Raw genomic sequence first — 114,208 nt, forward strand, 5'->3', positions numbered from 1 at the left:
CCGCGATCGCGGCCGGCGAATTGCAGGACGGCTTTTACGTCAACCTCGGTATCGGTTTGCCGACGTTGGTCGCCAACAACCTGCCTGAGGGGGTCTCGGTCACGCTGCAGAGCGAGAACGGGCTGCTCGGCATGGGGCAATTCCCCTGGACGGGCGAGGAGGACGCCGACCTGATCAACGCGGGCAAGCAGACCGTGACGATCCTGCCGGGCGGATCCGTCTTCGACTCGGCGACCTCGTTCGGCATGATCCGCGGCGGCCACGTCAAGGTCGCGATCCTCGGTGCGATGCAGGTGTCCGGCAGCGGGGACCTCGCCAACTGGACGATCCCCGGCAAGATGATCAAGGGAATGGGCGGCGCTATGGACCTCGTCGCGGGCACCCCGCGGGTGGTCGTGCTGACCGAACACGTGGCACGGGACGGCGCCCCCAAGATCGTGACCGAGTGCAGCCTGCCGTTGACCGGCGTCGGGGTCGTCAACCGGATCATCTCCGACCTCGCTGTGTTCGACGTGACAGAGACCGGGCTCGTGCTGCGTCGCCGCGCCCCCGGGGTCACCCTCAAGGAGCTCCGCGCCTGCACGGAACCGGACTTCACCGTCTCGGAGACGGAAACCGACACCGCAACCGACACCGCAACCGACACCGCAACCAACACCGCAACCGACCAGAAAGCAGTGCGACTGTGAGCCTCCAGGAACAATTCGGCACCGACGTCCTCCTCGCCGGCTGGGGGCACAGCCGCTTCGGCAAGCTCAGCGACGACACCCTCGAGACCCTGATCGTGCAGGTCGCCGCCGAGGCGATCGCGAACTCCGGCGTCGACGCCGGCGAGATCGACGAGATCTACCTCGGCCAGTTCAACTCCGGGCTCGTTCCGCTCGCCTTCGCGTCCTCGCTCGCGTTGCAGACCGACCCGGCGCTCGCGTACGTTCCGGCCACCCGGGTCGAGAACGCCTGCGCCTCCGGCTCGGCCGCGTTCCAGCAGGGCGTCAAGTCCCTGCTCGCCGGCACCGCCCGCACCGTGCTCGTGATCGGGGCGGAGAAAATGACGGATGCCTCATCCGAGCGGGTGGGATCCGCGCTGCTCGGCGCCGACTACGACCTGGCCGGCCAGCCGTCGACATCCGGTTTCGCCGGCCTCTTCGCCGTCGTCGCCGAGGCATACGCCGACCGCTACGGCGACGTCGGCGACGTGCTCGGCTCCATCGCCGCCAAGAACCACCGCAACGGCGTCGACAACCCCTTCGCCCAGCTGCGCAAGGACCTCGGCGAGGACTTCTGCCGCACCGTCTCGGAGAAGAATCCGATCGTGGCAGGGCCGCTCCGGCGCACCGACTGCTCCCCGGTCTCAGACGGGGCCGCCGCGATCGTACTCACGGCAGGGGCGCCCCGCCGCTCCGGAGCCGCGACCGATCCCGTGCGGCTCACCGGCTTCGGTCAGGCCAACGACTTCCTGCCCGCCGCCCGCCGCGACCCCACCGCCTTCGCGGCGACCCGGATCTCGTTCGAACGCGCCCTGCGGATGGCGGGGGTGGGCCTCGACGAGCTCGACTTCGCCGAGGTGCACGACTGCTTCACGATCGCCGAGCTGATCATGTACGAGGCGATGGGGCTCACCCCGCCCGGCGAGGGCCGCCGGGCCGTCGAGGAGGGCTGGGTGTACCGCGGCGGCAGGCTCCCGGTCAACATCTCCGGCGGACTCAAGGCGAAGGGCCACCCGGTCGGGGCGACCGGGGTGTCGCAGCACGTCGTCTCCGCGATGCAGCTGACCGGCACGGCCGGCGACATGCAGCTCGATGCCCCGCGCCGTGCGCTCGTGCAGAACATGGGTGGAGTCGGCGTCGCGAACTACGTGAGCGTGCTCGAGGCCGTCTGACGCGGCATCCGCAGCACCGGTGTCGGGGGTGCCCGGTAGCCTCGGCCACGAACGAGGGAGCGGGGCATGAGCGGCACGGACATCCCGGCAGGAGGCGGCGGCACAGCGAGCGGCGGCACTGCGGTGCGGTTCCGCTGCGGCCACGGCGCCCCGGCAGCGGATGCCCGCATCACCCTGCACAGGGACTGCCCGCTCTGCGTGCTCCTGCGTGAGACCCGGCGCACCAGGGCCCAGCTGGTCGGCACGGTCGCGGCGGGCGCGCGCGGCGCCCTCGCGCAGGAGACCCGCATCGGCGCCGTCTACGACTGGATCTGCACCCGCGGCCACTCCCGGTACACCGCGACGGTCCGTGAAGCCCTCACCGGCCCCGGGTGCCCCCGGTGCCAGGCCAACGCCGCCGCCCCGGCTGCCCGGTTCGAGGGCGGCGTGCCGTTCATGAAGCCCGGCCTGCGGCTCGGCACCTCCGCGACCGAGCAACGGCTGCGGGTGGCGCTCGGGGAGCGCATCCGTCTGCCGCACCGAGTGAATGCCGTGCGCATCAGCCGCACCTTCTACGGCAAGCCCGAGGTCTGGCCGGACATCATCATTCCGGCGCTCCGGATCGCGATCGAATACGACGACCCTGGGCGCGACGGCCTGGCGCATCGCGGCCTCAAGGAGGCCTCAGACCGGGAGAAGGACGCGGCCCTGAACGAGGTCGGCTGGGAGGTGATCCGGGTGCGGGCGGGCGGCCTCACGGAGTTGGGCCGCCACAGCATCGTCTGCCGGGCGGTGACGACGGCGGTCGTCGACCGGATCCTGGAGCTCCTCGTCGAGATCCGGGGTTCCGAGGCCGTCTCCGGCATCCGGCGGGACCTGGCCTAACGGAAGAAGGGTGCCGCCCCGCCGAAGCGGGACAGCACCCTGTCTGCAGTGGAACTGAGCGAAACTAATCGGGCGGAAGCTATGCCTTCCGTGCCTTCTCGGCCGTCTCGTTGGACTTGGCGTGCTTGTCGGCACGCTTCTCCTTGAGAGATTTTCCGGCGACCTTCTTGGTCGCGTCCTTCTTGGGTGATTTGTCAGCCATGTGCACTCCTTCGACCCGAGCCCCAGCGGCATCGTCTTCCTCGACCCTACGCGGAATCGCTGGGAACGGCATCCGCTCGGCCCGGCCCTTGTGCCCGGGCGCGCCGGTCGTAGGCTGTGTGCGACCAGCCACCTGAGGGATTGAGGGAATATGAGCGAGAACGACACGTACCGGGCGATCTTCTACGGCGCCAACCCGATCGCCGCGGGAACCGAACGAGTACTGGAATACGTCAACGGCAGATACGCCCAGGAGGTCACCCTCGAAGTCGAGGAGGACGGGCAGATCGTGCGGCGCGTCTTCAAGCTCGGGCACGTCACCGAGGAACCGATCTCGTACCGCTACGTCGAGGACCTCCACGACGAAACCGGAGAGGCCGACGTCCCGAACTGACCCCGGGCTGCCGGACGGACAGGAGGTGTTCCGTTCCGGTCGAGAGTGACGCGCCGAACGGGCGCTCTCGACCGGAACGGTGCACGTGGCGTGGCTAGATGCGCTTGCCCGGGCTGCGGCTGAGCCGCACCGGAAGCGCCATCAGCGGACCGACGAAGCGGCGCTGCAGCCTGCGTGCCGGGCCCCAGACGAACTGCACGAGGTACTGGGCGAGGATCGCCCCCGCCGCCAGCGCCACGGCGACCGCACCGGCGGTCAGCATGCTGAGCACGCCGTCGATGTTGCCGTCGGAGAGCTGCAGCAGGCCGCTGAACAGGGTCAGCCCCGGTACGAGCGGCACGAGTGCCGTCACGACGATCACGAGCGGCGGCGTGCGCACGACCCGTGACGTGAGCGCGGCGGCGAGCCCCACTCCGACGGCCGCGGCCGCCGACGACCAGACCAGCCCGAAGCCCGCGCTCGTGCCGCCCAGGTACAGGATTTCGGCGAGCGCCCCGAGCAGGCAGACGACCCAGTACGCGCGCCACGGCACCTGCACCGCGAGCGCGAAGCCCACGACGATCACGACGGATGCCGCGAGCAGCGCGGCCACGTCGGCGAACGTCAACGCGACGTTGCCATTCACCCGCAGCACCAGGCCGAAGCGGGCGAGGAGGAGCGACGCCCCCGCGACGCCGGTCACGAGGCCGCCGGTGATGAGGAGCGCCTCCATCATGCGGGCGGTTCCGGTGAGGTAGAAGCCGGACAGGGTGTCGTGGACCGCGCCGAAGGTCGTGACCCCGGCGAGGAGCATGATGATCGTCGCGATCACGACGAGGGAGGGATTCGCGGACGGGTCGACGAGCGCGACGACAGCGGCCGTCATCGGGCCGATGGCCCCGCCGACGACGTTCTGGTAGAAGACCGGCACCTGTCGCCGGTCGAGCGCCGTCGTGATCAGGTCGATGAAGAAGGTCGCGATGAACGCGGCGACGAGCACGGTGAGGCCGCCACCGATCAGTACGGCGGCGCCGGCGCCGACGAGGCTCCAGCCGAGCCGACGCCAGAGCGCGGTGACCTGGGGCCGGGCGCTCACGATGGTCGCGAGGGCCTTGCGCGCGTCGGCGACATCGATGGGATTCTCGATGAGTTCGGCGATCAGCTCACTCGTGGCGGTGAGCTTCCCGTAGTTGAGCGAGCGGTACTTGACGTTGCGGCTGCGCGTGATCGACTCGTGCGTGCCAGGGTCTTCGTGGGTGAGGGCGATGATCGTGTGCGTCACGTTCGCCTCGGTGCCCTTGAGCCCGTACGCGCGGGTGATCGCTTCCATCGCGGCGGTGGCATCCTCGGCGCCGGCACCGGCGGCGAAGATGACCTCGGCGAGGCGCATGGTCAGGTCGAGGACCGCGCGGGTGTAGCCCGCGTTGTCGAAGACCCCGATGCTGACGGTGGCGTCAGACATCCGTTCGACGGACCTTTGTGGGGCCCGGCGGGGAGCGGTGGGGGTGGAGTGGGTCACCCCCAAGCCTAAGCAGCCTTTCCCTTGCGCCGGGACATCCGCACGATGAGGATCACGATGAGCGCCGTCACGCCGAGGAGTGCGATCCACGGCAGCGCGTAGCCGATGCCGACGAGCGCGGCGCCGAGCGCGCCGACCAGGGCCGCCCAGCCGGCCCCGATCGCGGTCCAGAAGTCGCCGGGAGCGCCGGGCGCGACGGTGCCCGTTGAATAGAGGGAGAGGGTGATCGTCGAGAAGTCGACCTGATCGGACAGGAAATTGCGCTGCGACTGCAGGCTTTCGAGGTCCGCCTGCCTCTGGGAGAGCGTGCCCTCGATCGCGATCAGGTCTGTCGTCGTCGTCGCCTGCTGCATCAGTGCGAGCAGCCGGTCGACGGAGGTCTTCAGGGCGGTGATGCGGGCGTCGAGGTCCTGGGTCTGCTGGGTGATGTCCGAGGCGTTGAGCGACACGTAGTTGAGGGTGCCGAGCTTCTTCAGGTCGGTAACCGTGCGGTCGAGGGCGGCGGCCGGGATGCGCAGGGTGAGGGTTGCGCTGGCCGGCTGGTTGTCGGTCGCGGGGTTCTCGGTGCGGCTGTCGATGCGGCCGCCGGCCTGCTCGGTGATCGTCACGGCGTCCTGCGTCGCCTTGATCGGGTCTTTTGCCGTGACCGACATCGATCCCGTCATGATCACGTCGCGTTGGCCCGACGCGACTTCGCTCGTGCTGCCGGCGACGGTGCCCGAGGTGGCGCTCCCTGCGGCGTCTCCGGCTTGCGGGGCCCCGAGGATCCCGGAATCCCTGGTCGTTCCGCCGCCCGTTGCGGCGCCGGTTCCGGGGTTCGTCACGGAGGAGCCGGCATCGTTCGACGAGCCGGAGGCGGAGCATCCGGCCAGCAGGAGCACGGCAGCGAGGAGCGCTGCGGCGGCGGGAAAACGTTTCATGGGGCAACTGTATGGCGCGCCCTGAGGCCACTGTCTGGACGCCGTCTGGGAGTCGAATCACAATCCCGTCTCGGTGTGGGCGCAGTTGTTAGGGTCGATTCATCGGCCAGGCAACGCCGGCCGAGTGCCACGGGACACACGTTCCACGAGACGCGCTCTCCCTGACACGCACGCTCCATGAGACACATTCGACACACGACGGAGGAAACATGGGATTCGCAGAGAACGCCAAGGACGCCCTCGACGCGACCGGGCAGAAGATCAGCCGGACGTTCGAGGACACCAAGGACCGGATCGAAGACAAGGTCGACGAGATCAAGGCGGATGCCGAGGTCAAGCGCGCGGAGGCCGGCGTCAAGCACGCCGAGGCCGAGCGCGACGCGACGAAGGCCACCAAGGAGTTCAAGGAAGGCCTGCGCGACGATACTTGAGTCATGGGATGGTGGGCGGCGATGAGGGATCGGTTCCGTCGACGCCGCCCGCCCCTCCTGCACATCGCGACCGATGAAGGCACGGGGCCGGTCGTCATCCTCGTGCACGGCATCGCCAGTTCGTCCGTGACGTTCCGGGAACTGGTGCCGCTGCTCACCCCGCGGCACCGGGTCATCGCGGTCGACATCCTCGGCTTCGGCGAATCGCCGGCTCCTGAGGGCTGCGAGTACCGGCTCGAGGACCACGTCGAGGCGCTCGCAGCCACGATCCGCTCGCTCCGGCTGCGCGAGCCGTTCGTGCTCGTCGGCCATTCCCTCGGCAGCCTCATCGTCGCCCGGCTCGCGGCGCTCCAGGCCTCATGGCGGGACCGTCGCATCCGGATCTCCCGGGTCGTGCTCGTGGGGCCGCCCGTGTACCTCTCACCCACGGAGATCGGCGACCGCTGGGTGCGCGCCCGGGTCAGCGTCTACCTGCGTGCATACGCCTTCCTGAGGGAGAACAAGGACTTCACCATCGGCAACGCCGCGATCATCTCGCGGCTGCTGCCCAAGGGCGTGTTCGAGATCACCGAACGCAACTGGACCCCCTTCGTGAAGTCCCTCGAGCACTGCATCGAATCGCAGACCTTGGTGAGCGACATCGCGATCCTGCGCGTGCCCGTCGACGTCGTCTACGGCAGCCTCGACGCGTTCATCCAGTCGGGCAGCCTGACCGTGATCGAGCGGATGCGCCACGTCTCGATGCACCGCGTGGAGGCGAACGACCACCTGATCCGGCCGCGCCTGGCCAGGGAGCTGCTCGCGGTCATCGAGACTGCTACCGGGGTCGACGACCGACCGGTGGACCCGGACGGGCCGCGCACACCGGCATCCGCTGTCGCACGCTGACCAGGGCGGCCGGCCGGGTGATTAGGCTAGGGACATGGACACACGCACCCTGGGAAGAACCGACCGAACCGTCTCCGTGATCGGGCTCGGAACCTGGCAACTGGGAGCGGACTGGGGGACGTCAGCGAGGCCGACGCGACCGCCGTTCTCGCAGCATCCGTCGACGCCGGCGTCACCTTCTTCGACACTGCGGACGTCTACGGCGACGGACGCAGCGAGCAGATCATCGGGCGCTACCTCGCCGGCGACGGCAAGGACGCCGGGATCACGGTCGCGACCAAGATGGGCCGCCGCGTCGACCAGCTCGCCGAGAACTACGTGCTCGCCAACTTCCGGGCCTGGACCGAACGCTCCCGCCGCAACCTCGGTGTCGACACCCTCGACCTCGTGCAGCTGCACTGCCCGCCGAGCGCGGTCGTCGAATCGGGCGAGGTCTACGACGCGCTCGACACCCTCGTCGCCGACGGCACCATCGCCGCGTACGGCTTCAGCGTCGAGACCTGCGACCAGGCCCTCGCGGCGATCTCCCGCCCGGCCACCGCGACGGTGCAGATCATCCTGAATGCGTTCCGGCTCAAGCCGCTCGACAACGTGCTTCCCGCGGCCCGCGCCGCCGGGGTCGGCATCATCGCCCGGGTGCCGCTCGCGAGCGGTCTGCTCACCGGCAAGTACACCCGTGCCACGACCTTCGCCGAGAACGACCACCGCAACTACAACCGCGACGGCAGCCACTTCGACGTCGGCGAGACCTTCTCGGGCGTCGACTACGAGACCGGGCTCACGGCGGCCGCCGAGTTCGCCGCACTCGTTCCCGCCGGACTCACGCCCGCACAGGCCGCGCTTGCCTGGGTCGCCCAGCAGGACGGCGTGAGCGCCGTCATCCCCGGCGCGCGCTCGATCGCGCAGGCGCAGGGCAACGCGGCGGCCGGGTCGGTTCCCCCGCTCAGCGCCGAGTTCCTCGCCGGCGTGCGCGACATCTACGACCGCCTCCTCCGCGCCCAGATCCACCCGCGCTGGTAGAACTCTCGCGGATGCTGGTGCGTGCGGGTGCGATCAGCCGAGGTCGTCGGGGTCCCGGCCGGTGCGCTCGCCGGAGTCGAGGGTCGCGATCGCGGCGAGGTCGGCCGCGTCCAGGCTGAAGTCGAAGACGTCGAGATTTTCGCGGATGCGGGACGGTGTCACCGACTTCGGGATCACGATGTTCCCGAGGTCGAGGTGCCAGCGGATCACGACCTGCGCCGCTGACTTGCCGTAGCGGGCGCCGATGGCGTCGAGTGTCGGGTTGCCGATCGCCCTGCCGCGGGCGAGGGGTGACCAGTCTTCGGTGAGGATGCCGTGGGCGGCGTCGTAGGCACGGGCATCCGCTTGCTGCAGCCAGGGGTGGAGCTCGATCTGGTTGACCACGGGAACGACATCGGTTTCGGCGAGAAGCCGGTCGAGGTGATGCGGGTGGAAGTTGGAGACGCCGATCGAGCGGGCCCGCCCGTCGGCGCGGATCGCCTCGAGGGCCCGCCAGGTGTCGACGTACTTGTCCTGGCGCGGGGCCGGCCAGTGGATCAGGTACAGGTCGACGTAGTCGAGCCCGAGCTTGCCGAGGCTCTCGTCGAAGGCACGCAGGGTGCTGTCGTAGCCGTGGTCGGCGTTCCACACCTTGGTCGTCACGAAGACGTCGCCGCGGGGGAGGCCGGCCCGGGCGATGCCCTGGCCGACGCCGGCCTCATTGGCGTAGAGCGCTGCCGTGTCGACGTGCCGGTACCCGGACTCGAGCGCGACCTGCACCGCGTCGGCCGCGTCGGCATCCGGAATCTTGTAGACCCCGAGCCCCAGCTGCGGGATGGAGTGGCCGTCGTGGAACTGCAGAACGGGTGAAGAGGTCATAGCTCCATTAAACCGGCCATGCAGCTTTCCGCGAAAGCGGGTGAATCGTCGGTTAGACACGGCCTGAACGACGATTCACCCGCTTTCGCGGAAGGGGCGGCCCGGCGGGGTGCGCGCTTCTCACGTGGTGAGAGGCGCGCTTTCGAGTCGGCGGCCCAGCACCGAGAGTATGAGGATCTCGTGCCGACCCCTCGGGGGTGCGGCAGGCCGGGCAACGTCGCCCGGCGAGAACCCGGGATGCAGGAGGTCACGGTGAAGGCTGTCCGGATCCATTCCTATGGCGCACAGCCGACCCTCGACGACGTGCCGGAGCCCGAGATCCTCGGCCCGTGGGACGTGCTCGTCGACGTCGGCGCCGCCGGGCTCTGCCGCACCGACCTGCACATCATCGAAGGCCAGTGGGATCCGATCCAGCACCCGCACCTGCCCTATACCCTCGGCCACGAGAACGCCGGCTGGGTGCGGGCGTGCGGCTCGGCCGTGCACAACGTCGCGGTCGGGGACACCGTCATCATGCATCCGCTCACCAGCTGCGGGCTCTGCCCCGCCTGCCGGGAGGGCCAGGACTCGCACTGCGAGAACGCCACCTTCCCCGGCATCAACGTCGACGGCGGCATGGCCGAGGTGCTGCGCACGAACGCGCGCGCCGTGGTGAAGCTCGACCCCGCGCTCCAGCCCCGGGACGTGGCCGCTCTGGCGGATGCCGGACTCACCGCGTACCACGCCGTGCGGAAGGCCGCCCCGGTGCTCTTCCCTGGCAGCCACGCCGTCGTGATCGGATCCGGCGGCCTCGGGCACATCGGCGTGCAGAGCCTCGCGGCGATCACGAGCGCGGAAATCACGGTCGTCGACCGCTCCGAAGCGGCGCTCGAGCTCGCCGGGCAGATCGGCGCACACCACACCGTGCTCGCGACGAGCGACGCGGCGGTCGAGAAGGCCGTCGCCGAGATCACCGGTGGCGGCGCGCACATCGTCTTCGACTTCGTCGGCGAACGCGGCGCAGAACTGCTCGCCCCGAAGTTGCTCCGGAACCGTGGCTCGCACTACGTGATCGGCTACGGCGGTACGGTCAGCCTGCCGACGATCGAGATCATCTCCCGCGAGATCAATGTGATCGGCAACCTCGTCGGCACATACACCGACCTTGTCGAACTGATGACCCTCACCGCCCAGGGCAAGGTCACCCTGCACACCGCTGTCTACCCGCTCGAGGCCGCCAACGACGCGATCGCCGACCTCGAGAGCGGTCGCCTGGTCGGCCGCGGCATCCTCGTACCCGGTCACGCCGCCTGAGCCCGATCCACCCCGATCCATCCGAAGGAGACCAACAGTGACGTTCCTCGAAACCTCGGAAGCCCCGAGCGGCTTCCTCGACTCCCCGCAGGCGCGGGCCCTGCTCGTGCGCGTCATCCGGGTGGCATTCCCGCACGCGCAACTGCCGGACACCGCATACGAGAAGACTGCAGACGCCCTGATCGCGCTCGCCGAGAAGACGCCACGGCACTTCCTCGCCCTGTCGTCCGGCCTCGCGAGCCTCGACACCCTCCCGGCCGGAGCGTTCCTCGACCTCAATGCGATGGATGCCACGGCCCGCCTCCGCGCGATCGAACAGACCGAATTCTTCGGCTTCGTTCGTGCGAACACCGTACTGACCCTCTACAACCTCCCGGAGGTCTGGCAAGCGCTCGGCTACGAGGGCGCATCCTTCGACAAGGGCGGCTATCTGCACCGCGGTTTCAACGACCTCGACTGGCTCCCCGAGCCGCGGATCGAGGAATACACCGGCGAACTGCGCTACGTCGAGATCGGCCCGCTCACCCGGCAGGTCGGTGCCGCGACCCCCGCGACCCCGGCTGCGGCATCCGCAGCCCCGGAATCCGCTTCGGGCAGGGACGAGGTGACGAAGTGACCGCCATCGACCACGACGAGGAGGCCGTCGTCATCATCGGGTCCGGAGCGGGAGGTGGCACCCTCGCCTACGAGCTCACTGCCCGGGGCATCCCGGTCGTCGTGCTCGAGGCAGGGCCCCACATCACCAATGCGGAATACGTCAACGACGAGTGGGCGGCGTTCTCGCAGATGGCCTGGCTCGACCCGCGCACGACGAGTGGCTCCTGGCGCATCGCCCGTGACTTCCCGAACCTGCCGGCGTGGATCGTCAAGGCCGTCGGCGGCAGCACCACGCACTGGTCCGGCGCCACGCCGCGCTTCCTCGCCCACGAATTCCAGGCCCGCAGCGCCTACGGCGGTATCGACGGCGCGAACCTGCTCGACTGGCCGATCACCCTCTCCGAACTCGCGCCGTACTACGACCGCGCCGAGATCGCGATGGGCTCCACGCACCGGCACGGTCGCGCCGCCCTGCCCGCCAACAACAACTACAAGGTGTTCGCCAACGGTGCCGCCCGGGTCGGCTACAACTTCTACGCGACCGGTCCGTACGCGACGAACGCCGAGCCGTACGACGGGCGCCCGGCATCCGTGCAGGACGGCTTCAACTTCCAGGGCGACAAGTCCGGCGCGAAGTGGAGCACCCTCGTGCGCGAGATTCCCCGTGCGGAGGCGACCGGCCACCTCGACCTGCGGCCGCTGAGCCAGGCCGTGCAGATCACGCACGACCGGACCGGGCGCGCCGATGCCGTGCTGTACCTCGATGCCGCCGGCGGCATGCACCGGCAGCGGGCACGCATCGTCTGTGTCGCCGGGAATTCGATCGAGACACCTCGACTGCTGCTGCTCAGCGCGAGCTCACTGTTCCCGGACGGACTCGCGAACTCCTCCGGCCAGGTCGGCCGCAACTACATGCGGCACACCACCGGCTCCGTCTACGCCCAGTTCCCCGACCCGGTGCACTCCTACCGCGGCGAGACCATGGCCGGGATCATCGCGGACGAGGCGCGCCACGACGAGCGCCGCGGCTTCGCGGGCGGCTACTACCTCGAGACCCTCTCCCTCGGGCCGGCGTTCCTCGCGGCCTTCGCGGACCCGGGTTCGTGGGGGCGCGACTTCACGTCGATCCTCGACGGCTACGCGCACACCGCGGGGCTCTGGATCGTCGGAGAGGACATGCCTCAGGAGACCAACCGGATCACCCTCAACGGCTCGGTCACGGATGCTGCCGGCCTGCCGGTCGCGAACGTGAACTTCGACGACCACCCGAACGACGTCGCCATGCGCGACCACGGCTACCGCCAGGCCGAACTGCTTTACGACGCGGTCGGGTCGATCTCGGCGCACCGCACCCCGCCGTATCCCTCGACCCACAACCTCGGCACGAGCCGGATGAGCGCACGACCGGAGGACGGCGTGGTGAACAAGTTCGGGCGTGCCCACGATGTGCCGAACCTGTTCGTGAGCGACGGGTCGGTCTTCACGACCGGCGCCGCGGCCAACCCGACGCTCACGATCGTGGCCCTCGCCATCCGGCAGGCCGACCATATCGCCGAACAGCTCGCCAACCGGTCCCTGTGACCGGGCTACCGGCTCCGGGATCCGGGACCACTCCGGCACCCGGACACCGTCCCGAACCATGCTCGACAAGGAGATGACGCACCCATGACCCACGACCAGATGATGAGAACCCCGTACGACCAGATCGGCGACGTGCCGACCTTCACCCTCGAATCGAACGATGTCGAGAACGGCCGGGAACTCGACCCGCCCCAGCGCAGCGGGATCTTCGGCGCCGGCGGCAGCGACACGTCCCCGGAACTGCACTGGAGCGGTTTCCCGGCGGGAACCCGAAGCTTCGCGGTCACGATGTACGACCCGCTCGCCCCGACGGCGAGCGGATTCTGGCACTGGGCCGTCGCCGACATCCCCGTTTCGACGACGAGCCTGCCGACCGGTGCGGGGGAGGAGGACAGCACCCTGCTCCCGCCCGGCGCCTGGCAGCTGACCAACGACGCGAGCCTCCGCCGGTACCTCGGTGCGGCCCCGCCGGCCGGCCACGGTCGGCACAACTACTACATCGCCGTGCACGCCCTCGACGTCGACACGATCGGGATCCCTGAGACGTCGACGCCCGCGTTCCTCACCTTCAACCTCGGCGCGCACACCCTCGCGCGCGCCGTGATCACGCCCTGGTGGGAGGCCCGCTGACCGTCGCGGAGCGGATGCTCAGCGCCGGACGCTGCCGGAGCGGAAGTACCGCGAGAGTCCGGCAGCGGTCTCGCGCAGCATCCGCTCGTGGTCGCGTTCGCGGATCGCGATGGAGTCCGCGCGGGCCGAGATCGCCACGGAGCCGACGAGCAGGCCTGCGGAGTTGCGCACGCCGACCGCGGCGCACGTCATGCCCGGCACGAATTCCTCGTGCTCCCAGGCGACGTGTGACCGGGAGATCGACTCGAGCTGGCGTTCGAGTTCTCCGCGATCCGTGATCGTCGCCGGGGTCAGCTGCGGCAGCCCATGAGCGTCGAGGTACTGGTCGCGCTGTTCGCCGGTCATGCCGCTCAACATGATCTTGCCGAACGCGGTCGCGTGCGCGGCCTCGTGGAACCCGAAGCTCAACGGGGTGAGGCGCGGGGCTGCCGGGGAATCCACGATGTAGGTGACGACGACATCGGCCCCCCGGTAGACGGCGAAGTACGCGGCCGCCTGGGCGTTGCGGTGCAGGCGGGCGATCTCGGTGCGCACCTCGGCGGGCACGCCGATCTGGCGATGCAGCGAGACGCCGAGCTGATGCAGCTTGTAGCCGAGTTCGAACTTGCGCTCCCGGCGGATGTGCACGAGGTAATCGCTCTGTACGAGCGTCTGCATGAGCCGGTACACGGTCGGCAGCGGATAGCCGAGGCTCGCGGAGACCTCCTTCGCCGTGGCCCCGCCACGTTCGGCGACGATCTCGAGGATCGCGAGCGTCTTCAGGATCGAGGCGACCCCGCTCGGGGCGGGCGGTGCCGGCAGTGCCGTGACGTTGGACGTCAGTGGCGGCTGGGCGAGCGTCCGGGGCGACGGCGGCTGGGACAGGGGAAGAGCATCCGTGGTCTTCATGCGGCCATTGTCGGTCGGGCCCGGCCCCGGCACAATCGTCCGGCGCCTGAGAAGATCCCGGGTTCGGCGCGTGAGGCAGCTTCTCACATGGTGACAGGGCCCCTGACCGGGCCGGCACCGGCGAATTTAGGCTGGCGGCATCCGCATCGCTTGAAGAAGGAGATCGTCATGGCCGCCTCCAGCGCCATTCGCACCATCATCAGCCCCGGCCGCTACGTCCAGGGGAAGGGGCGCTCTCCCGGCTCGGCGAATTCCTCGCGCCGCTCGGGAAGACCCCGCTCCTCGTCTCCGACGACGTGGTCTGGGGGATCCTCGGGCAGCGCGCCACGGACTCGCTGCGCGCCGCCCAGCTGCCCGTCACCCGGGAACGTTTCGGCGGCATCCCCACGGCCGCGGAGGTCATCCGCCTCGTCGGCGTGATCGACAGGACCGGCGCCGACGTCATCGTCGCCCTCGGCGGCGGCAGCACCATGGACGCCGTGAAGGCGGCCGGGTTCCTCGCCGGGATCCGCTGGGTCACGGTGCCCTCCGTCGCATCAACGGATGCCCCCACCTCGGCCCTTTCCGTGATCTACACCGCAGACGGCGCGTTCGAGGAGTACCGCTTCTTCCCGAAGAACCCGGACCTCGTGCTGATGGACACCCAGCTCGTTGCGGATGCCCCTGCCGCGTTCCTGGCCGCCGGCGTCGGTGATGCGCTCGCGACGTGGCTCGAAGCCCGGGCGACGAGGCAGGCGCACGCGAACACGATGGCCGGCGGCCTGCCGACCCTCGCGGGCACCGCGCTCGCCGAACTGTCCTGGGGCGTGATCTGGGACAACGCGCTCCCCGCCCTCGACGCCGTGCGCGACCACCAGGTCACCCCGGCCGTCGAGAAGCTCGTCGAGGCGAACACGCTGCTGTCGGGGCTCGGATTCGAGTCCGGCGGGCTCGCCGCGGCGCACGCGATCCACAACGGCCTGACCGCGGCGCACCAGACCCACGGGCTCGCGCACGGGCAGAAGGTCAACATCGGCTCGGTCACGCAGCTCGTGCTCGAGGGCGCCCCGACCCAGGAGATCCGCGACTTCATCGAGTTCACAACCCGGGTCGGGCTGCCGAACACGCTGACGGAGGTCGGCCTCAGCGTCGACGACGAGGACGACCTGCGCCGCGTCGCCGAGGCGGCGACGGTGCAGGGGAGACCATCCACAACATGCCGTTCCCGATCACCCCCGACGAGCTGGTCAGCGCGCTTAAGTCGATCGAGCGGTTCTCCGGCACCGTGCGGAGCGAGGCGCACCTGCCCGCTCCCGTGCAGTACGTGGCCCACCAGGTCGACACGCACTAGCCGCAGGTCTCCGGTGAGCGGATGCTGAGGCATCCGCTCGCCCCGACCCGCGGCTTCGCGACGCCCGCGAGAGTACACTTTTGGCCCCTAAACCACTGGTTTGAGGGCCAAAAGTGTACTCTCGCGGTCTGTAAGCGGGCGAGGCGCGGGCGAGGCGCGGCCGAGGCGCTGTCGGGGCGGTGGGGTTACGAGACCTGGATCTGGATGGGAGCGGTGTCGGGGATCGGGCCGGCGTCGCGGCCGCGCAGGTCCGGGTGCCAGCGGCGACCCAGCGCGGGGATCAGGGTCCCGAGCGCGGCGAAACCGGCGGCGACGAGGATCGCGGACCCGGCGCCGTTGTGGTCGATCATGAAGCCGGCCGTCGCGGACCCGAGCGCCGCGCCCATCAGCTGGCCGGTGCCGACCCAGCCGTACGCCTCGGCGGTGTCGCTGAACTTGACGCTCGCGGAGACGATCCCGAACAGCACAGCGAAGGCCGGCGCGATGCCGATGCCCGCAAGGAGCAGGGTTGCGGCGAGCCACCAGAAGCTGAGGCCGAGAGTCGCGAGGGAGAGGCCGATCGTGACGATCAGCATCCGCCCGGCGAGGGCCCACGGGCCGATCGGCGCGTGACCGAGCGCGAGGCCGCCGACGAGCGAGCCGATCGCGAAGATGCCGAGCACCCAGCCGGAGTCCGAGCTGCCGTGACCGAATGCCGCGACGACGCCGGCCTCGACGGCCGAGCAGGCCGCGACGAGCATGAAGCCGACAACGGTGCTGAGGAGCACGGCAGGGCGCTTGAGCACGGCGCCGAGCTTGCGGCGGCTGCGCGGGATCCGTACCCGGCCGACCTCGGGCAGCACGACGAACCAGATGCCGCCGCCGACCAGGAATGCAGCGGCGAGGAGGATACCCGCGACCGAGCTGATCTGGATCGCGACGAATGTGGCGATGACCGGTCCGAGCACCCAGATGATCTCCTGGGCGGATGCGTCGAGCGAGAACAGCGGGGTGAGCTGACGGGAGTTGACGATCTTCGGGTAGATCGTGCGCACGGCCGGCTGGATCGGCGGTGTCGTCAGCCCCGCGACGAGGCCGATCACCATCAGGCCCCAGATCGGCAGGATCAACAACGCCATCACGACGATGGCGCTCGCGCAGATCGCGATCGTGGCGATGATGACCGGGCGCATGCCCCAGCGGCCCATCAGGCGGCTCGTGAGCGGGCCGGCGATGGCCTGGCCGATGCTCATCGCACCGAGTACGAGGCCGGCGGACCCGTAGGAGTCGTAGACGTGCTCGATGTGGATCAGGAACGCGAGCGAGAGCATCCCGAACGGAAAGCGGGCGGTCAGCTGCGCGGCGATAAGACGGGCAACCCCGGGCGTCTTCAGTAGGGTCCAGTAGCTGCTCACTCGTTCGAGTCTACGGGCGAGGCCCGGTACGGGTCGAGTCGGGCCCCCGGCACGCAATCCGTCGCCGCCCCGCGCCGAATTGCGTCGCGTGCGCGCCCGTTTTCGCAACGAACGTGTACCGAACGCAATTCCGTGCCGAGGATCGTGTCGACGGCCGTGCCTGGGGCCGTATCGAAGGGGCGGGGCACGGGCGGATGCGGGTCCCCGCGCCGCGCACACCCGGTACCGTGGTTTCGTGAACACTTTGATCTCCGCCGAGGATCTGGCCCGCCTGCTCGAGACGCGTGACGACATCCGTGTGCTCGACGTCCGGTGGGCGCTCCTCGGGCCGAGCGGACGCGACGAATACGCAGCCGGACACCTTCCGGGCGCGGTCTACGTCGACCTCGAGACCGAGCTCGCCCGTCCGGGGGCGCCTGAAGACGGGCGGCACCCGCTGCCCGCGATCGACGACCTGCAGGCGGCGGCGCGGCGCTGGGGAATCCACGACGACGACACCGTCGTGGTCTACGACGACCTGAGCCTGATGTCGGCGGCGCGGGCGTGGTGGCTGTTGCGGCACGCCGGTCACCGGAACGTGCTCCTGCTCGACGGTGCGCTCGCCGCCTGGCGCAGGGCGGGGCTGCCGCTCGTCACCGGGGAGCAGCCCGACCCGCCGATCGGCACCGCACACCTCAGCTACGGCTCGCTCGCCACGATCGACGCCGACACCGCCGCCGCCATCGCGCACACCGGCATCCTCCTCGACGCGCGCGCCGGCGCCCGGTACCGGGGCGAGACGGAGCCGGTCGACCCGCGCGCCGGCCATATCCCGGGCGCGGTGAGCGCCCCGACGACGGACACCCTCGCCGACGACGGCCGCTTCCTGCCCGCCGACCAGCTGCGTACACACTTCGAGTCCCTCGGCGTGAAACCGATGCGCCCGATCGGGGTCTACTGCGGATCGGGGGTCACGGCCGCCCACGAGATCGCCGCGCTCACGATCGCCGGGTTCGTCCCCTACCTCTACCCCGGATCCTGGTCGCAGTGGTCCAACCTCCCGGACCGCCCCGTGGAAACCGGGGACGGCGGGCGCGGCGGGTTCGGCGGTTTCACCGGGGCCAGCGTCCGGCTGTAGGTGGCGAGGCCGGCTCGCGGCGGCCCGGTGCGCTCACACCGAATTCACACGGCACGCAGAGCCCGGGGATGCAATACTTAGGTAATGCTTACCTTACCCAGCACCGAGGTGACCGGCGAGGACCTGCTCCCTGATGCACGCCCCGGCTACCGGCCGTACCGGGCGACGGTCGCTGGCATCCGGCGCCTGAGCCCGCATTTTGTGCGGGTGACCTTCACCGGTCCGGAATTCGAGCACTTCGGCACGGCGGGACTCGACCAGCGGATCAAGCTCGTCCTGCCGATCCCCGGCGTCGGCCTCGCCGATTTCGGAGTGGACGAGCAGCGCGACCCTGCGTCGACCGGCACCGGCTGGTACGACCGCTGGCGGGCCCTTCCCGAAGCTGAGCGAAACCCGTTCCGCAGTTACACCGTCCGCAGGGTGCGCCCGCACCTCCGCGAACTCGACGTCGACTTCGTCTCCCACGACGCAGCGGATGCCGCCGGATCCGGCCCCGGCCCCGCATCCCGCTGGCTCGCCGCGGCCCAGGTCGGCGAGCACGTCGTCATCGTCGGGCCGGACTCGCGCAGCCGCGACGCCGGCCTCGGCCTCGACTGGCGCCCCGGCGACGCGACCTACCTGCTCCTCGCGGGCGACGAGACCGCGGTCCCCGCGATCTGCGGCATCCTCGATACCCTGCAGCCCGGGCGCACGGCGCACGCCTTCCTCGAGGTGCCGGATGCCGCGGACCAGCTCGACGTGCGGGTCCCGGACGGCTGCTCCGTCACCTGGCTTCCGCGCGGCGGCGCCCCGCACGGCGAACGCCTCGACGCCGCCGTGCGCACCTGGGTCGCCGGCCACCAGGGACCCGAGGTCCCGACCGGCGTCGGCGTCAACGTGGCCGAGCTCGAGATCGACATCGACCGCGAAACCCTGTGGGACACCCCGGACACACCCCCGGGCGCAGGCTTCTACGCCTGGCTCGCCGGAGAGGCCGGCGCGATCAAGCGCCTCCGCCGGTTCCTCGTGAGCGAGACCGGTGTCGACCGCCGGCGCGTCTCCTTCATGGGCTACTGGCGCCTCGGCAAGGCCGAGCCCCAGTGAGCCGCCTGGCACACCCGTCCGAGCATCCGGCCGCGAACCTCCGCGCCCGGAACCGCCCGGCCCCGAACCGTCCGGCCCCGAACCGTCCGGCCCCGAACGAATCCGACGGATTTTCTGCCCAAAGAACACCGGAGAGCGCTCTTTCGGGCCCGAAACCCGAAAAACTCCGTCGAATCGGTTCGGGTCGACGCCCGGCGGTCGGGCTCCTCGCCGCGGCCGTGCTCCTCGTCCTCGTGATCATCGCCTCCCTCGTCGTCGGCGCGCGGGACGTGCCCTTCGGCACCGTCCTCGACGCCCTGTTCCGGCCCGACCCCGCCGTGACCGACCAGCTGGTCGTGCTCGACCTGCGTATCCCGCGCACGGTCGTCGGCCTGCTCGCGGGCCTCGCCCTCGGCCTCGCCGGTGCGCTCATGCAGGGCGTCACCCGCAACCCCCTTGCCGACCCCGGCCTGCTCGGCGTCAACGCGGGCGCCTCCCTCTTCGTTGTAGCCGGCATCGCCGTCTTCGGAGTCACGAGCGCGCTCGGCTACGTCTGGTTCGCCTTCGTCGGGGCCGCGGTCGCGGCATCCGTCGTGTACATCATCGGGTCGCTCGGACGCGGGGGAGCGACCCCGTCAAGCTCACCCTCGCCGGCACGGCGCTCACCGCGGCGCTCACCTCGCTGATCACCATCGTGCTGCTCAGCGACCCGTCGACCTTCGACCGCTACCGGTTCTGGTCTGCGGGCTCCCTCTCCGCCCGCGGCCTCGACACCGCGCTGCAGCTCGCGCCGTTCATCCTCGTCGGCGCGATCCTGGCGGCGACGGCCGGGCGGATGCTCAACGCGCTCGCCCTCGGAGACGACCTCGCCCGCGGCCTCGGCCAGAACGTCGTGGCCGCACGGATCGTCTGCTTCGTGGCCGTCGTGCTGCTGTGCGGCTCGGCGACCGCCCTGGCCGGGCCGATCGTCTTCGTCGGCCTCGCGGTTCCGCACCTCGCCCGCTGGTTCGCCGGCCCGGACTACCGCTGGACCCTCGCCCTCTCCGCGCTGCTCGGCCCCGCCCTGCTCCTGCTCGCCGACGTGATCGGGCGCGTGATCGCCCGCCCCGGCGAGATCGAGGCCGGCCTCGTCGTCGCGTTCCTCGGCGCCCCCGTGCTGATTGCTCTCGTGCGCGGCACCAAGGCGGTCGGGCTGTGAGCACAAGCACTCCGGTCCTCGCGCCCCCGGCTGTGCTCGGCGCGGCGCGGGGTGCACGGCGCCGCCGGGAGCGCCGGACAGTGATCGTCCTCTCCGCGGCGGTGCTCGTCGTCGCCGCGCTGAGCCTCTCCGTCGGCTCCTATTCCGTCGCGGTGCCCGACCTGCTCCGCACCCTCGCCGGCCAGGGCACCGGGGCCGAGAACTTCATCGTGCTGACCCTGCGCCTGCCCCGGCTCGTGCTCGCGCTCCTGACCGGCGTCGCCTTCGCGCTCTCGGGCGCCCTGTTCCAGACCGTGCTGCGCAATCCGCTCGCGAGCCCCGACATCGTCGGCGTCACCGGCGGGGCGAGCGCCGCAGCGGTCCTCGGGATGCTCGTGCTCGGCTTCGGCAGCCTCGCGACCGCCTTCGCGGCCTTCGGCGGCGCGATCCTCGTCGCGACCGTCATCTACCTGCTGGCCTGGCGCGGTCGCGGCGGAGGCGCCGGCGGCGTCGCCGGCTACCGCTTCGTGCTCATCGGCGTCGGCATCGCATTCATGGTGCAGGGCCTGCTCGGCTACCTGCTCAGCCGCGCCGAGCTCCGCGACGCCCAGGACGCCCTGACCTGGCTCGTCGGCAGCGTGAGCGGTGCCGCTTGGCCCGAGATCGCGGTCGTCGCTGTCGGACTCGCGGTGCTCCTGCCGATCGTGTGGATGCTCGCTCCGCGTCTTCGCGCGCTGCAACTGGGCGACGACCTGGCCACGAGCCTCGGGGTCGGTGCCGAGCGCAACCGGCTCGGACTCCTCATCGTCGCCGTCGCCCTCGCCGCGCTCGGGACGGCCATGGTCGGCCCGCTCGCGTTCGTCGCGTTCGTGTCCGCGCCGATCGCCCGCCGCCTCGTCGGCACCGGCGGACTGAGCCTCGTTCCCTCGGCCCTCGTCGGTGCCCTGATCGTCAGCGCCGCCGACTTCGCGTCCCAGCACCTGCTCCCGGGCGGACTCCAGCTGCCCGCCGGGGTCGTCACCGGCGCCATCGGAGCGCCCTACCTGCTCTGGCTGCTCGCGACCGGAGCGGCGGGCGGCAGCGGCGCCGGCAGCACCCGCGGCATCCCGCGCGACAGCACAGAAGGAACCCGATGACCCAGCCCGAACCGCACGCTCCCGACCCGCAGACAGCGGTCCCGGCTTTCGCGGGTCCAGCAGCCGCCGGACCGGCCGACCGCACGCACCACGAGCTGCGCACCGTCGCCCTCGGCCTCGGCTACGACGGCGTCCCGATCGTCACAGACCTCGACCTCGAGATCGCCGTCGGCCGGATCACGGTCATCGTCGGCGCGAACGCCTCTGGCAAATCGACCCTCCTCCGCGGACTTGCCCGCCTGCTCACCCCTCAGACCGGAGTGGTCCTCCTCGACGGCACCGACATCGCGACGATTCCGGGCAAGCGGGTCGCGACCGTGCTCGGCCTCCTGCCGCAACAGCCGCTCGCGCCGGAGGGAATCACCGTCGGCGAACTCGTCGGTCGCGGCCGGCATCCGCATCAGGGCTGGTTCCGCGGCACCACGGCCGCCGACGACGCCATCGTCGCCGACGCCCTCGTGCGCACCGGAACCCTCGACCTCGCCGCGCGCCGGCTCGAGGAGCTCTCCGGCGGCCAGCGCCAGCGGGTCTGGATCGCGATGGCCCTCGCCCAGGACACCGACATCCTGCTGCTCGACGAGCCGACGAGTTTCCTCGACGTCGCCCACCAGATCGAGGTCCTCGACCTCCTCCTCGAGCTCAACCGCACCCGCGGGACCACGATCGTGATGGTCCTGCACGACCTCAACCTCGCGGCCCGGTACGCCGACGAAATGCTCGTGATGCGCTCAGGCGGGATCATCGCCGCAGGGCCGCCCGCGGACACCCTGACCGTCGACGTCGTCCGCTCCGCCTTCGGGCTCGACGCCCTCGTCATCCCCGACCCGGTCTGCGGCTCACCGCTCGTCGTGCCGATCGGGAGGTTCCATCCCGCTCCGACCGCGACATCCGCTATATTAGGTAAGGCTAACCTAATCTAGTCGAACCATGTCCCTCCCCGAGACAACTGAGAAACCGGAGTTTCCCGTGCACCGTCCCCCCATTCGCGCGCTTGTCGCCGTCGCCGCCCTCGTCGCCCTGACGCTGACCGGCTGTTCCGCGCCGGCGCCCCAGCCAACGGATGCTGCGGTGGGCGACTCCGCAGCCGCGTCGTTCCCCGTCACTATCGAGAACGCCTTCGGGTCGACCGTGATCCCGAAGCAGCCGACCCGGGTCGTGACCTGGGGCTGGGGGAGCGCGGACGACGCGATCGCCCTCGGCGTCATTCCCGTCGCGATGCCGTTCCAGGCATACGCCGGTGACGCCCAGGGCGTGCTGCCCTGGATCTCCGAGGCGCTCGCGACGAGCGGAACGCCGACGCCGACCGTGCTGCCCGACTCCACGGAGCCGCCGTACGAGGACATCGCCAAGGCCGCACCCGACGTCATCCTTGCCGCATACTCGGGCATCACCGCCGAGCAGTACGCGCTGCTCAGCAAGATCGCCCCCGTGGTCGGCTACCCGGACCAGCCCTGGGCGACGAATTGGCGCGACCTCATCACGATCACCGGAACGGCTCTCGGCAAGTCCGCTGAAGCGACCACGCTTCTCGCGGGCATCGACGCGAAGATCGCCGCGGCCGCGGCAGCCCACCCCGAGTTCGCGGGCAAGTCCATCGCCCTCACGAGCGACAGCGGAGGAACGTTCTACGTCTACAAGAAGGAAGACCCCCGCGTCGCATTCACCCTCGACCTCGGCTTCGTGAACGCACCCGCCGTCGATGCCCTCGCGACCGACGAGGCGAGCTTCTACTACACGCTCAGCCACGAACAGCTCGACAAGCTCACGAGTGACGTGCTCGTGAACTTCGGGACGACGCAGGAGGAATCGGATGCGTTCCTCTCCGCCGGGTACGCCCAGGCCATGCCGCAGGTGCAGCGTGGTTCCGTCGCCTCCCCGGTCGGCGCGGCATTCATCTCGTCCGTCTCCCCGCCGACGGGTCTCTCGCTGACCTGGGGCCTCGATGACTACGTGACGATGCTCTCGACCGCGGCCAAGGCCGCCGAATAACGCACGTCGCCGGGGTTGGATTGCGGTCAAAGCACCGTCGTCGTCGCGATGAGGGTGCTTTGTGCGCAACTGGGCGGGGCGGCGGCGTGGGCGCTGTCGTCGCACCCGGCGAAATCTGCCCGAAACACGCCAACGGCCATACTTGATCGAGACACGTCCCCCTCACGCTCGCTTTAGCTAGTCCAAAACGTGACCTGCGCACAGAATCCGCGTGAGCATCCTGTTATATGCTCACCTCTGTCGCTTACCGTTTACGGACTCAATGACGAACCCCTGACACCGACAAACAAAGAAGGTTCCGCATATGCGCGCTCGATACCTACTCCCCGCCGTCGCCGCCGCGGCCGCACTGATGCTCTCCGGCTGCGTCGACAACTCGACGCCCTCGACCGGCTCGACCACCAGCGCCTCGGCAGCAGCGATCACCAAGGACGACGCGGCCGCCGCACTCGTTCCCGCCAAGATCGCGTCCTCCGGCAAGCTCATCGTCGGCAGCGACCCGACCTACGCCCCGAACGAGTTCAAGGACGAAGCAGGCAAGCCCATCGGCTGGGGCATCGAGATCGCGAGCGCGATCGCGACCAAGCTCGGGCTCACGGCCGAATTCCAGGTCGCCAAGTTCGACAACATCATCCCCTCCGTCGCCGGTGGCAAGGCCGACATGGGCGAGTCCTCGTTCACGGACACCGCCGAGCGCGAGCAGCAGGTCGACTTCGTCAACTACTACACCGCCGGTATCCAGTGGGCATCGGCCAAGGACAAGACCGTCGACCCGGACAACGCCTGCGGCATGAAGGTCGCCGTGCAGGCGACCACCTACGAAGACACCGACGAGGTCCCCGCCAAGAGCGACGCCTGCGTCGCGGCCGGCAAGCCCGCGATCGACAAGCTCAAGTTCGACACCCAGGATGCCGCGACGAACGCGGTCGTACTCGGACAGGCCGACGCGCTCAGCGCCGACTCTCCCGTCACCCTCTACGCCATCGCCCAGACCAAGGGCAAGCTGCAGCTCGCGGGCAAGACCTTCGACGTCGCACCATACGGCATGGTCGTCGCCAAGGGCTCTGACCTCGGCAAGGCCGTCCAGGCCGCACTGCAGTCCATGGTCGACGACGGCAGCTACAAGGCCATCCTCGACACGTGGGGTGTCGCCGACGGCGGCATCGACAAGATCACGATCAACGCAGCCGCGAACGGCTAACCGGTGAGCACGCCGAATCTGAACGGCCGGGGGCGGGGCCCGCCTCGTCCCCGGCCGATCCGGCCGCCCCGGCCGCGTCGGTTCCCATCAAAGCCATCCGGCTGCGTCACCCCTGGCGGATGGTCTTCGCGATCATCCTGATCGTGGTGTTCGCCCTGGCCATCGTCGACGCGGCCTTCCGCCCCGCGTACGACTGGCCGACGGTCGCGAAGTACCTGTTCGACCGGCGCATCTCCCAGGCGGCGCTCGTGACCCTCGAACTCACCGTCTACTCGATGGTGATCGCGATCGTCCTCGGCGTGATCCTCGCGGTGATGCGGCTGTCGCCCAACCCGGTCGTGAAGAGCCTCGCGTGGTTCTATCTCTGGGTCTTCCGCGGCACACCGGTCTACGTCCAGCTGACCATCTGGGGCCTGATCTCGCTGATCTACTCGAGCATCGACATCGGCATCCCGTTCATGCACCCGTGGGTGTCGTTCGAGACCAACGCCGCGCTCAGCACGTTCGCTCTCGCGGTGATCGGCCTCTCGCTCAACGAGGCCGCATACATGGCCGAGATCGTCCGTGCCGGACTCCTCGCCGTGGATCGTGGCCAGGAAGAGGCCGCGACCGCGCTCGGGATGAGCTGGTCGCAGACGATGACCCGGGTCATCCTGCCGCAGTCGATGCGGGTGATCATCCCGCCGACCGGCAACGAGGTCATCTCGATGCTCAAGACGACCTCGCTCGTCACGGCGGTGCCGTTCAGCTTCGACCTGTTCGCCCGCTCCCGTGACATCTCCGCCGAAACGTTCAACCCGATCCCGCTGCTCATCGTCGCGTCGATCTGGTACCTGTTCTTCACCTCGATCCTGATGGTGGGCCAGTATTTCCTCGAGAAGCGTTTCGCGCGCGGCATCGGCGACCGTCAGCCGGACAAGAAGGGCGGCGGCTCCAACCCCGACCCGATCACGGGCGTCACGATCGTGCCCGGCTCCGAGCAGGCGCCGGCGACCCGCACCGGCCGAGAACCCGAAACCGGCCAGGAGGCCCGTCATGAGCGACCTGACCACGCAGAACGCGGCATCCGCTGCCCGCGGTTACGTGCCGATGGTGCTCGCAGAGCAGGTCTCGAAGAGCTTCGGCTCGCACGAGGTGCTCAAGAGCATCTCCCTCGAGGTCAAACGCGGCGAGGTGATGTGCCTCGTCGGGCCGAGCGGGTCGGGCAAGTCCACGTTCCTGCGCTGCATCAACCACCTCGAGGTGCTCTCCGCCGGGCGGCTGAGCGTCGACGGCGAGCTGATCGGCTACCGCGAGACCAACGGCAAGCTCTACGAGATGGCGCCCAAGGAAGCGGCGAAGCAGCGCAGGGACATCGGCATGGTGTTCCAGCGCTTCAACCTGTTCCCGCACATGACCGCACTCCAGAACGTGATGGAGGCGCCGCTGCGGGTCAAGGGGCTGCCCAAGGCGCAAGCCGAGCGCACCGCCCGCGACCTGCTCGCCCGGGTGGGACTCGCCGAACGCGCGGACTACTACCCCGCGCACCTCTCCGGCGGCCAGCAGCAGCGTGTCGCGATCGCCCGCGCGCTCGCGATGGAGCCCAAGCTGATGCTCTTCGACGAGCCGACTGAGCGCGCTCGACCCCGAACTCGTCAGGCGAGGTGCTCGACGTGATGAAGGCGACCTCGCCACAGGAGGGCATGACGATGATGCGTCGTCACCCACGAGATGGGCTTCGCCCGGCGAGGTCGGCTGACTCGGCTCGTGTTCATGGACGGCGGCGTCGTCGTCGAGTCCGGTGACCCCGAGCTCGTACTGAGCAACCCGCAACACCGCCGCACGCAGGCGTTCCTCTCGAAGGTGCTCTAGCCACCAGCTGACCCCGGCGGATGTCGGGGTCAGCTGGTCAGGACCTTGTGGATCCGCTGCAGCGACACCGACTCTGCGGCCTTGAGCTCCTGCGCGAACAGGCTGATCCGCAGCTCCTCGATCATCCAGCGTGCGCGCACGAGGTTCGCCGCCATGCCGGGGGCCAGCGGAATCCGGCCGCCGGCAGCTTCGTAGCGGGCCGTGGCCGACTGGCTTTCATTCATCCAGACCCGGTCGCGGCTGGGATTGTCGCCGAGTTTCACGATCCGTGAACTGATGCCGCCGAGGTAGCGCGGCAGGTGGCGCAGCTGGGCGAGGCCCGTCGCGCTCACGAAGCCGGGGTAGATCAGTCCGGCCAGCTGGGCACGGGCGTCCGTCAGCGCGGGCAGCAAGGCCATGCTCGTCGAGGCCTTGAGCGCCTTATCTGCGGCCCGGGAGGCGGTGAGGATGCGCGCAACGAGCCCAACGGCCTCGAACATCGAGTCCATCAGCACCCCGGACACGCGGTCCCGGATCGAGTCGAACTCGGCCTTCATGAAGACCTGGCCGCTCGGGTTCACCCGGAACAGCACCTCATCGACGCACGCCGCGAGGCAGTCGTCGAAGAGCGCCTGCGTGGTGCGGTACGGGCTCGTGGCGAGGCTGAGCTTTTCCGCCCCGGTCAGGTGCTGCTGCACGTAGGCGACCGGAGACGGCGTCGCGAGCAGCAGCAGCCGGCGCACCCCGCCCGGCAGCGTGCTCGCCTGCTCGGCGGCGGTGCTCATCATCCGGATCGCGACGCTCGTACCCTCGTCGACGAGAGTCGGGTAGCCGCGAATGGTGTTGTCGCCCTGCTTGGTGTCGATGAACCGGGGAGTTCCGCGAAATCCCAGGTCGTGAGGCCGCCGCGCTCGATCGCGTTCACGGGCGTGGCAGCGGATGCCGCCGCGACGCTCTCGCGTGCCCGGGAACCGAGCCTGCGCTGCAGCTCGCCGAGGTCCTTTCCGGAGGCCATCGCCTGCCCGCGGTCGTCGACGACGCGGAACGTCATCCGGAGGTGCGCGGGTACGCGCCCGAGTTCGAAGTCGTTTGCGTTCACCGGGACGTAGGTGAGCCGCTGGATCAGGCCCGCGAGGATCTCGGTGAACGGCGCAGCCTCTGTCTCGAAACCCGCCCCCGTGCCCGCGCCGAGCCGGGCGCCGATGCTCGTGCCGCCCATGCTGCTCGTGTCCTTCGCCGTGCGGGCCTCGCCGGGCGCAGGCGGCAGCTCGGTGAGCAGCCGGGCCGCCCAGTCGGCGGCGGGCACGACGTTGCGACGGATGCTCTTCGGGAGCGACTTGATCAGCGCGGTCACGAGGTCGGCGCGGAGGCCCGGCACCTGCCAGTCGAAGCCGGCGGGGGAGAGCCGGGCCAGGAGGGCGAGCGGGATCAGGGCGGCGACGCCATCGTCATCCGCCCCCGGCTCGAACCGGTAGCTCAGGTGGAAACGCTGGTCGCCCTGGTGCCAGGTCGGCGGGAAGACGGCCTCGTCGATCTCCGGGGTGGCCTCGTCGGGAACGAGCGCCTCCGCGGTCATCGTGAGCAGGTCGGGGTCTCGGCGCGCGCCTTGCGCCACCACGTCTCGAAGGTGCGCGTCGAGCAGACCTCCGCGGGGATGCGGCGCTGGTAGAACTCGAAGACGGCCTCGTCGTCGAAGAGGATGTCGCGGCGCCGGGTGCGTTCCTCGAGCTCGGCGAGTTCCTTGCGCAGCTTCGTGTTGGCCCGGTCGAACGCGGTGACGCGTTGGTCGACGCGGTCGAGGTCCCATTCGCCGTCGACGAGGGCGTGCCGGATGAAGAGCTCGCGGGCGTAGGCCGGGTCGACCGGGGAGAACTGGATGCGGCGGCGCGGCACGATCGGAACCCCGTAGAGGGTGACCCGCTCGTAGGCGACGACGGAGCCCTGCTTCTTCTCCCAGTGCGGTTCGGAGTAACTGCGCTTGCAGAGGTCCCCGGCGAGCGGTTCGGCCCAGGCGGGGTCGACGACGGCGTTCATCCGGGCGAAGAGCCGGCTGGTCTCCACGAGTTCCGCGCTCATCACGGCGTTGGGCTGCTTCTTCGCGAGCGACGAGCCGGGGAAGATCACGAAGCGCTGCTGGCGGGCGCCGATGTAGTCCTTCTTCGCGACATCCTTGAGGCCGATGTGCGAGAGCAGCCCGGCGAGGAGGGAGCGGTGGATGCCGTCGGGGTTGACCGCCGGGTCGCCGATGTGGAGGCCGAGCGGCTTGGCGAGCTGGCGGAGCTGCTTGTAGACGTCCTGCCACTCGCGCACCCGCAGGTAGTTCAGGAACTCGTTCTTGCAGAGCCTGCGGAAGGCGCTCGAGCCGAGTTCCTTCTGCTTGAGCTCGAGGTAATTCCAGAGGTTCAGCAGGCCGAGGAAGTCGCTCGTCGGGTCCGCGAACCGCGCGTGCTGCTGGTCGGCCTGCGCGCGCCGCTCGAGCGGCCGTTCCCGCGGGTCCTGGATGGTGAGGCCGGCGACGATCGCCATCACCTCGCGGCTGGCGCCCTGGGTCTTGGACTCGATGACCATCCGCCCGAAGCGGGGGTCGATCGGCAGCTTCGCGAGCTGCTGCCCGATCCGGGTGAGCTTGGACACCCCGCCGCTCGCGTTGCTCACCCCACTGCCCGGCGCAACGGCGCCGAGCTCGGCGAGCAGGTCGAGGCCGTCCTTGATACCGCGGGAATCCGGCGGGGTGAGGAACGGGAACGCGGCGATGTCGCCGAGGCCGAGCGAGATCATCTGCAGGATCACGGCGGCGAGGTTGGTACGCAGCACCTCGGGCTCGGTGAACTCCGGGCGGCGACCGAAGTCCTCCTCCGAATACAGCCGGATGGCGATGCCGTCGCTCGTGCGCCCACTGCGCCCGGAGCGCTGGTTCGCGGAGGCCTGGCTGATCGCCTCGATCGGCAGCCGCTGCACCTTCGAGCGCACGCTGTACCGGCTGATCCTGGCGGTTCCGGCGTCGATGACGTAGCGGATGCCCGGGACGGTCAGGCTGGTCTCGGCCACGTTCGTCGCGAGCACGATCCGGCGCCGCACCCCGGCGACGGTCGAGGGCTGGAAGACCTTGTGCTGGTCGGCGGAGGAGAGCCGGCCGTAGAGCGGCAGCACCTCGGTCGGGCTCGTGCGGTCGCCACTCGCGAACTTGCCCTGCAGGGCATCCGCTGCGTCGCGGATCTCGGTCTCTCCGCTCAGGAAGACGAGCACGTCGCCGTTCGACTCGCGCTCCAGTTCGTCGAGCGCCGCGGAGATGCCCTCGATGTAGTCGCGGTCCACCGGCGGCGTCGCGGAGGCCTGGTCCTCGTCGTCATCGTCCGCCATCGCTTCGGCCACGAGCGGGCGGTAGCGGATCTCGACCGGGTAGGTACGGCCGGAGACCTCGATGATCGGGGCCGGGGTGCCGTCGGCGGCCGCGAAGTGCTCGGCGAAACTCTGCGGGTCGATCGTCGCCGAGGTGATGATGAGTTTCAGGTCAGGGCGACGCGGCAGCAGGGTTTTCAAGTAGCCGAGCAGGAAGTCGATGTTCAGGCTGCGTTCGTGAGCTTCGTCGACGATGATCGTGTCGTAGTGTTGCGCAGCATCCGGTCGCGGTGCATCTCGTTCAGCAGGATGCCGTCGGTCATGAGCTTGATCCTGGTGTCCGGACCGACCTGGTCGGTGAACCGCACCTGGTAGCCGACGACCTGGCCGACCTCCTGGCCGAGTTCCTCGGCGATGCGGCTCGGCGATCGTGCGAGCGGCGAGCCGCCGCGGCTGGGTGTGCCCGATGCTCGTGCGCCCGAGTTCGAGGCAGATCTTCGGGATCTGGGTGGTCTTGCCCGAGCCCGTCGCGCCCGCGATGATGACGACCTGGTTGTCGCGGATGGCGCGCGCGATATCCTCGCGGCGTTGGCTGACGGGGAGTTCGGGCGGGAAGGTGATGACAAGGGGAATCATGAGCATTCCATCGTAAGACTTCCGGGTGCCCGGTGCGCGCGGGCGGGTCCTCCCGGCCTGGCGCTTGAACCGGAGACTGTTACGCTCAAACTATGGTAGACGGACAGGGAATCGGCGACCGGCACGCGGCCCTCGCCTCGGATGCGCGCCGCCGGGTGCTGGAGTTGATCGCGGGTGCCCGCGAGCCCGTCGACGCCGCCGCCGTCGCCGCGAGCATCGGCCTGCACGTGACGACCGCGCGCTTCCATCTCGACCAGCTCGAGGGTGCCGGGCTGATCCGCCGTGCCGTCGACCGGACCGGGATCCGCGGGCGTCCGCGCATCCTCTTCACCGTGAATCCCGCGGTGCGCGAAGACGGTGTGCAGCGGCTGCTCAGCCATGCCCTCGTCGGCGCCCTCGCCGAGGACGACGACGGCGGCCGGGCACGGGCGATCCGCGCCGGCGAGCGCTGGTCGGCCGCCTTCGACCTCGAGGCGCGCGAGAGCGAACCGGGCACGGGGGCGGCCGGGGGAGCGAGCGACGTCGGGCCGCTCGTGCACATCCTCGACGGCCTCGGCTTCGACCCGATCGCCCAATCGCTTGAGGCGTCGCCCGGCCAGCCGGCGTCGCCGAGCGAGACGGATGCCCGCGACGGTATGGTCGTCGAGCTCCGGGCCTGTCCCTTCCGCGACGAAGCCAGGCACACGCCCGCGGTGGTGTGCTCGCTGCACCTCGGCCTGATCCGGGGCATCGCCCGCTCCGGCGGGCACGACCCTGACGACGTCGAGCTGCGCCCCTTCGTCCTCCCCGAGCTGTGCGAGGTGCGCCTCCGCGGCGACTGGGTGCCCGTCGACCCGCTCGCTAATTAAAGCGGAATATATTAGGTTTAAATCATGGTTGACATGATCCCCCTTCTTCCCGCATCCGCACCCCGGCCCGCGGCCCACGACGAGCCCGCCGGCCACACCTGCACCTGCGGCGAGGCCGAGGCCGCAGGATACCCAGAACTGGACGCCCGGCAGCTGCCGCACGCGATCCGGCACGCCGCGATTTTCGGCGCGCTGGACGCTGTCCTCCCCGGCGGCGGCCTGGTCCTCGTCGCTCCCCACGACCCGCTGCCCCTCCTCGCCCAGCTCGAACAGCGCCACCCGGGCCGGTTCACGGTGAGCTATCTTTCCCGCGAGCCCGAGGCGTGGAAGCTCCAGCTCACCCGCTGAAGCGCCGCAGGTCAGGTTCCGTCCGGTTCCAGCGTTTAGGGTGGGCCCATGACGACTTCTGTGCCCACCCTGACCCTCAACGACGGCCACACCATTCCTCAGCTCGGCTTCGGCGTGTTCAAGGTCGATCCGGACGAAACGACCCGCATCGTCTCCGACGCCCTCGAGGTGGGCTACCGCCACCTCGACACGGCCGCGATCTACGGGAACGAAGCCGGAGTCGGGGCCGCGATCGCGGCATCCGCCGTGCCTCGCTCCGAGCTCTTCGTCACGACGAAGCTGTGGAACAGTGAACAGGGAACCCAGAGCGCATTCGACGCTTTCGACCTGAGCCTCGAGAAGCTCGGGCTCGACTACGTCGATCTGTACCTCATCCACTGGCCGACGCCGGCGAAGGACAGCTACATCCAGAGCTGGAAGGCGCTCGAGAAGATCCGCGCCTCCGGACGTGCACGCTCGATCGGTGTCTCGAACTTCCTCGTGCCGCACCTCGAACGCCTTCTCGCCGAGACGGATGTCGTCCCGGCGGTCAACCAGATCGAGCTGCACCCCGCGCACCAGCAGCCTGAGGTCACCGCGTTCGCGCGCGCCCACGGGATTCAGATCGAGGCGTGGGGACCCCTGGGCCAGGGCAAGTACCCACTCCTCGAGGAGCCCGTCGTCGTCGTCGCGGCCGAGGCGCACGGCAAGAGCCCCGCTCAGGTGGTCATCCGCTGGCACCTGCAGACCGGCAACATCCTGTTCCCGAAGTCGAACCGGCGCGCGCGCATGATCGAGAACCTCGACGTCTTCGACTTCGAGCTCAGCCACACCGAACTCGCCACGATCTCCGCGCTCGAGCGCGCCGGCCGCGTGGGCTCCCCACCCCAACGACGTGAACTAGGCTCCGCTCAGAACGGGTAGCTGCCCGGCGTGCGGCGCAGGGTGATCCAGCGCGTCTCCGTGAAGGCGTCGATGTTGGCCTCCGCACCGCCCTGCCGCGAACCCGTGCCGGACGAGCCGACGCCGCCGAACGGTGTGTTCGCCTCGTCGTTGACCGTCTGGTCGTTGATGTGCACGATGCCGGACGGGATCCGCTGGGCCAGTTCGAGGCCGCGCATTGCGTCGGCGGTCACGATGCCGAGCGAGAGCCCGTATTCGGTCGCCGAAGCGATGCCCACGGCCTCGTCCTCGGTGCTGAACCGCACCACGGATGCGACAGGGCCGAACACCTCCTCGCAGAAGGCGGGGGCATCCAGCGGCGAGTCCGCGAGCACGGTGGGCCGGTAGAACAGCCCGTCGTAGCTGCCGCCGGCCCTCAGCTTCGCGCCGGAATCGATCGAGCCCGTGACCAGGCGGTGGATGCGGTCGCGCTGGTTCTCGTCGATGATCGGGCCGAGGTGCACGTGCTCGGTGGCGGGGTTGCCAACGGCAAGGGAGTCCGCCTTCGCGGCGAGCTTCTCGACGTACTCGTCGAAGATGCTCTCGTGCACGATGTGCCGCCCGACCGTCATGCAGATCTGGCCCTGGTGCAGGAACGATCCCCAGGCCGCGAGGTTGACGGCCTTGTCGACGTCGGCGTCGGCGAGTACGACGAAGGCGGAATTACCGCCCAGCTCGAGGTGGGCACGCTTGAGATGCTTTCCCGCGAGCTCGCCGACGGCGCGACCGGCCCTGGTCGAGCCGGTGAACGCGATCACCCGCACGTTCGGGTCGGTGACGATGGCCTCGCCGACATCGGCGCCGCCGGTCACCAGCTGCAGGAGCCCGGCGGGCAGGCCGGCCTCCTCGAAGATGCGCACCATCATCACGCCGCCGGTCACAGCGGTGCGCGGGTCCGGCTTGAGCACGACCGCATTGCCCAGCGCGAGCGCCGGCGCCACCGCGCGGATGCCGAGGATGATCGGCACGTTGAACGGCGACACGACTCCGACGACGCCGACGGGCACCCGCTGGGCGATGGAGATCCTCGGCTCCTCGCTCGAGAGTACCTGGCCGAGCGGATGCGACGGCAACGCCGCCGCCTCGTAGCATTCCTGAGCGCCGACGTGGAGGGCGAAGCCGGCAAGCCCGGGAACCGCGCCGACTTCCCGCACGTTCCAGTCCATGATCTCGTCGGCGTGTTCCTCCAGGAGCGCGGCGGCCCGGCGCAGCACGGCGGCGCGCACCGGGTGCGCGGTCGCGGCCCAGGCCTTCTGCGCCGCGGCCGCGCCCGCGGCGGCCCTGGCCACGTCGACGGGGGTGGCGATCCCGATCCGGCCGATCTCGTCGCCGGTCGCCGGCTCGATGACCGGGAGGTCGCCGCCTGACCCGGCGACCCACTCCCCGTTGATGTAGATCTTCCCCGACCACGCCGCGGGGTCGAGGAACAGGGTTGTCGCGGTCTCGTTCACGGTGAGTGTCATGGGCGGTTCTCCTTCAGGGTGATTGCGGTTGGGTAGGGGTGCGGAGGATCAGGAAATGTCGATTGTCACGACGGCGGTGCCGCCGGGCGGGGCGACGGCTCGGGAGACGCAGCAGCACATCGTGCCGCGGGAGTCCTTCTGGCGCTCGCTGTAGAAGACGTCACGGTGGTCGATGTCTCCGTCGAGGTCGAGCACGCGCACCTCGCAGAGTCCGCACTCACCCTTGCGGCAGTCGAACATCAGGTCGACCTCAGCGGCCTCGAGCGCCTCGAGCATGGTCTCGGTCGCCCGGACGGTGACCTCGGCGCCGATCCGCGGTATGCGCACGACGAAGTCCTCGGGGGCGAACCAGCCGCTGTTGCCGAAGGTCTCGAACCGGAGGTCGGGGTAGGGGAGCTCGCGTTCGATCCAGGCCCGGCGAACGGCGTCCATCAGCCTGATCGGACCGCACAGGTAGAGTTCGGTGCCCGGTTCGACCCCGCCGACGAGCTCGGTGACGTCGAGCGGGTTGCCTTCGTCGGTGATGTGGAGTCTCAGCCGGTCGCCGTGCGCGTTCTGCACGTGTTCGACGTAGGCCAGCGCCGGCCGGCTGCGCCCGGCGTAGACGAGCGTGTAGTCGGCGCCGACCGACCGGAGCACCCTCGCCATGCCCATGACCGCAGTGATGCCGATGCCGCCGGCCAGCAGCACGTAGTGCGCGGCTCCGACGCGGAGGGGAAGTCGACGATCGGCTGGGTGATCTCGACGGTGTCGCCGGGCCGGAGTGCGTGCATCGCCCGCGCGCCGCCGCGGGACCGCTGGAGAGTCGAGACATCGCTGATCGCCAGGGTCCGCGCCAGTCGGGGCCGGCGTCGACGACGGAGTACGACCGGCGGTCCAGAACCCCGCCGATCGGCACGCGCACGTCGATGTGTGCGCCGGCGTCGACCTTGGCCGGGTGGTCGGGCGCGAGCACGATCCGGCGGATGTTGTCGGTGAGGGCGGTCGAGTCGACGACCGTGGCGCGCTGCCAGACCGCCGCGTGGGACGTTGCCATCGTCGTCGCCGCCACTCAGCCGGCAGCGACGGGCGCGGGCAGGCGTCCCTCCGCAGCGAGCTGACGTTCGATCAGCCGCCGCACCCACATCCCGCCCGCGTCGATGTTCAGGCTGTAGAACTCGTAGTCGGGGTTTGCGTCGATCGCGGCCTGCTGGGCGACGAGCATGTCCTCGTCCTCCCTGAAGACGCCGGAGACCCCGTCGCGCAGCTGGGTGGTGATCACCTGGCTTTCGAGCCGGTAATTGCGCATGAACGCCCAAAAGTAGCGGGAGGAACGGTCGGTGACGGGCGAGATCGTGTTCATCACATAGCCGTTGACGCCCTGGCTTCGATCGCCCTGCGGCGCCCCGGTGCCGGCCCGCGCGACACCGACGTCGATGTTGATCGTGGTCGGCGATTCGAAGTGGATGATCTGCCAGCGGTCGACCTTCCCCTCGAAGCCGGGAAACTTGTCGCGCATGTTCTTCAGCCAGAACGGGGAGCGTCGATGCCGAGCATCCAGCGTTCCACGGTGACGGTCCGTTCGTCATGGTGCACCGTGAACTCGGATTCACTCAGCGCCTCCTGGCCGATCGAGGAACTGTGCACGAATTCCTCGTGGGTCAGGTCCATCAGGTTGTCGAGCACCAGCTGGTAGTTGCAGTCCACCGAGATCGTCAGGCCGTCTCCTGCCCACTCCGGGTCATCCATCTGGTGCATGTCGGGCACGAGCTCCGGGTCGGCCAGGGCTGCATCGCCGAGCCACACCCAGACGTAGCGGTACCGTTCCACGACGGGGAAGGACGCGACCGTTGCGCTCGGGTTGATGGTCTCCTGTGCCGGCATCGAGACGCAGCGGCCCGCCGAATTGTAGAGGATGCCGTGGTACGGGCAGCGGATGCCGTCCCGGCCCTCCAGCTTTCCCATCGAGAGCGGCGCCAGCCGGTGCCAGCACGCGTCGGCGAGGGCGACGGCGTCACCGTCCTCGGTGCGGTACAGCGCGAGCGGACGGTTAGCGACGGTTCGCGCGAGCGGCTTGCGATTGACCTCGTGGTCCCAGGCCGCGACGTACCAGGCGTTGAGCGGGTGGCCGAGGATCTTGTCGACGGTCGTTTCCTTCATCGGGACTCCTTCGTCCGGACATCATGCACCTGGCATCACATCGATAGGTCAATGGAGGGCAACAATACCTATGTCGATAGTGAAACCACAAGACCCTTTCAGGGACCAGAATCAAACCATGAGCCTGCGCTACGCCCTCCTCGCGCTCCTGACGGCGCAGCCCATGACGGGCTACGACCTCGCCAAGTCCTTCCACAGCTCGGTCGGGCACGTCTGGAGCGCCCCGGACTCGCAGATCTACCCGGAACTGCGCCGGATGGAAACCGGGGGACTGATCGAGGCGACGGCAGTTGCCCGGAGTACCCAGGCGACCCAGGCGACGAAGCGGGTCTACCACATCACCTCGCTGGGTGAGCAGGCGTTCCGTGCGTGGATGGCCGAACCGGTCGAGTACTCGCGGGAGCGAGACCCGGCGCACCTGCGTGCGGCGTACTTCGAGTGGGCCGACCCGGACTCGGTCCGGGAGCAGCTCCGGGCGCACGTGCGGCACTGGGCCGGGTTGCGCGAGCAGTGGCAGGGCCAGTTCGCCGCGATCCGGGACGGTACGCATCCGATCTTCGTCCAGAGACTGTTGATCAGCCCGGAGTCCGAGCGGCCGCGCATCGCGGCGTACAAGCTCTTCGCCTACGAGGGGCTCATCGCCCGGGCCGAGCAGGAAATCGGGTGGGCAGAGCGCGGGCTGCGCCTGGCCGACGAGCTTGAGCCGAAGCCGCCCGAAAGCGTTCGCGGTAAGTTGGGAGAAGGCGGAGGGACCAGCCCCGGCGAGGAAGTTGACCTGTGAATCCGATTGAGTGGCTGTTCGACGCGCAACTTCAGATCGGCACGCAGACCATCCTCTGGCGCGAGGTGATCGGCAACGCGTTCGGGATACTGAGCGCAGTCGGTGGAATGCGCCGCAAGGTCTGGGCGTGGCCGGTCGGCATGGCGGGCAATGCGCTGTTGTTCACGGTGTTCCTCGGCGCCGTCTTCGGTACCCCCAACCCGGTGAACCTGCTCGGCCAGGCCGGCCGACAGGTGATGTTCATCATCGTGTCGATCTACGGGTGGATCCAGTGGTCGCGGAGCCGCCACTCCACCGTTCGCGCCGCGGTCGTGCCGCACTGGGCGGGCAACCGCACCCGCATCCTGCTCGGCCTCGGCATGGTCGCCGGCACCCTCGTGCTCACCCCGATCTTCCGTGCCCTCGGCTCCTTCGAACCGGTCTGGGCTGATGCCTGGATCTTCACGGGCTCCCTGCTCGCGACCTACGGCATGGCCAAGGGCTGGACCGAGTTCTGGCTGATCTGGGTCGCGGTCGACATCGTCGGGGTACCGCTCCTGGTCAGCGCCGGGTACTACGCCTCGGCGATCCTGTACGTGTTCTACGGGGCGTTCACGATCACGGGCTTCTTCATCTGGATGCGGGTGCAACGCCGCCGCAGGGACTTCGTCGAGCACGAGCTCACCGGCACGGTGTGACCCGCCCGCTTGACGAGCCTCGCCGCGGCCGACCACGGTCGAGTGTCGCCGGTTCCGCCCAGACGACCCGGTGTACGGGCGATCCTCGGCGGGTGTGGCGACACTCGGCGCCCGGGCTACCCGTCCGCGCTAGGGTGCGGGCCGCTCGATGAGCTCATTCCGTCTGCGGTCCAATCGACGCTGACGTCGATCAGCTGGTCGTAGGCGTCCGAAACGGTGAGGGGGCCTGCCGTCCCGAGCGAGCCCATGACCGTGGCGTTGAGGTGTAGCCCGCTCCCGGCGAGTTCGTCGAGCGTGGTGCACGCGCTCGTGCCGGTGAGGTCGGCGTTGCGGAGGATCAGGCAGTATTGGTCGTCACGGAGCCGTGCCGCGAAGACGCTGTACGGCAGTCCCGTTTCGAGGACCGGTCCGAAAAGGCTGTGCACCGACGTGTACTCGCCGCCGAGGGCGGGCGTGGTGTCGTCGGGCACGAATTCGGGTTGGTCGAAGACCCCGAGCAGGTTTCCGGCGGATGCGGCGGGCCCGGCCGTCTCGGAGGCTCCGCCCGTCGGGGTAGCGCCGCCAGAGGCATCCGTTGCGCCGGCCAGCCCGCTCGCCTGCAGCACGAGCAGCGCGATCACCCCGACCGTCGCGCCCGACACCACCAGCGCTGCTGCGCGCAGCACGCGCAGCACGCGCAGGCGCCGCGGCGCCGCGGCTTCCGGCCCCTGGCCCGCTGCGGTTCCCGCCGCTGCATCCGCTCCTCCTCCGCGAGAGTACGAAAAGTGCCCGTATCGGGGTCCGATAGGGGCACTTTTCGTACTCTCGCGGGAAGGAATGGTCCGGTTTTGGCGAGCGCGCCGGCCTCGAGGGTGGGGTACTGGCCGAGGAGTGCGTCGAGGTCGGCGGTGTCGCGGCCGAGCGCCAGCTGCAGGGCCGCGAGACGCTGCTCGTCCTCGGAAGCAGACTCGGGCGAGCGGGCACGGGAGTACACCGCCGCCTGCAACTCCGGGAGTTCGGCAGCGGGGTCCGGCCGGCCGGCCGGCGTCTCCGTGAGCGGATGCGCCCGCCACCAGAGGGCGTCGAGCACGTCGTGGCGACCCGGGTAGCCGCGGCGCAGGACTTCGTGGAGCGCGGCATCCGCCTGGGCGGCCTCGCGCAGCCGCCCGGCCCGCCGGTGCTGCTCGTACTCTGCGCTGATCTCGAATACCATTCCGGCCCCCCGACGGTTGTGACACTCACCCTAGCGAGTGCGCCGCCGGGAACAGGTGCTGCCGGTCAGGAAGTGGGATGCGGGGCGGTCTCGCTCGACACGACGCCGTCGGTGCTGACCCGGATCGTGACGTCAGCGAGGGCGCCCGCCGGTTCGAGGGAGTCCTTGCCGAGGGTGAAGGGATTGACCGGCACCGTCGCCGTGAGGGTCAGGCCGCGGCGGGCGAGTTCGGCGAGGCCGACGCAGGCGCTCGCGCCCTGCTGGCCCTGGGTGCGCAGGATGACGCAGTAGAGGTCGTCGCCCCGCCGCGCGACGTACACGAAGGAGCTGGTCTCGCGCTCGACGAACATCGCGTGGATCGAATCCCGCCGGAACTCGGGACCGAGATCGATCGTGGTCTGGTCGGGGATCGGCGGCTGGTCGAAGAGCGCGAGAAGCCCTGGCGAAGCGGATGCCGCCGGCTCGGTGCCCGGGCTGCTCACCGGGCCGCCGAGGGACAACAGGGCAGAGGTCGTGGCGACGGCGATCCCGCCGAGGAGGAACCCGGCCGCGACGAGGAGCACGCTGCGCCGGCGGGTCGGGCCGCGGAACGCGGGGGCGGGTCGTGCGGTCGCGTCGGCGTCGGATGTGCCCGCAGCATCGAGGGGGCGAGTGCCCCGGGAGTGGACGGCGTCGGGGGAGGCCGCGGCGTCGGGGAACAGCACCAGCAGTGCCTCGAGGTCGGTCGCGTCCTGCCGCAGCTGGGCGGTGAGGTCGTGGAGCCGCCGCTCACTCGCCTCGAGGGAGCCGTCCGGGCCCGGGCGCGCGTACACCGCGGCCTGCAACCGGGGCAGTTCGGCGGCGGGATCCGGTCGCCCGCCCGGGGTGCCGGTGAGCGGGTGCGCCCGCCACCAGAGTGCGTCGAGCACGTCGTGCCGGCCCCGGTAGGCGGCGCGGAGGTCGGAGGCGAGGGCGGCATCCGCTGAGGCCGCGGCGTGCAGCCGCAGCGCGACAGACTCCGTTGTCATCCCGCGGCTCCCATCGGTCGAGGTGTGTCCACTGTAACCAGTCGGGCGCGGCGTCACCGGTTCGATTGCCCGTTGCGGGGTCGGGGCACAATGGGACCATGCCGAATCGTCTTGCCGATGCGATCAGCCCGTACCTGCGCTCCCACGCCGACAACCCGGTCGACTGGCACGGCTGGGGCAGCGAGGCCTTCGCCGAGGCCCGGGCGCGCGACCTTCCGCTGCTCGTGTCGATCGGATACTCGACGTGCCACTGGTGCCACGTGATGGCGCGGGAGAGTTTCAGCGATCCCGACCTCGCCGCCTACCTCAACGCGCACTTCGTGAGCATCAAGGTCGACCGGGAGGAGCATCCTGAGGTCGACGCGACCTATCTCGCCGCAGCAAGCGCGTTCGTCGACGGCCTCGGCTGGCCGCTCAACGTCTTCGTGACCCCTGAAGGACGTGCTTTCTACGCGGGAACGTACTTCCCGCCGACCGCCGTTCCCGGCCGACCGGCGTTCCGGCAGGTGCTCGAAGCCGTCACGGACGCCTGGACCGACCGCCGCGCCGAGGTCACCGAGACCGGCGCTCTCGTCGCAGACGCGCTCGCCGCAGCCGCCAGACAGCAGGAGCTCGCCGATGCCGCCGTCGCCGATGCTGCCGTCGCTGCTTTCGATGGTGTCGACGGCAACGATGTCGGGGGAGCCGGCCCGCGGAACCTGCTGCCGCAGGGCAGCGTGCTTGACGGCATCGTCGAGGGCCTCGCCGTGACGGAGGACACCCGGTACGGCGGGTTCGGCGGGGCGCCGAAATTCCCCGTCGCCCCCGTCCTCGCGTTCCTGCTCGACCGCTCATCCGGCCGCAGCCTCGCCCTGCGCACCCTCAAACGGATGGGCGCCTCCCCGCTGCGGGACCCCGTGGAGGGCGGATTCTTCCGCTACGCCGTCAACCGGGACTGGAGCGAGCCCCACTTCGAGCGGATGCTCTACGACAACGCCCAGCTCCTGGACCTCTACACCCAGGCCTGGAAACTGACCGGGGAACAGTGGGCCCGCACGGTCGCAGAGGGCGTCGCCGAGTTCCTCCTTTCTGTGCTGCAGCTGCCCGACGGCGGTTTCGCGAGTGCCCAGGATTCCGAGAGCACCGTCGCCGGACGCCGCGTCGAGGGCGGCTACTACGCCCTCGACATCGACGCCCGGCGAACGCAGCCCCGCCCCGCCCTCGACGAGAAGGTGCTCACCGGCTGGAACGGCCTCGCGATCGGCGCGCTCGCCCGCGCCGGTTTCGCGTTCGGTGATTCCCGCTACACGGATGCCGCGGCCCGCGCCGCCGACTACCTGCTGTCCCGGCATCTCACCGTGGAAGCCGAAGCCGAAGCCGAAGCCGAAGCCGCAGCCGACTCCGCAGGTGACGGGCCGGTGCTCGTGCGAGCCTCCATCTCCGGCCGTACCTCGACGGCGCGGGCTACCCTGGAGGACTTCGGGATGTTCGCACGGGGACTCCTCGAACTGGCACTCGTGACGGGTGAGGGACGCTACGCGTCCGCGGCGCGCCTCCTGGTGGACAGCACGCTAGCGGCGACCACCGACACTGCCGCGACCACAGACACGGCCGCCGCACGGTTCCGGGTCCCGGGCGGCTCCGATCCCGTGCTGGTCGGCCAGGGACTCGCCCTCGAGGTCGACCCCTCCGAGGGCGCATACCCGTCCGGACGCTCGGCCGCCGCGGGCGCCGCCCAGCTGCTGTACCTGATGACCGAGTCGGAGAGGTACCGGGATGCAGCGGTCACGGCGGTCGTCCCGTTCCTCGCCCGTGCCGCGGAACGCCCGCTCGCCTTCGGTGCCGTCCTGCAGCTCTGCTCCGCACTGATCGCCCCCGTGGAACAGCTCGTGCTCGTCGCGCCAGACGACCGGGCCGCTGCGGCGGAACCCAGCGGTGACGCCGACCTCGACGAGCCAGGGGAGCCCGACTTCTCGGCCGCACCCTCCTTCTTCGATGTGCCCGCTGCCGTGAGCGTGACGGCACTCGTCGACAGCGCGAGGCAGCGGGCGACCGGCGTCATCGCATCCGTCACAGCGGCCCAGTCCCGGACACTCGCCGCCGCCGGATTCGGCCTCTTCGCCGGACGTGTCCCGCTCCGCGACCGGCCGACGGCGTACCTCTGCCGCGACTTCGTCTGCCGCGTGCCGGTGACCGACCCTGCGGAGCTAACGATCCGGGAGACATCCGGGGAGATCTCTCCCGACGGGCCCGCGTCGCCCTAACATCGAGGCATCCCCTCCGCCACCGGCGGAAGCAGCGAGAGGATCCCTCATGGTTCCCGAGATCAACATCTGGGCGGTACTGCTCGCCACCGCGTCGAGCATGGCCGTCGGGTCGGTCTGGTATTCGCGCCGGGTCTTCGGCGGGTACTGGATGCGTACGGTCGGCCATGACGAGGAGAGCATGCGCGGCAACGCGGTCGCTCCCATCGTGATCACCGTCCTCGTGAGCTTCGTCACCGCGTGGGTGCTCGCGGGCGCCGTCGCGATCACGCAGAACTTCTACGGCGGCAGCTTCCTCGCCAACGCGCTGCTGACCGCGCTGATCCTCTGGGCAGGCTTCACCGCCGCCCGGATGGTGACCCACGACGTCTTCGACCGGCGCCCCGCCGGGCTCACCGTGCTCAACCTCGCCCACGAGCTTGTCACCCTCGAGGTGATGGCCCTGATCATCGGCCTGATCGGCATCAACTCCCTCTGACCTACGCCGGAGGTCCCGGCGCCGTCATCGGGGCGGGTCGCCGGGCAACGTAGACTGGGAGGAACGCTACCGCTTGCTGTCGGCTGCCGGTTCCCGGCTCAGACCGGGTCGCGGCCGCCGGCACGTACCGGACGCACTCTCCCCGGCAACACACGGTTGCCCCGTTGATGAGTGTTCCCATTTCCCGAGGAGGACCATGGTTACCGTCGATCGTTCAGCCGCAGAGCCGTCGGTCGTCCCGGTGAGCCCGGCCGGCACCGGCAGCACCGCGGGCACCGCCAACTCCGCCGTCCCCGTGCTCTCACTGAGCACGGAACCCGAACTGGTGCTGCTCTCCCCGGACGCCCGCACCCGCCGCTTCGACCGCGACGACGTCGTCGTGCGCAAGGGCGAAATCGCCCTCATCAACGGCCACTTCACCCCGCACGAGTCCATGGTCAGGGACCTCCTCGCGATCGCCCACGCCCTCGACGCCGCCGGCATCGACTTCCTGCTCGTCCGCGGCGACCACGACCGCCCGGTCCTCGCCGTCGATCGCAAGCGCCGCAAGCACATCACCCGCGCGCTCGCCGAGGCGTTCTCCAACGACCCCTTCTACGCCAAGCCCCTCGACGGGCACCTCACCCAGCCCCTCCTGCTCGCCGACGGCGCCCTCACCACCCTGCGCAAGTCATCCGTGTTCCGGGTGTACCGCCCGCGCATCGAACCGATCGGCCGCCTCCGGTACGGCGCCGAGACCGCGTTCCAGTTCGAACTCTGGTTCTTCGGCGAAGACGAGATCGTCGCCCCGGTCGAGAACTCCCTGATGCGCAAGCGGATGCCGCGTGGCGAGGCCCGCGAGACCACCATCACCCTGTACGGGCGCACCTGGCGCACCCTGCAGCACATGTTCGACGATCTCGCGAGCGACGTGAGCTTCGACATCGACATGGTCTTCTCCTGGGTCGACGGCTCCTCGAGCGACTTCCAGCGCGAACGCGCCAAGCGGATGAAGGCATACGTCGTCGGCAGCGGCGACGAGTCCGACGCCCGCTTCCGGCAGATCGACGAGCTCAAGTACGCCCTCCGCAGCGTCTACATGTTCGCGCCCTGGGTGCGCCGCATCTTCATCGCGACGGACTCGCCGGCGCCCGAGTGGCTCGCCGAGCACCCGCGCGTCACGATCATGAACAGCGAGGACTTCTTCCCCGACCCGAGCGTGCTGCCGACCCACAACTCGCACGCCGTGGAGAGCCAGCTGCACCACATCCCCGGGCTCGCCGAACACTTCCTGTATTCCAACGACGACATGTTCTTCGGCCGCCCGGTCGGACCGGAGTTGTTCTTCTCGCCGGGCGGCGTCACGAAGTTCATCGAGGCATCCACCCGGATCGGCCTCGGCGAGAACGACCCGAGCCGCAGCGGGTTCGAGAACGCCGCCCGGGTCAACCGGGCGCTGCTCCGCGAGCGCTTCGGCAAGGTCACGACCCGGCACCTCGAGCACACGGCGGTGCCGATGCGGAAGAGCGTCCTGTTGGAGCTCGAGGCGGAGTTCCCCGAGGACTTCGCCCGCACCGCGGCGAGCCAGTTCCGTTCGGCGACCGACATCTCCGTGACGAACTCGCTCTACCACTACTACGCGCTGACCACCGGGCGCGCGGTCGAGCAGACCCAGGCCAGGTCGCTCTACATCGAGACGACGCTCAAGCTCGCGCTGCGCCAGATGAACAAGCTCCGCAAGCGCCGCGACCAGGACATGTTCTGCCTCAACGACGGCAGCTTCCCCGAGATCTCGGACGAGGTGCGCCGCGCGGCCGTGACCGAGTTCCTCGAACAGTACTTCCCGATCGTCGCGCCGTGGGAGCGCGAGGCGCAGGCCACCGCGAGCGGCACGCCTGCCGCCGCGGACAGCGTCTCCCCGGGGCCGAGTTCGCCCGGTTCGGCCGAGAGGGGCAGTCGCACCGGCGCATCTCGGCGGAATCCGGCGAACTCGCCGGCGCGGCGGTCGCGATCGCGCTCGGTCAGGCGCCGCGGCCCGCTTAGCTCAGAACCGGGATCGGCGTGGTCATCGGCGGCTCGCGGAGCGCCGGGAGAGTACCCGCGCCCATGATCGTGATGCCCGACGCGGCGAGGCGGCGGGCGCTCTCCTCCGGGTCGATGTAGTCGAGGGGGCGTAACTGCCGAGCGGTACGACCGAGTGCAGCACGGTGTCCGGGTAGACGTGCACGAGGTTGAACGCGCGGGCGCCGTCGCGGCCGCGGGTGCCGCCGACGGGCACGTTGAGGTCCTGCGTGTAGCAGGTGGCCGAGGCCACCGACACCGGGATGCCGGCGAACATCGCGGTCGAGGAGTAGTGCAGGTGTCCGGCGATGATGCTGCGGACATCCGTGCCGCGGAGCACCTTGGCGAGGCGGGCCTGGCCGCGGAGCTCGACGGAGACGGCGAGGTCGAGCACGCTCGGAACGGGCGGGTGGTGCATTGCGAGAATGGTGCCGTCGGGAGCGGGAACGCGGAGTTCCTCGGTGAGCCAGGCGAGCTGGGCGTCGGTGACCGTGCCGAAGTGCTGGTGGGGCACCGAGGTGTCGAGCGTGATGATGCGGAGGCCGCCGATGTAGTCGACGCGGTCGATCGGTGCTGTCGACGAGGGCTGGCCGAGGAGTTCCGCGCGGAAGGCCGAGCGGTCGTCGTGGTTGCCCATCACCCAGATCACCCGGGCGCCGAGGCGGGCGGCGGCCGGCTCGACGATGCTGCGGACGAGGGCGTAGGCATCCGGTTCGCCCTTGTCGGCCAGGTCGCCGGTGATAATGATGGCGTCGGGACGGCCAGAGGATGCCTCGACCTCGGCGAAGAGTTCGGCGAGGTGCCGGGCGCTGTCGACCTGGTCGTAGAGCCTGCCGCCATCGGCCAGAACATGGGTATCGCTGAGGTGGAGCAGGAAATAGTCCGGCCTAGGGTATTCGGCCGTTCGCAGGTTCAAATGAACTTTCCATTCGTCGGGACTGTTTGCACTCATCGTTGAGTCGACTGACTCTACTCCGAATATTCGACCAGCCGACCTTGAACGGCCGGTGTATTCCAGACGAACATGCCGACGGGACCGGAGAAGAGCCGGCGGGGCCCGGCCGTTCGCGGGCAGCGGAAGCCCGGCCGCGAGCGCCGCCGCATCCGAGGGGTGCCGGGTCTTGCGCGCCCTGAATAGGCTGGGCGCATGGCTCGTTTCGTGCGTTTCTCCGAATTCGGCGGCCCGGAAGTCCTGCGGGTGATCACCGGCGATCCGCCTGCCCCCGGCCGCGGCCAGGTGCGGGTGCGGGTGCACGCCGCGGGGCTCAATCCCGTGGACTGGAAGATCCTCCGCGGCGGTCCGGCCGCCGGCGCGTACAGTGTCGTCCTGCCGAGCGGCAACGGGAATGATTTCTCCGGCGTCATCGACGAACTCGGTGCCGGCGTGACGAGCTGGGCCGTCGGCGACGCCGTGCTCGGCGGCTCGCGGATGTTCGCCCAGGCCGACTGGCTCGTCGTCGAAGCATCCGCCGTCATCCGTAAACCGGATGCGCTCGGTTTCGTCCCTGCCGGGGCCCTCGATATCGCGGGCCGCACCGCGACGGCGTCGGTGCGCTCGCTGGCGCTGACCCGAGACGACACGGTGCTCGTGAGTGCGGCCGCCGGGGGAGTCGGCGTCCTCGCCGCGCAGCTCGCCGTACGCACCGGCGCGACCGTTGTCGGAACCGCGAGCCCGGCCAACCACGATTTCCTCCGGAGTCTCGGCGTCATCCCCGTCGTATACGGCCCCGGTCTCGCCGACCGGGTGCGCGCGCTCGTGCCCCGGGTGACGGCTGCGCTCGACAACAGCGGTCCCGCCACGATCGACGCCGCCCTCGAACTCGGTGTGCCGGGCGGCCGCATCAATACGATCGCCGCGCGCGGCCACCGGGCGGATGCCGGCATCACCGGCGTCGGAGGTCAGGCGGCCCGCCCTGGCGACCTGGCCGCCCTCGCCAACCGGATCGCGAGCGGGGACGTGGTGCTGCCGGTCGACCGGGTATTTCCGCTCGAGGAGGTCGCGGACGCCTACCGCTACCTGATGGGCGGGCACGTGCGCGGCAAGGTCGTGCTCGCCCTGGTCGTGCTCGCCCTGGTCTGAGCCCGACCTGGTCTGAGCGGGGCGGAGCAGGGGTGGGTCAGGGGTGAGTCAGTCCCTCGGTGGTTCCCGGAAGGGTGGGCCGGGTCACGGTTTCCTGCTCGTAGGGTTCGGCCTGGGCGCTCGCTGCCCGGCGGCGCTCCTCTTCGAAGTCGCCCTCGAGTCCGCTGAAGCCCTCGGCACCGGCCGGGTGGGCGTCCCGCGACGTGGTCCCGCGTGCGGGATGGTCCTTGTCGGCGACGTGCCGACCGTGGTGTGCAGCAAACATGCCAGTCACGGTACGCCGCGTCCCCGCCGAGTCAAGGGCTAGCGTGCGGCGGGCACCTGTGCAGCGGTGGTTCGCGGGCGTCCCCGCACGGTGTACCTTCAACATCACAGCAGTTGAATTCTGCTGAGAAGGACCTCGGCGGCGTTCGGCCCCGGGGTCCTTTGCTTTGGCCCGGTGTCGCCCGGTGTCGTTGACTGCGACGTCCTGTTCGGTGTCCGATCCGGCGTTTCTGCGGCCTCACCCACGGTCTGTCCAGCGAGTCGTGCGAAGCTGGACTGTGCGCTCCCTCTCGACAACAGGATTCCTGCGATATCTCGGCGGCGCGATCGTCGCGTCGGCCGTCTTCGTCGCGCTGTACCTCTTTTTGTGCGGACCCTGCACGGCCAGACGATGGACCAGCTCGCCTACGACGGCTCGATCTTCGGCCGTCGCAGCGTCACGGTCGTCACCCAGCAGGTGCTCGACCAGGTTCCGACCGTCTCGGTCGTGGCCGGCGCCGTCATCACCGGGATCATCACGGCCGTGCGCCGCGATCTCCGCACGCTCGTCGTCGCCGTCGTCGTCGCCCTGGGGGCCGTCGTCACGACCCAGGTCCTCAAGGACATCCTGCTCACCCGTCCCGATCTCGGGGTCGACGGTTACGCCGGCAACTCGTTCCCGTCCGGGCATACGACGGTCGCTGCGGCATCCGCTCTTGCCGTGTTCCTCGTCTCGAGCCCGCGGACCCGCTGGCTCGCCGCACTGCTCGGCTCGGCGTTCGCGGCCGTCGCGGGCGTCTCCACGCTCGCGAACGGCTGGCACCGCCCGAGCGACGTCATCGCCGGGCTCCTGGTCGTCGCGGTCTGGGGCTGCGCGGGCGGCATCGCGCTCTGGGTATGGGGCGCATCGCCCCGCCGCCTGCGAGCGCGCGGGTCGGCACGCCGGTTCGCGGCAGGGAACACCGACCCGGACGCGGGGACCGGTCCCCTGGCCCCGACCCGCGGAACGCCCGCGATCGGATACCGCATCCAGCTCTGGTTCGTCGTGCCGTTCTGTCTGGTCGCGGCCGCGGCGTTCCTCGTGACGTTCTTCGGCGCCTCCGGCCCGAACAGCGAGGCCGTCATCGCCTACGTCGGCGGGGTCGCGGCGATCTGCGCCGCCGGATCCCTCGTCGCGTTCGTCGCAACCCACCTCTTCGACCGCCTGCCCTGAGCTGCGGGGCACCCGACCGGTCACGCGGTCCGGCGCGAATCGTCCGGCGTTCAGGCGCCGATCAGGACGAGTACGTGATACACGACGTAGACCGGCCAGACGATCGCCTGGAGCAGCCCGAGGATCACACCCCAGAACGTTCCGCTCGAGACCGAGACGAAGTAGATCGCCGCTCCGATGTAGGCCAGGAAGAGGACGAAGCCCCACGGTCCGTCCCGCACGATCACCCGTCCACGTCCGTCCATGGCCATCAGCTCCTCCGATTCCGCACGCCCGGCGACTGTCCTCTGGGCCTCAGGGTAGCCCGAGTGCAGCCAGCGCGACACGGGGCGGCCGCGCCGGTTTCGGCGGGCCGCGCCCGCCGTTTCGGGCGCGGCCTGCCGATGTGGGCGCGACTAGAGCTTGTGGATGTTCGTGCGGGCGAGCTGCACGGCCTCGCCGACGCCGCCGTTCAGCACGACCCGGGAGAGGGCGAGCGCGAAACCGCGCACCTGCGCCCCCGTGATCGTCGGCGGCATGCTCAGGGCGAGCGGGTCGGTGACGAGGTCGACGAGCGCGGGCCCGTTGTGCTCGAAGGCGCGCTCCAGGGCGCCTCGGATGTCGGCGGGATCCTCGACCCGCTGGCCGTAGATGCCGAGGGCGTTGGCGACGGCGGCGTAGTCGACGGCCGGAACGTCGACGCCGAAGTCGGGGTAGCCGTCGACGAGCATCTCGAGCTTGACCATGCCGAGGGTCGAGTTGTTGAACACGACGATCTTCACCGGCAGGTTCTGCGCGGCGACGGTGACGAGCTCGCCGAGGAGCATCGAGAGGCCGCCGTCTCCGGACAGGGTCACGACCTGGCGCCCCGGGTGGCTCGCCTGGGCGCCGATCGCCTGGGGGAGCGCGTTGGCCATCGATCCGTGCAGGAGCGAGGCGAGCATCCGCCTGCGCCCGTTCGGGTTGATGTACCGGGCCGCCCAGACGTTGCACATGCCGGTGTCTGCGATGAAGACTGCGTCGTCTGCGGCGACCTCGTCGAGGATCGAGGCCGCGTACTCGGGGTGGATCGGCGTGCGCTTCTCGACGTTGCGCGGGTTGCCGTCGACCTTGTGCATGAGTTGCTCGTGGTGCTTGAGGGTCTTCTCGAGGAAGCGCCGGTCGGCGGTGCGGGTGATCAGCGGGGTGACCGCGTTGAGCGTCGCCGCGACATCCCCGTGCACCGGCACCGTGACGTTCGTGCGCCGGCCGATGTGTTCGGCACGGATGTCCACCTGCGCGATGACGACATCCGTGCCGTCGGGCAGGAATTGCGAGTACGGAAAGTCGGTGCCGAGCAGGATGAGCAGGTCGGCGTCGTGCATGCCGTCGTGGGCGGCGCCGTAGCCGATCAGCCCGGTCATGCCCACGTCGAAGGGGTTGTCGTACTGGATCCACTCCTTGCCGCGCAGGGAATGCCCCATCGGGGCGGCGAGCAGGTCGGCGAAGGCGACGACCTCATCGTGGGCTCCGGCGACGCCGATCCCGGCGAAGATGGCGATCTGGCGGGCGTTGTTGATGGCGTCGGCGAGGCGCTGCACGTCGGCCGTCGAGGGCACGAGCGTGCCCGGCTTGGTCAGGGTGATGGTCGGCGCGGTGCCGACGGAGGGCAGCTCGGCGATGTCGCCCGGGAGCGTGACGACGGCGACGCCGCCGAGGCCGATGGCGTGGCGCATGGCCATGCTCACGACGCGCGGGGCCTGGGCGGCGGAGCTGACGAGTTCGCAGTAGTTGGAACACTCGACGAAGAGGCGGTCGGGGTGGGTCTCCTGGAAGAAGGAGCTGCCGATCTGGGCGCTCGGGATGTGGCTCGCGATCGCGAGCACGGGTGCCCCTGAGCGGTGGGCGTCGTAGAGGCCGTTGATGAGGTGCAGGTTGCCCGGTCCGCAGCTCCCTGCGCAGACCGCGAGCTCACCCGTGAGTTGCGCCTCGGCGCTGGCCGCGAAGGCCGCGGCCTCCTCGTTGCGCACGTGCACCCAGTCGATGCCGCCCTTCGCGGAGCCGCCGCTGCGCCGAACGGCGTCGACGATCGGGTTGAGGCTGTCGCCGACGATGCCGTAGATGCGGCGCACGCCGGAGTCGATGAGCTGGGCGATGATCTGGTCGGCGACGGTCGTAGCCACGGGACTCCCTCGGATAGGCGGGCACCGGCCCGCGGTTGGCGACGCGCGTCCCCGTTGCCCCACGCCACATTCCAGCCTAGGCATCACTCCGCGCCACGGAACCGCGCCCAGCGGATTCACTGCCGGCGCCCAGTTTCGGGATGCGGGCATCCGTCGGCTGTTGCCGCCGCCCGCGAAAATGGGGGTGTGCCTCGCAGGGCCGCGTGTAACACTGGGGCTATGTCCGTCACTCTTCGAGCGTTACAGACCGTTGTTCCATCCACCGTCCTCGTCCAGGAACAGGTGCGCGATGTGTTCGCCTCCCAGCCGGGATTGAGCAGGCTGGGGAAACGGCTCGTGACGGCATCGTTCAATCTCTCGGGAATCGAACGACGCCACACCGTGATCGAGGAGCTGACCCTCGACTCGGACGTCGCCAATCCCCAGTTCTTCGACGCGGCGACGCAGACCCTTCTCGTGCCGAGCACCCGCGTGCGCAACGAGCTGTACATCACCGAGGCGACGAAGCTCTTCGTCGAGGCCGGCCGCCGCGCGCTCGCCGCCTGCCCCGGCATCGAGGCCGCAGACGTGACCCACGTCGTGACTGTGTCCTGCACGGGCTTCTACGCGCCCGGCCCCGACTATATGCTCGTGCGGGAATTGGGCCTGAAGCCGACAACGCAGAGGTATCACTTGGGGTTCATGGGTTGCTACGCGTCGATGCCCGCGCTCCGCACGGCGAAGCAGTTCGTCGAAGCCGACCCGAACGCCGTCGTGCTCGTGGTGAGCGCCGAGCTCTGCTCGCTGCATCTCCGCACCTCGGACGACCCCGACACGATCGTTGCCTCCTCCCTGTTCTCGGATGGTGCGGCCGCCGGAATCGTGAGTTCACGCGCCCCGGCGCCGGGTGAGAACGCCCTCAGCCTGGACCTCTTCGAGACCGTGATCACCCCCGTCGGCGAGGGCGACATGGCCTGGAAGATCGGCGACGAGGGCTTCGAGATGGTGCTCAGCAGCTACGTCCCGCACATCATCGACCAGCACATCGAGGGCGCTCTCGCTCCGCTCTTCGCGAAGGACCCGGGGCTCGCCGCTGCCGTCGCCGCTCTCGGTGAGACCATGCCGATCGAGGAATTCACTGACGAGGTCGAAGTCCTGGCCGAAGTGGCCACTGCGACCGAGCTCGCGGAACTCGCCACCTCCACGGAATTGGCCGAAGCGACCGAGTTGGCGGAACTCGCGGGCCTGCTCGCGGTGCAGGGGTCGCCTGCGGAGCCGGGTGTGCTCGGCGAGGCGGGTTCTGCGGCCGGGTCGGTTGCGACGCTCGCGGTCCCGGTGCACGCGCCGGAGGCATCCGCTGGGCCCGCGCTCACGACGGAGACCACGACGGAGCCCGCGACCGGGCGGGCCCTGAACCTCAGCACGGCGATCGCGCACTGGGCGATCCACCCCGGCGGGCGCAGCATTCTCGACAAGACCGAGGCCAAGCTCGGGCTGAGCGAGGCGCAGCTCGTGCCGTCGCGGGAGACCCTGCGCTCCTACGGCAACATGAGCAGCGCGACGATCCTCTTCGTGCTGAAGGCGATCCTGGACGCCCCGGACACCGCGGACGGAGAGCGGCTCTGCGCCATGGCGTTCGGACCGGGGCTCACGGTCGAGTCCGGCCTGATGACTGTGGTGCGCGGCTGACGCGGTTGGCGCGATCGCCGTTGTTTCCCATGTTGCCGTTCCTCCGCCGGCGGGCGAGCGACGCGGTCGAGCTCATGGACGATCCGGGCTGCGACCCCGAGGTCCTGAGCCGCACGTACGACTATTTCCGATACGTGAACGCCGCCGTCTCCGGCTGGCGCGGGGTGTACCGGCGCGAGATCCGGCCGCTCCTCTCGACGAGCCGGGAGAGCACGCTGCTCGATATCGGCTCGGGCGGCGGCGACGTCGCCAGGGCGCTCGCCCGCTGGGCGGCCCGGGACGGCCTGCTCCTCACGGTGACCGCGATCGACCCGGATGCCCGCGCCCACCGCTTCGCGACCGCCCGGCCGCCGCTGCCCCGGCTGACCTTCCGGCAGGCGCTCAGCTCCGACCTCGCCGACGAGGGAGCTCGCTTCGATGTCGTGGTGTCCAACCACGTGCTGCATCACCTCACGGGCGCGCAGCTCGGCGGCCTGCTCGCCGACTGTCAACGGCTCGCGGCGCCCGGCGGCCGGGTGCTGCTCGGCGACATCGAACGCAGCACCTTCGCCTACGTCGGCTTCGGCCTCGGCACCTGGCCGCTCTTCCGCGACTCGTACATCCGCGCGGACGGCCTCACCTCCATCCGCCGCAGCTTCACCGCGCCGGAACTGCGCGCGGTCGTGCCGCCGGGCTGGGACGTGGTTCGGGAGCATCCGTCTCGCCTGCTGCTGCGCTGGGACGGCCCGGGCGCGGGACTTCCGCCGTTGCGCGGGTGGTCTGCCACCCGCGCAACGGCGCAACGCCCGCGCTCGGCGAGGTTGGGCGCTGAGGCGAGCGATGGGCAGCGGATGCGCGACGTCATCGTGGTCGGCGGCGGTCCGGTCGGGATCCTGCTCGCGGGGCTCCTCGCGGTGCGCGGCCTCGACGTCGAGGTGCTCGAGCGGCGCGCGGAACCGTCGCGGCGGTCGCGAGCCATCGGCATCCACCCGCCGTCGATGCGCGCCCTCGAGGAGCTCGGCCTCGCCGACGCCGTCGTCGAACGCGCGGTGCGGATCCGTGGCGGCGAGGTTCGGTGCGACGGGCGCGCCCTGGGCCGCTTGACGTTCCGCGAAGCGGCCGGGCGGCATCCGTTCGTCGTCTCGCTGCCGCAGTACGAGACCGAAGCGCTGCTGCGCGCCCGCTTCGACGAGCTCAGCCCCGGCCGGTACCGGTCTGGTGTCACCGTCACGGGTGTGCGGGACCGCGGCGACCGCGTCGAGCTCGAGGTCGAGGAGGCCGGAACGGCGACCGCACTCGAGGCCCGCTACGTCGTCGCCGCGGACGGCGCCCGCAGTATCATCCGCGCACTCGCCGGCATCCGCGGCATCGAGCGCGGCGGTGGAGACACCTATCTCATGAGCGACTACCCCGCCGGAGAGCAGGCCGCCGAGCAGGCGGTGCTGTACTTCGAGCGCGGCGGCGTCGTCGAGTCATTCCCGCTCCCCGGCGGGCGGCGGCGCTGGGTCGCGATGACATCGTCCCTGCAACCGGATGCCTCGAGCCACGACCTCGCCGCGATCGTCCAGTCCCGCACGGGCGTGGTCCTGCCCTCGTCCGGGGCGTCGGTGAGCGCGTTCTCGGTGCAGCAGCGGCTGGCCGAACGTCTCGTCAGCGGACGCATCGTGCTCGTCGGCGACGCGGGGCACCAGATCAGCCCGATCGGCGGCCAGGGCATGAACCTCGGCTGGCTCGACGGACTCCTGCTCGCCCCGGCGCTCGCGCTCGCCATCAGGGAACCGGGCACCGCGGCATCCGTGCTCTCCGACTATGACCGTCGCCGCCGCCGAAGCGCCCGGATGGCTGCCCGGCAGGCCGGCTTCAACATGATGATGGGCCGGCCGGCCACGGGGCTGCGGCTGCGGCTCCGCAACGGACTCGTGCGCACCCTCGCCGTTCCGCCGGCGAGCGCCGTGCTCGCGAGCGCCTTTACGATGCGCTGGCTGTAGCCCGCACCACCCGGCCCGCGCCACCGACCGCGCTCCCGAGTTATGCCCGGGGCTGGCGGGGGAGGATCGTGACCGAGCCCAGGAGGGCCGGGGTGATCGGGGTCGAGGCGACCGTGCCGGCCTCGCGGTCGGGGGCGAGGCCGAGAACGGTCCCGAGCACGGAGATCGCCGCCGCCGCGGACCAGGCCTGCGGGCGGCAGGCCGCTGGGTAGGGAACCGCGACCGGGAATTCTGCCGCGGAGTCCCCGGAGTGGAGCTCCGGCATCCGGTACCCGAAGGACTCGGCGGCCGCGAGCAACCCGTCGATCAGGATGCCGGCCTCGGCGCCGAACCCGGCGCGGCCCAGCCCGTTGATCGCGATCGCGGTGTCGTGGGTCCAGACCGAGCCGCCGTGGTAGCTCAGCGGCCAGTATCCGGTCGAGTCGGTCGACATCGTGCGCAGCCCGAAACCGGAGTTGAGCTCGGTGGAGACGAGCCGGGCTGCGACGAGCGCCGATTCCTCGTCGTTGAGCAGGCCGGTGCCCAGCAGGTGGCCGATGTTGCTCGTGACCGTGTCGACCGGGCGCTTGTGCGCGTCGAGCGCGACCGCCGGGTAGCGTCCCTCGGGAGAGTCGATCCAGAAGGATGCCCGGAACCGGGCCCGCAGGTTCGCCGCCCAGGTGCGCCACTCGGCCGCGCCGGGGCGACCGAAGGCCTCGAGCAGCTCGGCGCCGCCGATCGCCGCCTGGTAGGCGTACGCCTGCACCTCGCAGAGCGCGATCGGCCCCTCGGCGAGGGAGCCGTCCCGCCACTGGATCGAGTCGCCGGAGTCCTTCCAGCCCTGGTTGGCCAGGCCGTGCCCGGTCTCGTCGACATAGGAGAGGAACCCGTCGTCGTGGCTGTCGCCGGAGTCGCGCATCCAGCCGAGTGCCGCCTCGAGGTGGGGCAGCAGGGCCACGACCTCGGCGTCGGGCAGGCCCCAGTGCCAGGCGTCGTTCAGCAGGCAGATCCACAGCGGCGTGGCGTCGACCGTCCCGTAGTAGAGCGGCGGCAGGTTCAGGCTCTCGCCGGGCATCGAGAACGCGCCCGGCCTCAGCTCGTGCATGATCTTGCCCGGCTGCTCGGCCGTTTCGGGGTCGGAGACGGTGCCCTGCAGGCTTGCGAGCAAGCGGAGTGTCGAGCCGGCGATGTCGGTGCCGAGCGGCAGCAGGAACCGCGCCGCCCACAGCGAGTCGCGCCCGAACAGGGTGAAGAACCACGGCGCCCCTGCGGCGAGGAACGGATCATCGGGCCGAGCCGTCGTCGCCATCCTCAGCCCGCTGAGGTCGTCGAGGGCGCGCTGCACCCAGCGGCCGAGCCGGGCATCGCCGGAATGCACGGTCACGCCATCCCACTCGGGCAGGCCCTCGGCCGCCTGCACCACGGTTGCCCTGTGCTCGACGTCGACGGTCCATTCCACGGTCGCGGTGCCGTGCGCGGGCACTTCGACCGCCCAGCTCGCCGCGACGACCGGTGCGGCGGCATCCGTCCCGGCTCGGTGCGCCCCGCCGGCGGCCGACGCGGGTGTCTGGGCGAGCGTCGCGTCGCTTCCGAACCGAAGCACGGCCGTCACGCTCGGCGTCGACAGGCGGATGCCGTCGGCCAGCGTCTCGAGGTCGACGACGGGCGTCTCCGGCAGGTCCTCAGTCGGGAACGCGCGCCGGCTCTTGGGGTCGGCGAGCCCGGCCTTGACGGTCTGCATGTCCGAGAAGTCGGGGTGGACCCGCAGGGCGATCGTGGTCGAGACCGTGTGGCCCAGGCCCGAACGGATCGTGATGCGTTCCCGCATCCGCCCGGCGCTCACGGTCCGCGTCACCTCGAGCCGCAGCCGCGGGTCGGCGGTGGCGTCGTCGAGGTGCCGAAGCAGCGAGGTGAAGGTCACTTCGCCCGAACCGCGCCCGGCCTGGGCGATCGCCTCGCCGTGTGCCCCGCCGACCGAGACGTCCCAGCCAGAGAGCACGCGGGTGTCCGCGTGGTACAGGCCGTGGATCGGCAGTTCGGTGCGCCCGTCGGGACGTGACCACGCCTGGGTGGGTGCGGCGAGGACGATGGTCGAATCGTGGAGCAGCGGCTGGACCGGGTGGTCGCCGGCGGGCTGAATGGGCACGGGCGTCGAGATGAGGGACTGGGAAAGCATGAGGAAGGAACGACTCCTGGGTTGAAGCGGATGTCCACAGGGGGACGGGGAAGGTGGGCCGGCCGGCCGGGACTTACTCCTTGACGGCGCCGTCGGTGGTGTTCATGATCCGTTTCTGGAAGATGAAGAACATCACCGCGACCGGGATGGTCATGATCGCCGCGGCGGCGAGTTTGAGCGGATACTGGGTGCCCTGGCTGAGCTCCCCGGAGGCGAGCGAAGCGACGCCCTTGGTGAGCGTGGTCAGTTCAGGGGACTGGGTGGCCACGATGAAGTGCGAGAGCTCGTTCCACGATCCCTGGAAGGACAGGATGATGATCGTGATCAGGGCGGGCCTCGCCATCGGCAGCACGATCGACCAGAACACCCGGAAGGTGCCTGCCCCGTCGATGCGGGCCTGTTCCTCGACGCTCGCGGGGATCGATTCGAAGAAGTTCTTCATGATGAAGACCCCGGCGGCGTCGGTGAGGAGCGGAACGATCATGCCGACGTAGGTGTCGTAGATGCCGATCTGGTTGATCACGAGGAACTTCGGGATCAGGAGCACGACGCCGGGCACGCTCATCACGGCGATCAGGCCGGCGAAGATGACCGTCCGGCCGCGGAACTGCAACCGGGCGAGGGCGTAGCCGGCGAGCGAGTTGAAGAACACCCGTCCGAGCGTGACGAAGATCGTGACGATGGCGGAGTTCTTGAACCAGACCGGGAAGTCCGAGTTGAGGAACAGTTTCTGGTACGCCGCGGTCGACCAGGTCTGCGGGAGCAGCGAGATGGGATTGCTCGCCGCCTCGACATCCGTCTTGAACGAGGTCGCGACCTGCACGAGGAACGGGGCGATGTAGATGATCGCGAGCACGGTGAGGATCGCGTACATCAGCGACCGGCCGGCGACGGCGCGGGTGGGGAGCTTCTCGCGGCTGAGGGCACGGAGTTTGCGGGTTGGGCTGACCGTGGGCGCGCTCATCGTGACTCTCCGGACTTCGTCGTCGATGCGGGTGTGGCCGTGGCCGCCAGGGCGACCGCTGAGGCGGGATTCGTGAGGTAGGGCCGCATCCTGCGCTTCGACACCGGCCGTTCGCGCAGCACCCAGCGCTGGAAGAGCGTGAAGAACACGATGATCACGAAGAGGATGAACGCGATCGCGGCGCCCTGGCCCCATTCCTGGTTGTTGAACGCCGACTGGTAGGACAGGTAGGCGGGCGTGAGCGTGGTCTTGCCGGGTGCGCCCTTGGTGCCGGTGTAGATCTGGTCGAAGACCTGCCAGCTGCCGATCAGGCCGAGGGTGAGCACGGTGAACAGGGTCGGGCGCAGCTGGGGGAGGGTGACCTTCCAGAACCGCTGCCAGCCGTTGGCGCCGTCCATCATCGCGGCCTCGGTGACCTCGCCGCTGAGGTTCTGCAGTGCCGCGATGAAGAGCAGCATGAACGTGCCGCTCGTGGTGAACACGGCCATCAGGATGAAGGCCGTCATGGCGACAGAGGGGCCGGCGAGCCAGTCCCACCAGGAGACGCCGAGGAAGGATCCGTCCGTGAGCGCGGCGGGGCCCTGGGTCACCCCGAAGAGCTGCAGGAAGTTGTGCAGGATGCCGCTCGGGTCGTTGAACCAGTTCGGTCCGTTGATGCCGATGAACGAGAGCAGCTTGTTGATGGCGCCCGTCGAGCTGAACAGGAACAGCCAGAGCACGGTGATCGCCACCGAGCTCGTCACCGACGGAAAGTAGAACGAGGTGCGGAAGAAGCCGCGGCCGCGGAGGATCTGCCGGTTGACGAGCACGGCGAGCAGGAGGGAGAGGGCGGTCTGGATCGGGACGACGAGCACGACGTACCACGCGTTGTTGCGCAGTGCCGTGCCGAAGTCCTGTTCGGCCAGGCCGCCCCCATTCAGCAGGGTGGAGTAGTTGTCAAAGCCGACGAACTTCACGTTGCCGCCGAAGGGCTGCCGCGGCCTCCCCAGTCGGAGAAGCTGACCCAGAGTGCCATGAGCACAGGGACGACGAGGAACATCCCGAGCAGGATGATCATCGGGGCGGTGAAGAGCCACCCCGAGGCGGCCTCGCCGCCCCGGATTCCGGAGCGGCGAGACGTGCGTGCGGGCTTCGACATGTCGAACTACTTCAGCAGCGCTTCGAGGTTCTTCTGGGCGGCGTCGAGGATCTGCTGGGGATCGCCCGTCTTGAGGGACTCGAGCTTGGAGTTCAGCTCGGTCACGACATCCGCTGAGCCCTTCGCGGTGGGCGTGCCGACGGCGTAGTCAGCACCGTTCAGGAACGGGACGAGCACCGGGTTGGCGGCCTTCCAGTCGGACGCGGCGGACTTGATCGACGGCATCGGGCCGAAGGCCGTTGAGAAGGCCAGCTGGGAGTCCTTGCTGGTCAGCTGCTCGACGAGCTTGAGCGCGGCGGCCTGGTTGGGGCTGTCCGTTGCGATGCCCCAGCAGTTGGTGAACTGCATGGTGCCCTTGCCGGCGGGGCCGGCCGGAAGTTCGGCGACCGTGTACTTCACGCTCGGGTAGTCGCTGGACATGGCACCGGTGATCCAGTTGCCCTCAATCGTCATGGCTGCGAGCTGCTTACCGAAAGCCTCGCCGCCCCAGCCGGCTCCGACGTCCTTCGCGTACTTCATCACGCCGTCGTTCAGGAGCTTCTTGACCTCGGTGAGACCGGCGACGGCCTCTGCGCTGTTCGCGGTGGCCTTGGAGCTGTCCTCGTTCATGAGGTTGCCGCCGGCCTGCGCCATGAAGGCGCCGGCGCGTGCGTATTCGCCGCCGATGGCGAGGCCGACCTGGTCGGGCGTGGTCAGCTTCTTGGCCACGGTTTCGAGCTGGTCCCAGGTCGTGGGGATGTCGGCGTCGGTGAGTCCGGCCTTCGCCCAGGCATCCGTGTTGATCACGAGGCCGAGCGTGGAGAAGTCCTTCGGCGCGCAGTAGAACTGGCCGTCGTAGGTGAAGGACTTGACGAGGCTCGGGTAGAAGTCGTCCTTGTTGGCGAGGCTGTCGCCGTAGGCGAGCAGGGAACCGTTCGAGGCGTAGCCGGCGAGGGCATCCGTCGACAGGTAGAACACGTCGGCCGGCTTCTTGGCCGCGAAGCCCTGGGCGAGCTGCTGGTTGAGGTCGCTCGCGACGGAGACGGTGGCCTTCGTGCCGCTCGAGGAGGACCAGGATGCGACGGCCGCGTTGACGGCCTTCGTCTCGGCGTCGCCGCTTGAACCGATCAGGACGGTGAGGCTCTTGCTCGCGTCGCTCGTGAGGGCGGCGGCCGAGCCGGTCGAGCCGGACGTGGTGCCGCCGAAGCTTGAGCTGCAGCCCGTGAGGGCGAGCGCCCCGGCCATGGTCAGGCCGGCCCCGATCATCCAGCGGGAGGTGCGTCGTTGCATTTTCTTCTCCTAAAGTCGCGCCGCAGTGCGCGTTTGCTTGTGTGAGAACGACGATAGCCGGTTTTATTTGATCGATCAAACTTTTTCTTTGATCGATCTAATTCTGGGATCGATCCGACGCGCTAGTCTGGTTTTATCGTTCCAGCCACGGGGCCTCGTGCCCGGGGCGCGAGGAGCACCGGCAGGGAGAGATCATGGGAGAATTCCCCACCGTCACGGACGTGGCGCGCGTAGCCGGGGTGTCCCGCCAGACGGTCTCCAACGTGATGAACACGCCCGGAATCGTGAAGGCCGATACCCGCGCCAGGGTCGAGGCGGCCATCAGCGCCCTCGGCTACCGTCCGCACGCCTCGGCGAGACGGCTGCGCACCCGGCGCAGCTCGACGATCGGCATCCGCCTCGACCCGATGATCGACGGCATCTCCGGCTCGGTACTCGACCGGTTCCTGCATGCCCTGACCGAGCAGGCCGATGCCAGGGGCCTGCGTGTGCTCCTGTTCACCGCCACGAGCCCCGAGGACGAGATCAGTCAGTTCCGGCGCCTGAACGACGGGGCGGATGTCGACGGTTTCGTCCTGACCTCGACGACCGCCGATGACCCGCGCACCGAGTGGCTGCTCGAGCAGGGCATCGCCTTCGTCACCTTCGGCCGGCCCTGGCGGAGCGACGACTTCACCGCGCCGCGCCACCCCTGGGTCGACGTGGATGGTTACTCTGGCCTGCACGCGGCGACCCGCGCGCAGCAGGACGCCGGTGCGACCCGCATCGCCTACATCGGCTGGCCGAGCCCGTCCGGCACAGGCGACGACCGTCGGCGCGGCTGGCACGACGCCATGCTCGAGCGGGGCGACGTCTCCGCGGAGGACCTCGCCCGCCTCGAGGTGGTCACGGCCGACGGAGTCGACCAGGGCGCGGCGGCCATGCAGCAGCTCGCCCGCACGGCCGGCGGCATCGACGCGGTGCTGTGTGCGAGCGACGCGCTCGCCCTCGGGGCGATGATCGCCAACCCGGCCCGGGTGCCGGTCACGGGGTATGACAACACGCCCATCGCGGCGGCGATCGGGCTCTCGAGCGTGGACCAGCCCGTCGACGAAGTCGCCGCCGCGGCCCTCGAGCTCCTCGCCGGCGAGTTCGAGGGGAAGTCCGGCGCGCCATCCGATCCGGCCCCGCCGCCCTTCCGGATGGTCACCCCGCGGCTCATCACCCGGCAGTTCGCGGCCATTCCCCGGGATTCGGTGCCCGTGAACGCCCTCGTCAGCGAGGTCTCGCGCTGAGTCGCGGACAAAGCACCGTCCTGCCTGCCGCGCCGTGCAGTTGAATGGGGGAGTGATCCCTGCACCGAATCCCGCCGCCCTCCCGGCGAAGAGCCTCGTCCTCATCCCGCTCCTGCGAGCAGACCTCGAGGCGGCGCACTATTCCGTCGCGACCCTGAGTGGACTCTGGGGCCCCGAAGCGGATGCCGCGCTCCGCCGCAACCAGCGGGTCCCCGCCCTGCGGGCCCTCGCGGCCCTTCGCGCCAGGCTCGGTCGCGAGGAGCCGTCGGCGACCCTCGCGCAGCTCTTCGTTCTCGGACTCCCGGTGACGCGCGGCGCGCTGTCGGCGGCGCTCCCGAGCCTCGGGGCGGCAGGTGCCGTCGCGCTCGGGCTCGTCGCCCGCGTCGGTGAGGATGACGGACCCGGCGCAGAACCCGGCGCAGAACCCGGCGCCGACGAGAACACCCTGCTCCGCCCGCTCGTCGAGCTCCGCCCGTACAGCTTCGTGGACGCCCACGGGGCCGGCAGCTGGTGGATCGCCTCCGACCTCGGCGAGCTCGTACTCGGGCACGCGCTCGGCGAGAGCCATGTGCTCGGCGTCGGCGGGGCATCCCTCACCCTGAGCGGCCTGCTGCTGCCGAACCCGGTCGACACCGCCCTCGACCTCGGGACCGGCTGCGGGATCCAGGCCCTGCACGCCTCCCGCCACGCCAGACGCGTCGTCGCGACCGACATCTCCGAGCGTGCGCTCGAGCTCGCCGCCCTCAACGCCGCGCTCAACGGCGTGACCAACATCGAATTCCGGCTCGGCAGCCTGTTCGAGCCGGTCGCGGGCGAGCGCTTCGACCACATCATCTCCAACCCGCCGTTCGTGATCACGCCGCGGGCAGAGGGCGTGCCGAGCTACGAGTACCGCGACGGCGGCCTCGTCGGCGACGCCCTCGTCGAGTCCGTCGTGCGCGGGGCTGCCGCGCACCTCACCCCGACCGGCGTCGCCCAGCTCCTCGGCAACTGGGAGTACCGCGCAGGCCAGGACGCCTTCGACCGCCTCGCCGACTGGCTCACCCCAGCCGCTGCCTCCGTCGACGCGAACCAATTCGACGGAGATTTTGCCGAAAAGACACCGGGGAAGCCGTCTTCGGCCCCTGCGGAGGGCGAATCTCCGTCGAATTCGTCAGGGCCCGCGCCGGCGCTCGACGCCTGGATCATCGAGCGCGAGGTGCAGTCGCCCGAGCTCTACGCCGAGACCTGGATCCGAGACGGCGGCACCCGGCCGGGCACGGCCGACTTCGACCGCCTCTACGACGCCTGGCTCGACGACTTCGCGGCGCGCGGAGTGACGCAGGTCGGCTTCGGCTACCTGCTGCTCCGCCGCCCGGACACCGCCCGGCCAGCGGAGGTTCCGCGGTTGCGGCGCCTCGAACGCCTGCACGGCGGCCTCGGTCACAACCCGGACGGCATCGGCAGCCACCTCGCGGCCTGCCTCGCCGCCCACGACTGGCACGCGGCCCTCCCGGATGACGACCTCGTCTACGCGACCCTGACCGTTGCTTCCGACGTCACCGAGGAACGCCACTTCTGGCCCGGCCAGGAGGACCCGACCCTGCTCACCCTGCACCAGGGCAGTGGATTCGGCCGGTCGGTGTCGCTCGACACCGCGCTCGCCGCGCTCGTCGGGGCCTGCGACGGCGAACTCGCGGTCGGCGCGATCGCCGGTGCGCTCGCCGAGCTGCTCGAGGTCTCCGAACGCGATCTCACCGCCGAGCTCCTCCCGCGCGTGCGCGAACTCCTCGATGACGGTTTCCTCCTCCCGCCAGAACTGCTCGCCTGACCCGGTCCCGACGTACCCGCCGGCGGCGGGCGACCGCCCGAACCGGCCCCTGCGGTAGTTTGGAACCAACCGGATTCGTTCGGAGAGGAGGACGTGAGTGACACCCGACGCGCGGAACGCCATGAAACGTCGCACCTTCCTCATCGGAGTCACGGGTCTCTCGACCCTCGTTCTCACCGCGTGCGTGTCCCCGGCCCCGCGGCCGAGCGCATCCGCCACCGCTACGTCGACCCCCGCACCGACGCCCACCGTCTCGCCCGTGCCGAAACCCGCGCAGATGCGCCGCACCTCCTGGTCGGCCGACCCGTTCGCCCGCGGTTCGTACAGTTTCGCCGCCGTCGACTCCACGCCCGAGCAGCGCACTGCGCTCGCCCAACCCGTGCTCGACCGGGTCTTCTTCGCCGGCGAGGCCACCTCGACCGACGCTCCGGGAACGGTGCAGGGCGGCCGCGACTCCGGCTTTCGCGCGGCGCGCGAGATCATCGCCGCCGCAGCGCCCGGCGAACGCATCGCCGTGATCGGCGCAGGCATCGCCGGGCTCAGCGCCGCGCGCATCCTCAAGGACGCCGGTTTCGACGTCGTCCTCGTTGAGGCTCGCGACCGCATCGGCGGCCGCATCGACACCGTCAGCGACAAGAAATGGCCCTTCCCTGTCGAGCTCGGCCCGTCCTTCGTGAGCCACAGCGACACAACGTCCCTCGACGAGGAATTCACCCGCCTCGGCATCGCGACCACCCCCTTTCCGAGCGCGAGCGAGACCCGCACCCATGCCGGAATCGTCGTCGCGGTGCCCGACACCGGCGAAAAAGCCGTTGCGACCGCGCTCGCCTGGGCCACGAAACAGGCCAGTGACATGTCCGTACACGGCGCGCTCGACGGCTCCGGCGCGAGCACGCTGTCCACAGCGGATGCCGGTGACGGTGTTTCGGCGGCTGACTGGCTCGCATTCCGGGTCGCGACCGTTCTCGATATCGACGCGGGCGCATCCGTCGACCAGCAGTCGGGCTGGTACACGAGCGCGGACGCCGGCGCGAACGAGGACCGGATCGTGCTCGGTGGATATGCCCACCTGCTCACCAAGGCGGCAGAGGGCATCGACCTGCTCGACTCGAGCGTCGTCACCAAACTTGCATACACCGACACCGGCGTGAGCCTGCGTCTGGGCACGGGGGAGTCGCTCTCCGCCGACCGGGTGCTCGTCACCGTTCCGCTCGGGGTGCTGAAATCCGGGGTGCTCGAATTCGACCCCGCGCTGCCCTTCGCGCACCGCGGCGCGATCGCCGACCTCGGCATGGGCACGCTCGACAAGGTCTGGCTGCAGTTCGACGAGCCGTTCTGGAGCACGACCGCCCCGCTGTGGACCACGGTCGGCGGGGACGAGGACTTCCGGGTCTGGATCAACATGATGCCGCTCACCGGGGAGCCCGTCCTGGTCGGACTCGTCGCCGGGGACACGGCGCTCCGGCTCGCCGGGGCCGACGACGCCACGGTGCTTGCCGCCGCGCTGCGCGGGCTGACCCCGTTCTACGTGCCCCCGACGCCGAGCCCCACGCCGACGCCCGCGCCCTGACGAACCCCATAAAGTCAATCCCGAGCATTTCTCACCAAACGGTGTAAGCTATGCCCAATGTCTAGTCGCTGAAGATTCCCGGGGCGAGCCGGGACTTCATGCAGGTGCGGTCCGCCGTTGTGCAGCTCCCCAAGGTTTAGTCGTTCCCGGGTTGGTGTTGCCGATGGCTGCCAATTGGGTGGGTTGCGTGCAACGGTCGTAAGACCCAGCAATGTACACATGTCGTGCCGTCGGCCACCCGAGCGCGGTCGCGGCTTCGGTGCCCCGCCACAGTCGCGACTGCAGTTCCCCTGTTTGACCGCGTGATTGATCGTGCCTCATGGAAACCCTGCTGGACCAAGAGCTGGACAGCCTGCTCGACTTCGATTCCGACCTCGCCTGCGAGGGTTCCCACCATGGCCGCGGCCTGAGCGGCCACCATCCGACCGCGCCCGGCGCCTACATGGTCATTTCGCCGTGCTGCGGCCCGAAGGTCGTGCAGTGCTCCCCGCGGGTGATCGCCATGCAGCACTCCGGCGTGCTCTACTGCGGCGCCTGCCGCAGCGAACACCTCACCGTGGAATACACCTTCATCCCGCTGTAGGCCGTTCCGCCCACTCCCTTCCGCTGTACCATGCGAGGGCGCAGTTCGACCGCGCAACCGGATGCCGAGGGGAACCAGCCATGATCGCACTCACCGGAGCGACGGGGCTCGTCGGCGGTCTCGTTCGCGACCGCCTTGACGCGGCAGGAACGCCCACCAGGCTCATCGTGCGCTCGACCGCGCGGCTCGCGCGGCAGCATCCGGATGTCTGGACCGCCGGCTACGGCGATGCCCAGGCCCTCGCCCCCGCCCTCGCCGGGGTCGACACCCTGTTCATGGTGTCGGCGTCCGAGAGCGCCGAGCGGGTGACCGAGCACCGCACCCTGATCGACAGCGCCGTCGCCGCCGGAGTCGAGCGGATCGTCTATCTCTCGTTCCTCGGCGCCGATCCGCACGCCGAATTCACCCTCGCCCGGGACCATGCCGCAACCGAGACGCACCTGCGGGCGAGCGGCCTCGCGTTCACTTTCCTGCGCGACAACTTCTACCACCGGCTGATCGCGCAGATGTGCGGCGCCGACGGCGTCATCCGCGGGCCCGGCGGCGAGGGCCGCATCGGCTCGGTCGCGCACACCGACGTGGCGGATGCCGTCGCGGCCGTCCTCGGCGGCGGCGCTCGTCACGACGGGGAGACCTTCACCCTCACGGGGCCGCGCGGCTGGAGCCTGCGCGACGGCGCCGCGGAGCTCGCCCGGGTGACCGGGCGGCCGATCCGCTACGAGCGCGAGACCGAGCCCGAGGCGTGGGCGTCCCGCGCTCACTACGGTGCGCCGGACTGGGAGGTTGCGGGCTGGATCTCAAGCTATCTCGCGATCGCGTCCGGCGTGATGGATGTCGTGACGGACGACGTCGAACGCCTCACCGGGCATCCGCCCCAGGACCTGCCGGAGTACCTGCGCGCCACCCCCGACGCCTGGGCGCACCTCCGCCCCTAGCCCCCGGCCATTACCCTTCAGCCCTGGGGCTTGAGGCCCCGCCAGCCGCGGGACGACCAGGTCAGCATGGCTGCGATCCCGGTGAAGAGCGCGACGGCGACCACGCAGTACAGCACCGTCTCGAGCGGGCCGCTGACCTGCTTCGGGTCGAGGAAGAAGTAGGGATACCAGCGCACCAGGGCGCCCCGGATCAGGGTGAACGCGCCCCAGATGCTCGGGACGACCATGACCCAGGCGAGCGTCGTCCATGGCAGCCGGGCCTTGCCGGTGTCGGTGAGCCAGTCGACGAGCGCGATCCCGGGGATCCAGAAGTGCAGCAGCTGCGTCGACCACGGTACCTCCATCGTGTACGCCCGCGACGAGGACTGGATCACGATCGCGAGGAACACGATGCCCGAGACGATCATGTAGGTCGTGACGAGCAGCCGGATCCAGTCGAGCCAGGGTGGGTCGACCTCCCGGCGCAGGGCGACGATCCCCGCGGCGATGAAGACACCGACCGCGGCGATGGCGCTCTGCACGGTGAAATAGCTGAAGTAGTTGTACACAATAAAACTCTTGAAGCCGAGGATGTAGCCGAAGTACCCGAGCAGTGCGAGCACCTCGGCGCCGGCCAGGACGAGCCGGACGATCCCGACGATCCGCCGTCGCGGGGAGTGAAGCGGGGAGTGAAGCGGAGAGCGATCCGGGGAGCGCCGCCCCAAGCGCATCAGGGAACGCCTCGCCGAGCCCGGGCGCGCCAAGAGAACCGCGGCGAGCGACCCGGCCGGGTCGTCGGTGCGGGCGGGACGATCTGCACGCGCGCACATGCTTCAACGCTACGCCAGCGGGCAGGTCACTCGATCCGAAAGCCGTCGTCCCCGCGGTCCGGCATGTCCTCGACGTGCACGGTGTCGACCTGGGCAGAGGGCGGCCCGTGCCGCAGCCAGTCGAGCATCCGGTCGACCGATGCTGCCGGCCCTTCGACCTGTACCTCGACCGAGCCATCCCTGTGGTTGCGCACGAATCCCGCGAGCCCGAGTCGCCGGGCCTCTGCCTGCGCGTAGTACCGGAACCCCACGGCCTGGACCATCCCGCGCACCACCGCCTGTTTGCGAACCATCCCCCCATTGTGCCCCCGATCCGGTTCCCTGTCCCGATCGGGGGGACGCCGGAATACAGTGCTCTTGCTACCGTGGGAGCGCTGAGCCGACCGAGGCCAGGCTGGGGAGTCACGTGAGCTGGACTACCGCACTGATCACGCCCGCACTGCCCGATCACCCGCTCTTCGTGTTCGCGGCCTATTTCGCCGTCGTGCTCCTGAGCGTCGCCCTGCCGTTCGCGGTGTCCCTCGTGCTCTACGAGGTCCTCCAGCTCTGGGCGGTTCGGCGCCGTGAGCGCGCAGAGCCCGACCTGCGGGCGCTCCTGCTCACCGTCCTCGTCGCGGTGGCACTCGGCGTCATCGGCGTGCTGCTCCTGCAATTCGGCCTCACCGGCGCCCCGCCCGCGTCCGGCACGGCCGCGAGTCTCGGCGGGCTCGCCGTACGGCTCCTGATCGTGTTCGCGCCCCTGGCCGTTCTCGTCCTGGTGCTCCGCACCCTGATCGACCGCCGCCGCTGACCGCCGCCGCTGACCTCCGCCTGCGACCGCGGCTGACCGCATCGACTCAGCGGCACGCCCGCGGATGCCGACGCCCTAGACGACGGGGACCGGTGCGGTTATCGTGCCCAGATCACCCGGCACCCGCCGCGTGAACCTGCCAGAAACCGAAACGGAGCTGAGATGGACGCATTGACCGCACCGGAACGAGCCGAGGTCGAGCGAGCGAACGAGTCGGGCCTGCGCCCGGTCGTGTTCGTGCACGGGCTCTGGCTGCTCTCGAGCAGCTGGGACCGCTGGCGCGGCCGCTTCGAGGCCGCCGGCTACACAAGCATCGCCCCCGGCTGGCCCGACGACCCCGAGAGCATCGAGGAAGCCAAGCGCGACCCCGACGTCTTCGCCCACAAGATGATCGCCCAGGTCACCGACCACTATCTCGACGCCATCAACGACCTCGCGATCAGACCCGCCATCGTCGGGCACTCCTTCGGCGGGCTGATCGCCCAGCGCCTGGCCGGTGAGGGAGTCTCCGCTGCAACGGTCGCGATCGACTCCGCACCGTTCCGTGGCGTGTTGCCGCTGCCGGTATCCGCCCTGAAATCGGCGTCACCGGTGCTGCTCAACCCGGCGAATGCCGGGCGGGCCGTCTCGCTCACCTTCGAGCAGTTCAGCTTCGGCTGGGCCAACGCCCTCGACACCGACGAGGCGCGCGCCCTGTACGACACCTATCACGTGGCCGCATCGGGCGTGCCGTTGTTCCAGGCCGCGACCGCGAACCTGAACCCGTTCACTGAGGCGCGGGTCGACACGAAGAATCCCGAGCGCGGGCCGTTGCTCATCATCGCGGGGGACAACGACAACACCGTGCCGCTCGCGATCTCGCACGCGATCTACAAGCAGCAGAAGAAGAACCCGGGTCTGACCGAGATCGTCGAGGTGCCGAACCGGGGCCACTCGCTCACGATCGACCACGGCTGGGAGGAGGTCGCCGACCTCGCCATCGACTTCGTCAAGAAGCACGACTAGAGCAGGCGGGCGCGCGAGCGGGGGCAGCGGCTCAACAGGGGCGGCGGCTCAAACGGGGTGGGGCGGCAGATGCCGCGGCTCGCTAGTATCGATCCGGGGGAGCAATCATATGGTCGACAAAAGCACAATCGATCCGGGCAGTATCGACGACGGCCGCGTCGAAAACGAGGGCATGCGCCGCCGGTTCGCCGCGCAGGCCATCATCGACAAATTGCTGCGCCAGCAGGGTGCCCACCCGCGTCGCACCCGTCTCGCCCGCTTCCTCGGTCGGTCCCCGCTCGGCGGCAATGCCCTGGGCTGGTACCGCGGCGCGCAGGGAGAACTCGCCGTCGGCGCACTGCTCGCCCAGCTGCCTCCGGAGTGGGCGGTCTTCCACGGGCTCCCCGTCGGGGTGAACGGCTGGGACATCGACCACGTCGTCGTCGGCCCCTGCGGAGTCGTCACCATCAACACCAAGCAGCACCGCCGTGCTGCGGTGCGGGTCATCGGCGAGGACGTCATCGTCGGGGATCGAGCGGTGCCCTACCTCGAACACGCGGCCTTCGAGGGCGAACGCATCGACACGCTCCTGCATGCCTACCTCGACTTCACCGTCCCGATCCACCCCGTGCTCGCGTTCGTCGGTCCGAAGGGTGTCGTCCGCATGGGCCCCGAGAACGCGGTCACCGTGCTCGACGCCGCAGACCTCGTCTCGTGGCTGACGGCCCTGCCGCGCGTGCTCACGCCGCTCGAACGGTTCCAGGTGATCGCGCTGCTCGACGATCCCGCGAGCTGGGCCGAAACCGTGCCGGTCGGCACGGGCGACGGCCTGATGGAGCGCTTCACAGTGCTCGACAACCAGATGCGGTCGGCGCGGTTGCAGCGCCTCGTGCTCGCCCCCTTGAGGTCGTCGTCGGGCTCGGCGTCTCCGCCTACCTGGCCGCGAACCTCGGCATCGTCCTGGTCGGCGCTTTCTCCGGCTCGGGTCGCTGACTCCGCGGCTTCGCACTCACCAGTGATCGGCTGGGCGCCGCCCCAGTACGAGGTGCATCCTGCGTCACACCGCGTGTCCCGGGTGGGCAACCCGCACACAATGCTTCATATACACCCCATAACTTAACGAATGGAGCAATCCGTCTAGGATACTGGCGTAGCCTTGTTCCCACGGCCTATCCACGGGCCTGGGGAGGAGTGAGCCGTGTACACCCGCGTTGAGACCAGCTCCGCGGTGCAGCAGCTTGCGATCGGCCTTCACGACCCCGCCCGTGATCGACCCTGGGTCGTCGTCTCCTCACCGTTCGGAACAGCCATCCCCGAGATCGGCATCGATCAGCTCGCCACCCAGATCGGCGACGTCGCGCGCGTCTTCCTCGTGCAGACCGGAGAACTCACCCGGCAGCTCGGCGACCTGCTCCCCGCCCAATTCCAGGTCTACGGCAGCGCCGGCCGGTCATACCCCACCGGGCCGAACCCCTTCGCCGACCTGGCCAGGTCCCGCCTGCGCTTCACGCACGGCGACCCCCAGCACGCGACCGACCAACTCGTCACGGATGCCCTCGCTCACGCCCACCACGCCGGTCTCTTCGCGCTCGCCCCGGCATCCGTCATCACCGTCACCGGAACCGTCAAGGGCTTCATGCTGCACGGTTCCCGCGCCCTCGTCGAGCTCGATGACGGCGGCATGGCGACCATCTGGCAGGAACTCACTTACCCGCCCGTGCCGCTGGACTGGACCCTCTCGCCCGGCCAGCGCATCCAGGGTGCCCTCGATGCCCCGACCCACCGGCTCAATGTCGAGCTCAAACCGCCGACAACGGAGGTGATCGCCGAGCGCTACCCGCACGGTAGCGTCACCCTCGCCCTGGTGCAGAAGGTCAGCGCGCAAAAGGCCGTGCTCGCCCTGCACCCGCACCTCACGTTCACGATCACCCGCGCCGACATCTCGGCCAACCCGCGCGACCTCGTCGATACCCTGCTCTCCGAGGGCGACGTCGTGGCCGCGCGGGTCATGCACCTGCCGAGTGGCGCCCTGCACCTCGTGCTCAGCGACGTCGACGACGACGAGCCGGTGTTGCCGCCGCTCGCCGCCGTGCTCAACGGGCCGCCCTGGCTGCGCGAGAACCGCCCGCTGCTCCCGCTCGTCGAGGACGACGACACCGGAAGCGGCGACGACCTCGTCTTCGACCCGGCCATGTCCGCGAAGGGGCTTGCCGGGTTCGTTCGCGCGGCCGGCGCCGCTCTCGCCCAGGACGACCTGCACGGCGAGGCCGGTTTCCCCGACGCGCTCGCCGGTGCTGGCGCCGTGCGGCCATCGCCCGCCGACCTCGCCGCTCCCCGGCCGATCGTGCCGCGCCCGTTCCCCGGGCCCGGCCGCGTGCACGCCGTGCGCCGGCCGACACCCGCGACCGCGGGGTCGCCCGGCGCGATTCCGTTCCGCGTCGGCCCGACCCCGGCGCCGTGCGCGCCGACGTCGGTGTCTGCCCTGCAGTCCACCCAGCTCTCCCTGGCCGAGGCGAAGGCGAAGATCACCCGGCTCGAGGCGCAGCTCGTCGAGGCGGGAAGCACGGAGTCCGACCTCGCCCGCCTGCGCGAGCAGGCCCGCTCCGCGCAGCTGCAGCTCCGCGACGCGCTCGTCGAACTCGGCACCCTGCGCCACACCGTCGCCGAACTCCGCGACGAGCAGCGCACCCAGAAGCGGATGCTGCGCGAGTCCCGCCGGACCGTCGTCGCCCCCACCCCCAGCAGCGAATACGAGTCCCGCCGCGCCCTCTGGGAAGATGCCACCAGCTGGGTCCGCCACGAGATCGCCCTCGCCTGGGTCGACCGGGTCCCGGAATCCGACCGCGAGGAATGGCCGCTGCCGCACAGCTACGGCCTGTCAGACCGGTTCGCGGATTCCCTGAGCGGGCTCGACGACGGGCAGCTCGCGAAGGCGTTCAAGGCATCCGTCGATGTGCTGACCGGACGGGTCAAGACCCTGCAGGGCCGCCACCTGCACGCGCTGCGCCAGGGCGCAGGTCCCGCAGACCCGCACCTGCTGCGCTGGGACGGCGCCCGCTGCATGCGGGTGTCGATCGAGCAGAACACCCCGGCCGCGCGCCGGATGCACTTCTGGCAGAAGCCGGACGGCAGCGTCGAGCTGATCCGCATCGTCACCCACGACGATATGGAAGCCTAGGCAGTCACCCCTGACCGCCCGGCCGGGTCAGCCGGCGCGGCGCGGGTGGGTCGGCGGGAGCGTGTTCTCCACGTAGGGGATCCAGGATTGCGCGTCGCGGGCGAGCACGAAATCGGCGAACGACATCGGACTGGCCTGGGGGTCGACGCCCGGGATTCCGGTGGCGCCGGCCGCGGGTGCAGCCGGCATCGACCCCGTCGGAGTGTCGGCCATGGGCACGAAGCCCGGCGGAACGAAGGATGCCGGTCGCCGGCGGCGCTCCTCGTGCGCCGGAGGCCGGGGCTGCTGGTGCTGCTGGGCCGGAGGTCGCTGCTGCGGTGCCCGCCGGTCCGCTACCCGAGCGTCACCGTCCGGCGCCGGGCCGGTGCTGTGCCGCGGCCGGGCAGACGGGAGGCCCGTGTCCTGGCCCGCGGGATCCTGCTGCGGGCTGGCGCGGTAGAACGTGTCGGGGTGCTGGCTGTAACGATCGTCCGGGAAGGTGTCGGCATTCCGGGGGTCGCGCCGGTCGGCGGGCGGGCGACGGCGGTCGTTCGGGTACGGCAGGCCGGCCTTGCCCGGGTCGCGGCGATCGACGAATGCCCGGCGCCGCTCGATCGGCATCGGCAACGGCGCGCCGTACTGCGGGTTCGGGCGGGTCGCCGGGTTCTGCGGTTCCTGCGCCGGCGGATGCTGCCGCACCGGCGGGTACTGGAAGCTCTCCGGATCGAGCGGGTTCGACGGTGTTCCCGGGGCCTGGCGCGGGAGCCTGCTGTCGCGCGGATCCATCGGCGTCCGCCGGACCGGCGAGGGCGGCGGCGGAACGGGTCCGCGGCGGATGTACTGGTCGTCCGGTCCGCGGGTGGTCCAGCCGGCACGCGGACCGAACTGGGCCTGCGGGTTCTCCGCCGGTCGCTGCTGGGGGTACTGCTGCTGCGCCTCGCGCGCTTCGGCGCCGCGCGGGTCTGCGGCCGAGGGGCCAGCTGCCGGAGTTCCGGCGGCGGCCGGGCCCGCGGACGCGGTGGCCGGGCCGGACGGAGCCGCGGTGCTCGCGGGATCCGGTGCCGCGGCCCGCCGGGCCGCAGCGGGTGCGCGTGTCGGCGGTGCGGCATCCGTGCGCTTGCTCGCCACCCGGTCGAGCTCGCCGTAGAGCACGTCGCGTGCGGCGGACATCCGCACGAATTCGGTGGTCGCGGCCGCGATCGTCTCCGCGGAGGCACCGGCGAGGAGGTCGGGGTGGTGCGTCCGCGCCTGCTTGCGGAACTGCTTGTCGATTTCGGCGCGGCTCGCACCCGCAGGCACGTTGAGGATCTCGGCGGCGATCTCCGGGGTCATGACAGCGGGCCGAACGAACGGAGGTACTTGTTGTAGGCCAGGCGCTGCAGGGTGTACTTGTACTGCGGAGCGAGGGCGCGAACCCGGTCCAGCAGGCCGTCGTCGATCTCCTTCAGCCGGGAGCCCGCGCGGATCGTCAGGATCGGGCCGGCGACGATCGCCGCGACGAACACGAGGAAGAGGGGGTTGTGGGTGACCGCAAGACCGAGCACGGTCAGGAGCAGGCCGGCGACGAAGACTCCGACGCCGATCCAGAGGGACCGTTTCGCCGGGGCGAGGTTCTCCTCCGCGAAGCGCGTCCAGCCTTCCTCCGAGCGGGTCCAGAACACCCAGCCGGGAGGCGCGGGGGAGCATTCCGGAACCGGCGTCCATCCGGCAGGGGGCTCCCAGCCCTGGTTGCCCGCAACCCAGTCGAGGGTCGGCGTCGGCCACCGCGGCGGGCGCTGGAACTCCAGCGGCAACGGGTCGGGAAGCGTGGGGGCGTCGGCCATAGACCCAGATTAGTGGCATCGACGCCGGCTTCGGTCCCCTGAATGGGTGGCATCCCGGGGGGCATGGTCCGATACCCGCCGAGAATAAGTCCCCTAAAAAGGGGACACGGGCCCCCCGCGTATGCCACTATGTGTTCAGCATATTAATGCAGACGGCTACCCGACCCGAAAGTTCCACCATGTCCCACTGGTTTACCCGAATTGCTGCCGTCACCGGTGTCGCCGTTCTGTCCCTTACCCTCACCTCATGCACAAGCGTCGCCGCCCTCGTTGGCTTCGCGCCGATCGACCAGGCCAGCCAGGTCTCGGCCTCCGCCGCACCGACGGCCACCGCTACTCCGCTCGTCTTCAACTCCGTCTTCACCGACATGGGCTCGATCCACCCGACGATCCAGCTCGCGCCCCAGCTCGAGCTCCAGCTCGACATGTGGACGGAGCAGAAGACCCACGAGTGGTACACGGACAGCGACAAGCGTTTCTCGTTCGTGATCAGCGTCTTCGATCGCTCGCAGGCGCCTGAGGCGGCTTTCGGTACCAAGCGCCACGTCTACATGTCCAACGTCACGGTCACCGCAACGACGACCACGGCGAGCGGCGCGAGCACGACGCCGTTCGTGCTCAACGTGAACCCGATCGCCGCAACGCTCGACCCCGAGGCGCTCACGGGCCCCGGCGGGCTGCTCGTCACCTCGCCGAAGGGCGGCTTCCAGCTCGAGTCCAACTCGATCGGCGTGCTGACGCCGGACACCTACGGCCTGACCCTCGACTTCGCGATGACGATCGCCGGTGAGGCCACGGCCGGCGGCGGCGCGACCGTCACCCAGATCGTGCACCAGTCGATCCCGGTGGCGATCTTCAAGCGCATGTAACAACTGCATGAACAAGCGCCGGCACCGCACGCCGGCACGCCAGAAAGGCCCGGAACGGCGAAATCGCCGCTCCGGGCCTTTCCTGTTGTGCGGGCCTTTCTTGGTGTGCAGACCCGTAGGCTCACCGCAGCGGATGCCGCGGCGTCCGTCTACAGGGCGGGCTCGGTGACCGTGTTCTTCTGCAGGGTGACCGCGGTCTGCGACAGCAGGCGACCGTCGACCGTCGCGCCGGTCTTCAGGGCGACGAGGGACTTGCCGAGGACGGTGCCCTCGAAGTGCGCGGTCGTGCCGACCGCGACGGACCCGGCAGCCTGCCAGAAGACGTTCTTCGCGAGCGCGCCGCCGGTGAGGGTGACCCGGGTGGCGGATGCCTGGGTGATGTTCCCCGAGATCTGGAAGATGAACACGTCGGTCGGGCCGCCGTTGAGGGTGACGTCACTCGTGATCGTCACGCCGGTGTTCCACTTGTAGAGCCCGGGAGCGAGGGTGAGGCCGCCGATCTCGCCGGCGCCGAGGTCGATCGCATCCGGCAGGGTGCGACCGGCGGCATCGGTGTACGCGGTGCCCATGTCGCCGACGGCGGTCGTGAGCAGGCTCGGGGCGGTGATCTCGCAGGCGGGGCCCGCGGCATCCACGGAGTAGATCAGGCCCGTCACCTCGGGGCAGCTCAGGTGGATGGCGGCACCGGTGATGGGGCTCGCCCCGACGTTTCCCGTGATGGCCGAGGCGTAGACATCCGTCACGCCCGTCTTGGAGAGGATTGCGAAGGTGCCGGCGAGGCCGAGCGAGACGGGCGCGCGCACGGAGCCGACCGGGACGGCGGCGGAGGCGGAGCTGGCCCCGGTGGTGGTGGCGCCGACCGTGCCGACCGCCGCGAGGGCGATCGCGACCAGGAGGACGGGCAGCCACTTCCTGGCCGGCGTGGTGGTACTGGTTTCGGTGGGTGTCTGGTCGAATGCAGTCATGGTGATTCCCTTTGTTCCCGTCAGCCCGGGTCCGCGACTGCGGAGCCGGGGCAGGGCCGTCGCACGCGGCGGTCCCCGGAGCTCCATCCGGGTTACGCTCGCTGGCGGAAGTGTGCCGGGAATGCACCTCTCCAGCCACCGGGGCAGACGGGTACCGCACCTGGAACAGGTGCCCTCAGTAGCTGGAATCCAACGAATCGAATCTGTCTAACCCCCAGACTAGGGCCAGAATCCGTCGGCCCTGGACCGGGGAGTGCTGTCCGGGTGAATTCGCGAGGAACACCCGGCGCCGGCGCACCCCTGCGCCCTCGACACCTGGGGCACTAGCCGCTGCCCTGACCTAGCAGTAGGTTGCCGAGAGCGGATGCCGTCGGCGCCACGAGACGCCGGGTCGCGGCTTTCGAGGTCGCGTCAGGAGTCGTCATGTCAGAGCGTCATGTGGTCTGGTTCGAAGAGATCGGCCTCGCCGACATCCCCCAGGTCGGCGGGAAGAACGCTTCCCTCGGCGAAATGGTCGGCTCGCTCTCCGGCCAGGGGGTGCGGGTGCCCGACGGTTTCGCGACGACGGCGGATGCCTACCGCGCGTTCATCACGGAGAACGGGATCGAGTCGGCCCTGCGCCAGGCCCTCGACAGCTACCACTCCGGAGAGGCGACTCTGCGGGTCACGGGCGAGAGCCTGCGCGAGTTGTTCCTGAACGGGGAATTCCCCGAGGACACGGCCGCGGGCATCCGCTCGGCCTACCGGGAACTGTCTGCCCGCTCCGGGCAGCAGAACCTCGCCGTGGCGGTGCGGAGCAGCGCGACCGCGGAAGACCTGCCGGACGCGAGCTTCGCCGGGCAGCAGGAGACCTTCCTGAACGTGACGGGGGAGCGGGACCTGCTCGCCGCCTGCCGCCGCTGTTATGCGAGCCTGTTCACCGACCGGGCGATCAGCTACCGCGAAGTCAAGGGCTTCGACCACCTCGACGTGGCACTCTCGATCGGGGTGCAGCGGATGATCCGCTCCGACCTGGGCGGGTCCGGGGTGATGTTCTCGATCGACACCGACACCGGGTTCCCGGGTGCCGCCGTGATCAGCGCGGCCTGGGGACTCGGCGAGACCGTGGTGCAGGGCGCCGTCGACCCCGACAAGTACCTCGTGTTCAAGGCGCTGCTCGCCGACCCCGGGCTGACCCCGATCATCGAGAAGACCCTCGGCGCCAAGGCGACCAAGATGGTCTACGCCGCCGGCGGCAGCGCCCGTACCCGGGTGATCGACACTCCGCTGCGGGAGCGGAACGCGTTCGTGCTGAGCGACACTGAGATCGTGCAGCTTGCCCGCTGGGCCGTGATCGTGGAAGACCACTATGGCCGGCCGATGGACATGGAGTGGGCCAGGGACGGCGTCACCCAGGAGCTGTACATGGTGCAGGCGCGGCCGGAGACGGTGCAATCGCAGGCGAGCGGCACCGTCTTCACCGTGAGCAGGCTGCTCGAGAGCGGGCCCCTCATCGTCTCCGGCGTCGCGATCGGTGACAGCATCGCGACCGGAACCGCGTGCGTGATCCGCGACCCGGCCGACATCGACAACTTCATCGACGGCGCGATCCTCGTCACCGAGATGACCGACCCCGACTGGGTGCCGATCATGACCCGGGCATCGGGCATCGTGACCGACCACGGCGGGCCGACCAGTCACGCCGCGATCGTCAGCAGGGAGCTCGGCGTGCCAGCGGTCGTCGGCACCGGCACCGGAACCGACCTGATCCACAACGGCGCCGAGATCACGCTCTCCTGTGCAGAGGGCGACGAGGGCTTCGTCTACGCAGGCACCCTCGACTTCGAGACCGAGGAGGTGGACCTCGGCACGGTGCCGATGACGCGCACGAAGCTGATGGTGAACATCGCGAGCCCCGCCGCTGCGTTCGAGTGGTGGCGGTTGCCGGCCGCGGGCGTCGGCCTGGCCCGGATGGAGTTCATCATCAACAACCTGATCACCATCCACCCGATGGCGCTCGTGCACCCGGAGCGGGTCACCGACCGGGCCGCGCTCCGGCGCATCCACGAACGCACCCGCGGCTTCGCCGACCCGCAGGAGTACTTCGTGCAGACCCTCGCGCTCGGCATCGCGAAGCTCACCGCGCCGTACTACCCCGACCCGGTGATCGTGCGGATGAGCGACTTCAAGACCAATGAGTACGCGCACCTGCTCGGTGGCGGAGCGTTCGAGCACACCGAGGAGAACCCGATGATCGGCTTCCGCGGCGCCTCCCGCTACTACGACGACCGCTACCGTGAGGGGTTCGCGCTCGAATGCCGGGCGATCAAGCGGGTGCGCGAGGAGATCGGCTTCACCGACGTGATCGTGATGGTGCCGTTCTGCCGCACCGTGGCCGAAGCCGACAAGGTGCTCGCGGTGATGGCCGCGAACGGGCTGACCCGCGGCGAGAACGGCCTGCAGGTGTACATGATGTGCGAGATCCCCGCGAACGTGATCCTCGCCGAGGAGTTCGCGACCCGGTTCGACGGCTTCTCGATCGGGTCGAACGACCTCACCCAGCTCGTGCTCGGCGTCGACAGGGACGCCGGTGAACTCGCCGGCCTCTTCGACGAACGTGACGAAGCGGTCAAGCGGATGATCAGCGAGGCCATTCGCAAGGCTCACGCCGCCGGGATCAAGATCGGCATCTGCGGGCAGGCGCCGAGCAACTACCCGGACTTCGCGGCCTTCCTGGTGCGCGAGGGCATCGATTCGATCTCGCTCAATCCGGACAGCTTCCTGAAGACGGCGGGCATAGTCGCCGAGGCCGAGGGGCTGCTCGACACCGTATGACGGCCGGCTCCTGCGGTGCGGCGTCAGCCCTTGCTGTCGTCGTACTGCTCGAGCACGGCCTGCTCGTATTCGTACTCGGCTGCCTCGGCCGCGGCCTTCGCCTTGGTCACCCGCTGGCTGATCGCGTGCTCCGACTTCTCCAACCGGCGCGCCTCGAGCGGGCTGGAGCTCTCAAGGAGGTCCTCGAGGGTGTCCGGGTCGAGGTGCATGGCCTCGATCGCATCGGCCTCCGACCGGGCGACGGCCGCCTTGCTGCGCAGCAGTCGCACCCGCGCATCCTTCGCGTCCTGCCGCTTCGCCGCCTCGGCGTTCGCAATGTCCTCGTCACTCCCGAAGCGTTCGATGCGCTTGTCCTGGCCAGTGTCACTCATGATGCCTCCCCGTCTCCGTGGCATCGTAGCGCGGCAGCGGCGATGGGGAAACGGCCCCGAGCGGGTGACGCCGGGTCGGGTGGCGCCGGGCGTCAGTGTGGAGTGGGTGGTGTGGCTGTCGCCGGTCCAGCGGGCGTCAGCGGCGCTGGTTGCCTCGGCCGCTGGTCCAGAGCCAGCGGGCCCTGGCGGTGGCGATTCCGCCGGCGGCGAGGGCGACGATCGCCACCGGAACCGCCACGCTTACGAAGGCGTTGTGGTTCACGGCGTTGAAGTAGAGAACCCCGAGGGCGATCGCACAGCAGACGAAACCGGCGATCCCGCACATCGAAAATGTCCAGTCCTTGAGGCTGCGCATGGCTCAGGCCTCCACGGAGAACTGGGCGAGTTTCGCGCGCAGGTCGGCGTCGCTCGGCTCGACGAGGTGGCTCGCGTCGGGGAACACGATCACGGGGATCCGGGTGCGTCCACTGATCGCGTGGGCGCGGTCGGCGCCGTCCGCGACGGCCTCGAGGTCGACGTAGTCGTAGTCGAGTTCGAGTCCGTCGAGCACCTTCTTCGAGCGGCGGCAGTCGCCGCACCACTCCGCGCCGAACAGGGTGATGCGGGGGTCGAGGGGCACGGATGCTGTCGCTGCGGTCATCCGCCGATCTTACGTGGCCGCGCTGGGTATCCGTCTGCAGGGACGGACAGGGGCGGATCATAGGTTCGCCCTTTTTGGGCTCTCCTGACTCTTCCGTGGGTTAGTCCCGGCCGGGAAGCACGGGTTTGTGCCCGCCGAGGCTGAGCATTGCGAGGGCGATGAGGGCCTCGGGTGATTTGAAGCCGAACGCGATGCGGGTCATGAGGCGGATCTTGGTGTTCATGGATTCGACGCGGCCGTTGGAGAGGCTGTGCTCGATGGAGGCCAGGATCGCGGTGCGGTGTTTCACGATGCTCTTCTGCAGTTTCACGAAGGACGGGATGCGGCAGCGGCGAGCCCAACCAACCCATTTGTCGAGAGCTTCGGTCGCTTCCTCGAGAGGCAGTTTGAAGATCACACGGAGGCCTTCCTTCAGGTAGTACGCCCGAGCCAGCCGGGGGTCGGTCTGCACGATCCAGGCGAGCTTCGTTTGTTGCTTCTCGGTCAGGTTTTCCGGGTTCTTCCAAAGCGCGTATCGGCAGTTCTTGATGCCCGTCGCCCGGGCGCTGTCTGGGCGTGCCGGGGCGTCGGCTGGGGGCCGGCCGCGAGTGCGTCGGGCATCGTTGTGCCGGGCGGCTTTGCGGGCCTCGTTCCACGCGCCCCGGCGGACTTCATCGAGGGCCTCGGTGGCCCATTTCACGACGTGGAACGGATCAGCGCAGCGAACAGCGTTCGGCGCTCGTTCCGCGACAACACTGGCGATCCAGGCCGCACCGTCCGCGGAAACATGCGTGATCAGTGCCGAACGCTCCGGCCCCAACGCATCAAAAAACGTCTCGAGGGTGGCCTTGTCCTGGCCTGGTGCCGCCCAGACGAGACGGCCAGAATCGTGGTCCACGACGCAGGTCAAGTACTTGTGGCCGCGCTTGTAACTGATCTCGTCAATCCCGATCCGGGTGAGGCCCGCGAACTGGTCGAACTGCTTCTCCGTATCTGCCCAAACCCGGGTGATGATCGCGCCCACGGTGCGCCACGCGATGCGCATCAGCACGGTGATGGCGGACTTGGATGTTTGCGTGGCCAGCCACGCGACCTGGTCATCGAAGAACAAAGTGTGCCCGCTCTGATGCCGGGCCCACGGCACGGCGGCGACCGTCACGCCATGCACCCGGCAGCTCACCCGCGGCGCCGCAGCTTCTAAGTGGATTTGCACCGAGCCGGCGTCCAGGGATCGCCAGCGGCGCCGCCCGTCACCGGCGTCGTAGCGCGGGCAGCGCTTCCGGCAGGCCCCGCACCGGTTCCGCATCGATGCCGTTGGGCGCACCGACGCGACCAGCATGCCCGTATCCGCGTCGAGATCGACCGCTTCGACGATGGTTTTGTCGACTCCGAGCAGAGTCCGCCATAGTGTTGAGTTTTGCACGCCGTTTTCTCGTCCCTGTGTTTCTTGCCTTTGTCAGTTAGAAACCTAGACGGAGAGCGGCGTGCACTCGTTAAGGCGCTCGGAAACCACCCACGGTAACGTCAGGAGAGCCCCTTTTTGGGGCTTTTTTCCGGCCGAATCGGGCCGGGTGCCCTGTTATGTTCGAAAGAGCGACAGACAGTCGGGGGGCTGAAGGTGGACTCGAAGGCGGCAGCACCGGAGGTGCGGGCATCTTCGGCAGCGCCCGTTCGCAGTACCGCACCGACGCCCGCACCGACACCCGCACCGTATTCGACGGCGGCACTCCTCGCCGCGTGCGAACTCTCGCGCGCCGACGGCCGGCACCTGGACGGCGCGGCGCAGGCCGAACAGGTGCTCGCGACCTTCGGGATCACCCCGGCCGAGTGCGCGCAGGCCCGCGAGCTGCTCGCACTGCACCGGTTGCGGCTGGGCGAGGTCGAGGCATCCGTTCGTCACGGGCTGCTCGCCCTCGAATACCTGGTCGACACGGGCGAACTGCTGCGGCAGTCGCAGGTGCACTGCACCCTGGCGCTCGCGTTCCATGAGTCCGGCCTGCACGAACCCGCGCTGCGCCACGTGCTCGGCGCGCTCTCCGCGGCGCGGGCGAGCGGCAGCAAGCTCGCCGAATTCTGGGCGCTCAGCCGGTCCTCGATGGTGCACGTGGGTATGGCCGACGCGCAGCGCGCCCTCGAACTGGGCCGCCAGGCGCTCGACCTGTCGCGGCTGCTCGAGGACGCCGAGGCCAGATTCGCCGGACTCAACAACCTCGGCGACACCTGCCTCGAGCTCGCCAAGACCCAGAGCGCCCAGGGCCTCGACCCGGCGGATGCCCTCCGAGAGGCACTCGACAATGTGCAGCAGGGCGCGGCGCTCGCCCAGGGCCAGGGACACGTCTTCTGGGAGACGATCGCGCGCACCAACCTCGTGAGCATCCTGATCGAGCTCCGCCGGTACGGCGAAGCGCGCGAACAGGTCGGGCTGTCCAAGCGCCTCGCGGCGGCGAACGGCTACCGGAATCTCGAACTCGACAATGACGCCCAGCTCGCCGAGCTCCTGCGTGCAGAGGGACGCATTGACGATGGCGACCGCGATGATGGTCGCCCAGCTGGCCGATCCCTTCATCGAGGACGATCCCGCGCGGCTCACCCGGCTGCATCGTGCGCTCGGGGAGATGTACAAGGAGCGCGGCCACTTCAAGTTCGCCCTCGACCACGCCGAAAAGCTGCACGAGCTGACCCTGCGCCTCACTCGGCAGACGGCGGGGCTGCAATCCCGGATGCTGATCAACACTCTCGAGATCGAACAGGCCCGCCACGAGACGGAGCGGTCGCAGCTCGAAGCACAGGTGCTGCGCATCCGTGCGGAGAAGCTCGACCAGCAGGCCCACACCGACCCGCTCACCCTGTTGCCGAACCGGCGAGCGCTCGACCGGCAGTTGCCCGCGCTGATGCGCCGGGCGCACGACCGCGCGCAGCCGCTCTGCGCGGCGATGGTGGACCTCGACCACTTCAAACGGGTGAACGACGCGCACGGGCACGCCACGGGCGACCGGGTGCTGGCCGCGATGGGCACGATCCTGACGGCTGCCATCCGCGACAGCGACCTCGCGGTACGGCTCGGCGGCGAGGAATTCCTGCTGGTGTTCGGCGACGCGACCCCGGCCGACGCCGCGAAGGCCTGCGAGCGCCTGCTCGATGCGGTGAGTGGCTTCCGCTGGGACGACGTCGCCCCGGGCCTGCGCTGCACCGTGAGCATCGGCCTGGCCGTGCGGAACACCGGCGAACGCACCGCCCACTGGCTCGCCCGCGCCGACAAGGCCCTCTACGAGGCCAAGCGCGCCGGCCGCAACCGCGTCGAGTCCGCCCCGCAGTAGCCGTGAGGTGTCGCACATCGACGTTTGAGGGCACTAGGAAGGTCGATTTGCGACACCTCACGGGGTGGTCGAGTGGGCGAGTGGGCGAGCGGATGCCAGCGTGGCGGCTAGTGGGAGCCGGGGCGGAGGAGGCCGGCGGGGGTGAGGGTGAGGCGACCGGAATCCAGGGCGAGTCCCAGGGCCGCGTCGAGACGGATGCCGACGGTTCCGCGGGTGCTCCGCCCGCCGAAGAAGGCGAGGGCCTCCCGCTTGAGCTCAGTGTCGTCGATGCCGGCGGCGGCCTCGGCCGCGAGGCGCATCGCGTTCGCGATCTCCACGAGCGGCACGTGCTCGAGGGATCGGGTGACGCCGGGCGGGGTGCGTCGGGCGCCCTGCCAACCGGTCGGGTCGATCGACTCGGGCCAGTAGAACGGCTCGTCGGCGCCGAGCGTCAAGTCCGCGGGCACGCACCGCACGATGGATGCCGCCCGCGCCTGGTTCACCCGGTCGAGCCCGAACGCCCCTGCCACGAGCTTGGTCAGCCGGGCGCTGTGGATCGGCCCCTCGGCCGTGACCGCCGCACGAATCGCGGACTGCACGTTCGCCGCGGCCGCGGTCCGCGGCAAGGCGTCGAGCACGTCGACCGTGCCGAGACGCCCGGGGGACCACTCGGCGTAGTCGAGCGCGAGGTAACTCGTGGTCGCACTCGTGTTGGCCAACGGTACAGTCGGGGCGGACACCGCGCGGGATGCGACGAGTACCTCGGGTGCATCCCGTGGCGTTTCGGTGATGGTTGCTGCGGGCTCGACGCCCGCGGGGAGGTCCAGCTCCCTGGCCACGTCGGCCGCGGCTGCAGCTTCAGTCGCGGCCTCGACCGCCCCCGCGAGCCGGGCGACCGTCTCGTCGCGGTGGTGCAGCCACTCGGGCAGCCAGACCCGCTCGACGCCCGGCCAGCGCATGATGCCCTGCAGCACGTCCACGGGCAGGCCGTCGCGGTCGGAGACCGTGCGCCGCGCACGCCAGTTCGGCCCGTCGAGCAGCACCGCGACGAGCGGCCGACCCGGGTCCGTTGCCGAGGCGAGGCTGAGGTCTACCCGGAAGTCGGAGAGCCCGACGTCGGTCTGCACGACGTGCCCCGCGGCGCGGAGTGCGGCCGCGATGTCGTCGCGGTGCCGGTCCACGGTGGACGTGCGGCGGACATCCGTGCTCAACGCCTCGGCGCCCGCCATCTCGAGGTAGGCCTTGAGGTGTTTGATGCCGACCGAGCTGGTGTCCTGGGCGCGCAGCACTGCCGGGTCGAAGCTCGCATAGAGCACCACCTGTCGCCGCGCACGGGTGATCGCCACGTTGAGGCGGCGCTCGCCGCCCGCCCGGGAGAGCGGCCCGAAGTTGAGCGGGACGACACCCTTCTCGTTCGCGCTGAACGCGATCGAGAAGAGGATGCTGTCGCGCTCGTCGCCCTGCACATTCTCGAGGTTCTTGACGAAGAGGCCATCGATCTCGTCCAGGGCGAGGGCGATGCGCTCGTCCTCGCTGTCGCGGAGCAGGTTCTCGATGAGGTTGCGCTGCTGGGCGTTGAAGGTGATCACGCCGACCGAGGGGAGACCCCGGGCGAGGCCTGGAAGCGGCGCTCGATGTCGTCGACGATCGCGCGGGCCTCGACCGGGTTGGTGCGAAGCGCCGTGCCGCGCCCCGACCGCTCGAACTGGCCGTCGACGCGCACGAGGGAGACGCCGTGGTCGGCGATGGCGCTCGACGCGGGCGCCGGGAACGACGACAGCCGGCTCTCGTAGTAGTAGTGGTTGCTGAACGCGATGAGTGACTCGTCCTGGCTGCGGTAGTGCCACGACAACCACTTGCTCGGCACCCGCGCCTGCACGCACTCGGTGAGGATCGACTCCTCGTCCGCGACCGCACCGAGCAGGCCGTCGTCGCCGTCGAAACCGGCGTCACCCTCGTCGTCGATGTTCGCGCTCGTCTCGGCGAAGCTCGTCGGCGGCATCTGCTTGCTGTCGCCCACCACGACCACGGACGCCGCCCGTCCCATCGCCCCGATCGCATCCGCCACCCGGATCTGCGAGGCCTCGTCGAACACGACGATGTCGAACAGGGCCGCGTGAGCGGGGAAGAACCGGGCGACGGATTCCAGGCTCATCAGGGTGCACGGCATCACCTGGGTGATCAGGTCGCCGTAGTTCTCGAGTAGCGCGCGCACGCTCATGCCGCCGCGCTGCCGGTCGAGCTGGCGGCGCAGGCCGCCGACCTGCCCAGAGGCCAGGTTCGTGTCGAAGCGGCGGAGGCCGAGCACCTCGGCCGGGATGGCCCGGGGAGTTCGCCGCGCACCGCGTGCGTGCTCGCGGTGAACCGCGTGATCGTTTTGCTGTGCGCCACGAGGTTGAAGTCGCCGAGGGCGGTCGCGTCCTCGCGTTCGGTGATCGAGGCGATGGCGAGGCCCTTGTCGAACGCGAGCGCGGCATCTTCGGCCGGGATGCTGCCGGCCAGCAGCGCGGCGCGGGCGTCGGTGAGCCCGTGGCGCCGCAGCGGCTCGAGGTGACGCACGAGGGCGAGCCAGCGTTCGAGCACGACGGGCTGGGAGGACTCGACCGTGCGCGCGGCCCGGGTCGCCCACCAGCGGGCGATGAAGCCGAGGTCGCCGGCCCAGCGGGCGCGGTCGGCGGGCTGCACGTCGGCGGCGGTGTCGAGGGTCTGCCAGGCCGCGGCGAGGGCGGTGAGCGGCTCCTGGCCGGCGCCGAGCGGGGTCGAGGAGTAGTAGGCGCGCAGGTCGGCGGTGTGGGTGGGTACCTCTGCTGCGGCCGCGGGCGCGCGCCGGTTGAGCGCGTCGCCGAGCCAGCCGAGCCAGGCCAGGCCGGTCGCGAGGTCCTCGGCGTCGGCCGGCACGAACGGGTTCCACCGCGCGTCCACGAGCGGCACCGGCAGGGTGAGTGCGGCGTCGCGCAGGCCCTGCGCTTCGGCGTGCGCGGCGGCGAGGGCCGCGGTGAGCGTCGAGAGCGTCTTGAGGGGCACGGCCTTCTCCGGGGCGGATGCCGCGTCGCCGGTGAGCGCATCGGCGACCTGCGCGAGCACCGCGCGGCGCTTGGCCTTGCGGCCGAAGAACCCGGCGGCATCCGCGGCGAGGGCCGCCGCGTGGATCCCGGGCACGTCACGGGAGAGCACGGTCGGCGCGACCCGGGTCAGCCAGTCCGGACGCGACGCCCGCAGCGCCGTGAGGTGCTTCTCGAGGCCGGCGATGAAGGCCCGCCACTCGGGGGTGTGCAGGGTGTCGACCGCGCTGACGGGGTGCCGGGGCGCGGCGGCGAGGTCGCGCCATTCCCCGGCGAGGGCGGCCGAGGGCATCCGGTTCAGGGTGTCGAGGTCGAAGCCGGCGGCTTGCCCCGCGAGGAGGGCGTCGTCGAAGGCGCGCCCGGCCGCGTGGATCGCGGCGGTGCGCAGCGCGATGGCGATGCCGGTCGACGGCGACGAGCCGGCGGCCAGGGACTCGGCACCGGCGGCACCAGCGGTCGAGACGCCGCCGGAGGACGGACCGGTGGAGACCGTGCCGACGGCGCGGGCCGCCCGCACCGCCTCGGCGGCGGACTCGGCCGTGCCGGACCCGGCGCCGGCTCCGCGCCCGAGCCGCTCGTCGACGAAGCCCCAGGGGTGCGCGGCGCTCGGCCGGGCGAGGTCGGACACCTCGGGCAGCTGCCGCAGCACGTGCCGCAGCTCGTCGAACACGGGAGCGGGGGACCCGCCCACGAGCGGGCCGGGGATGACGAGCGGCTCGACCGAGGCATCCGCTGCGAGGGCGTGGGTGCGGGCGGAGTAGAGGGAGAGGCCGGCCGCGTTGGACTCGTGCAGCCGGTCGGCGTAGCGGGCGAGGGTGCCGCGGCTGGCGGCGGCGGCCTCGCGGTTCGCGGCGAGGGCGGCGAGGTCGGGGTCGATGTGCAGCTCGAGGGCCGCCTTGATCTGGGCGCGCACGGCGGCGGGGCGGGCGCCCTTGTCGTGGAGGTCGAGGGAGAAGTCGCCGAGTCCCACGCTTTCGAGGCGTTTCTTCACGACGTCGAGGGCGGCGCGTTTCTCGGCGACGAAGAGCACGCGCTTGCCGTCGGCGAGGGCGCGGGCGAGCAGGTTGGTGATGGTCTGCGACTTGCCGGTTCCGGGCGGGCCTTCGAGCACGAAGGTGCGGCCGGCCGTGGCCTCGGCGACCGCCTCGAGCTGAGAGGAGTCCGCCGGCACCGGCACGGAGCCGCCGAGCGCGTCGAGGTCGACGGGCGAGCCGGGCGTGCCGACTGAGACACCCGTACCGCCCGAGGCGGAACCCGTCGGAGACGCCGTCGGCTGCGCCAGGCTCCACGCCCCGCCCCCGCCGGCGCCCGCCGCGGCGACCGGGTCGGCATAGGCATCCAGCGGCGTGTTGATCAGATGCGCGACGAGACTGTTCTGCGACAGCGCCTCCCAGTTCTCGTCGAGGTCCTTCCAGAGCCGGAACTTCGCGAACTGCAGAATGGAGAGCTCCACGGTCTCCTCGACCCGGAACGGCAGCCCGGCCTCCGCGATCGCCTCCCGCACCGCAGTGAACGCGGCGCCGAGGTCGATGCCCGAGGCGTCCTCCCCGGGGGCCGAGAGCCCGGCGATCTCGAGCCCGAAGCTCGCCCGCAGCTTCTCGAGCAGGCAGTAGTTCGGCGTGGACGCCCCGGCCTCGTCGATCGTCAGCCGGTACGAGGAGCCGCGGCTCGCGCTTGTCATGTTCACCGGGATCAGCACGAGCGGCGACCGCAACTCCCGGTCGTTGAACCGCCAGTGCAGCATCCCGAACGTGAGGTAGAGGTTGTTCGCGCCGGTCTCCTCCACGATCGTGCGGGCCTTGTTGGCGAGGTAGCGCAGCTTGCTCGTGTACGACGCCTCCGTGATATCCACGAACGCGCCCTTCTTGTCGGCGAGCATCAGTTCGCGGGTCTGCTCGGGCAGGTCCTTCCCGAAGCGGATGCCCCTGGCCCGATCCACGTTCGGCACCGCGTCGGCCGGCACGAGGGTGATCGGCGTGCCGGCGTTGATGGCGTCCTCGAGGCGGGCGACGGCCGGCCCCGGCACGAAGAGCGGGTAGCCGGACCGGTCGGTGTAGTTGATCAGCTTGTTGCGCAGGCTCAGGTCGAGCAGCGCGTTCTTCCACTGGGTGACCCGCGGCGGCACCGGGGTCGCTTCGGGAGCGTTCGAAGCAACCGCCGACCCATCCCGCGCATAATACGGAGCGATGACCGGACCGGCCCCCGCCTGGTACACCGTCACGGTGACCGCGCCGTCGGGCCCGACGGAGCGGCTCGGCAGCGGCCAGATCCGCGACTGCCGCGCGGTGCGCACGTCGGTCACGCCCAGGAACTTCTCCAGTCCCGCGGCGAGGTATTGCGTGTGCGGGCTCCGCCGCGCCTCCGCGAACGGCATCGACGCAGACCCGCCCGTGACACCCGTCGTTTCAACGAGCCCGATCGAACCGAGGTCGACGAGGTTGACGATGTCGGCGACATCCGTGTGGGCGACGGCGCCGAGCGCCGAGTCGACCCGCCAGTAGCCGAGGAAGATGTGCCCCTCGAGCAGCCAGAGCGTGGAGTTGAGGCCGGCCTGTTCGAGGGCGGCGGCGAGGGTGACGGTGGTGTCGAGGCAGGTGCCGAGCCGGCCCTCGAGCACCTCGGCGGGCGTGCGCACCTTCTGCCCGGTTGTGCCCCAGCTCGCCGGCGGCATCGCGTAGCGGATGTCCCGGGCGGCCATCGCGTCGTAGATCGCCTCGACCACGGCGTCGACCCGCTCGGGGCTCTCGGACTGGTACCCGCTGAGCGCGGAGTCCCCGGTGCGCTGCTGCAGCAGGTCGCTCGCCTCGACGAGCAGCGGGGCGATCGCGGCGGCATTGGGCTGCACGTGCGCGGCGAGGAGTTCGAGGCCGAGGTGCAGGGGAGTGGCGATCCACTGGCTGGACGCGAGGATCTGCACCTCCGCACTCGTCTCGGCGAGCAGGGTGCCTGCGGCGTCGCGCAGGGTGGCGCGGATCGACCCCGGCCGCTGCTCCTCCACCGCGAGCATGAGCGCCGGGTCGAGCACGAGCTCGACGGTGCGCAGGGTCGTGCTCTGCCCCGCGCCGAGGTCCACGATGACGACCCGTGGGGCGCCGAGCGACCCGGAAGCGCTCGTCACCTCGACCTCAAGGGTTGCCGCGCGCTGCTCCCCTGCGAGGTTCTCGATCACGATCTCGTCGACGACCGGAACCCGGCAGTGCGCCATTGCATAGGAGAGGAACGGCACCGAGCTGATCCCGATGCGGGCGGCTGCCGCGGCTGCGGCAGCCGGGGCACCTGCGGTCACGGCCGTAGTGGCTTCAGCACCTTCGGTCTCAGAGTCAATCTGGTCCACGGATTCCCCTTCGTGCAGCGAGGCGTCACGGCGACACTGACAGTCGCCGGATCACGTCGAAGCGCTGACCCGATTGTAGGGGTGGGTCTGACACCGTCGCCGATGCCGCTGGACTGTCGGCCGCCTTGCACCCCGGCAACTCATTCGCTCGCTGCTCCACGCTCGTGAGGTGTCGCACATCGATGTTCGCAGGCGGCGAAGGTCGATCTGCGACACCTCACGGCGCCTGGGTCTTCGTGGAAGCCGGTGTCTAACTGATCAATCGGTAGGCGATGAAGGTGATCCCGACAATGCCCACGACAAGGCCGAGGATCGCGGTACCCCGGCCCGTGATCCGATTGGAACCGCTCAATTCGTTCGCTCGCGCCAGGCCGATCGAGGAAAACACGATTCCAAGAACGCTGAGGATGCCGAACGGGTTGATGAGCATGCCGACAAGGGACAGGACGGCGCCCGTGTAGGCGAACGAATTGGTCCGCCGGACGATGCGATCCCTCTCCGTCCGATTCGGCTGTGATTGAAACTGGGTGCCGCCGCCCTGGCCGCGGTTGGCCATCGGCACGTATGGCGCCGGTGCGTACACGATGGGCGGGGCTGGTGCCTCCGCTGGAGTGGGCGGGGGAACGGGGGCCGGCATCCGGTCGCGTTGTTGCTCTGACCAGCTGACACCGTTCCACCATCTCAATTGCTGAGTGTCGTTCGGGTCGTTGTACCATCCGGCTTCGGGCGCGGTCACGGGGTCTCCTTGCGAATAGGTGTACCGTCCTCGATCCGCTCAGCGTTTGAGGTTTGGTACACGATTCATGCCTATCAGGTCAACGAAGACCAGTGGCATGTGGCTGGCTTGCCTGGCGAAATTTCCCCCGCAGTGGGGTCGAGGGCTGCCGCACACGAAGCGCGCATGGCGCCCCAAGGCCTTACCTGACTAGAAATGCAGCCGGTCCACCAGAGCCTGCAGCGACTCCTGGAGGGAGGCGAAGCCCGTAGGCTTCAGCTCCAGCGTGGCCTCGTTCAGGTACACGTCTCGACGGATCTCGAGCATGACCGAGCTGACCCGCGCATCCGTTTGGTAGTGCGTGAGCGGCACGTAGGCGCCGGCGAAGGGCGTGTTCGCCCGAGTCTCGAGGCCGGAGAAGCTTTCGGCAACCGCGCCGAGCAGGGCGGCGGATGCGTGGAATGGGTCCGATCCTACGCAGAGCGGTGCGCGAAACCCGCCGCCGTGCAGCTCATAGGGCAGTTCATGCTCGGGGTAGGAATGCACGTCGATGATCACAGCCCGCCCGTGGAGCGCCAGAGTGACGTCGACGAGCGCGGTGAAGCGGGCCGAGTACTCGGCGAAGTAAGCGAGCAGTGGTTCTCGGTCGCCAGCGGTCACGCGGCGAATTAACTGGCGGCGAGATCCGTGCGTGTAGAGCACGCCCATGCCCACCGCGTTCATCTCTTCGCTGTCGCCTGGGAACCTCTCCACGTCGACGGCGAAGCGGGACAGCCCGTTGATGACCGCGCTCGCACCGGTGACCGACTCGACCAGAACGTCCGTGAAGTGGTCGGTCATGATGTCTTTCTCCGCCTCCAACTCGGCAGGGGAGATGACGTAGGAGTACAGGTATTCCGCAGGGATGGCCCGACCGCCGTGGGGTGAGTGCAGGATCACCGGTGACGTCGCCGAGTTATCGGTCACGCGGAACAGTGCGGTCTCACTGTGGATGGTCATCGTGTGCCTCCAGGCCGTGGCGCTCCCGGTCGGAAGTAGTTCAGGGTCTCAGGCGCCAGTGGCATTCGGGATTCCTCCTCCTCATCTGCATCGCGCACTGTCCGGCCTGGGACCCCAGCGAGAGGTGACACCGCTCATTGCTCGTCGTCGAAGGACTCTCAAAGACCTAAATTGGAAACCATGAATCGGGACGAGTTTCACGCGTCAAATCTCACCTCACAGGAGCTTCTCCAGCAGTATGCGGGCATTCTCGGTGAGCTGCGCGCCCGAGGTGTCATTCGCACTCTCAATGCGCCCGCAGGCGATTTGGCGGAGACTCTTACTGCCCGCGCCTACCGGGGTGAATTGGCGCCGAATAGTGAAAAGAGCTGGGATGTGCGGGCTGCTGATGGCCGTCTTCTCCAGGTGAAGTCCCGCGTGATTGCCGCGAGTGCGCGGTCCAAACCTATACAGTTCTCCGTCTTCCGCTCCTGGGACTTCGACGCAGCAGTGTTCGTTGCGATTGCGGCGGAATCCTATGGGGTTCTCGGGGCTTTCGAAGTGCCGTCTGAGGTCGTGAGCGCGAGGGCGGGCAAGGCCTCATGGGTTAACGGCGAGATAGTCACGCTTTCACTTACGGGTCTCGCGGCCCTGAGCGATTGTATCGATGTCACCACTAGGCTCCAGAACGCCCTCGAGTCGTTGGACCTGCCGGTTTCGCTCGCAGAATGATCTCAGGCAACGAACTTCTCCCAGCGGAGTGCCAATCCGTCCCGCGACGGCCGATCTTTGGCGCGGCCCGGCAGCACCAGTGACCTCCCATGCATGTTCTGTAGCCCGTATCGGAGCATCGGACCGTCTACCTCATCAAGCAGTGCACCATTGATCCTCACCTCATAGTCGGGGGTGATGCCCATCAGATTGCGATCGTAGGAGGCATGGTGGATCTTGCAGAGCGCCATCCCGTTGGTCACCACGGCGAGGCCCGCGATATCGGAATCTTCAACAATGTGAGCAGCGTCAAGTAGCTCTGCATGCTTGAGCTGACACACCGCGCACGTACTGGCATAGGCGTGCATGATACGGGCACGAAACGCGGGTTGATGAAGTCTCTGGCGCACCGCTCGTTCGGCATACCGTCGCTCGTCCCCTGTCATGTGCAAAGGGTCGCCGAAGAAGCGCATCGACTCTTCAAGCGCAATCAGGAATGTGCGATTGACCTCATCGTCAGCGACGACATATGCGGGGTAGTGTGCGACGAATACGCCGGGGCGTACTCCCTCGAAATACACCAGTGGTACTCGCTGATCGAGCGCTCGTCTAAGTTTCACGTTGTCACCTCCCTCTCGCGATTGGTAGGCGTAGTGCACGAAACCGTCCGGGCTGGTGACGTCGTCATAGACGCCTTTGACGCCCGTCATGATCGTCAGGGTGGCGTCAAAGTCACGCGGATTTCGGATGCCCCGGCCGCGGTCCAGAAGTGGAATTGGGGTAACGCCGAAGTGGTACCCGGTCAACTCGTCCCGGGTGAGCTCGTATGCGCCCTGTCCCACTTTTTCATCTAGCCAACGAAACACGTCTTCGCGGATGATCAGCTGTTCCTCGGGAGAGTACATGATCTATGTCTAGCAGCACCGGTCACGGTCTTGAACGGCCTAGACGGGTCGATCGACGTGCCCCAGTACTTCAATATCCTTGTGCGCTACCTGTTGGTGTTGCTCTGCACGGAGGGTATCGACGTGATTCGGGCGCATTGTTCTGCAGCAATCCTGTCAGGTTCGCCGGGATGTTCACGCAGACGAGCCCTGCGCCGCGATGCAGCCGACCCACACGCCGTCGCGAGCTCGGGTGATACCCACGAACAGTTCGCGGCGGTCGCGCTCGTCGCGTTCGATCTGCGAATCGGTCCATCCAGCTCCGATGACGCCGGGGAACATCAGGCGTTCGGCAATCCAAGGCAGCAGCACCTGCTTGAACTCGAGCCCCTTGGCGCGCTTGATCGTGCCGACCTTCACGGCATCCGTCTGGCTACCGTCATATTTCGTGAGTTCGACAACGGGAATTCCCGCGGTGCGCAGAAGCATCAAAGTGTCACTCACCTGTCGAGTGGTGAAGCAGAGCACCCCCACGTCACCCCAGCCCACACTCACGCTCTGCGTGGCCCGGCGGACATGCTGCACCAGTTTGCCGTCGTGCTCGGTTCGGGTGCGCGCCCGGTCGAAGAGGGGACGTTCGCCGTGTCGCGGCGATGTGATCGCGGCGGCGCTGGCTGCGGTGCCTTCGATGTCGACGTAGCTGGCACCGTCGACGACGCGGACCGCCAGGGCGAGGACCTCGGCAGTGTTGCGGTAGTTCACGTCCATGACGACTCCGCGGCCGGCGACAGAGAGGCCGGCCTCGGCGAGGGTGTAGCCGCCGGGGTAGATGGTCTGTTGGCCGTCGCCGATCAGGGTGAAGGCGTCCGCACCGTCACCGGCCACGGAAGCGAGCATGCGGATCATGGCGCACGACAGGTCCTGCGCCTCATCGACAATGACGGCGGTGTACCCGACCATCGGCTTGGCGCGCAGAGCCGCTTCGGCGAGCAGGATCAGGTCAGCGTCGTCGTGCACTTCGCGAGTGCGCAGCAGCGATTCGTAGCACTGGTAGAGCTCCCAGACCGAGCGGCGCTGGTCGAGCGTGAGGCGGCGGCGCCGGCCGATGCGGGCACAGTCGGCGTACTCGTCGAAGGTGGTGAGACCGCGGCCCTTGATCACATTGTCGAGCTCCTCCCGCCAGTAACGGGAGTTCGTGTCGATTTTCGTCAGCGGGCCACAGGTCTGCTTGTAGGCCTCCTCGAATGACTGACCGGCCAGCTTGCGGTTGACGCGCACGTCGATGCCGCGCTCGTCGAGCACCTTGCGGGCGAATTGGTGCACGCCGCTGAACTCCACGCGACCCGCGACATCCGGGGCCATGCGGCCGAGCAGGTTGCTCAGAACATCGGGCAGAGTGCGCACGTATGTGGTCACGAGCACGCGGGCGTCCGCCTTGGAGCGTGCCAGGTACGCGGCACGGTGCAGCCCCACGACAGTCTTGCCGGTGCCGGCGGCCCCGCGGATGCGAGAGGGCCCGTTGAAACTACGGCGCACCAACTTGGCCTGGTCGGGATGCAGGAACGTCATCCACTCCTCCATCGGAGGGGCAAGGAGTCCCTCGAGGATCGCGGCCTCGATGTCGCTTTCGCTCGGGAGATGGTCCAGATCGAGAACTGGTTCCGGGCCGATGATCGGTTCGGGCAGGGTCACATCGACCGGTGCCGGCGCGCCGATCAAGGGAAAGCACGTGATCGCGGCGGCCAACACCTGCTCGACGGCGGACGCGGTCAGTCGCTGCCCTCGGCGTGCGATGTGGCGCACGATGTCACCTTCACCGACAATCTCGACTCCGCCGACCGACGCGCTGACGCCTTTGTGCCCGGCGAAAACGACCACAGGTCGCACCTCGCCCGGGGCGAGGCCGATCTCAGCCAGAGCCGCTTCCGTCTTCCAGGCGAGATCGGCCAGACCGTCGAACTCGTCGGTGACATCGGCTTGACCTCGAAATACCCGGCCCGCGGCGATGATCGGGTCCTTCCATGCCTTGGTGTCCACGATGAACAGGCCGCCCGGCCCGACGACGACCATGTCGACCTGAGCACGACGGCTGCCAGGCCACTGACGATCGGGCAGGAAGTGGTAGCCAGCCGCGGCGAGGGGGCGAGAACGTGGGCGATGCGTTTTTCGCTGTCGGCGGCGGCGAAGTAGTTGGCGGCCTTGGCCCGTGAGGATTCAGCGGCGAGCGCGTGCGCTTCGAGAGCGCCAGTTGCCGCGTCGCTTCGCTCCATGCCGATCCGCCTGCCGACATCCGCTCCCCCAAGCCTAGATACAGGCTGAGCTTATCGGCATGTTCGTGATCGGGGCGCACCCTCGCGGTGGGGAGGAGAAGGGGCGGCCGCTGCACCGCAAACTGACCACGCGCACACGGCGGCCGCCGATGCTCTGGTCGAGAGCGGAGTCGTCGAGAAGGTGCTAATCAACCTCTCGTGGAGTGACTTGTGGCTCGGCGCCGGTGGTGTGTCGGCCCCGAGTCCCGACGATCGCCTACGGCAGGTCGACGATCTCCTTGCCGAGCGGCAGGAGAGCGACCGGGATGAGTTTGAAGTTGGCGATTCCCATCGGGATGCCGATGATCGTGATGCAGAGCGCGATGCCGGTGGTGAGGTGGGTCAGGGCGATCCACCAGCCGACCAGCACCACCCAGAGCACGTTGCCGAGGAATGACCCGAGACCCGCGTTCGGCGTGGAGACGACGGTCTTGCCGAACGGCCAGAGCGCGTAGACGCCGATGCGGGCGGCGGCGATTCCCCAGGGGATGGTGATGATGAGCACGAACATGATGAGCGCGGCCAGCATGTAGCCGAGGAACAGCCAGAAGCCCGAGAGCACGAACCAGATGATGTTCAGGAGAGTCCTCATGATGGTATTCAGTCTCTCAGGTCGCGCGCACGGTGTGCCGGCGAGCTCGGTTGATTCGGGCTTGCAGCGTGCTGGCGTGCCGCTGGGCAGGATGGGACCCGACGTGCGGCTTCACGGGCCAGATTACGTTGAGGAGAGACTCGATGATGAGTTCCGGCCTCTTAGGTTCAGCGGCTTGAGTGCGGGGCAACGGCCGGCTGTGCGTGCTGAAAGCTGGCGAGAATGAACCTGAGCCGACTGTCGTGGGTGTGGCAGACATTCGTGCGTCAGTGCCCGACCTGGTCGCCAGTCAGGTGATCGTTTCGGCGCTTGTCTGGGCGGGGGGGCCTCAGGTGCCTTGACACCGCTTGCGAGGGAGTCCAACGTCTAGTTGGGGAACGCGATGATCGCGCCAGGCGGCGCCAGAGCAAGGAAGTTCTTCACCACTGGATGGAAGGCAATCTCGATGAAGACACACTCGAGTCTTGACATAGCGGGGCGGGGACGACGCCGAATCGTCCGGGGAACAATTGGGGGAGGAACTGCCCTCATCCTTTTGGCGTCCCTCACTGGATGTAGCGGTGGCACTGCGCGAACGGGTAGCCAATTACTCGAGTACGTCGCAAGCGGCCTGGGACGCTCTGCGCCAGAGGTAGAGCAACTCGCCAAGGCGCGTTCGACCGCTGCGGTATCCAGCGATGATCTGTTGCGGAGTTGGGCTGAGTGGGTGAAGGAACCGAGTAACGCTCGAGACAACGCCCTTGCCGTGTCGTGCCAGACGGCGATTGACCTGTCCACCGCAGGGAAGCCGCCCGACGACGAATCCCTCGTTACCCTTCTCAACAACATTGCTTCACTCTCGCCAGAAGTTGGCGGTCTGCTGCAGGTGAAGGGGCTAAACGAAGCTGCCGCGGAGGAGCTTGCAGGGAAACGGAATGCCGTGCAGTTTTACGTTCAATTGGAACGCTTTAAGGATGCTGTCTGCGTGGTCGAATGACGCCGAATCAGTGCGTTTGCAGGGAGTGAGCGGCGGTTATATGAACGGTTTACCGGTCGGGCTGCGGAGTGGTGGTGTCGGTCCACTGGGTGAGGGCGACGATGAAGCCGTGGATCAGGCGTTCGAAGCTCCGGTTGATGTCTGCGCTCATGGCGAAGGACCCCGCGGTTTCGAAGGAGATGAACCCGTGCAGGGTGGAGCGGAAGGCGCGGATCGCGTCGATGGCGTCGTCGCCCTCGAGGTGGTACGCGGTGAGTACATCGGTGATCAGCTGAATGACCGCGAGCGACACGGCTTCGTCATCGAGGTCGCCCGGGGCGGGCATCCGGTTGGCGGCCTCATACCGGGCGGGGTGCTGCAGCGCCCACTGGCGATACGCCCGGGACATGGCGGAAATGGCGTCGGGACCAGAGCGACCGACGGATGCCCGCGCGAGCACCTCGCCCATGTCGCGTTTGGCGTGCACGGCGATGTCGCGGTGGAGGCCGGCCATCGAATCGATGTGCTTGTAGAGCGACGGCTGCCGAACGCCGAGACGGGTGGCCAGTGCGGCGAGGGTGAGCGAGTTGAGACCGACTTCATCGGCCATCACGGCCGCCTCTTCCGCAACCCGGTCGCGGGTGAGCCCGACCCTAGGCACGGGTACGTGCTCCAGTCCTGGCGCTGAGGCGTCGTCGAGCGAAAGCGGATGCTGTTTCCATGGGGCTAAGGATGACTTTCTTTCTGGCTAGTGTCAATAGCCAACCCCGCGTGCTGGCGACGTGGTCCTGATCGGCCTGGGTGAAGCATCCACTTTTCTAATCTGGCTATTGACACTAGCCAAAAGGGGATGCATAGTAGCTGCATGACCTCCTCCACTGCAGCTTCTGCCTCGTCGACTCAGTACCTCGCCCGCCCCGAGGGGCGCATCGCCTATGACCTCCAGGGCGCCGGACCACTTCTCGTACTCGTGCCCGGCATGGGTGAGTTGCGGTCCTCCTATCGCTTCCTGACCCCGGCGCTCGTCGGCGCCGGCTACACGGTGGTCACCACCGACCTCCGTGGGCACGGCGACAGCGACACCACCTTCTCCGGCTACGGAGACATCGAAACCGCGAGCGACATCCAGGCCCTGATCGCACAGCTCGGCCGGCCGGCGGTGATCGTCGGTAACTCCCTGGCCGCCGGGGCCGCCGTGATCGTCGCCGCGGAGCATCCCGCCCAGGTCGACGGTCTGGTCCTGGTCGGCCCCTTCGTGCGGAACCCGCCGACGAACGTGTTCACTCGCGGGCTGTTCCGCGTGATGATGGCCCCGCTCTGGATCGCGCCCATGTGGAAGAGCTATATGCCCACCCTCTACGCCGGCCGGAAGCCCGACGATTTCGTGGAGTATCGCACGGCGGTCATCGCCAGCCTGACGCGCAAGCCGTACGGCAAGGCCTTCTCACTCACCACCCAGCAGACCACCCACGACCCCGCCGAGGCGAAGCTCAGCGCGGTGACCGCCCCCACGCTCGTCATCATGGGCGACAAGGACCCCGACTTCAAGGACCCCGCCACTGAGGCCCGTTTCGTAGCGGATGCCCTCCACGGCTCGGTCGTGATGGTCGCCGAGGCCGGCCACTACCCTCAGGCCCAGCAGCCGGACATCACCGCGGCGGCCATTCTCGGATTCGTGAAGACCCTGGCCCGCGCCTAGGCCGGGCTCTCTCCGGTGGACTCGCTGGCGCGGTGCCCGTAGGCGCCGGAGGTGAGGACGCGGTAAGAGTCGGCGTGGGAGCCGCTCATCTCACCTCCATTGTGCCGGGAGTCACTGGCGAAGGCCATGACCCGTGGCTAGCTGACGAGCGACTCCTTGCGCGTGAAACCCGAGAAGGGTCGCATGTAGGTCGAGCCGAAGCCGTCGAGGATTTCCTTCGCCGCGGCATCCGGTGTGCCGAACACGACGAAGCCCGTGATGTCGACGCCGTCGAGGAAGCGCTCGGCGAACTGGGGGAAGACCGTCGTGACGTGGCTGACGACAGCCGCTGAGTCTCGATACATTTCAAGAATGTGCACCAGGGTCTCGTCGTCGTTGACGCTGTAGCCGTAGATGAGCGAGCCCTCTTCGGCCTTCGTCGCTGCCACGAGCGGCTCGATTGCTTCGGTGAAGTCCTGGAACTTGCCCGGCTTCACGTCGCAGGTCACTAGCCAGTAGATTTCTTCGCGCATGGTCGTTGCCTCTCTCGATGCCTCACTCGGTGGATCCGCTGCGGTCTGGGCGCCAGAACAACCCGTCACGCCTCGGTCCGAACTATCGAGACCGATGCTAGAGCGCACGAACAGCCGGTCGCGGAGAGTGTCGAGTATCTGAACACCCGGGCCGATGCTCCGCACGACGCGGCGCTCGTGGACTTGCCGGGCGTGCGTGGTGTGGGTCGGGTGCGTTCGCGGTGGCGTCGGGGGATGCCCGTGGCCACGCCGTTGAAGGCTCGTTGCTCGCGGGCTATGGTCGGAGAACCCGAGGCGAGGACGCCGCGGGTTCGGCACGAAGGTGGAGGGAACAAGCGATGACGAATCACACGTACCGCGTCACGGAGATTGTCGGGACGTCGCCGGACGGAACGGATGCGGCCATCCGCAGCGGACTCGAGCGCGCGACCCGTACGCTGCGCAACGTGGACTGGTTCGAGGTGGTGGGCACCCGCGGGCATGTGGAGGACGGCGTGATCCACCACTTCCAGGTGACGCTCAAGGTCGGCTTCCGGCTGGACGACGCCGATGAGGTGGCCGATTCATGACCAAGTACCTCATCTCGTTCCCGAGCAGCGCGATGGTGGTCACCGACGAGGAGTTCCCGGTCGCTGTCGTCGACTCCCATGCCGTGGTCGCTGAGGCGAAGGCGGCCGGCGTCTGGGTCTTCGGCGGGGGGATCGACGAGGGCGTCGCTCCGGTGCTCGTTGCCGCCGATGGGTCGGTGAGCGCTGAGCTCTATCCGGGCTCCGACCTCACGGGCGGGTTCACCGTGCTGGAGCTGCCGACCCGGGAGGACGCGGTCGAGTGGGCGCGGAGGATCGCGGTGGCCTGCCGGTGCGCGCAGGAGCTCCGCGCGTTCGGGTACGACCCGGAGAGCTAGGGGCGCAGGGCGAGGCCGGCGGGAGTGGTCGCATCCGCCGGGCGTCGAGACCCAGCTGTCGGCCGGCATCCGCTCGCGGCGGTAACGTGTGTTACCTTGTAGTTGGCATAACAAGCAACCGGGTGTGACACGGTACAGGACGCGAGGCGGGACCATGGCGATCGAGGGCGAGGCGATTCCGTCTCAACTGCGCAAGGGCGTGGTCGAGCTCGCCGTGCTCGCCCTGCTGCACCGGGGCGAGGCCTACGGCGCCGAGATCGTCGACCGGCTCGTCCAGTACCCGGGCCTCGCCATCAGCGCCGGCACCGCGTACCCGCTGCTGAATCGGCTGAAGAAGACCGGCCTGATCACCTCGGAGTGGCAGGAATCGCCCGTCGGCCCGCCGCGCAAGTACTACCGGCTGTCGCCCGCGGGCGAGCGGGCCTTCGTCGCGATGACGAAGGTCTGGACCGCGATGAGCGCCGACATGACCGACCTCCTGGGAAAGGACGCGACCCATGCGTGACCACTCCGAAGCGCTGCCCGGCGACGGGCTCCCGCCCGCCGGGGCAACCGCGCTGGTCGACGCCTACTTCGACCACCTGGGCGCCGCCGCGGCGCGACTGCGCATCGACATCGACGCGGACTCCCTCGCCGAGCTGCTAGCCCACGTCGAGCATCGCCTCGACGGGACCGATCGCAGCGACGACGCGGTGCGCCGGGTGCTCGCCGAGCTGGGCGAGCCCGAGGAGCTCGCGGGCGCCTATGCGGCCGACGATCCCGACTCCGACTCCGATTCAAACTTCGACACCGACCATGGTGTCGACTCCGGCATCGACCACGACGGGGGCACGGATGCCGCCGCTCGCGACCCCCGGGACCTCACCACCGGGGGACTGCCGCGCACCCACCGGGCGGGCCGGTTCCTCGGCGTCCCCTACGACACCCGGCAGCCCACGTCGGAGCGCTTCGCGAGCCGGTCGTGGGACCCGACTGACCCGAACATCCTCGTGCCGAAGGCGCTCGGCATCGGCTGGACGGTCAACTTCGCCGCGCTCGCCGTGCGGGCGCACCTGATCCGGCCGGACGACGAGGACGAGCCGTTCGCCGAGGCGCCCGCGTGGGTGGTCACGGCGACGCTCGCTGCACCGATCCTCGCCGGGGTCGCGTTCGCCGCCCTCGCGGCCGCGACCTGGGCCGGTCTGCCCGAAACCGTCCCCTCGCACTGGGGACTCACCGGCGAGCCGGACGGCTACTCGAGCCGCACCGCCAACCTTCTGCTCCTGAGCGGGTTCGTGCTGCTGCCGCTGCTCGCCGCGGCCTGGGTGCACCTGGCCCGGCGTGGGGCGTGGAGTCGGGTCGCCGCATCCGCCGGGAGTCTTGCGCTTGCGCTCGTCGCGCTCGTCTGCCTCGTGCAGACCATCTTCGCGGTGCAGGGCGGCGCCGGAATGTGGCCGACCTGGGTCGGGCTGTTCCTCGTGCTCGTGCTGCCGTTGGGGTTGCTCGTGGGTGTTTCCCGGAGTGGTCGCGCCGCCGAACAGCGCCGCGACTTCGCGTCGGCCTCGAAGAAGGGTTCCGTGTCATGAATATGCCTTTGTCGTCACTCCCCGGGTGGGTGTGGATCGTCATCGCGGTGATGGGGGTCGTGCAGGTCACCCTCGACGTCATCGCGCTCGTCGACCTGTACCGGCGGCCTGCCGAGCGGGTTCTCACCGGCAACAAGTGGGTGTGGCTGGCCGTGATCCTGCTCGCCAACCTGCTCGGCGCCATCCTCTACCTGGTCGTGGGCCGGAAGCCCGCCGTGCTGGACGCGGCAGCGTCGGCGCCCCGGCCGCCCTCGATCAGCCCCGACGCGGTTGCCGACTCCTTGTACGGGTCACGCAACGACGCCGCCGGGCAGCCGGGCACCGAGCCACGGAGTGAAGCCGGCCCGCGATGAGTCTCGCGATCCGCACCAGCGGCCTGACCAAGACCTACGGCGAGCACCGCGCGCTCGACAACGTCGACCTCGAGGTCGAGGAAGGCTCGATCTTCGGGTTCCTCGGCCCGAACGGAGCCGGCAAGACGACGCTGCTCCGGATGCTGACCGGCCTCGCCCGGCCGACGAGCGGCGGCGTGCAGATCCTCGGCCGCGACGTCACGGCGGTCGACGACTCGATCCGCGCTCGGATCGGCTTCCTGCCCGACGTGCCCGGCTTCTACGACTGGATGACCGCCGAGGAATTCCTCCGGTTCGTCGGCCGGCTCTTCGCGATCGACCGGCGCACCCTGGATGAACGTGTCGGCATGCTTCTCGGACTCGCCGGACTGACCGACGTGACCACCGCGATCGGCGGGTACTCCCGCGGCATGAAGCAACGGCTCGGGGTCGCCCAGGCGCTGATCAACGCGCCCCAGCTGCTCCTCCTCGACGAGCCGACGAGCGCCCTCGACCCGATGGGACGCCGCGACGTGCTCGAGATGCTCAGCTCGCTGCGCGGGCGGACCACCGTATTCTTCTCGACGCATATCCTCGCCGACGTCGAGCGGGTCTGCGACACCGTCGCCATTCTCGACCACGGTCGCGTGGTCGCGCACGGGCCGATCCAGGAGCTCACCTCCCGGTACGCCGAACGCAAGGTGATCCTCGAGGTCACGGATGCCGCGGGCGGCCTCGCGGAAGACATCTCCCGCGAGCCGTGGGCGACATCCGTTGCCGTGGGGCCCACCGGCGCCCTCGAAATCACCGTCACCGACATGGACGCCGCCCGCCGGGCCATCCCGGTGCTCGTCGCCGGCCGGCACGTCGGCTTGTGCCGCATGGATGCCGGTGAGCTCGGCCTCGAGGACGTCTTCGTCAGCCTGGTCGGAGGGGGACCCGATGAGGGGATTCGCAGCGTTCGCGCGCAAGGAGGTCCTCGAGATCGTGCGGACCTGGCGACTCTGGGTGCTCCCGGGCATCGTGCTGTTCTTCGCGCTGACCGGCCCGGTGATGGCCCGGTTCACGCCGGAGATCCTGCGAGCGGTCGCGGGCGACCAGCTCGGGCAGTTCACGCTCCCGGACCCGACGTATGCCGACGCCTACACGGGCTGGATCAAGAACCTGTCCCAGATCGTGCTGTTCGCGCTGATCATCGTCTACGGCGGCATCGTCTCCTCGGAGCGACGCAGCGGCACCGCGGTGCTCGTGCTCACCAAACCGGTGTCGCGCGGCGCGTTCATCCTCGCCAAGGCGACCGTGCATTCGGCGTTCCTCGCGATGCTCGTAGTCGCGGGCACGCTCGTCACCTGGGGCGGGACGGCGATCGTGTTCGGGGAGGCGCCCGGCGGGGCGCTCTGGTCGGCGTCGCTCGCCTGGCTGGTGTTCGGCATCCTGTTCGTCGCCCTGATGACGCTGCTCTCCGTGGTGATCAGCCCCACGGCCGGGGCCGCCGGTGCCGGGCTGGGCGCGTATGCGCTCGTGTCGATCGCCGCACTGTGGACGCCCCTCGGCACCTATTCACCGGCGGCGCTGACGGGCGTGCCGACGTCGCTCGCGCTCGGCAAGTCGGTCGAAACGTTCTGGCCGGTGTGCACGGCGCTGCTGCTGGCCGCCGCCCTGGTCGCGCTCGCGGTCGCCGCCTTCCGGCGGCAGGAACTCTAGGCCTGCCGGGCGGTGCCTGCGCCCCTTTCGGCAGCCCGCGCCCGAAACGGCGGGCGCGGGCTGCCGAAACCGGCGCGGGCGTGGGGTGAACGGATGCGGCGCGACCGGTGAGCCGGATACGTGCGGCGACGGGCGGCATCCGATCGCGCCGCGCCCGTTTCGGCACGGCGCGCCCGAAACGGCGGGCGCGGTTTGCCGAAACCGGCGCGGGTGCGGGGTCAGGCGGGCGCGGGCTGCCGAAACCGGCGCGGGTGTGGGGTGAACGGGGTGCGGGCGTGGGGTGAACGGATGCGGCGCGGCAGGTGAGCCGGATACGTGCGGCGACGGGCGGCATCCGCTGGCAGGTGCTCGTCAGCCTTGGTATTCGCGGGCCGTCGCCGGCTCCACGACCCCGGCGTCGGCCATGAGGGGTACCGGGATGAGCGGTTCGAGCGTGGCGGGAACGGCGGTTTCGGAGCCGGCCGCACGCACGGCCGCGATGCCGCCGAGGATGAGCGCGCCGCCGAGGAGCTGGAGGGGCGTGAGCTGTTCGCCGAGCAGCAACCAAGCGAACAGGGCCGCGAAGACGACCTCGAGCAGTGAGACGAAGGAGGCGAGCCGCGACCCGAGGGCTTCGGCCGAGGTGATGCCGGCGACGTAGGCGAGCGCGGTGCTGACGACCGCGACGATGACGAGCGGCACCCACCACGGCAGGGCGGTGCCCGCGAGCGGCACCGGGCCGAACGTCGCGGAGAGGGGAGAACGCCGGTGACGCCCAACCCGCCGAGCACGAGGCCGCCGAGCACGAGCCCCGCGGCCGCGAACCCCACCGGAGGCAACCCGTCGCTCGGGCGGGCGGCGATCACGAAGTAGATCGCGCAGCCGACCATGGCACAGGCGGCGAAGGCGAGGCCGAGCGGGTCGACCGCGCGAATCGCGCCGGGGCCGACCACGAGCACAAGCCCGCCGACGGCGAACAGCGACCCGACCAGAACCAGGGCGTGCGGGATGCGCCGGGTCATCACCCACACGACGCCGACCAGGAGCAGCGGCGCGAGGAGTTCGATGAGCGCGGCCGTGGCGACCGGAATGGTCTGGATCGCGGCGAAGTAGAAGAACTGGGTGGCCGAGACGCCGGCGAGGGCCATCGCGAGCACGCGCCACCGTGCCCGCAACAGGGCGGGCCAGGATCCGCGCAGGGAGACCAGGGCGAGTGGCAGCAGCACGAGCCCGCCGACGAGCACGCGTGCGGTGACGGCGGCGCCCGGGGACCAGCCGGCCTCGAGCAAGGGCTTGATGAACGCGCCGGAGGTGCCGAAGGAGAGCGAGCCGATGACCGCCACGACGAGACCCGCGGAGGGCGACGAGATCTTCATGGGGCTCCTTCTGCTGCCGGCTCTGCTTCCGGCTTCTGTCGCGCGCTCTGCTGCGCGCGCAGCGTTACGGTCTACTATTCGGTATGACCATAACGTTAGGCGATGGTCGGGTTAGGAGTCAACATGCAGTTTGCCCATGACACCGTGGAGTCGCTCGAGTTCGCGGTTGACCTCGGCAACACCGATCCCGCGGCCTCCCGCAGCGGCACGGATGAGCTCGCCACCCTCGAACAGCTCGCGGACTTCCTCGCCGGGTATCCCTTCTCCGGCCGTATCGACGGCGACGAGGGCGAGCGGCTCGACGTGCTGCGCGCCCGTGACGAGGTGCGGCTCGTCTGGACCCGCGACCGCGACACCGCGGCGCTCCAGGTCAATGCCATGCTCGCCGAGGCCAGGGCCCTGCCGTACCTCGCCCGGCACGACGCATCCGACTGGCACCTGCACGCGACCACGCCCGATGCGCCGCTCGGCGAACGCCTGCGCGTGGAGGCTTCGCTCGCCCTGATGGACGTGATCCGGATGGACGAGATGCGGCGGCTGCGCATCTGCGAAGCGGATGACTGCGCCGGCCTGATCCTCGACCTCTCGCGTAACGGGTCCAAGCGTTTCTGCAGTGCGCGCTGCGGCAGCCGGATGAACATGATCGCGTTCCGAAAGCGGAAGGGCGCGGACCCGCAGGACTGAACCGGGTCTCGCGGAACGTTATGTCGGAGATTTTACGCGACTCGCGGCATCCGCTGCCCGGATACGCGGCGTGTCGCGAGAATCTCCGACGGTGCGCCGCGGCACTCTAGGTCACGCCGGGCGGAAGGCTCACGCTCAAACCTGCGGCGGATGCGGGCGGCGAGTAGACGGAGAAGCCGCTCGATTCAGAGGCGGCGACCCCGTCGACGACTGCATAAGTTGGCCACGATCGTGGCCCGGCAGCTCCGAACACGGCCCAGGCATCAGGCGAGTAGCCGGTGCTGAATCGTGCGGGGTACCGTATGCCGTCGAAGCCGAGCGACTCGAACAGGGCCGCCCACTGTTGCGGAACGCCGTAGCTGTCCATCGTGCTCAACTCACGGGTGACACCGAACGTGGCGGCGTCCGCCGCGGCCACGTCGGCACACTTCTTGCCCGCGCTGAGGTCGAGCTCAGTGACCTGGAATTCCTCGGCGGCCCAGCGGGGCACCATGCCGGATGCAGCGTAGCTGGGTCCCAAACGCTCGCGGACAGCAACGGCCACGGTGTCGGCGAGATAACAGGTGCCGAGTGGTGGGGCCAGATCGAAGCGACCCCCGCCCGGGCCGCCGGGCGCCGACGCGAAGAACCAGGCTCCACGCCCGATCGGGTGGGAGCGGTATTTCCGTTCGGCTCCCCGAGTATGTACTGCCGGGAAGCCGGTGAAGTCGCGGCCCGGAAGGGGATTGGCCTGAAAAGTCGCCTCCCGGCTCACGGCGCAAGCCGAGCGGCATCGTTTCGCGCGGCGTCGAGAACCGGTCCCAGCTCGTTCGACTTCAACAGGTCCGCCGCAGAGCGACCGCCGAATCGGGGTGTCTTCACGTTGAGCCAGAGCGCCTGCGACCATTCGTCACGTGCGGCGGGGAGCAATGCGTCGATCACTGGCCTCAGGTGGGGAAGGGGTTCACCGCCGGGGCCGAACTGCCATGCCGGGAACAGGAGCGACTTCGCATCCGCCGTCTGTACTGCGAGCAGCACGCCCTGGTTCCTCAGCTTGTGGACGTGCTGGCGGCTGACGCCCTTCCACTTAGCGATCGCCGAGGCCTCATAGAAGGGACCGATCTTCTCCTGCCAGATGCTTGTCCCGGGGATCGTGGCGACCATGCGTTCCGCCACGGTGCGAGCGTTACCGGCGACGGATGCTTCGAGACGGTCGGGAAGACGTTTCGCAATCTCGGTCAGAAGCTCGGCCTGGTAGTCGGTGAGCATCAGCGTGCGGGAGTGGCGCTCCCCGGGGGGTGTCTGCGCTTCGGCGTCGGGTGTCATCGTGAGCCCTCCCGGTGAGTCGTCGGCTGTCATCTCTGTCAACCAAGCCTAGCTTCGGTGTCATCTCTGTCAACCGACTCTCGTGAGGTGAAATCGCCGACTTGTCTCGCCCGGGGCGGCGGCGCGACTGTTGAAGTCGGTGGAATGCTGCATGATGAATGGGGGTCCGTCGTGCGCACCGCGCGGCGTGTCGAGTCGTTCTGAACCGTGTCGAGTCCAGGGGAGGTGAGCATCGTTTCTGCCGAGGTCCAGTTTTCCGAGTCGTTCAGCGTGTTCAGCCACCTCAACGCGCAGAACAGCGAGATCTACCGCCGCGTGCTCGGCACCTTCGTGACGGCCAAGGAGCGGTTCCAGGTGCATCTGCGCCCCGACGACGTGCTCGGCCAGCTGCGTCGCGATGCTGCAGTGGATGCCGCGGAACCGACCCCGGGCGCAGCCGCCAATCCGGCCGCGGGTGCGACCAGTGCGACCGTCCCTGTGCCAGAAGACCTGTCGATCGAGGCCGTCACCGCGGCCCTCGACTCACTCGTCGGCTGGGGCAACCTCCTCGCGTCGCCCGACACCGGCCGCGTCGTGCAGGTCGAGGACTTCTACCGCAAGCGCCATCTGTTCCAGCTGAGCCAGGCGGGCGAGGCCGCCGAACGCGCCCTCGAACGGTTCGAAGAGACCCTCGGCCGCCGCGGCGCCCTGCAGAGCGTTGCCCTCGAGGACATCGCGGTCACCCTGCACGAATTCGTGACGCTGATCGGCGCCGAAACCCCGGACCTCGGCAAGCTGCACCAGACCCTCGCCGCGCTCACCCTGCGCTTCACCGAACTCGCCGACAACGCGAGCGCGTTCATGGCCTCGCTCCAGCGCACGATCGACCTCACCGACACCGACGAGGCGGCCTTCGTCGCCTACAAGTCGCGACTCGTCGACTATCTCGAACGCTTCATCCAGGACCTCACCGTTCGCGGCCCGCAGATCGCGACCCTGCTCGCCCGCGCCGACAGCGCGGCGGTCGACCGCGCCCTCCGCGCGCTCGCCGAACGAGAGGCAAGCGACGCCCTCGTGCAGGTCCCCGATCCCGGAGATGCCGAGCATCCCGTCGGGCCCGATGCCCTCGCCGAGTCGGCGCGTCACTACGCTGTCTGGGCGAACCGCTGGGAAGGGCTGCGGTCTTGGTTCCTCTCGAGCCACGGCAGGGACAGCCAGGCGAAACTGCTGCGGATGGCCGCGCTCGCCGCGATCCCGGCCCTGCTCGACGCCGTGCGCGCCGTCAACGCGAGGCGCTCGGGCCGCTCCGACCGGTCCACCGACTACCTGCGCCTCGCCCAGTGGTTCCAGGAGGCGCCCGACGACGACGACCGTCACCGGCTCGCCCGGGCCGCCTTCGGCCTCTACTCGGCCCGGCACCTCACGGTCGACTCCGCGACCTGGGCGCACTGGAGCGACAACGCCGCGCTCGTCGGAGCGCCCTGGGCGGATGCCCCCGCGATCGAAATCTCTCCGCAATTGCGCCGGACGGGCAGTTACGAGCGCAAGGGTCGGCCGAACCAGGTCATCGACCGCTCGGCGTCCCGGGCGCTGATCGCGCTGCAGGTGCGCGAACAAGCCGAGCAGATCGCCGCGGCGCGAAGCGTCTCGCGACCGATGGCACGGTCGAACTGAGCGCGCTCGCCGGGCTCGACAGCACCGCCTTCGGCCTCTTCCTCACCCTGCTCGGCGACGCGCTCGTCGCGCGTCCGCCCGAGGGCGGGCCGATCCGCACCGCCTCGACCGACGGCACCATGAGCATCGAGCTGACCGAGCTGCCGGATGCCGGTTTCGTCGCCCTCGAGACCGAGCGCGGCACGCTCTGGGGTCCCGACCACCTCGTGCGTATCACCGACCTGATGGAGGAAGACGAGGACCGGCCGGCCGGCGCACACGCCGCTGATGCCGCCGATGCCGAGGCCGAAAGCTCAACTCACGGGCGCGCCGACGCGGAGGAAGCCGGCGACGTTCAGGCTGGGTCTCCGGCGCACGCGTCGCACTCGCGCGCCGATGCCGACTCGGATGCTGATGCAGACGTCGACGTGTTTGTGGAGGTGTCATGAGCGTCTCGGCGGTCGACGACCGGCAGCGGGCGGCCCGAATGCTGCTGCGCACGCCCCTGATCCGCTCGACTGAAGAGGAGCGCTACCGGCTCGTGCGGCGGCACGCGGGTGACCTCGCGGAGTGGTTCGACGTCCATGCCGGCTGGACGCTACACGTCGACAGCGAGGTGGTGCGGCTCGACCGGGAACCGGCGTCGGTGACGGATGCGACGCATCCGTTCGCCGCCCGCCGCGGCGGGGTGCCGTTCTCGCGCCGCCGCTACGTGCTACTGATGCTCAGCCTGTCGGTGCTCGAGCGCAGCGACAGCCAGATCGCACTCGGCCGCCTCGCCGAGCAGGTTCTCGTGGTTGCGACGGCGCCCGAACTCGTCGCGGCCGGCTTCGTCTTCGAACTCGGCAGCCGCGAGGAACGGAGCGACCTCGTCGCGGCCGTGCAGCTGCTGCTCGAATGGGGCGTACTCGCCCGGGTCGCCGGCGACGAGGCGGACTTCGTCCAGAACACCGGCGACGCGCTCTACGACGTATCCCGCCGGGTGCTCTCCCAGCTCCTCGTCACCCGGCGCGGCCCGTCGACGATCGGCGCCACCACGCTCGCCGAGCGGACCTCGGCCATGCGCGACCGCGGCACTGCTCCGACCGCCGACCTCCGCAACCTACGCCTGCGGCACAGCCTCACCCGTCGCCTGCTCGACGACCCCGTGCTCTACCTCGACGAGCTCGACGACGACGAGACCGCCTACTTGCGCGGCCAGCGCGCCGCGATCTGCCGGCGCATCACCGAGTTCACGGGGCTCGTCGCCGAGATCCGACTCGAGGGCATCGCCATGGTCGACTTTGACGACGACCTCAGCGACGTGCGGATGCCCGAAAAGGGCACCGAAGGACACGTCACCCTGCTCCTGGCCGAGTTCCTGGCTCGCTGCGGGGAATCCGATCTCCTGGTCGACGACCTCGTCGTGCACGTGCGCGCCCTCGCCCCCGACTATGCCAAGTTCTGGCGGAAGGGCGCGGCGGACGACGCGGCCGACCTCGTCGAGACCGCTCTCGGCCGCCTCCTGGCCCTTCGGCTCGTCGCCCGGGACGGGGAAAGCATCCGTGTACTGCCCGCCCTGGCCCGATACGCCCTCGCTGCACCGACAATCATGGGAGCTCGACAGTCGTGACCCTGGACACAGTTGCACCATTCCGTTCCGACCCGCGGCCAGTGCCGACGAGCGTGCGCTGGCAGCCGCAGCGACTGGGTCTCGTCGACCTCTTCTACTACGACAACGAGGAGTTCCCGTTCGTCGACGGCCGGCTGCTGCTGCGCGGCAACAACGGCGCGGGCAAGTCCAAGGTGCTCGCACTGACCCTGCCGTTCCTTCTCGACGGCGACCTCTCGCCCCAGAGGGTCGAACCCGACGGCGACCGGCAGAAGCGCATGGAGTGGAATCTGCTGCTCGGCGACGAGCACCCGAACGGTGAACGCCTCGGTTACAGCTGGCTCGAGTTCGGCCGCATCGACGAGGCGGGCCGGGCGCAGTACGTGACGATCGGCGCGGGACTCAAGGCGGCGCGCGGCCGCGGTATCACCCGGCATTGGTTCTTCGTGACCGAGCAACGCGTGGGGAAACCCTCGACCTCATCGACGCGAGCCGGCTCGCGCTCGGGCGTGACCGCCTCGCCGAGGCCCTCGGCGACCGCGGGCGGGTTTACGACACCAAGGGCGAGTACCGGCAGGCTGTCGACGCGAAGCTCTTCGGCCTCGGCGAGCGGCGCTACGCCGAACTGATCGAGCTGCTGCTGCAGATTCGCGCGCCGCAGCTCTCCAAGAAACCGAGCGAGGCCGCCCTGTCCGAGGCGCTGACCCGCGCGCTGACCCCGGTCAGCGACGACGTGATCAAGTCCGTCGCCGACGGAATGCGCTCACTCGACGAGGAACGCGACGAGGTGCAGCAACTTGCCGCCGCCCAGAAGGCGGTGCACGGGTTCCTGCAGCACTACCGAGCCTATGCGCAGGTGATGCTCAAGCGGCAGGCTGTCGGCCCCCGCCGCGAGCAGTCCGACTTCGACAAGTACGGGCGGGCGGTCCTCGAGGTGACCGCGGAGCTCGACCGGCTCCGGGAGTCCCTCGACGCCAACGCCGCGGCCACCACGGAGCGGCGCACCAAGCAGGGGACTCGCGAGGCCGAGCAGGAAGCGCTGCGCGACAGCGTGCATGCCAAGAGCGAGCGACTGCTCAAGCTGGCGGATGCCGCGGCGACCGCAGCCGGGGAACGTGCGGCACTTGCGGAGGCTGGCCTCCAGCGCGCGGATGCCGCCTTCACTCGCGCCGATGCGGAGGCGACGGACGCCCGGTCCGAATTCGTGGCGGGCGCGACCGGCTTCCGTGAGGCCAGCGTTTTGGCGGTCGCTGCGGCCGTGGGTGCCGGGATCGAGCACGACTCGGCGGGGCTCGGGCTCGTACCGGACGAGTCCGGCTGGCCGGTCGCGCGCGGTGGACGGCGTGCCGACGCATCCGGCGGCTTCGACGGCTTCGAGGCGGCCCTCCAGCGCGAGCGTACCGCGACCGCTGCCCGCGTGCCCGACTACGTGAATCCCTAGACCGGGTCTCTGCGCTGATCACAGTGCTGGAGCAGGCCGAAGGGCACCTCGGCGCGGCGGACCTGCGCGAAGCCGAGACCGAGACCCGGCTGGCGGAGGCGACCGACGAACGCACCGTGGCGGATGCCGCGGTCGAGGCCGCCGTCGATGCTTACGTCTCCGAGGTCGAGATCGTGCTGGCCGGACTCACTGAGCTCGCCGTTCCAGATGACGCGTTCGGCGCCTTCGCCGATTGGGTGCGACTGCGCACGGGCGAGAACCCCGCGAGCACTGCGCTGCGCAGGGACGCCCAGCGGCTGCAGGCCGAGCTGGAACGGCAGCGCGCTGACCTCCGGCACCGGCTCGGCGACCTCGCGATCAGGCGCGAGGCTCTCCGCACCGAGATTTCCGGGCTCGAGCAGGGCGACTCGGTCGAGCCGACCCTGCCGCACACCCGCACCGCCGCGCCCGAGGGGTCCCTTCCGCTCTGGCGCGCGGTGAGCTTCACAGACGAGGTCAGCGCGGAGCAGCGGGCCGGGCTCGAGGCCGCTCTTGAGGGCAGCGGGCTGCTCACTTCGCTCGTGCTGCCTGACGGGGACCTGCGCCTGCCCGGCAATGGGCAGTTACTGTTGCGCGGGGCGCGTGCAACGGCATCCGTCGGAACGCTTGCGTCGGTACTCGTCGCTGAGCCGCCCGCGGGGTCGGCCGTGACCGCGGAGACGATCGAGGCGGTGTTGCGAGGCATCAGCCTCGGCGGGGACACAACCGACGGCGGCGCTGATCCCGACTTCGACAACGGAGCCGATTCTGACTCCCACTCCGACGGCACTTCTTCCTCGGCGATCGGCTTCGGCGACGACTCGCCCGCGGTATGGGTGAGCCTCACCGGCCGGTACCGCCTGGGTTCGGCGTTCGGCGCCTGGTCCGTCGACACGGCCCGGTTCATCGGAGAGAGTGCACGCGAAGCGGCCCGCGCCCACCGGCTGCGCGAGGCGCGAGTCGAACTCGACACGATCTCCGCGGAGCACCAGGGCCTGGCCGCCGCCCTCGACGGGATCGCCGCCCGGTCCACCGTCATCGAACACGAGCAGGCGGCGGTGCCGCATCCGACCGCGCTCGAGACAGCCGATCGGGCCTCGGAGCGTGCCGCCGACCACGTCGCCCAGCGCACGAGCGAACGCGAGGAGGCCCGCTTTCGCTCGGCCGTGGCCCGCCGCGAGCTCGCCGAGGCGGAGGCTGACCTCGCCGCGGATGCCGCCACGCTGCACCTCCCCACCCAGCCGGAGGCGATCCGCGGTCTCGGCTCCGCCCTGTCGAACTATGAAGGAAGGGTCGTGAGCCTCTGGCACGCGGCCGAGCGCTGGGCATCCGCCGGGCGTCGGATCGGGCGAGCCGAAGACCTGCTCGCCGCCGCCAGCGACGACCACGACCGGACCCTGGCCGAGGTCGAGTCCGCCGCCGGCGAACGTACCCGCAGCCGCAGCTACCTTGAGACCCTGCGCGGGCAGCTCGGCGCCGACGTGCAGGGTTACCGGGACCGGGTCGCCGCCGTGGTCGCCGAGCTGAAGTCGATCAGTGCCGAGCTGCGCCGCCTGGGCGAGAGCGCTCGCCGGGACGGCGAGAAGAAGGCCGGTCTCGGGGAGCGGCTCCGCGGCATCCGTGCGGACCAGGACCGCGTGGCCGCGAACCGGGTCGCCGCCGTCGCCGCACTGCAGCGCACGACCGCGCTCGGCCTTGTGCAAGTGGCCGACCTCGCCGCGCTGGCCGTCGTCGAACCGGATGCCGGGGGAGACACCGACTGGACCGTGACCCGCGGGGTGCAGCTCGCCCGCGCGATCGAGGCTGCGCTGCCCGAGGTCGACGCCTCCGACGAGAAGTACAGCCGGCTGCAGTCGCAGGTGTTCACCGAGTTCGCCGACCTGCAACGCTCGCTCGGCCGGCACGGGCACGAGGCAGCCTACTATCCGAACGACGACGGGGTGCGCGTGGTCGTGACCTTCCGCGGACGGGAGATGCTGCTCGTGGAACTCGGCGAGCAGCTCGGAGAGCAGATCGAGCAGCACCTGCGGCTGTTGAGCGCGAAGGAGCGCGAGATCATCCAGTCACACCTCGTGACCGAGGTCGGCGCGCAACTGTCCGAGCTGATCGGAGACGCCGACCGGCAGATCGTTCAGCTCAACGAGGAACTTCGTGCCAGGCCCACCACGACGGGCATGATCCTGCGGGTGCTCTGGAAACCGCGCCCGGACGGGCCGGCCGGGCTGACCGAGGCCCGGCGCCTGCTCGCGACGACGGCGGATGTCTGGGACGAATCCGATCGGGCCGCGCTCGGAGGCTTCCTGCAGGCCCGGATCGCGGAAGTGCGTGACGCCGACGAGGCCGGCAACTGGTACGACCACCTCGGCGAGGCGCTCGACTACCGCCGCTGGCACCGCTTCACGGTCGAGCGGCAGCAGGGCGGCGCCTGGAAGTCGGCGACCGGCCCGGCGTCGGGCGGCGAGCGGGTGCTCGCCGCGAGCATCCCGCTGTTCGCGGCGGCGTCCTCGCACTATCGCACCGCGACCAACCCACACGCCCCGCGGATGATCATGCTCGACGAGGCCTTCGCCGGCGTCGACGACAACTCGCGCGCGAGCTGCCTCGGTCTGCTCGCCGAGTTCGACCTCGACGTCGTGATGACGAGCGAACGCGAGTGGGGCTGCTACGCGGAAGTTCCCGGGCTCGGCATCTCGCAGCTGACCCGTTTCGAAGGCACCGACGCCGTGCACGTGCAGCGCTGGCAGTGGGACGGGAAACGGCGCACCGTCGTCGTCGACGTCGGTGTCGCCGCCGCTGAGGCTGAGGCGGGAGGGCTCTGGTGAGCGAATATGTGGATGGCGGCGGGACCGGGGTCGACTCCGGAGGCGAGGTCAGCGCGGAGGCCGTTGCACGCATCCATCGTCTGCTCGGCACTCCAGAGACGGCGTGGCTGCTGACGCGCATGCGCTCCCGACTCGAGCAGACCGGCACGCTCGTGGGCGTCGTCACGAAGCAGAACGCGAGCGCGACCGAGCGGATGGCGGCGGCCCGGCTCGTCGGTCGGCCCGTGCGCTCGGGGTCGTCGGCTTCGGTGTCGCTCGACCAGCTCGACACCCTGCTGCGGAGGGACGCGTGGCCCGCGGGGCTGGCCTCGGCGGTCACCGAACTCGTCGGGCCGATCGTTGGCCCCGAGGTCCGGCGCGCGGAACGGGCGAGCTGGCAACAGGTCGCCGACACCCTGCGCGTGATCGCCGTCGAACGGCCCGAACTCGCGGGCTGGGTGGACGGCGTGAACCGATCGGGCGCGCTGCGGCGAGTGACGGCATCCGCTTCGGCCGCCCACATGATGACCCTCCAGCTCGGTGTGCTCGCCCGCGCCCTGCCTGCGGAGGGGAGGCTCTCGGCGTGCTCGCGGCGCGCCTGTTCGGGGACGCGCATGCGCTCGACCCGAAGAGTCCACTCGGGCCGATCGCGGTCGGGCTCGCGGCGGCCGCGTCCGGGCAACCCGCCGGGAACGGATCACGGTGGCGGCGGGACGCGTGGCAGCAGTCGGGTGTTGTCGTGGACGAGCTGTCCTCGACCGTGCTCGCGCTCGGGCTTCCCGGCGGCGTGATATCTCCGACGGCCCGCGCCCTAGCGGCGCTCGCCGAGTCCGGCCAGCCCGTCGTATTGACGTACCGGCAGCTTGCCGTGGATGACATCGGCCGGGCCCCGGCGCTGGTCTCGGTGTGCGAGAACCCTGCGGTGATCGCGGCCGCGGCCGACCGGTACGGTGCTGGTGCTGGTGCTGGTGCTGGTGCTGGTGGCGGTTTCGTACCGATCGTGTGTGTGAACGGGCAACCGGGGGCTGCGGTGCTGCGGTTACTCACGCAACTCGTCGAAGGCGGTTCGCGGCTCCGGTACCACGGTGACTTCGATGCGGGCGGCGTCACGATCGCGCGCACGGTCGCTCGCAGCGTGCCGTGGACTCCGTGGCGATACGGCGAAGCCGACTACCGCGCCGCGTGCGAGTCGAGCCTCGCGACCTCGGCGTTCACCGGAAGCGTCGGCGACACTCCCTGGGACAGTGCTCTCTCCGGCGCGATGGAGGAGTTGCGCTTGCGCGTCGAAGAGGAGTCGGTCCTCGAGGACCTACTCGCAGACCTGAAGC

The 114,208-nt window shown here is 69.7% G+C and carries 98 protein-coding genes and 12 pseudogenes (2 of these 110 only partly in view); 62 read left to right on the forward strand and 48 right to left on the reverse strand.

Going from position 1 to position 114,208, the window contains the following annotated elements:
* From RGU41_RS01110 to RGU41_RS01120, 3 genes are all read left to right on the forward strand, one after another.
* Positions 1-689: the 3' portion of a CoA transferase subunit B gene (locus RGU41_RS01110; RefSeq protein ID WP_322135263.1), read on the forward strand. Its footprint begins 25 nt before the window's first position; the window shows 689 of its 714 coding nt (coding positions 26-714); its start codon lies beyond the left edge, outside the window; it ends in the stop codon at positions 687-689.
* Positions 686-1,879 (forward strand): acetyl-CoA acetyltransferase, encoded by a 1,194-nt coding sequence (locus tag RGU41_RS01115; RefSeq protein ID WP_322135264.1) that lies wholly within the window; start codon positions 686-688, stop codon positions 1,877-1,879. Before RGU41_RS01110 ends, RGU41_RS01115 begins: the two co-directional genes overlap by 4 nt.
* Positions 1,880-1,945: 66 nt before the next feature.
* Positions 1,946-2,743 carry a hypothetical protein gene (locus RGU41_RS01120; RefSeq protein WP_322135265.1) on the forward strand — a complete coding sequence of 266 codons (798 nt, stop codon included), beginning with the start codon at positions 1,946-1,948 and terminating at the stop codon, positions 2,741-2,743.
* Between the two features lie 79 nt (positions 2,744-2,822).
* Here the strand turns inward: RGU41_RS01120 and RGU41_RS01125 are convergent, their stop codons facing one another.
* Positions 2,823-2,945 (reverse strand): hypothetical protein, encoded by a 123-nt coding sequence (locus RGU41_RS01125; protein WP_255453709.1) that lies wholly within the window; start codon positions 2,943-2,945, stop codon positions 2,823-2,825.
* Positions 2,946-3,095: 150 nt separating this feature from the next.
* Here RGU41_RS01125 and RGU41_RS01130 point away from each other — a divergent pair, with 150 nt between their 5' ends.
* Positions 3,096-3,338, forward strand: a complete 243-nt coding sequence (locus RGU41_RS01130; RefSeq protein ID WP_134449337.1) for a hypothetical protein — start codon at positions 3,096-3,098, stop codon at positions 3,336-3,338.
* A 94-nt stretch (positions 3,339-3,432) separates the two neighbouring features.
* Here the strand turns inward: RGU41_RS01130 and RGU41_RS01135 are convergent, their stop codons facing one another.
* Both RGU41_RS01135 and RGU41_RS01140 read right to left on the reverse strand, forming a co-directional pair.
* Positions 3,433-4,779 carry a threonine/serine ThrE exporter family protein gene (locus tag RGU41_RS01135; protein ID WP_134449338.1) on the reverse strand — a complete coding sequence of 449 codons (1,347 nt, stop codon included), beginning with the start codon at positions 4,777-4,779 and terminating at the stop codon, positions 3,433-3,435.
* Between the two features lie 65 nt (positions 4,780-4,844).
* A complete protein-coding gene (locus RGU41_RS01140; protein WP_322135266.1) occupies positions 4,845-5,756 on the reverse strand; it encodes a DUF4349 domain-containing protein in 912 nt (303 codons plus the stop codon).
* 209 nt (positions 5,757-5,965) lie between these two features.
* On the opposite strand from RGU41_RS01140, the gene RGU41_RS01145 reads away from it, so the two are divergent.
* From RGU41_RS01145 to RGU41_RS01155, 3 genes and pseudogenes are all read left to right on the forward strand, one after another.
* Positions 5,966-6,187 carry a hypothetical protein gene (locus tag RGU41_RS01145; protein ID WP_134449340.1) on the forward strand — a complete coding sequence of 74 codons (222 nt, stop codon included), beginning with the start codon at positions 5,966-5,968 and terminating at the stop codon, positions 6,185-6,187.
* A 21-nt stretch (positions 6,188-6,208) separates the two neighbouring features.
* A complete protein-coding gene (locus RGU41_RS01150; RefSeq protein ID WP_322135267.1) occupies positions 6,209-7,075 on the forward strand; it encodes an alpha/beta fold hydrolase in 867 nt (288 codons plus the stop codon).
* A gap of 34 nt (positions 7,076-7,109) precedes the next feature.
* Positions 7,110-8,095, forward strand: a pseudogene (locus RGU41_RS01155) (aldo/keto reductase).
* 33 nt (positions 8,096-8,128) lie between these two features.
* Here the strand turns inward: RGU41_RS01155 and RGU41_RS01160 are convergent.
* Complete coding sequence (locus RGU41_RS01160) at positions 8,129-8,953, reverse strand: aldo/keto reductase (protein WP_322135268.1); 825 nt, start codon at positions 8,951-8,953, stop codon at positions 8,129-8,131.
* Between the two features lie 237 nt (positions 8,954-9,190).
* On the opposite strand from RGU41_RS01160, the gene RGU41_RS01165 reads away from it, so the two are divergent.
* From RGU41_RS01165 to RGU41_RS01180, 4 genes are all read left to right on the forward strand, one after another.
* Entirely contained in the window at positions 9,191-10,246 is a 1,056-nt protein-coding gene (locus tag RGU41_RS01165; RefSeq protein ID WP_322135269.1) for an NAD(P)-dependent alcohol dehydrogenase, read from the forward strand.
* Positions 10,247-10,283: 37 nt separating this feature from the next.
* Positions 10,284-10,862, forward strand: a complete 579-nt coding sequence (locus RGU41_RS01170) for a hypothetical protein (RefSeq protein ID WP_174774654.1) — start codon at positions 10,284-10,286, stop codon at positions 10,860-10,862.
* The gene (locus tag RGU41_RS01175) at positions 10,859-12,424 is read left to right on the forward strand and encodes a GMC family oxidoreductase (protein ID WP_322135270.1); all 1,566 of its coding nucleotides are present in this window, start codon (positions 10,859-10,861) and stop codon (positions 12,422-12,424) included. Before RGU41_RS01170 ends, RGU41_RS01175 begins: the two co-directional genes overlap by 4 nt.
* A gap of 84 nt (positions 12,425-12,508) precedes the next feature.
* Positions 12,509-13,054 (forward strand): YbhB/YbcL family Raf kinase inhibitor-like protein, encoded by a 546-nt coding sequence (locus RGU41_RS01180; protein ID WP_241975489.1) that lies wholly within the window; start codon positions 12,509-12,511, stop codon positions 13,052-13,054.
* Between the two features lie 18 nt (positions 13,055-13,072).
* On the opposite strand, the gene RGU41_RS01185 is transcribed toward RGU41_RS01180, so the two are convergent.
* Entirely contained in the window at positions 13,073-13,942 is an 870-nt protein-coding gene (locus RGU41_RS01185; protein ID WP_134560538.1) for an IclR family transcriptional regulator, read from the reverse strand.
* A 131-nt stretch (positions 13,943-14,073) separates the two neighbouring features.
* On the opposite strand from RGU41_RS01185, the gene RGU41_RS01190 reads away from it, so the two are divergent.
* A complete protein-coding gene (locus RGU41_RS01190; RefSeq protein ID WP_322137273.1) occupies positions 14,074-15,300 on the forward strand; it encodes a glycerol dehydrogenase in 1,227 nt (408 codons plus the stop codon).
* Between the two features lie 157 nt (positions 15,301-15,457).
* Here the strand turns inward: RGU41_RS01190 and RGU41_RS01195 are convergent, their stop codons facing one another.
* Positions 15,458-16,666, reverse strand: coding sequence for an MFS transporter (locus RGU41_RS01195; protein WP_134560536.1), 1,209 nt, complete (start codon positions 16,664-16,666; stop codon positions 15,458-15,460).
* Between the two features lie 235 nt (positions 16,667-16,901).
* On the opposite strand from RGU41_RS01195, the gene RGU41_RS01200 reads away from it, so the two are divergent.
* The 7 genes and pseudogenes from RGU41_RS01200 (at position 16,902) to RGU41_RS01230 (ending at position 24,348) form a co-directional block, all read left to right on the forward strand.
* Positions 16,902-17,783 carry a sulfurtransferase gene (locus RGU41_RS01200; protein ID WP_416172952.1) on the forward strand — a complete coding sequence of 294 codons (882 nt, stop codon included), beginning with the start codon at positions 16,902-16,904 and terminating at the stop codon, positions 17,781-17,783.
* A gap of 84 nt (positions 17,784-17,867) precedes the next feature.
* Positions 17,868-18,866 carry a siderophore-interacting protein gene (locus RGU41_RS01205; protein ID WP_322135271.1) on the forward strand — a complete coding sequence of 333 codons (999 nt, stop codon included), beginning with the start codon at positions 17,868-17,870 and terminating at the stop codon, positions 18,864-18,866.
* 173 nt (positions 18,867-19,039) lie between these two features.
* A pseudogene (locus tag RGU41_RS01210) lies at positions 19,040-20,043 on the forward strand (FecCD family ABC transporter permease).
* On the forward strand, positions 20,040-21,158 hold the full coding sequence (locus RGU41_RS01215) for a FecCD family ABC transporter permease (RefSeq protein ID WP_322135272.1): 1,119 nt from the start codon (positions 20,040-20,042) through the stop codon (positions 21,156-21,158). The pseudogene RGU41_RS01210 and the gene RGU41_RS01215 overlap by 4 nt, the downstream one beginning before the upstream one ends.
* Positions 21,155-22,078: an ABC transporter ATP-binding protein gene (locus RGU41_RS01220; protein WP_322135273.1), complete on the forward strand. Its 924-nt coding sequence runs from the start codon at positions 21,155-21,157 to the stop codon at positions 22,076-22,078. The genes RGU41_RS01215 and RGU41_RS01220 overlap by 4 nt, the downstream gene beginning before the upstream one ends.
* Positions 22,079-22,124: 46 nt before the next feature.
* Positions 22,125-23,147 (forward strand): ABC transporter substrate-binding protein, encoded by a 1,023-nt coding sequence (locus RGU41_RS01225; protein WP_322135274.1) that lies wholly within the window; start codon positions 22,125-22,127, stop codon positions 23,145-23,147.
* A gap of 304 nt (positions 23,148-23,451) precedes the next feature.
* Positions 23,452-24,348 carry an ABC transporter substrate-binding protein gene (locus RGU41_RS01230; RefSeq protein ID WP_322135275.1) on the forward strand — a complete coding sequence of 299 codons (897 nt, stop codon included), beginning with the start codon at positions 23,452-23,454 and terminating at the stop codon, positions 24,346-24,348.
* A gap of 106 nt (positions 24,349-24,454) precedes the next feature.
* On the opposite strand, the gene RGU41_RS01235 is transcribed toward RGU41_RS01230, so the two are convergent.
* Complete coding sequence (locus tag RGU41_RS01235) at positions 24,455-24,613, reverse strand: hypothetical protein (RefSeq protein WP_322135276.1); 159 nt, start codon at positions 24,611-24,613, stop codon at positions 24,455-24,457.
* Positions 24,614-24,623: 10 nt separating this feature from the next.
* Between RGU41_RS01235 and RGU41_RS01240 the strand changes: the two are divergent.
* Both RGU41_RS01240 and RGU41_RS01245 read left to right on the forward strand, forming a co-directional pair.
* Positions 24,624-25,178 (forward strand): annotated as a pseudogene (locus RGU41_RS01240) (amino acid ABC transporter permease); the annotation flags it as partial.
* 259 nt (positions 25,179-25,437) lie between these two features.
* Positions 25,438-26,199: pseudogene (locus tag RGU41_RS01245) on the forward strand (amino acid ABC transporter ATP-binding protein).
* 29 nt (positions 26,200-26,228) lie between these two features.
* On the opposite strand, the pseudogene hrpA reads toward RGU41_RS01245, so the two are convergent.
* Positions 26,229-30,159 (reverse strand): annotated as a pseudogene (hrpA, locus tag RGU41_RS20655) (ATP-dependent RNA helicase HrpA).
* An 86-nt stretch (positions 30,160-30,245) separates the two neighbouring features.
* Here hrpA and RGU41_RS01265 point away from each other — a divergent pair.
* From RGU41_RS01265 to RGU41_RS01275, 3 genes are read left to right on the forward strand one after another with little or no spacing between them, the layout of a single operon-like run.
* Positions 30,246-31,001: a helix-turn-helix transcriptional regulator gene (locus RGU41_RS01265; protein ID WP_322135279.1), complete on the forward strand. Its 756-nt coding sequence runs from the start codon at positions 30,246-30,248 to the stop codon at positions 30,999-31,001.
* A gap of 24 nt (positions 31,002-31,025) precedes the next feature.
* Complete coding sequence (locus RGU41_RS01270) at positions 31,026-31,349, forward strand: DUF2249 domain-containing protein (protein ID WP_134449357.1); 324 nt, start codon at positions 31,026-31,028, stop codon at positions 31,347-31,349.
* Positions 31,350-31,397: 48 nt separating this feature from the next.
* A complete protein-coding gene (locus RGU41_RS01275; RefSeq protein ID WP_322135280.1) occupies positions 31,398-32,252 on the forward strand; it encodes an aldo/keto reductase in 855 nt (284 codons plus the stop codon).
* Here the strand turns inward: RGU41_RS01275 and RGU41_RS01280 are convergent.
* The 3 genes and pseudogenes from RGU41_RS01280 to RGU41_RS01290 all read right to left on the reverse strand — a co-directional run bounded on the left by RGU41_RS01280 (position 32,240) and on the right by RGU41_RS01290 (position 35,872).
* Positions 32,240-33,733: an aldehyde dehydrogenase family protein gene (locus RGU41_RS01280; RefSeq protein WP_322135281.1), complete on the reverse strand. Its 1,494-nt coding sequence runs from the start codon at positions 33,731-33,733 to the stop codon at positions 32,240-32,242. The genes RGU41_RS01275 and RGU41_RS01280 overlap by 13 nt on opposite strands.
* A gap of 48 nt (positions 33,734-33,781) precedes the next feature.
* Complete coding sequence (locus tag RGU41_RS01285) at positions 33,782-34,423, reverse strand: iron-sulfur cluster-binding domain-containing protein (RefSeq protein ID WP_322135282.1); 642 nt, start codon at positions 34,421-34,423, stop codon at positions 33,782-33,784.
* 361 nt (positions 34,424-34,784) lie between these two features.
* Positions 34,785-35,872 (reverse strand): annotated as a pseudogene (locus RGU41_RS01290) (Rieske 2Fe-2S domain-containing protein).
* A 118-nt stretch (positions 35,873-35,990) separates the two neighbouring features.
* On the opposite strand from RGU41_RS01290, the gene RGU41_RS01295 reads away from it, so the two are divergent.
* Positions 35,991-36,653, forward strand: a complete 663-nt coding sequence (locus tag RGU41_RS01295) for a PadR family transcriptional regulator (RefSeq protein WP_322135283.1) — start codon at positions 35,991-35,993, stop codon at positions 36,651-36,653.
* Complete coding sequence (pnuC, locus tag RGU41_RS01300) at positions 36,650-37,330, forward strand: nicotinamide riboside transporter PnuC (protein WP_134449363.1); 681 nt, start codon at positions 36,650-36,652, stop codon at positions 37,328-37,330. Before RGU41_RS01295 ends, pnuC begins: the two co-directional genes overlap by 4 nt.
* A gap of 116 nt (positions 37,331-37,446) precedes the next feature.
* Here the strand turns inward: pnuC and RGU41_RS01305 are convergent, their stop codons facing one another.
* From RGU41_RS01305 to RGU41_RS01315, 3 genes are all read right to left on the reverse strand, one after another.
* The gene (locus tag RGU41_RS01305; protein ID WP_322135284.1) at positions 37,447-37,995 is read right to left on the reverse strand and encodes a hypothetical protein; all 549 of its coding nucleotides are present in this window, start codon (positions 37,993-37,995) and stop codon (positions 37,447-37,449) included.
* Positions 37,947-38,522, reverse strand: coding sequence for a hypothetical protein (locus RGU41_RS01310; protein WP_322135285.1), 576 nt, complete (start codon positions 38,520-38,522; stop codon positions 37,947-37,949). The genes RGU41_RS01305 and RGU41_RS01310 overlap by 49 nt, the downstream gene beginning before the upstream one ends.
* A 65-nt stretch (positions 38,523-38,587) precedes the next feature.
* Entirely contained in the window at positions 38,588-39,529 is a 942-nt protein-coding gene (locus RGU41_RS01315) for a hypothetical protein (protein WP_322135286.1), read from the reverse strand.
* A gap of 98 nt (positions 39,530-39,627) precedes the next feature.
* On the opposite strand from RGU41_RS01315, the gene RGU41_RS01320 reads away from it, so the two are divergent.
* The 3 genes from RGU41_RS01320 (at position 39,628) to RGU41_RS01330 (ending at position 44,339) form a co-directional block, all read left to right on the forward strand.
* Positions 39,628-41,772, forward strand: coding sequence for a thioredoxin domain-containing protein (locus RGU41_RS01320; protein ID WP_322135287.1), 2,145 nt, complete (start codon positions 39,628-39,630; stop codon positions 41,770-41,772).
* Positions 41,773-41,821: 49 nt separating this feature from the next.
* A complete protein-coding gene (locus RGU41_RS01325) occupies positions 41,822-42,250 on the forward strand; it encodes a DUF1761 domain-containing protein (protein WP_322135288.1) in 429 nt (142 codons plus the stop codon).
* Positions 42,251-42,446: 196 nt separating this feature from the next.
* Positions 42,447-44,339, forward strand: coding sequence for a stealth family protein (locus tag RGU41_RS01330; protein ID WP_322135289.1), 1,893 nt, complete (start codon positions 42,447-42,449; stop codon positions 44,337-44,339).
* Here RGU41_RS01330 and RGU41_RS01335 read toward each other — a convergent pair.
* Positions 44,295-45,206 (reverse strand): phosphodiesterase, encoded by a 912-nt coding sequence (locus tag RGU41_RS01335; RefSeq protein ID WP_416173129.1) that lies wholly within the window; start codon positions 45,204-45,206, stop codon positions 44,295-44,297. The two genes, RGU41_RS01330 and RGU41_RS01335, sit on opposite strands and share 45 nt — an antisense overlap.
* Positions 45,207-45,437: 231 nt before the next feature.
* Here RGU41_RS01335 and RGU41_RS01340 point away from each other — a divergent pair, with 231 nt between their 5' ends.
* Positions 45,438-46,370, forward strand: coding sequence for an NADP-dependent oxidoreductase (locus tag RGU41_RS01340; RefSeq protein ID WP_322135290.1), 933 nt, complete (start codon positions 45,438-45,440; stop codon positions 46,368-46,370).
* Between the two features lie 37 nt (positions 46,371-46,407).
* On the opposite strand, the gene RGU41_RS01345 is transcribed toward RGU41_RS01340, so the two are convergent.
* Entirely contained in the window at positions 46,408-46,635 is a 228-nt protein-coding gene (locus RGU41_RS01345; protein ID WP_322135291.1) for a hypothetical protein, read from the reverse strand.
* A gap of 390 nt (positions 46,636-47,025) precedes the next feature.
* Between RGU41_RS01345 and RGU41_RS01350 the strand changes: the two genes are divergently transcribed.
* On the forward strand, positions 47,026-47,826 hold the full coding sequence (locus RGU41_RS01350) for a phosphatase PAP2 family protein (protein ID WP_322135292.1): 801 nt from the start codon (positions 47,026-47,028) through the stop codon (positions 47,824-47,826).
* Positions 47,827-47,876: 50 nt separating this feature from the next.
* Here RGU41_RS01350 and RGU41_RS01355 read toward each other — a convergent pair whose 3' ends face one another.
* Positions 47,877-48,071, reverse strand: a complete 195-nt coding sequence (locus tag RGU41_RS01355) for a hypothetical protein (RefSeq protein WP_241975437.1) — start codon at positions 48,069-48,071, stop codon at positions 47,877-47,879.
* Positions 48,072-48,221: 150 nt separating this feature from the next.
* Positions 48,222-49,967, reverse strand: coding sequence for a pyruvate dehydrogenase (locus RGU41_RS01360; protein WP_322135293.1), 1,746 nt, complete (start codon positions 49,965-49,967; stop codon positions 48,222-48,224).
* 186 nt (positions 49,968-50,153) lie between these two features.
* Between RGU41_RS01360 and RGU41_RS01365 the strand changes: the two genes are divergently transcribed.
* Together RGU41_RS01365 and RGU41_RS01370 are read left to right on the forward strand one after the other, a co-directional pair.
* On the forward strand, positions 50,154-51,635 hold the full coding sequence (locus tag RGU41_RS01365) for a type III polyketide synthase (protein WP_416173130.1): 1,482 nt from the start codon (positions 50,154-50,156) through the stop codon (positions 51,633-51,635).
* Positions 51,636-51,664: 29 nt separating this feature from the next.
* The gene (locus RGU41_RS01370) at positions 51,665-53,602 is read left to right on the forward strand and encodes an FAD-dependent monooxygenase (RefSeq protein WP_322135295.1); all 1,938 of its coding nucleotides are present in this window, start codon (positions 51,665-51,667) and stop codon (positions 53,600-53,602) included.
* A 40-nt stretch (positions 53,603-53,642) separates the two neighbouring features.
* Here RGU41_RS01370 and RGU41_RS01375 read toward each other — a convergent pair whose 3' ends face one another.
* The 4 genes and pseudogenes from RGU41_RS01375 to RGU41_RS01390 all read right to left on the reverse strand — a co-directional run bounded on the left by RGU41_RS01375 (position 53,643) and on the right by RGU41_RS01390 (position 59,128).
* The gene (locus tag RGU41_RS01375; RefSeq protein WP_322135296.1) at positions 53,643-55,757 is read right to left on the reverse strand and encodes a glycogen debranching N-terminal domain-containing protein; all 2,115 of its coding nucleotides are present in this window, start codon (positions 55,755-55,757) and stop codon (positions 53,643-53,645) included.
* A 73-nt stretch (positions 55,758-55,830) separates the two neighbouring features.
* Complete coding sequence (locus RGU41_RS01380; RefSeq protein ID WP_322137276.1) at positions 55,831-56,631, reverse strand: carbohydrate ABC transporter permease; 801 nt, start codon at positions 56,629-56,631, stop codon at positions 55,831-55,833.
* Positions 56,632-56,717: 86 nt separating this feature from the next.
* Positions 56,718-57,859 (reverse strand): annotated as a pseudogene (locus tag RGU41_RS01385) (carbohydrate ABC transporter permease).
* 6 nt (positions 57,860-57,865) lie between these two features.
* Positions 57,866-59,128, reverse strand: coding sequence for a sugar ABC transporter substrate-binding protein (locus RGU41_RS01390; protein WP_134449378.1), 1,263 nt, complete (start codon positions 59,126-59,128; stop codon positions 57,866-57,868).
* A gap of 194 nt (positions 59,129-59,322) precedes the next feature.
* Here RGU41_RS01390 and RGU41_RS01395 point away from each other — a divergent pair, with 194 nt between their 5' ends.
* From RGU41_RS01395 to RGU41_RS01415, 5 genes are all read left to right on the forward strand, one after another.
* Positions 59,323-60,402, forward strand: coding sequence for a LacI family DNA-binding transcriptional regulator (locus RGU41_RS01395; protein ID WP_134449379.1), 1,080 nt, complete (start codon positions 59,323-59,325; stop codon positions 60,400-60,402).
* A 52-nt stretch (positions 60,403-60,454) separates the two neighbouring features.
* Positions 60,455-62,212 carry a methyltransferase gene (locus RGU41_RS01400; protein ID WP_322135297.1) on the forward strand — a complete coding sequence of 586 codons (1,758 nt, stop codon included), beginning with the start codon at positions 60,455-60,457 and terminating at the stop codon, positions 62,210-62,212.
* 121 nt (positions 62,213-62,333) lie between these two features.
* A complete protein-coding gene (locus RGU41_RS01405; RefSeq protein ID WP_322135298.1) occupies positions 62,334-63,782 on the forward strand; it encodes a flavin monoamine oxidase family protein in 1,449 nt (482 codons plus the stop codon).
* 319 nt (positions 63,783-64,101) lie between these two features.
* The gene (locus tag RGU41_RS01410) at positions 64,102-64,365 is read left to right on the forward strand and encodes a hypothetical protein (protein WP_134449380.1); all 264 of its coding nucleotides are present in this window, start codon (positions 64,102-64,104) and stop codon (positions 64,363-64,365) included.
* Between the two features lie 80 nt (positions 64,366-64,445).
* Positions 64,446-65,300: an SDR family oxidoreductase gene (locus RGU41_RS01415; protein WP_322135299.1), complete on the forward strand. Its 855-nt coding sequence runs from the start codon at positions 64,446-64,448 to the stop codon at positions 65,298-65,300.
* Between the two features lie 17 nt (positions 65,301-65,317).
* Here RGU41_RS01415 and RGU41_RS01420 read toward each other — a convergent pair whose 3' ends face one another.
* Together RGU41_RS01420 and RGU41_RS01425 are read right to left on the reverse strand one after the other, a co-directional pair.
* Positions 65,318-66,109 (reverse strand): Pr6Pr family membrane protein, encoded by a 792-nt coding sequence (locus tag RGU41_RS01420; RefSeq protein ID WP_322135300.1) that lies wholly within the window; start codon positions 66,107-66,109, stop codon positions 65,318-65,320.
* A gap of 26 nt (positions 66,110-66,135) precedes the next feature.
* On the reverse strand, positions 66,136-66,402 hold the full coding sequence (locus tag RGU41_RS01425; RefSeq protein WP_134449383.1) for an acylphosphatase: 267 nt from the start codon (positions 66,400-66,402) through the stop codon (positions 66,136-66,138).
* 113 nt (positions 66,403-66,515) lie between these two features.
* Between RGU41_RS01425 and RGU41_RS01430 the strand changes: the two genes are divergently transcribed.
* From RGU41_RS01430 to RGU41_RS01445, 4 genes are all read left to right on the forward strand, one after another.
* Positions 66,516-66,899: a hypothetical protein gene (locus RGU41_RS01430; protein ID WP_322135301.1), complete on the forward strand. Its 384-nt coding sequence runs from the start codon at positions 66,516-66,518 to the stop codon at positions 66,897-66,899.
* 162 nt (positions 66,900-67,061) lie between these two features.
* Positions 67,062-67,904 carry an alpha/beta hydrolase gene (locus RGU41_RS01435; protein ID WP_322135302.1) on the forward strand — a complete coding sequence of 281 codons (843 nt, stop codon included), beginning with the start codon at positions 67,062-67,064 and terminating at the stop codon, positions 67,902-67,904.
* Positions 67,905-68,013: 109 nt separating this feature from the next.
* Positions 68,014-69,003: a nuclease-related domain-containing protein gene (locus RGU41_RS01440; protein WP_322135303.1), complete on the forward strand. Its 990-nt coding sequence runs from the start codon at positions 68,014-68,016 to the stop codon at positions 69,001-69,003.
* A 78-nt stretch (positions 69,004-69,081) separates the two neighbouring features.
* Positions 69,082-71,061 (forward strand): hypothetical protein, encoded by a 1,980-nt coding sequence (locus RGU41_RS01445; RefSeq protein WP_322135304.1) that lies wholly within the window; start codon positions 69,082-69,084, stop codon positions 71,059-71,061.
* Positions 71,062-71,088: 27 nt separating this feature from the next.
* Here RGU41_RS01445 and RGU41_RS01450 read toward each other — a convergent pair whose 3' ends face one another.
* Both RGU41_RS01450 and RGU41_RS01455 read right to left on the reverse strand, forming a co-directional pair.
* Entirely contained in the window at positions 71,089-72,372 is a 1,284-nt protein-coding gene (locus RGU41_RS01450) for a J domain-containing protein (RefSeq protein ID WP_322135305.1), read from the reverse strand.
* On the reverse strand, positions 72,369-72,863 hold the full coding sequence (locus RGU41_RS01455; RefSeq protein WP_166791042.1) for a hypothetical protein: 495 nt from the start codon (positions 72,861-72,863) through the stop codon (positions 72,369-72,371). The genes RGU41_RS01450 and RGU41_RS01455 overlap by 4 nt, the downstream gene beginning before the upstream one ends.
* A 179-nt stretch (positions 72,864-73,042) precedes the next feature.
* On the opposite strand from RGU41_RS01455, the gene RGU41_RS01460 reads away from it, so the two are divergent.
* Complete coding sequence (locus RGU41_RS01460; protein ID WP_134449649.1) at positions 73,043-73,732, forward strand: hypothetical protein; 690 nt, start codon at positions 73,043-73,045, stop codon at positions 73,730-73,732.
* 149 nt (positions 73,733-73,881) lie between these two features.
* Here the strand turns inward: RGU41_RS01460 and RGU41_RS01465 are convergent, their stop codons facing one another.
* Positions 73,882-74,697 (reverse strand): ice-binding family protein, encoded by an 816-nt coding sequence (locus RGU41_RS01465; RefSeq protein ID WP_322135306.1) that lies wholly within the window; start codon positions 74,695-74,697, stop codon positions 73,882-73,884.
* A gap of 423 nt (positions 74,698-75,120) precedes the next feature.
* Here RGU41_RS01465 and ppsA point away from each other — a divergent pair, with 423 nt between their 5' ends.
* The gene (ppsA, locus tag RGU41_RS01470) at positions 75,121-77,511 is read left to right on the forward strand and encodes a phosphoenolpyruvate synthase (protein WP_322135307.1); all 2,391 of its coding nucleotides are present in this window, start codon (positions 75,121-75,123) and stop codon (positions 77,509-77,511) included.
* Positions 77,512-77,534: 23 nt separating this feature from the next.
* Here ppsA and RGU41_RS01475 read toward each other — a convergent pair whose 3' ends face one another.
* The 5 genes from RGU41_RS01475 to RGU41_RS01495 form a co-directional block, all read right to left on the reverse strand.
* Positions 77,535-77,882, reverse strand: a complete 348-nt coding sequence (locus tag RGU41_RS01475; protein ID WP_134449646.1) for a hypothetical protein — start codon at positions 77,880-77,882, stop codon at positions 77,535-77,537.
* Between the two features lie 136 nt (positions 77,883-78,018).
* On the reverse strand, positions 78,019-78,237 hold the full coding sequence (locus RGU41_RS01480; protein WP_134449645.1) for a hypothetical protein: 219 nt from the start codon (positions 78,235-78,237) through the stop codon (positions 78,019-78,021).
* 3 nt (positions 78,238-78,240) lie between these two features.
* The gene (locus tag RGU41_RS01485) at positions 78,241-78,522 is read right to left on the reverse strand and encodes a glutaredoxin family protein (RefSeq protein WP_134449644.1); all 282 of its coding nucleotides are present in this window, start codon (positions 78,520-78,522) and stop codon (positions 78,241-78,243) included.
* 100 nt (positions 78,523-78,622) lie between these two features.
* Positions 78,623-79,924, reverse strand: a complete 1,302-nt coding sequence (locus RGU41_RS01490; RefSeq protein WP_322135197.1) for an ISL3 family transposase — start codon at positions 79,922-79,924, stop codon at positions 78,623-78,625.
* A gap of 156 nt (positions 79,925-80,080) precedes the next feature.
* The gene (locus tag RGU41_RS01495; RefSeq protein ID WP_322135308.1) at positions 80,081-81,067 is read right to left on the reverse strand and encodes a hypothetical protein; all 987 of its coding nucleotides are present in this window, start codon (positions 81,065-81,067) and stop codon (positions 80,081-80,083) included.
* Here RGU41_RS01495 and RGU41_RS01500 point away from each other — a divergent pair.
* On the forward strand, positions 81,036-81,818 hold the full coding sequence (locus tag RGU41_RS01500) for a GGDEF domain-containing protein (RefSeq protein WP_322135309.1): 783 nt from the start codon (positions 81,036-81,038) through the stop codon (positions 81,816-81,818). The two genes, RGU41_RS01495 and RGU41_RS01500, sit on opposite strands and share 32 nt — an antisense overlap.
* 107 nt (positions 81,819-81,925) lie before the next feature.
* Here RGU41_RS01500 and RGU41_RS01505 read toward each other — a convergent pair whose 3' ends face one another.
* From RGU41_RS01505 to RGU41_RS01525, 6 genes and pseudogenes are all read right to left on the reverse strand, one after another.
* Positions 81,926-83,386 (reverse strand): DUF3320 domain-containing protein, encoded by a 1,461-nt coding sequence (locus RGU41_RS01505; protein ID WP_322135310.1) that lies wholly within the window; start codon positions 83,384-83,386, stop codon positions 81,926-81,928.
* A complete protein-coding gene (locus RGU41_RS01510) occupies positions 83,383-84,105 on the reverse strand; it encodes a DEAD/DEAH box helicase (RefSeq protein WP_322135311.1) in 723 nt (240 codons plus the stop codon). Before RGU41_RS01510 ends, RGU41_RS01505 begins: the two co-directional genes overlap by 4 nt.
* Positions 84,015-88,193 carry a DUF4011 domain-containing protein gene (locus RGU41_RS01515; protein WP_322135312.1) on the reverse strand — a complete coding sequence of 1,393 codons (4,179 nt, stop codon included), beginning with the start codon at positions 88,191-88,193 and terminating at the stop codon, positions 84,015-84,017. The genes RGU41_RS01510 and RGU41_RS01515 overlap by 91 nt, the downstream gene beginning before the upstream one ends.
* Before the next feature lie 250 nt (positions 88,194-88,443).
* Positions 88,444-88,755 carry a hypothetical protein gene (locus RGU41_RS01520; RefSeq protein WP_322135313.1) on the reverse strand — a complete coding sequence of 104 codons (312 nt, stop codon included), beginning with the start codon at positions 88,753-88,755 and terminating at the stop codon, positions 88,444-88,446.
* A gap of 72 nt (positions 88,756-88,827) precedes the next feature.
* Positions 88,828-88,929 (reverse strand): annotated as a pseudogene (locus tag RGU41_RS20660) (DUF2510 domain-containing protein); the annotation flags it as partial.
* Between the two features lie 189 nt (positions 88,930-89,118).
* Positions 89,119-89,907 (reverse strand): N-formylglutamate amidohydrolase, encoded by a 789-nt coding sequence (locus tag RGU41_RS01525; RefSeq protein ID WP_322135314.1) that lies wholly within the window; start codon positions 89,905-89,907, stop codon positions 89,119-89,121.
* A 180-nt stretch (positions 89,908-90,087) separates the two neighbouring features.
* Between RGU41_RS01525 and RGU41_RS01530 the strand changes: the two genes are divergently transcribed.
* Positions 90,088-90,618: a DUF6998 domain-containing protein gene (locus RGU41_RS01530; protein ID WP_322135315.1), complete on the forward strand. Its 531-nt coding sequence runs from the start codon at positions 90,088-90,090 to the stop codon at positions 90,616-90,618.
* 2 nt (positions 90,619-90,620) lie between these two features.
* Here the strand turns inward: RGU41_RS01530 and RGU41_RS01535 are convergent, their stop codons facing one another.
* The 4 genes and pseudogenes from RGU41_RS01535 to RGU41_RS01550 all read right to left on the reverse strand — a co-directional run bounded on the left by RGU41_RS01535 (position 90,621) and on the right by RGU41_RS01550 (position 94,382).
* Complete coding sequence (locus tag RGU41_RS01535; protein WP_322135316.1) at positions 90,621-91,502, reverse strand: HNH endonuclease; 882 nt, start codon at positions 91,500-91,502, stop codon at positions 90,621-90,623.
* A gap of 174 nt (positions 91,503-91,676) precedes the next feature.
* Complete coding sequence (locus RGU41_RS01540; RefSeq protein WP_322135317.1) at positions 91,677-93,050, reverse strand: UvrD-helicase domain-containing protein; 1,374 nt, start codon at positions 93,048-93,050, stop codon at positions 91,677-91,679.
* 357 nt (positions 93,051-93,407) lie between these two features.
* Positions 93,408-93,695: pseudogene (locus RGU41_RS20665) on the reverse strand (nuclease-related domain-containing protein); the annotation flags it as partial.
* Between the two features lie 312 nt (positions 93,696-94,007).
* Entirely contained in the window at positions 94,008-94,382 is a 375-nt protein-coding gene (locus tag RGU41_RS01550) for a YccF domain-containing protein (protein WP_134535734.1), read from the reverse strand.
* 706 nt (positions 94,383-95,088) lie between these two features.
* On the opposite strand from RGU41_RS01550, the gene RGU41_RS01555 reads away from it, so the two are divergent.
* Positions 95,089-95,358 carry a hypothetical protein gene (locus RGU41_RS01555; protein ID WP_322135319.1) on the forward strand — a complete coding sequence of 90 codons (270 nt, stop codon included), beginning with the start codon at positions 95,089-95,091 and terminating at the stop codon, positions 95,356-95,358.
* A 49-nt stretch (positions 95,359-95,407) separates the two neighbouring features.
* Here RGU41_RS01555 and RGU41_RS01560 read toward each other — a convergent pair whose 3' ends face one another.
* A complete protein-coding gene (locus RGU41_RS01560) occupies positions 95,408-95,998 on the reverse strand; it encodes a TetR/AcrR family transcriptional regulator (protein WP_322135320.1) in 591 nt (196 codons plus the stop codon).
* A gap of 204 nt (positions 95,999-96,202) precedes the next feature.
* On the opposite strand from RGU41_RS01560, the gene RGU41_RS01565 reads away from it, so the two are divergent.
* Complete coding sequence (locus RGU41_RS01565; protein WP_322135321.1) at positions 96,203-97,036, forward strand: alpha/beta hydrolase; 834 nt, start codon at positions 96,203-96,205, stop codon at positions 97,034-97,036.
* Positions 97,037-97,173: 137 nt separating this feature from the next.
* On the opposite strand, the gene RGU41_RS01570 is transcribed toward RGU41_RS01565, so the two are convergent.
* Entirely contained in the window at positions 97,174-97,548 is a 375-nt protein-coding gene (locus tag RGU41_RS01570; protein ID WP_322135322.1) for a putative quinol monooxygenase, read from the reverse strand.
* Positions 97,549-97,886: 338 nt separating this feature from the next.
* Here RGU41_RS01570 and RGU41_RS01575 point away from each other — a divergent pair, with 338 nt between their 5' ends.
* From RGU41_RS01575 to RGU41_RS01605, 7 genes and pseudogenes are all read left to right on the forward strand, one after another.
* The gene (locus RGU41_RS01575) at positions 97,887-98,117 is read left to right on the forward strand and encodes a dodecin (RefSeq protein WP_134445971.1); all 231 of its coding nucleotides are present in this window, start codon (positions 97,887-97,889) and stop codon (positions 98,115-98,117) included.
* Positions 98,114-98,452: a transcription initiation protein gene (locus RGU41_RS01580; RefSeq protein WP_322135323.1), complete on the forward strand. Its 339-nt coding sequence runs from the start codon at positions 98,114-98,116 to the stop codon at positions 98,450-98,452. The genes RGU41_RS01575 and RGU41_RS01580 overlap by 4 nt, the downstream gene beginning before the upstream one ends.
* 154 nt (positions 98,453-98,606) lie before the next feature.
* Positions 98,607-98,957 (forward strand): PadR family transcriptional regulator, encoded by a 351-nt coding sequence (locus RGU41_RS01585; RefSeq protein ID WP_134445969.1) that lies wholly within the window; start codon positions 98,607-98,609, stop codon positions 98,955-98,957.
* On the forward strand, positions 98,950-100,017 hold the full coding sequence (locus RGU41_RS01590; protein WP_322135324.1) for a DUF1648 domain-containing protein: 1,068 nt from the start codon (positions 98,950-98,952) through the stop codon (positions 100,015-100,017). Before RGU41_RS01585 ends, RGU41_RS01590 begins: the two co-directional genes overlap by 8 nt.
* A 50-nt stretch (positions 100,018-100,067) precedes the next feature.
* A complete protein-coding gene (locus tag RGU41_RS20670; protein WP_416173175.1) occupies positions 100,068-100,370 on the forward strand; it encodes a PLD nuclease N-terminal domain-containing protein in 303 nt (100 codons plus the stop codon).
* A pseudogene (locus RGU41_RS20675) lies at positions 100,367-100,882 on the forward strand (ABC transporter ATP-binding protein); the annotation flags it as partial. The gene RGU41_RS20670 and the pseudogene RGU41_RS20675, both read left to right, overlap by 4 nt.
* Before the next feature lie 409 nt (positions 100,883-101,291).
* Positions 101,292-102,053, forward strand: coding sequence for an ABC transporter permease (locus RGU41_RS01605; RefSeq protein ID WP_322135326.1), 762 nt, complete (start codon positions 101,292-101,294; stop codon positions 102,051-102,053).
* 351 nt (positions 102,054-102,404) lie between these two features.
* Here the strand turns inward: RGU41_RS01605 and RGU41_RS01610 are convergent, their stop codons facing one another.
* Positions 102,405-103,061, reverse strand: coding sequence for a DMT family transporter (locus tag RGU41_RS01610; RefSeq protein WP_322137277.1), 657 nt, complete (start codon positions 103,059-103,061; stop codon positions 102,405-102,407).
* A pseudogene (locus tag RGU41_RS01615) lies at positions 103,040-103,408 on the reverse strand (EamA family transporter); the annotation flags it as partial. The pseudogene RGU41_RS01615 and the gene RGU41_RS01610, both read right to left, overlap by 22 nt.
* A gap of 123 nt (positions 103,409-103,531) precedes the next feature.
* On the opposite strand from RGU41_RS01615, the gene RGU41_RS01620 reads away from it, so the two are divergent.
* The gene (locus tag RGU41_RS01620) at positions 103,532-104,092 is read left to right on the forward strand and encodes a CGNR zinc finger domain-containing protein (protein WP_322135327.1); all 561 of its coding nucleotides are present in this window, start codon (positions 103,532-103,534) and stop codon (positions 104,090-104,092) included.
* A gap of 106 nt (positions 104,093-104,198) precedes the next feature.
* Here the strand turns inward: RGU41_RS01620 and RGU41_RS01625 are convergent, their stop codons facing one another.
* On the reverse strand, positions 104,199-104,846 hold the full coding sequence (locus tag RGU41_RS01625) for an RES domain-containing protein (RefSeq protein WP_281535589.1): 648 nt from the start codon (positions 104,844-104,846) through the stop codon (positions 104,199-104,201).
* Positions 104,843-105,430 carry a hypothetical protein gene (locus RGU41_RS01630; RefSeq protein ID WP_322135328.1) on the reverse strand — a complete coding sequence of 196 codons (588 nt, stop codon included), beginning with the start codon at positions 105,428-105,430 and terminating at the stop codon, positions 104,843-104,845. The genes RGU41_RS01625 and RGU41_RS01630 overlap by 4 nt, the downstream gene beginning before the upstream one ends.
* A 192-nt stretch (positions 105,431-105,622) precedes the next feature.
* On the opposite strand from RGU41_RS01630, the gene RGU41_RS01635 reads away from it, so the two are divergent.
* From RGU41_RS01635 to RGU41_RS01660, 6 genes and pseudogenes are all read left to right on the forward strand, one after another.
* Positions 105,623-107,050: a TIGR02677 family protein gene (locus RGU41_RS01635; protein WP_322135329.1), complete on the forward strand. Its 1,428-nt coding sequence runs from the start codon at positions 105,623-105,625 to the stop codon at positions 107,048-107,050.
* Between the two features lie 119 nt (positions 107,051-107,169).
* Positions 107,170-107,478 carry a hypothetical protein gene (locus RGU41_RS01640; RefSeq protein ID WP_322135330.1) on the forward strand — a complete coding sequence of 103 codons (309 nt, stop codon included), beginning with the start codon at positions 107,170-107,172 and terminating at the stop codon, positions 107,476-107,478.
* On the forward strand, positions 107,475-108,641 hold the full coding sequence (locus RGU41_RS01645) for a TIGR02678 family protein (protein ID WP_281535586.1): 1,167 nt from the start codon (positions 107,475-107,477) through the stop codon (positions 108,639-108,641). Before RGU41_RS01640 ends, RGU41_RS01645 begins: the two co-directional genes overlap by 4 nt.
* A gap of 415 nt (positions 108,642-109,056) precedes the next feature.
* Positions 109,057-110,061, forward strand: coding sequence for a hypothetical protein (locus RGU41_RS01650; RefSeq protein WP_322135331.1), 1,005 nt, complete (start codon positions 109,057-109,059; stop codon positions 110,059-110,061).
* Between the two features lie 23 nt (positions 110,062-110,084).
* Entirely contained in the window at positions 110,085-112,901 is a 2,817-nt protein-coding gene (locus RGU41_RS01655) for a TIGR02680 family protein (RefSeq protein ID WP_322135332.1), read from the forward strand.
* A gap of 194 nt (positions 112,902-113,095) precedes the next feature.
* Positions 113,096-114,208: pseudogene (locus RGU41_RS01660) on the forward strand (TIGR02679 family protein); it runs 8 nt beyond the window's last position.

Origin of the sequence: Cryobacterium sp. 10C3, from assembly GCF_034314285.1 — a bacterium.
In the GTDB taxonomy this organism is placed as follows: Bacteria; Actinomycetota; Actinomycetes; order Actinomycetales; family Microbacteriaceae; genus Cryobacterium; species Cryobacterium glucosi.

Bases quoted from the DNA above. Each gene is read 5' to 3' on its own strand.
- RGU41_RS01120 (WP_322135265.1), top strand. From the start codon at position 1,946: ATGAGCGGCACGGACATCCCGGCAGGAGGCGGCGGCACAGCGAGCGGC.
- RGU41_RS01125 (WP_255453709.1), bottom strand. From the start codon at position 2,945: ATGGCTGACAAATCACCCAAGAAGGACGCGACCAAGAAGGTCGCCGGA.
- RGU41_RS01130 (WP_134449337.1), top strand. From the start codon at position 3,096: ATGAGCGAGAACGACACGTACCGGGCGATCTTCTACGGCGCCAACCCG.
- RGU41_RS01135 (WP_134449338.1), bottom strand. From the start codon at position 4,779: ATGTCTGACGCCACCGTCAGCATCGGGGTCTTCGACAACGCGGGCTAC.
- RGU41_RS01140 (WP_322135266.1), bottom strand. From the start codon at position 5,756: ATGAAACGTTTTCCCGCCGCCGCAGCGCTCCTCGCTGCCGTGCTCCTG.
- RGU41_RS01145 (WP_134449340.1), top strand. From the start codon at position 5,966: ATGGGATTCGCAGAGAACGCCAAGGACGCCCTCGACGCGACCGGGCAG.
- RGU41_RS01150 (WP_322135267.1), top strand. From the start codon at position 6,209: ATGAGGGATCGGTTCCGTCGACGCCGCCCGCCCCTCCTGCACATCGCG.
- RGU41_RS01160 (WP_322135268.1), bottom strand. From the start codon at position 8,953: ATGACCTCTTCACCCGTTCTGCAGTTCCACGACGGCCACTCCATCCCG.
- RGU41_RS01165 (WP_322135269.1), top strand. From the start codon at position 9,191: ATGCAGGAGGTCACGGTGAAGGCTGTCCGGATCCATTCCTATGGCGCA.
- RGU41_RS01180 (WP_241975489.1), top strand. From the start codon at position 12,509: ATGACCCACGACCAGATGATGAGAACCCCGTACGACCAGATCGGCGAC.
- RGU41_RS01185 (WP_134560538.1), bottom strand. From the start codon at position 13,942: ATGAAGACCACGGATGCTCTTCCCCTGTCCCAGCCGCCGTCGCCCCGG.
- RGU41_RS01205 (WP_322135271.1), top strand. From the start codon at position 17,868: ATGCTTACCTTACCCAGCACCGAGGTGACCGGCGAGGACCTGCTCCCT.
- RGU41_RS01220 (WP_322135273.1), top strand. From the start codon at position 21,155: ATGACCCAGCCCGAACCGCACGCTCCCGACCCGCAGACAGCGGTCCCG.
- RGU41_RS01230 (WP_322135275.1), top strand. From the start codon at position 23,452: ATGCGCGCTCGATACCTACTCCCCGCCGTCGCCGCCGCGGCCGCACTG.
- RGU41_RS01265 (WP_322135279.1), top strand. From the start codon at position 30,246: ATGGTAGACGGACAGGGAATCGGCGACCGGCACGCGGCCCTCGCCTCG.
- RGU41_RS01270 (WP_134449357.1), top strand. From the start codon at position 31,026: ATGGTTGACATGATCCCCCTTCTTCCCGCATCCGCACCCCGGCCCGCG.
- RGU41_RS01275 (WP_322135280.1), top strand. From the start codon at position 31,398: ATGACGACTTCTGTGCCCACCCTGACCCTCAACGACGGCCACACCATT.
- RGU41_RS01280 (WP_322135281.1), bottom strand. From the start codon at position 33,733: ATGACACTCACCGTGAACGAGACCGCGACAACCCTGTTCCTCGACCCC.
- RGU41_RS01295 (WP_322135283.1), top strand. From the start codon at position 35,991: ATGAGCCTGCGCTACGCCCTCCTCGCGCTCCTGACGGCGCAGCCCATG.
- RGU41_RS01310 (WP_322135285.1), bottom strand. From the start codon at position 38,522: ATGGTATTCGAGATCAGCGCAGAGTACGAGCAGCACCGGCGGGCCGGG.
- RGU41_RS01315 (WP_322135286.1), bottom strand. From the start codon at position 39,529: ATGACAACGGAGTCTGTCGCGCTGCGGCTGCACGCCGCGGCCTCAGCG.
- RGU41_RS01320 (WP_322135287.1), top strand. From the start codon at position 39,628: ATGCCGAATCGTCTTGCCGATGCGATCAGCCCGTACCTGCGCTCCCAC.
- RGU41_RS01325 (WP_322135288.1), top strand. From the start codon at position 41,822: ATGGTTCCCGAGATCAACATCTGGGCGGTACTGCTCGCCACCGCGTCG.
- RGU41_RS01330 (WP_322135289.1), top strand. From the start codon at position 42,447: ATGGTTACCGTCGATCGTTCAGCCGCAGAGCCGTCGGTCGTCCCGGTG.
- RGU41_RS01340 (WP_322135290.1), top strand. From the start codon at position 45,438: ATGGCTCGTTTCGTGCGTTTCTCCGAATTCGGCGGCCCGGAAGTCCTG.
- RGU41_RS01345 (WP_322135291.1), bottom strand. From the start codon at position 46,635: ATGTTTGCTGCACACCACGGTCGGCACGTCGCCGACAAGGACCATCCC.
- RGU41_RS01350 (WP_322135292.1), top strand. From the start codon at position 47,026: ATGGACCAGCTCGCCTACGACGGCTCGATCTTCGGCCGTCGCAGCGTC.
- RGU41_RS01355 (WP_241975437.1), bottom strand. From the start codon at position 48,071: ATGGACGGACGTGGACGGGTGATCGTGCGGGACGGACCGTGGGGCTTC.
- RGU41_RS01370 (WP_322135295.1), top strand. From the start codon at position 51,665: ATGTTGCCGTTCCTCCGCCGGCGGGCGAGCGACGCGGTCGAGCTCATG.
- RGU41_RS01375 (WP_322135296.1), bottom strand. From the start codon at position 55,757: ATGCTTTCCCAGTCCCTCATCTCGACGCCCGTGCCCATTCAGCCCGCC.
- RGU41_RS01380 (WP_322137276.1), bottom strand. From the start codon at position 56,631: ATGTACGCGATCCTCACCGTGCTCGCGATCATCTACATCGCCCCGTTC.
- RGU41_RS01390 (WP_134449378.1), bottom strand. From the start codon at position 59,128: ATGCAACGACGCACCTCCCGCTGGATGATCGGGGCCGGCCTGACCATG.
- RGU41_RS01395 (WP_134449379.1), top strand. From the start codon at position 59,323: ATGGGAGAATTCCCCACCGTCACGGACGTGGCGCGCGTAGCCGGGGTG.
- RGU41_RS01405 (WP_322135298.1), top strand. From the start codon at position 62,334: ATGAAACGTCGCACCTTCCTCATCGGAGTCACGGGTCTCTCGACCCTC.
- RGU41_RS01410 (WP_134449380.1), top strand. From the start codon at position 64,102: ATGGAAACCCTGCTGGACCAAGAGCTGGACAGCCTGCTCGACTTCGAT.
- RGU41_RS01415 (WP_322135299.1), top strand. From the start codon at position 64,446: ATGATCGCACTCACCGGAGCGACGGGGCTCGTCGGCGGTCTCGTTCGC.
- RGU41_RS01420 (WP_322135300.1), bottom strand. From the start codon at position 66,109: ATGTGCGCGCGTGCAGATCGTCCCGCCCGCACCGACGACCCGGCCGGG.
- RGU41_RS01425 (WP_134449383.1), bottom strand. From the start codon at position 66,402: ATGGTTCGCAAACAGGCGGTGGTGCGCGGGATGGTCCAGGCCGTGGGG.
- RGU41_RS01435 (WP_322135302.1), top strand. From the start codon at position 67,062: ATGGACGCATTGACCGCACCGGAACGAGCCGAGGTCGAGCGAGCGAAC.
- RGU41_RS01440 (WP_322135303.1), top strand. From the start codon at position 68,014: ATGGTCGACAAAAGCACAATCGATCCGGGCAGTATCGACGACGGCCGC.
- RGU41_RS01450 (WP_322135305.1), bottom strand. From the start codon at position 72,372: ATGACCCCGGAGATCGCCGCCGAGATCCTCAACGTGCCTGCGGGTGCG.
- RGU41_RS01455 (WP_166791042.1), bottom strand. From the start codon at position 72,863: ATGGCCGACGCCCCCACGCTTCCCGACCCGTTGCCGCTGGAGTTCCAG.
- RGU41_RS01460 (WP_134449649.1), top strand. From the start codon at position 73,043: ATGTCCCACTGGTTTACCCGAATTGCTGCCGTCACCGGTGTCGCCGTT.
- RGU41_RS01465 (WP_322135306.1), bottom strand. From the start codon at position 74,697: ATGACTGCATTCGACCAGACACCCACCGAAACCAGTACCACCACGCCG.
- ppsA (WP_322135307.1), top strand. From the start codon at position 75,121: ATGTCAGAGCGTCATGTGGTCTGGTTCGAAGAGATCGGCCTCGCCGAC.
- RGU41_RS01475 (WP_134449646.1), bottom strand. From the start codon at position 77,882: ATGAGTGACACTGGCCAGGACAAGCGCATCGAACGCTTCGGGAGTGAC.
- RGU41_RS01480 (WP_134449645.1), bottom strand. From the start codon at position 78,237: ATGCGCAGCCTCAAGGACTGGACATTTTCGATGTGCGGGATCGCCGGT.
- RGU41_RS01485 (WP_134449644.1), bottom strand. From the start codon at position 78,522: ATGACCGCAGCGACAGCATCCGTGCCCCTCGACCCCCGCATCACCCTG.
- RGU41_RS01500 (WP_322135309.1), top strand. From the start codon at position 81,036: ATGATGGTCGCCCAGCTGGCCGATCCCTTCATCGAGGACGATCCCGCG.
- RGU41_RS01495 (WP_322135308.1), bottom strand. From the start codon at position 81,067: ATGAAGGGATCGGCCAGCTGGGCGACCATCATCGCGGTCGCCATCGTC.
- RGU41_RS01525 (WP_322135314.1), bottom strand. From the start codon at position 89,907: ATGACCATCCACAGTGAGACCGCACTGTTCCGCGTGACCGATAACTCG.
- RGU41_RS01530 (WP_322135315.1), top strand. From the start codon at position 90,088: ATGAATCGGGACGAGTTTCACGCGTCAAATCTCACCTCACAGGAGCTT.
- RGU41_RS01535 (WP_322135316.1), bottom strand. From the start codon at position 91,502: ATGTACTCTCCCGAGGAACAGCTGATCATCCGCGAAGACGTGTTTCGT.
- RGU41_RS01540 (WP_322135317.1), bottom strand. From the start codon at position 93,050: ATGACGTTCCTGCATCCCGACCAGGCCAAGTTGGTGCGCCGTAGTTTC.
- RGU41_RS01550 (WP_134535734.1), bottom strand. From the start codon at position 94,382: ATGAGGACTCTCCTGAACATCATCTGGTTCGTGCTCTCGGGCTTCTGG.
- RGU41_RS01565 (WP_322135321.1), top strand. From the start codon at position 96,203: ATGACCTCCTCCACTGCAGCTTCTGCCTCGTCGACTCAGTACCTCGCC.
- RGU41_RS01570 (WP_322135322.1), bottom strand. From the start codon at position 97,548: ATGCGCGAAGAAATCTACTGGCTAGTGACCTGCGACGTGAAGCCGGGC.
- RGU41_RS01575 (WP_134445971.1), top strand. From the start codon at position 97,887: ATGACGAATCACACGTACCGCGTCACGGAGATTGTCGGGACGTCGCCG.
- RGU41_RS01580 (WP_322135323.1), top strand. From the start codon at position 98,114: ATGACCAAGTACCTCATCTCGTTCCCGAGCAGCGCGATGGTGGTCACC.
- RGU41_RS01585 (WP_134445969.1), top strand. From the start codon at position 98,607: ATGGCGATCGAGGGCGAGGCGATTCCGTCTCAACTGCGCAAGGGCGTG.
- RGU41_RS01590 (WP_322135324.1), top strand. From the start codon at position 98,950: ATGCGTGACCACTCCGAAGCGCTGCCCGGCGACGGGCTCCCGCCCGCC.
- RGU41_RS20670 (WP_416173175.1), top strand. From the start codon at position 100,068: ATGGGGGTCGTGCAGGTCACCCTCGACGTCATCGCGCTCGTCGACCTG.
- RGU41_RS01605 (WP_322135326.1), top strand. From the start codon at position 101,292: ATGAGGGGATTCGCAGCGTTCGCGCGCAAGGAGGTCCTCGAGATCGTG.
- RGU41_RS01620 (WP_322135327.1), top strand. From the start codon at position 103,532: ATGCAGTTTGCCCATGACACCGTGGAGTCGCTCGAGTTCGCGGTTGAC.
- RGU41_RS01630 (WP_322135328.1), bottom strand. From the start codon at position 105,430: ATGACAGCCGACGACTCACCGGGAGGGCTCACGATGACACCCGACGCC.
- RGU41_RS01640 (WP_322135330.1), top strand. From the start codon at position 107,170: ATGAGCATCGAGCTGACCGAGCTGCCGGATGCCGGTTTCGTCGCCCTC.
- RGU41_RS01645 (WP_281535586.1), top strand. From the start codon at position 107,475: ATGAGCGTCTCGGCGGTCGACGACCGGCAGCGGGCGGCCCGAATGCTG.